This is a genomic window from Nonomuraea sp. SYSU D8015 (assembly GCF_008065375.1).
Classification (GTDB): Bacteria; Actinomycetota; Actinomycetes; order Streptosporangiales; family Streptosporangiaceae; genus Nonomuraea.
This window is the reverse complement of the sequence record NZ_VJYI01000007.1, coordinates 53,710-169,052: the sequence shown is the minus strand read 5'-3', so window position 1 is coordinate 169,052 and position 115,343 is coordinate 53,710. Positions and strand designations below refer to the sequence as shown.

Here is a 115,343-nt window from a genome sequence, read left to right as displayed (position 1 = left end):
CTGTTCACGGCCGCCCCCACCGCGCCGGGGCCGAGCGAGAACTCCTGGACGTCCTTCTACAACAAGCAGCTCGGCAAGGGCGCCACCACCTGGGCAGAGTGGTGCGCCGCCAACGGCCGCGCATAACGTCCCCGACCCGGTCACCGGCCGGACCGAGCACCCGCTCGGTCCGGCCGGCTCGTCGATGCGGGCACCTGGTTCCGGAGCCCGCCGGCCGTACTGCGTCATTTTCTGAAAAATTGTGAAGGGCCCTTGTCAGATTTGTTGTGATCATCAACAATCTGGGCACCGCCGGTGGGCCGGGTAGGCGTACTTCCCCGGGAAGTCGCGCTTACCACCGACGTGAGTAGCTCACGCCTGCCCGCATGGGCCCCACCGAGAGGAACCGCATGTCCGTCCGCATCCCCCAGCTCACGGCTGCCCTGATCCTGGTCTTAGCGATGGTCGCCCCCTCCGGGGCGACCACGGCGCACGCGGCGACCTGCCCCGAAGGCACGTACGAGATCAGGACCGCCCGCCAGCTGATCTGCACGCACGGCCCCGACGCTCCCCCGCCCGGCCTGGACGTCAAACGCCCGGTCCCGCCCGTCTCCCGGACCGCGGCGGCCGCGGGCCTGCCCGTGTGCGAGGGCGACGGCGTCACCGGCAAGCGCGTGGAGGTGCTCTACATCCACGGCTCCACAAGCCGCTACCAGCAGTACTTGGAGACCTTCCGCACCCTCGCCGAGGGCGTCGACACCATTTACAACGCCAGCGCGGCCGAGACCGGCGGCGAGCGCCACATCCGCTTCGTCACCGAAACCGTCAATGGCGTCTGCCGTCCCGTCGTCCGTGACGTGCAGATCTCCGACTCGGCACTGAACGCCAACGACTGGGCGCCGCTGCTCAACGCCGTGCAGGCCGCCGGCTACACCAGGACCGACCGCAAGTACCTGCAGTTCGTCGACGCCCAGGTGTACTGCGGCATCGGCGGCTTCGCCGGCGACACGTCCAAGAGCGACGCCAACCGCTCCAACGTCGGCCCGGAATACGCCCGCGTCGACAGCGGCTGCTGGGACTCGGCCGTGGCCGCCCACGAGGTGGGCCACACGCTGGGCGCGGTCAACAACAACGCGCCGCACGCCTCCGGCCACGCCCATTGCGTCGACGAATACGACGTCATGTGCTACAAGGACGCCTCCGACGTCACCTTGATCTACAACTGCCCCGACCGGAGCCACGACCGCCTCCTGGACTGCGGCCACGAGGACTACTACCACACCAACCCGCCGGCCGGGAGCTACCTGGCGACGTACTACAACGTCGCGGACAACCACTTCCTCATCAAGGGCGGCGGAACCTCGCAGCCGCCGGCCACGTTCCGCCTGACCAACGCCGCCTCCGGCACCTGCCTGGACGACCCCGACGGCAGCACGGCCAACGGCGTCCAGCTCACTTTGCGAGGCTGCAACGGCGGCGCCGGCCAGACCGTGACCCAGTCCGGCTCGACCCTGCAGATCGTCGGCAAGTGCATCGACGCCTACGGCAGGGGCACCGCGAACGGAACCGCGATCATCCTGTGGACGTGCAACGGCGGAACCAACCAGCAGTGGACGATACGGCCTGACGGCACGATCGTCGGCACGCAGAGCGGCCGTTGCCTCACGCCCGCCAACGGCGGCACCGCGGACAACACCCCCATCGTCTTGTACGACTGCGGCAGCCAGCCCTACCAGCGCTGGACCCGCACGCCGACATCCTGAGACGACGCCCGTCGTCGCGCCCGCGGGAGATCCGTCACCCCGCCCAAGCCTCCTTTCCGGTGGTGACCGGGCCGCCGGTCTTCGCCGACTCCCCGATGGCGAGACTGATCAGGTGGTCCTGGCAGGCCTCGGCGAGCGGGTACGGTGGCGGGCCCTCCTGGCGTGCCCAGGCGCCCGTGCGTTCGAGGATGTCCGCGACCGCGATGTCGTCGTCGGACCGGGACGCGCCCTCGAACGGGTTGCGGTAGACCACCCGTCCGTCGAAGCTGATGTGCTTGAGGTCGCGCAACTCCAGGTTGAGGTCGATGCCGGTGTCCCGGCGGATCAGCCGCGACTCCACCGGCGTCGTGGGGTCGACCAGCCGGACCACCCGGTCGTCGACCAGCTCGCCCATCGAGCCGCGCACCACGACGCGCCGCATCCGCAGAGGATTCCACCACTGGTCGTCGGTGAAGTCGTACAGGCCCGTCCTGCCGCCGAAGTCGAGGGTGGCGATGGTGGTGGTCAGCTGTCGCGGCGTGTCGTCGCCGGTCCACCCGCCGGGCCCCAGCGGGTTGGCGAGCGGCGCCTCGAACGCGCCCGCGCGCACCTCGGCGGCGTCGAAGCCGATGCCGAGAAGGCCGCGGATCATCGACACCGCGTGGTACAGGTGGGTCGAGGAGACCTGGACCGAGGTGGGCTCCCCGATCACGCCCTCCCGTACGAGGGCCAGCCGGGCCGCGTGGCCGGGCATCAGCAGATACTGCTCGGCCACCTGGACCAGGCCGGTGCCGCCGACGTCCCGCCACAACGATCGCAGCCCGGCCAGATCGGGTGCGGGTGGCGTCTCGGCGAGCACCGGCATCCGGCGCCCGGCCACCTCGCGGATCGCGTCCGGCATCGCGGCCCATGGCACCGCCGCGGCGATGTAGTCGGGCCGCTCGCGCCGGAGCAGCTCGTCGATCGAGCGGAAGGCCGGCACGCCCCACTCTGAAGTGATCTCGTCGCCCCGGTCCGCGCTGCGGGTCACGACGCCGCTGACCCGGAACCGGTCCGGCATCGCCGCAGCCAACCGCAGGAAGAACCGTGTCCGCCGTCCGCTGCCGATCGCGCCGAACGTCGTGGTCATGAAAGCCGGACCTCCTCGGCGACTGGATCGATCTCCTGCGGAGCGACTCCGGGACAGCGTACTGGGCGGCCGGTCTCGCAGTCAGCGCCGCCCTTCGTACACGGCCTCGATCAGCCTGCGGACGCGGAAGTCGCCGCCTTCGAGCAGCTCGGAGCCGCGGTTGGGGACGTAGGCGAAGGCTAGGCCGCGCTCGGGGTCGGCGAAGGCGAACGAGCCGGTGGCGCCGCCGTGCCCGAACAGGCCGGTGATCTCCTCCGGCGCGGGCCACATCGGGCCGCCGGGCAGTGCGAATCCCAGCCCCCACGACGTACGGACCCGCAGGATCTCGTCGATGCCATCGGCATGGGGTCGCCGTGCCTGGTCCACGAGCCGCGGGCTGAGCAGCCGGACGCCGTCCACCTCGCCGATCAGCGCGGCGAAGTAGCGCGCCAGCGACGGCGCCGAGGCCACGCCGTCCATGGACGGGCTCTCCACCCGATAGGTGCTCGGGTCGTTGGCGGCGTCCCAGCCGATGGCGATGCTGCCGAACATCGCGCGGTAGGTCAGCGAGGTGGGGTCGGACAGGGCTTGGGCCATGTCCGCCAGCTCGGGCACGTCCATGCCGAGCGAGACCTGCTCGGCGTCCGGAACCACCATGGTGGCCATCCGGGGCAACTCGGCGTCGGGCACGCGGATGTAGCAGTCGAGGCCGCCGAGCGGCGTGGAGATCTCACGGTCGAAGAACGCGCTCAGGCTCGTCCCGGACACCCGCCGGACGATCTCACCGATCAGGTGGCCGATCGTGATGCCGTGGTAGCCGTGTGCGGTGCCGGGCGGCCATTCGGGCGCGGCGGCGGCCAAGGTGTCGGTGATGGGCGTCCAGTCCCGGAGATCCTCCCAGGTGACGGGCCTGGCCTCCATCGAGGGCAGCCCCGCGCGGTGGCTGAGCAGCACCCTGACGGTGATCTCCCCCTTGCCGTTCTGGGCGAACTCCGGCCAGTAGCGCGCCACCGGGGCGTCCAGGTCCACCTGGCCACGCTCGACCAGCAGCAGCAACGCGCCCGCCGCGAAGGTCTTGGTGGTCGAGGCCAGGGCCGCGATCGTGTCGCGCTCCCACGGCCGCCGGGATCCCGGGTCGGCGCAGCCTCCCCAAAGATCCACGACTAGCTCTCCGTGCTGGTAGACGGCCAGCCCCGCGCCGACCTCGGCGCCTTGGGCGAAATTGCGGTGAAACGCGTCCCTCACCGGCTCGAAGCCGGTGGCAACTGTCCCGTGGACGACCTCGGTGTTCTTCACGGCGCTCCTTCGCTAGCACTCTACCGACCGGTCGGTCGGGCGTTTCACTGCAGCCTATCTACCGGTCGGTCGGGAGCGCAACCGTCCAGCCGGTGTCGCACGATGGGCGACACGACGCACCGGATCACGGCGGCGCCGGCCCTGTGGCCGGTCGTCCATACGCGGATATGCTCACGTGCATGCGACCGGACACCGTGCCGACGCCCCGGCGTCACGGCGCCTGGGAGGTGGCGGCCCCCACCGAGGGCCGCGCGATCCCCGGCGTCACGATGGTCGGCTTCCGCGATCGCTCCGGCGGGACGTTCGAGGAGCGCATTCCCCCCGGTCCGGCGATCGCGATCGTGATCGACTGCACCCCGGGCAGCCTCGAACCCCTCGGAAGCGCCGCCCTCGAGGGCGGCATCGTCGCCGGCATCTCCCCGACGGCCGCCCGGATGGCCGGACGCGCCGTCGACTGCGTCGAACTGCAGGTGGACCTGCTGGCGGCACCGGACCTTCTCGGCGTGCCGCCGGCGGAGCTCAACGGCGCGCCACTCGACCTGGCCGAGGTCTGGGGGCGTGACGCCGGCCGGCTGCGCGCGCGGCTGATCGAGGCGCGGTCCTGGGACGACCGGTTCGCGCTGGTCCGCGAGGCGCTCGCCCGGCACCGGCGCTCCGCGTTCCGCATCGACCCCGAGGTGGCCGACGCGTGGCGGCGCATCAGGGCCGGCCACGGGCAGGTGCCGATCGGCGACCTGCCCGGCCGGTACGGCTGGAGCCGCACGCGGTTCTGGAGCCGGTTCAAGTCGCAGATCGGCGTCTCACCGAAACGGGCGGCGATGATCGTCAGGTTCGACCGGGCGCTTCGCCGGCTCGGCACGACCGCGAGTGTCGCCGAGGTCGCCGCGGAGATCGGCTATGCCGACCAATCCCACCTCCACCGCGAGGTGCTCACGTTCACCGGCCGCACCCCGGGTGCGATCGCCGCCGACCCGCTGTGGACGGTCGACAGCACGGCCTGGACTTTGGCGCACGCCGCCTGAAGGGGGCCAGACCAAGTACGTCGGAAAGAGGCAGTCACCCGCTGTGGATGGCGGAATCGCGCTCGTGGGCGCTGCTTCCGGCGCGTAGTTCGCGCAGATCGGGGATGTGGTTGCAGAGCGTGCCCACCGATACGCCCAGCAGCTTGGCGATCGAGCTGATCGAGTGCTCGCGGTTGGAAGCAGATCGCGCGGCCCATTGGACGTGGCCTCGGAGGAGTCGGCGGCCGGGGCTGTGCGGCTAGTCCGGGAGCACACCGACCGGATGGACGTGCTGATCAACAACGCCGGCACGCCGGGCGGCGGTGTCAACCCGGCGGACGCGACGGCCAAGGACATCCACGCCGTCTACGACACCAATGTGTACGGGCCGGTCCGGGTCACGCACGCGTTCCTGCCGCTGTTGCAGGCGGCCGACAACCCGCGGGTGGTGATGGTCACCGGCGCCGGGGTCTATCGCGGTCGTGACTGACCCCGGGCAAGCCGTCTCGACGATGTACGAACTTGCCTACACCTCGTCGAGGCGGCACTGAACATGATCACCGTCCGATACGCCCAGGCGCTGCTGTTGAATAGGCGACCTCACCAGTGCCGGGGCCGAGATCAGCACGCAACCGGCGATCATGTCGAGCGCACGCCAAGCCGTCTCGGCCGCCATCGGCAGCGGCGGCCTGCTCGGCGGTGACGCCTTCGGGAATGCGTGCCCAGGCCGCCATCAGCGCATATTCGGCGGCCCCGGCCGTCGGGCCGTCGAAGGGCGCCGGGCCGAACACACGATCGCCGACCTCGACGCCGTCGACGCCCTCACCGAGCGCATCGACGGTGCCCGCGACCTCGAGGCCGAGCCCGCGCGGTAGCGGCGGCAGCTGGTCGGCCTAGAGGGCCATCGACCAGCGCCCGGTCGGCCGGGTTCAGGCCGCACGCCCGCACGGCGATCCGGATCTGGCCGGGTCCCGGCTCCGGCTTCGGGTCGTCGCGGAGCTCGATCACGTCCGGGGATCCGAACCGGTCGAACTGAAGAGCCTTCATGACGATCTCCTACATGAACGCTCGTGCCACGGAGACCGTTTCTCTGGGCGCGACCCTGTACCAGGCCGTCGAGGGCATCTCACCCTTCCGGCGCGTCTCCGCCCCGTCACCATGGCGGCCATCCTCCGCTCCCGCGCCGGGCCGCACGGCTCACCCCGCTGCTGCTCGCCTTACTCGCCAAAGGCCCCGCAGACCGCCCGCCATCCACGAAGCCCTCACCCTGCTGCGTGCTCCGGAGCAGGAACGGAAGACGACGACGAAGTACAACCCGCCGACCCTTCCACTCACCGACCACCAAGACGCGCCGCCGACGTTCGAGGAGTCCTGGGCCGGTGAGGAGCCCCACTGGAAGTTTTGCCGGCACGACGGGCTGGATCTGGCGCGGTGGCTCCTGTGGGGCCTCGCCATCATGTGCGTCCTCTTCAACTTTGTCTACGCGAACCAGGTGGGAGCGCCGCTCTCACGCGGGTGGCCGATGTGGGCGCTGGCCACCGCGTTCATGGTGGCCGGCCCGATCCCAGGGTGGGCCTCACGCCGGTCGACGAGAAAGGCCATGCGCGCGAGAAGCCTCCGCGTCGACGCGGAGGGCATCACCACCAGCGACGCTTCCGACGTCCAGCGCATTCCCTGGGCCGCCGGTGTGTAGGTGAGGTGCGGCTGACTGCTGGAGGGCAGTGAGCCTCGTTGGAGCCGATATGGGCGGTTGGGGCTCGCTCACGCGCTGGGCGTCCATGTCGTCCCTCCACGATCAGAGCACGGCGCGCATGGCGTCGGCTATCCAGGCATAGGGCATGGAGTCATGGTCCTCCTCGGTCGCAGTCCCGTTGATCAGCGCCACCAGGGACAGGTACCGGCCGTGCGTGTCGTCGTAGACGGGGCTCTCGGAGGTGGCTTCCTCTTCGGCGATCTGGCGCATGATGTCGGGTATCTGCCGGTATAGGTCGGCCATCCGGTTTCGGACTGCGGGGGTGAGCGGTGTGTCGGACAGTGCGGTGGCCGCTTCCATGAAGCGTGTGACGGCCTGCTGGGCCCAGGGGGAACGGGGAGACTCTCCGGCGCGGTACGCGGCAAGGAGCTCCTCTACGAGCGGGGCCCCACTCACGTGCATGAAGTCCTGGAACGGCTCGGTTGCCAGGACTCGGGTCTCCGGCGTGGAGTAGGCGTCGTGTAGGTAGGTGCGGACCGCGTCGCGGAACGCCGGGCTTGACACCAGGTCGGCCAGCTCGATCCACGCCTCGAGCTGGGCGGCCGTGGGGTCCGCGGGCAGGACCGGGCGCATCGTCCGCAACCGGTCGACGAAGCCCTCGGGGACGTCCAGGTCCTCGCCGATGTCGTTCCAGAAGTCGTCGATGGTCTGTTCGCGTTCCTCGTCGGTCATCGAGACGAGCTTGTGCATCAGGTCGGCCTGCGCAGTCGTGGCGCCCTGTTTGATCAGGGTCCGGAGTACCGCCCGCCTGGCCCGCAGGGTGCGCTCCTGACGCTCGACGATCTCCAGGTGCGTGGTGAGCAGGTCGTGCAGGGTCGTGCCGCCTTCGAGCAGGCGGCGGATCTCGTCCAGGTCGGTGTCCAGCTCGCGCAGGGTGCGGACGAGTTCCAGCTGGGCGATGGCGTGGATGTCGTACATCCGGTGGCCGGCCTCGTTCAGGCCCGTGGGCTCGATGAGCCCGGAGTCAGCGTAGAAGCGGACGGCGCTCACGCTCAGGCCGCTGCGGCGCGCGGCGTCTCCGATGGGGTACAGCGGGTGGTCGTTCATGGGGGCCACTGTGGTACCTCAAGCCGCTTGAGGCGCAAGTCGATTTCCACTGAGATCTCCTCTGTGACTGAGCACTTGAGTTGGCCAGTTTTGCAGCCGAATTGGCCGGCGCCACGAGAGATCATGGGCAAGTGAAGTCAGCGGCGTGGACTTGCTGATCACCACCGTGTACCGCATCAACGCCCGCGCCGACACCAAGGTCACCGAGGAGTTCATCGCCGAGGGTGGCCAGCCTGGGCACGTTCGTCACCGGCTACCTGGCCAGGCCGGTTGGAGGCGTGGTGTTCGGCCACTTCGGCGACCGGCTCGGCCGCAAGCGCATGCTGGTGCTGACCATGGTTGTGACCGGTGAGGTGCGGCCGGCGGTGGCACGCGCGGTCCTGGGAATGTCCCCGCTACTGGCGACGGTGTTCACCATAGAGGTGTCGTCCACGTCCGCGGCGCTCGCGGTGATCGCACTGGCCGGCTGGGGTGCCGTCCGCGCACGCCAAGGCCGAGGCCCAGGGGCGCACGGCCGGGGAACCGGTACCCCGTGAGGACATTTGAGAGTTGACGCCCAGGACGGCGATGAAGCCGTCATGGCATATGCGCGACCGTTCGGCCCAAGGGCAGCGGGTCACCGTCCATGGCCGGGTATCGTCATGCGCGTATTGGCCGCACGGCATTAAGCAGGTTCATGCTCACCACGCTCGCAGTCGAGAACTACCGGTCGTTGCGTCATCTCGTCCTCCCGTTGCACCGGCTCAACGTGGTGATCGGCGCCAACGGCAGCGGAAAGTCCAACCTCTACCGCGCGCTGCGGTTGCTGGCCGACTCCGCGCGGAACGGCGCGGTGGCCGCGCTGGCCAGGGAAGGCGGTCTGCCGTCCACGCTGTGGGCCGGGCCGGAGCACCTGGGCCGGGCCGTACGGGAAGGACGTCACCCGGTCCAGGGGACGCGGCGGAAAGGGCCGGTCAGCCTGCGGCTCGGCTTCTCCGGCGACGAGTACGGCTACGCCATGGACCTCGGCCTGCCCACACCCTCCAGCTCGGCCTTCGCGCTCGATCCCGAGATCAAGCACGAGGCGGTTTGGGGCGGCCCGTTGCTGCGCTCCTCGACGCTGCTGGCGGACCGCAGCAACGCGGTCGCCCGCGTACGGGACGCCGACGGCGCCTGGCAGCCGATGCCGTATGCGTTGGGACCGTTCGACAGCATGCTCAGCGAGCTGGCCGACCCCTACCGCGCGCCGGACCTGCTCACCTTGCGCGAGCTGATCCGCTCGTGGCGCTTCTACGACCATGTGCGTGCCGACGCCCACGCGCCCGCGCGGACGGTGCAGGTCGGCACGCGCACGCCCGTCCTGGGGCATGACGGCGCAGACCTCGCGGCGGCGTTGCAGACCATTCGGGAGATCGGGGATCGCGACGCCCTGGACAAGGCGATCGACCACGCGTTCCCGGGCAGCCGGATCGAGGTCCGCGCGCAGAACGGGTGGTTCGAGCTCGCCTTTCACCAGCATGGGCTGCTCCGGCCACTGACCGGCGCGGAGCTGTCCGACGGCACCCTGCGCTACCTGCTGTGGACCGCGGCGCTGCTGACCCCGCGTCCTCCGGCGCTGTTGGTGCTCAACGAGCCGGAGACCAGTCTCCACCCGGATCTTCTCGCTCCGCTCGCCGACCTGGTCGTCACCGCGTCGGCGCACGCCCAGGTGCTGGTCGTCACGCACGCCGCCGCGTTGATGGCGGCGCTTCGCGACGCGGGCGCGAACGCCATCGAGCTGACCAAGGAGTTCGGCCAGACGCGCATCGTCGGGCAGGAACCCTTGGACGAGCCCGCCTGGCACTGGCCCAAGCGATGACCCTCACGAGCCGGACCAGCCGGTCCGCGGGTGCGGCGTCGTTCATTTTCCCGCCTTCCCGCACCGGTGAATAAACCGAATACGCTTTACGTCATACCGCCAAGACGCTGCCAAGACATTATTCTCGAAGCCTCCACACCATTGCCACAAATTCTCCATAAACACATCATGTGGCCTCCGACCTGCGCGAACACATGAATTAATCGCGCCCCCTCCTTACCTGGAGGCGCCACGTGCGCCGATTAGTACTCCAGCCGCACTTGGGGATATGAGGCTGAGAGTCAGGCAGGTCATGCTGGTGCATAGACGTGCACGCATGTCTATGCCTGAGCATGCTTGTAGCCGGGTGAAGGTGGAACGGCCACCGCTGTGATCATTCAGGTGTGATGGATCTGAAGATCATGCGGTGGCCGCGTTGGCCAGAGTAGAACATCTCAGCGCGGCTCGTCTGCGGGTAGGGCTGGATGCCGCGTTTGCGCTGGTGGCCGGACGATTCAGACGCCCCGAAGTTCGCCAGCGGGCCCGCGCTTGCATCGAGGGGATGCTGTCCGGGCTGGAGCGTAAGAACGGCTGGTCACTGGCCGAGTACGCCGGCGAGACCACACCCGATGGGATGCAACGGCTGTTCAACGCCGCCAAATGGGATGTCGACGGCGTGCGCGATGACATCCGTGCCTATCTCATCGAGCACCTGGGCGAGGCCGACGGGGTCCTGGTCGGTGATGACACCGGCTTCGCCAAGCAGGGCGGCTGCTCGGCCGGAGTGCAACGGCAATACACCGGCACCCTCGGCAAGATCGCCAACTGCCAGATCGGGGTGTTCCTCGGCTACGCCTCCAACCATGGCCGGGCCCTGCTGGACCGGGAACTCTACCTGCCCCGAGATTCGTGGATCGCCTCACCGGAGCGCTGCGCGGCCGCCCAGATTCCCGAGCACGTCGGCTTCGCCACCAAGCCTCAGCTCCTGCAGGCCATGATCGAACGAGCGATCGCCGCCGGCGTCCCGTTCGGCTGGGTGACCGCCGATGAGGCATACGGCGACAACGGACCGTTACGCCGCTCCCTGGAAGACCACCAGATCAGCTACGTGCTCGCAGTCTCCCGCTCCCACCAGATCACCACGGGCGCCGGCAAGGTCCGCGCCGACGTCATGGCCGGCAAGGTACCCAAGACCGGATGGCAGCGCCTGTCCTGCGGCCAAGGCGCCAAGGGCGAACGGCGCTACGACTTGGCCCTGATCGCCACCGACAGCCCCACGCATCACCTGATGATCCGCCGCTCGCTCAGCAACCCCTCCGACCTGGCCTTCTACCTGTGTCACACCTCGCGCCCCGTTCCGTTACAACGCTTGGTCCGAGTGGCAGGAGCCCGCTGGACGATCGAGGAATGCTTCCAAACCGGCAAGAATGAGGCCGCCTTCGACCACTACCAGGTCCGGCTCTATCCCGCTTGGTACCGCTACATCACCCTGGCCATGCTCGCTTTGGCCTTTCTGACCGTCACCCGCACCACCGCGCTCGACCCTGAACCGGCCTCCCCGACCGGCATGGGCGTCGGCCAACTCATCACGATCTCTGCCAACGAGATCCGCCGTCTCTTCGCCCTGCTGACCCGGCCGCCCATCAACGAAGACCACATCCTGCGTTGGTCACACTGGCGACGACGATCCAAAGATCGATAAGTGCGGCTGGAGTATTAGCACTCCTCCCTTCCTCGCCCCGGAGGTTCCGCCACGGCGCTCGCCGACCCCGCCGGCCGACGTTCAGGAGATCGACCCCGGCCAGTACTCCTCCGACACCAAGACCTTCAAGCTCTCCGAGCTGGACGTGTCCGCAGGGATGATCAGCCGCGAGCATGGCGTGGCTCTGACCGGAAGCGATCTGGCCCGGCCGCAGTCGGCCGGGAGATCAACCGGAAACTGGAGAACCAGAACGGCGACATCGTCACGGAGCTCGAGGAAGGACGTCGACCCGCTACGTCCTGAAGAGGATGTCCGACGCACCAGAAGTCAAGCTCCCGCCCGACGGTGCCGGCTACCTGCTCAAGAGACGCACTCTCGCCGACGGGCGCGAAGAAGCGCTGCTGTCCTGGACAGAGATCACCCCCGGGTCGCGGGGAGGGCTGGTTCCCCGTGAGGACTGGCTCCCGTTGGAGCGCGTCCACTTCCTGCCCAACGTCGACTACGGGGCTGTTGAGCAGTTCACCGAGGACGTCCCCCCGTGCTGCCAGCTGGCCAGGCCGACGCCTCGCGCCGCCCCATCGAGCAGTAGGCCGAGCGTGAATACGGTGGTGATATGTATCTCCCGCCGGAGTGGCCGACCGAGGTTCGCTTACGTCAATGCGGCTGTCGAGGGAGCCAGCGCTTATCGACATGCCGCCGTCGACCTGAGCCGCCTTACACCAGATGCCGTCGAGGCGGTGCTGGCTGTCTACCGTGAGGAAGGGCCACGCCTGGTTCGCCTGGCTCAATCTATCGAGGTTGTCAGCCAGGCACTACACGGCGAGATGTTCACCGCAACACTGCGGGGAAACGGCAGGTCAACTTCCCCTTCCACGTGAGCCCGGCGCACGGCGCCAGAAACGACTCCAGGACCTGCCGCCCGGACGAGGCCCTTGGCGATCCTTGGTCGCTAGGGCCGCTTGGCTTGACCTCTGGCCCCCCTGTGGTCAGGCGGAAGCGCCTGCTGAGCGCGGGATTGGGCCAGTCGGTAGGAATCGGTGCCGGTCTCGGCAGCCGGTGGCGGGATCGTAGGGGAAGCTGGCCCGACACCTGGACGAAAGGGCCCCTGCGCACTCCCTGAGAGAGGGGAGCGTCGAGGCGGGGTGCGTGTTCCGTGCTGACGATGGCTCTGCTGCTCATGATGAAAACCTCGGGTGGCAGAGGGGAGAAACGGTCAGGGCCACGCGTGGAGCTCCTCGCCGTGCGGGTCGTCCGCCACGCTCCACTCGCCGTCGATGCGCATGGTGGCACGGCGACCGGTGTCGTAGTGGTCCCAGCCGGGGTTGCCGGTCGCGGCGAAGGCCACCCAGGCCGCGTGCATCCGGGCGGCCAGGTCCAACGGCGGCTCGTCCGGCCCGAGCAGGGCTTGGGAGCCGCGCAGCCGGGGCAGGCCGGTGACGTCGAAGACGAACGGCAGCTCCACGGCGTGGGCGGCGCCCAGCTCGCCGCCCAGCGCGTTGGAGCGCCACGCGAACGAGTAGCGGTAGGTGGCGGCGGCCCTCCCCGCATGCGCGTCGGCCAGGCGCCGGCTTCCCACGCCGAACAGCGCGTCGCCCAGGATGGCCGAGCGCAGTTCGCCCGACGACGCCTGCGGCCTCGCCTTGCGGTAGGTCTCGACGAGGCGGGAGGGCTGCGGGTGCGAGCGGGCCGCGGCGGCGTCCACGTCCGCCGCCGTCGAGGTGGACAGATTCCCGAACGGCGCCAGGTAAAGGTTGCCCTCCTCCGTGTTGGTGCCCACCAGCAGGTCCACGCCCACGCCGCGGCCCGCGGCGACGGCATCGGCCGGCTGCCGGTCGAGCACAACGCTGAGCGGGCTGAGCCCGATGAGCGGGTCCGTGTGGGTCTCGGTTCTCAGGTCGATGCCCGACAGCTCGGACATGACCTCGACCAGCTGCTCGTCGGGGATGCAGGAGAAGGCGTCGGCGTGCGGCTCGACCCCCAGAGCGCGGGTCGCGGCGCGGGTCACGCGGGCGGCCTGTTCGGGTGTGAAGGCGCCTAGGCCGCTGCCGCTCTGCACGATCGCGCGCCGGAACAGTCCCTCAGCCTCGGGCGCGGCCAGCACGGCGCCGACGATTGTGGCGCCCGCGGACTGGCCGAACAGCGTGACGCGGGCGGGGTCGCCGCCGAACGCGGCGATGTTCTTCCGTACCCACCGTAGGGCGGCGATCACGTCGAGCATGCCCCGGTTGGCAGGCGCACCGGGCAGGTCGAGGAAGCCCGTGATGCCCAGCCGGTAGTTGAGCGTCACGAGCACGACCCCGTCGCGGGCGAAGGCGGCCCCGTCGTAGACCTCCGACCGCGTGGATCCCGCCACGAACCCGCCGCCGTGCACGAACACCATCACGGGCAGCCGCTCCCAGGGGGCACCCGATGTCCATACGTTGACGGTCAGGAAGTCCTCGCCGGGGATCCAGCCTGGCCCGAAGTACGGGGTCATGTCGACGCTGCCGAGCCGGCGTTCGGCCTGCGGCGCGGTCGGCCCTGGCTCGGTGGCGTCCCGCACGCCGTGCCATGGGGCGTGCGGGCGTGGGGCGGCGAATCGGGCGGCGCCCGTCGGCGGAGCGGCGTACGGGATGTTCAGGAACACGGTCGTCCCGTCGCGCCGCAGGCCGCGCACGGTGCCTTGCGCGGTGACGACGGTGTCTGCGGCGTGGTGGTTCATCGGGCGTCCTTCGAGGTCTCGGAGTACGAGGCGAACGGAGCCCAGCCTTTGATGGCGAACCTGCCCCCTTCGCGGACCACTTCGGCGGCTCCCTGCCCGCCCAGGTGCGCGGGGACGACCAGGGCGCCCCGGTCGGCGGCCCAGCCGAGTACCTTGCGGCGGGTGGCGCGCGCTCCGGCCGGGTCCTCGCAGAAGCAACTGTTGGTGTCCGGCTCCACGAATTGCACGGGGCTGTGCAGCATGTCGCCGACGAACACCGCGCGGTCCGTACCCGATTCGAGGGTGACCACCGAGGATCCCGGCGTGTGCCCCGGCGCGAGGGTCAGGCGCAGGTTGGAGTCGATCGTGTACGAGTCCTCCCACAGCGTCGTCAGCCCCGCCTCGTGGATGGGGGCCACGCTGTCCTCGAACACGTTCTGATTGCCCCGCCCGAGCAGTGGCTTGTGCTCGTTCGCCGGGTTCCAGAAGTCGAAGTCGGGCTTGGAGATGAGGTACGTGGCGTTGGGGAAGGTCGGCACCCAGGTACGGCCGTCCAGGTAGGTGTTCCAGCCGACGTGGTCCACGTGGAGGTGGGTGTTCACCACGATGTCCACGTCCTCGGGCCGTACGCCGGCGCCGGCCAGGTTGTCCAGGAAATCGGTGTCGAGGCGGGTCCAGACCGGTGAGTAGGGCCGCTCCTTGTGGTTGCCGACCCCGGTGTCGATGAGGATGTTCCTTCCCTCGCTGCGGAGTAGCCAGGTCTGGATCGCGGAGTTGACGATCCGTGTCTCGGGGTCCACGAAGTGCGGCTCCAGCCAGAACGAGTGCTCCTGCCACGTACGCGGCGAGCTTTCCGGGAAGAACGTCTCGGGCGTCATCTCGACGGGCCCGTAGTATTCCCAGACCCGGGTGATCGTGACATCACCAAGGGTGATCTGATTGGCAGGCATGAGTATTCCTTGAACAGACGAGTGGTGATGAATGCAGTGAGATCCGCCGCCCGTCTATCGTGCGCCGCCGCCCGTGGCCGGCGGTATGCGTCAGGTGACTGCATCCGCTGCGGGCCACGCGCTTGCTACCGTGGCAGAAAGTGGGCACGGACCTGCGACGACGCTGCGGTCCTGCTCGATGAGATTTCTGGAGGGCCTGTGGACGGGCGGGTGCCGGGCTCACGCGCCACCGCGGAACGTGACGCGATCGTCGGGCGGGACGCCGAGGTCGAGCGGCTCTCCGCTCTGGTGGCGGACGCGTCCGATGGCGGCCGGGTCCTGCTCCTGTCGGGAGCCGCGGGACTGGGCAAGAGCACGCTGCTGGAGTACGCGGCCCGCCGCGCCGAGGAGGCAGGCCGCCGGGTGCTGCGGGCGAGCGGTCGCGAGTCCGAGAGGGACCTGGCCTTCGCGGGCCTGCACCAGCTTCTTCGTCCGGTGCTGGACGAGGCGGCCCACCTACCGGACCGACAGCGCCGGGCGCTGCTCGGCGCCTTCGGGTTTGAGCCCGACACCCATGATCCCCTGCTGACGGGGGTCGCCGTGCTGACCGTGCTGTCCCAGGTGGCCGAACGGGCGCCGCTCGTGGTCGTGCTCGACGACGCCCAGTGGATCGACTCCGCCTCCGCCGACGTCCTCGCCTTCGCCGCCCGTCGGCTGGACGACGACCCCATCACTCTGCTGGCCGCCGTACGCGACGACGACCCGGGCGCACCGCCGGTCGGCGTACGCGACGGCAGGCCGAGCATCGGTCGGGGGCCGGGCTTCGGCCAGGCGTTCCCGATGCTCGTGCTGCCCCCGCTCGACCACACGGCGTCCCGGCGGCTGCTCAGCCTGCGCGCGCCGGGTCTGACGGGCAGGATCAGGGAACGCGTGCTCGACCAGGCCGCGGGAAACCCCCTGGTCCTGCTCGAACTGGCCGAACACGCATCGCTCAGCCCCGACGACCACGGCCCGCTGCCGGTCGGTGAGCGACTGGCAGCCATCTACGCCGCCCGGCTGGCGAAGCTGCCGGAAGCCGGCCGGCGGGCCCTGCTGCTCCTCGCCGCCGCCGACGTGGAGGATCCCCCCGACACCGTGCTGGCGCTGCTGCCCGACGCCGACGACAAAGCCTGGCCCGCCGTCCAAGAGTCCGGGCTGATCCGCCGGGCAGGCCGTCATGTACGGTTCCGCCACCCGCTGGTCCGCTCCGCGATCTACCACTCCGCGCCGTTCGACGCCCGCATGGAGGCCCACCGCACGCTGGCCGACGCCCTGCGTGACGAGCCGGACCGCCGTGCCTGGCATCTCGCCGCCGCCACCCTCCACCCCGAGGCGAAGGTGTCGGCCGCCCTGGAGCAGACGGCCGACAGGGCTCGCAGGCGAGGCGGCCACGCGGCGGCGGCCAAGGCGCTGGTCCGCGCGGCGGAGCTGTGTCCCAGGCGCGACGACAGCGCTCGGCTGCTGGTGGAAGCCGCCGGCCTGGCCGTCTTCACCGGAGACCTGTCCTGGGTGGAGGAGCTGGCCGGCCGGGTCCGCGCCCGTACCGACGACCCCGCCGTGCTCGCCGCCGCCTCACTGCACGTCGGGCGGCTGTCCGCGCTGACCAGGCAGCACACCGCCATCTTCGGCGGCCTGGCCGCGATCGCCGGCGACCTGGCGGCCACCCACCCGGCCATCGCGCTCGACGCGCTCGCCGCCGCCGCAGTGCTGCGCTTCTACTCGGGCGAGGAGTCCCAGCGGCGGGAGATCGACGGGCTCCTGCCGCTCTTGCCCACCGGCCCGCTGCGGGACTGGGCACGGATCGTGTCGGACCCGTTGGGCGGACGTGAGCTGGCGCCCCGCCTGCCCGACATGATCGACGCGGCCGGGGGGCGCTTTGGAGCGGGTGATCGCGGAGGGGTTGGCGGCGGTGCCGGTGCGGGTGGTCGTCCCGAACGGTTGACCGCGCTGGCCATCGCGGCCTGGGTGCTGGACGAGACCCCGCTGGCGGTCCGGACGTTCGACGAGGCCGCCGAGTCGTGGCGCACCGCGGGGCCGCTCCCCGACGGGCTCGGTGGCGTTGTCGCGCTGGCCTACTTCGAGTATGGCCGCTGGGATCGGGCCCGTGCGGTCTGCGCCGACCTCCGCGCACTTCCGGCCGCGGCCGGACTCGACCATGCCGTCGCGTGCGCGCACGCCATCGAGGCCATGGTCGTGGCGTCCCAGGGCGACGCGGCGGGCGCCCGCGCGCTCGCCGACGAGGCGCTGCACTTGGTGGACCCACTGGAGAGCCGATCGGTCGCCATGTACGCGCACCGCGCCCTGACCGCCGCCGCCACGGCCGAAGGCGACTACGAGGCCGCCTACGAGCACGCGCGGATGGTCTTCGACACCAACGGCGACCCCGTCCACTACCACGCCTCCTACCCGGCCCTGCCGGAGCTGGCGGAGTCGGCCGCGCGCAGCGGCCATCACACCGAGGCGATCGAGATCGTCGAGCGCTCGGCCTGTACCCTCGCCCGCGGCGGCTCGCCCCGCCTACAGAGCCTGGTGCACCGCAGCCGCGCGCTGCTCGCCGAACCCGAGCACGCCGAGCCCGGATTCCTGGCGGCCCTGGCCGATCCCGCGCTGGAACGCTGGCCCTTCGAGCGTGCGCAGACGCGGCTGAAGTACGGGGAATGGCTGCGCCGCCGTCGCCGGATCGCCGAGGCCCGGCCGTTCCTCACCGCGGCGTACGACACCTTCCGCCGGCTCGGGGCGCGGCCGTGGAGCGAACGCGCGCAGGCGGAACTGCGGGCCGCCGGTCTGGACGTCGACCCGGCCGACCCCGGAGCCTTCGCCGGTCTTTCTCCGCAACAGCAGCAGATCGTCCGGCTCGCCGCCCGCGGGCTGACCAACCGCGAGATCGGCGAACGGCTCTTTCTGTCACCGCGCACCGTCGGCTCCCACCTCTACCGCACCTTCCCCAAGCTGGGCGTCACCGCCCGCTCCCAGCTTCGCGACGTGGTGGAGGCGGCGGCCGTGGACGGCGGCCCGCCCGACTAGGACACGACGCAGGGGACGCGGCCGCCGTCGAAGGCTTGTGCCAGCTCGGCCGTCGCCTCGTCCAGGCGGTCCACGTGATAGAGCTCGCGGGACGTACGATCGCCGCCCCACCGGCAGTCGGCGGCCAGCCGCGCCAGCGTGCGGCGGCCGTCGTGGCAGGGGATCGCGGGCCACGCACCAGCCTCCATGAGGCGGATCGCCCGGTCCAGGCTGGCCCGGATGCGCTCGACGGCGCGGACCTCGCACCCTGCCTCGTCCACCTGAGCTGCGGCGGTTACGGCGGCGAGGCTGCGCACGTGGTAGGCGCACGACTCCAGCAGGGCGAGCAGGTGGCGGGCGTGGGCCCGGCGGGCGCGACGCGGGTTCAGCGGGTGGGTCAGCGGGCGAAGGGCGCCGCGCAGCTCCTCCAGAGCCCGATCCAGCTCACGGGCGTCGAACAACGTGCCCCCTTCCAGAACACGTGTACGCCGAAGGGCACGCAGCACCTCAAGCAGCCGCTCGCCACCGGCCCGGCGCACGGTCGTGGGCAGCACGAGCGCCCCCGCCAGCACCCCACACAGCGCTCCGAGCGCGGTCTCCCAGATGCGCAGCGCGAGCAGCTCGGCCGAGAACGTGCCGAGCAGGACGAACGCCATGGCGATCATGCAGGTGATGAAGAAGGTCACCGCCCAGTACGCGTTCGGCGGGGTGTGGAAGACGCCGAAGACGCAGAACAGCGACACGCCGAGGGCCAGAGGCACGTCAGCACCGGCCACAGCGGCGATCGACAGCCCGCACGCCACGCCCAGCACGGTGCCGAGCACGCGATGGAAGCCCTGGACCAGGACCTGCCCGGAGCTCTCGGTGTTGACGAAGACGACCCACGCGGTGAGCACGGCCCAGTACCAGCGTTCGGAGGACGACAACTCGCCGCTCACGACGGCGATGGCCGCCGCCGCGGTGGCCTGGGCGGCCTGCCGCGTCGCGACGCGTCTCAGCCGGCGGGCCGCGCCATTCGTACGAGGGCCGCGGTACGAAGGGGCGTCGGCGATCGATCGGAGCCCGTCCACGGCACGCATCAGTTCGCCGATCGCGTGGTGGACGTCCAGGAGCGCAGTAGGGGCTCGGTCGCGCGTCGGCCCTGTGCAAGCCGGAACGGAGCGGACGGCCAGCACCGCCAGCCGCTGCGCGGCCACTTCGGCCCTCACGATCCCCTGCCGCACCGGATCGGCGGTTCCTCCCCGATCGAGGAGATCGGCGATCTCCAGCGCGCTCCGGTGCAGGCTGGCGACCCGGCGTTCCAGTGACCGTGTCAGGCGGGTGTCGTCCCGTCCCGCATTTACCACCTCGATCGCCCCGCACACGACGTCCTCCAGGTGAAAGTCAAAGGCACGCCGCAGCCGCCGCAGTGTCCTTGCGGGGGTCGTCCGCAGCAGGCTGAAGCCCACCAGCGCGTCGGCGGCGAAGCCGACGCCCACGGCGGCGTACAAGCCGGGCAAGTGGCTCAGCCGCGCGTCGAGGAACTGGGTCAGGAAGTACGCCATGAAGGCGAAGATCCCGAGCGCCTGCCCCCGTGGCCCGTACCGGCGGACGTACACCGCCCAGAAGATCAACAGGATGAAGACGGCCTCGGCCGCCACGGGGAACGGCGCGAGCGCGCCACCCGCGAGCAGGACGGCGGACACCAGCGGAACGGCCGCGACGACCATGAACACCTGATCCCGCGCGGGGCTGTCACCGGCGGCCAGCGCGACGGTGAAGGGGGCGAAGCAGCCCGCGACGAGCAACGCGGCAGGCAGGTCGGTGAAGGACAACACGGCCAGGGTGAGCGCGATGCCCGCGACGGCTCTGAGCGCGGTGGTCGTGCGTACGAGCCCGGGATCGCCTGCCGTGAGGCGATCCCACGCGCGTGCCACCAGCCGGAATTGAGTGCCCATCGGTTTCCTCGTGATCGTCCGGTTCCCCCGGCCATCATGCGGACGCGGGCTCGGCCGGGGTATGGGACGAATGACTGCACTTCAGGAGGAGCAGGGTCGCCCGCCGCGCAGGGCCGGCACAGCACCTCCTCCCGTGACTGCCCGGAGCCCTATGACCAGCGTTCGGTACCCCACCCCACTACACGAGCGCGTACTCAATGAAGTGCGCACCGAGCTGCGTGCTGATCCAAACGCGAAAGGAGTGATAATGCAGTGATGCTGGGGGATCTCTCGCTCGTGGAACCGCGCGCCCCGTTTCCGACCTGGATGTCTTCGTGGTCACCGCCAAGGACGACGGTGACGCGGGCCAGGGCTTTCTCCTTCATGGGCAGTTCGGCGTGCAGGTAGACGCCGGTCGTCTTGGTGCTGACGTGGCCGAGCCAGAGCGCGATGGTGGAGGCGTCGACGCCGGCGTGCAGCAGCGCCATCGCCGCGGTGTGGCGCAAGGTGTGCGGGGTGACGTTCTTGGAAGCGAGGGTTGGGCAGGTGCGGGCCGCGACGGGGACGTACTTGGCGAGCAGGTCGGCGACGGCGTCGCGGCTGAGGCGTCTGCCGGTGTGGTTGGGGAACAGCGGATCCGCCGTCGCCTTCGTCATCCGGAGAGGGCAGGGCGATCCGAGTACTTCGGATGGCCCCGGCGAGCCGGAAGGTAGCGCCGTCAGGGCCGCCGCGGGGGTCCAGGCGCGGAACTCGGCCCCCTGGCCATAGATCTTCTGTGGGTCGGGGCCGAACCGGCCACCACTTGCGTCGGCGACGTCCAGAGCTCCGGTGTCGGTGATCACCAAGCGGCGAGCCAGCTCACTCGCGGTCCACAGCCGGTCGAAGGTCTCCAGCAGGACGGGATTGCCGCAACCCTCCAGCAGGGTGCGGTGGAAGACCCGGTGGGCTTCGGCTCATGCGCTGCTGTAGTACTCGCTCTCCTCCGGCACGTAGGCCGGGGCACGGGCCAGACGGTGGTGGGCGGCTCGTACGCGGGCCTCCCAGTCGACGTCGCCGCGCTCGATGGACATGCGTAGCACGACCGGTTCGATGGTCCGGCGGGCCTCCGCGATCTCCTGCCAGCGGCGGTCGGAGAAGGCCGGGACGGCGAAGGATTCGTTCGAGGAGATGGTGGCGGCCAACCGCGCGGCGAGCCAGCCCTCCGCGGACGTGCCCGGCCATGCCGCCAACGACGTAGGCAACGACGCCGCCGGCCGCGGCCCGGCCACGAGCACCGCGCTGAGCGCCGCCCGGCCGCAGCCGTGCAGCATCGGCTGGGGCGTGTGCCCGCAGCACGGGGCGACGCTCGCGGTCCAGGCGGACCTGACGCGCTGCCAGGAATCCGCTGCCCGCTGGTCCGGCGACCGGCTGAACCAGCCGTGCCCGGAGCCGATCACCTGGACGGAAGAAGCCCGGCACCTGGGCCGCACCGGCATGTGCGCCGGTCACGCGGTGACGCTCGCAGTCGGTGCCGCGGCCACAGCCGTGACCGTGGATGCCGGGCGCGCCGGCCGACCGGGCCTCGTCACGCGCGCTGCTGATGTGGTTAGCGGTAGTGTCGAGATCAGGTTCTCTGAGCGGCGACGTCGCTTTTGGTCCCGGTTTGTCGTGTGCGAAGTCGGAGGTGATCACGGTGTACCAGCTCTTATGACGGCCCCAGCCCGGGGCGTCACGGAGCCGGAAGGTGACCGTATGAGCAAGACCGACAAGACCCGGCCCAGGTGGGTGCGGATGGCCGACGCGCCGCTGGTGACCTGCGTGCCCGTGCATGATCATCGGTTCGGGCCGTGCACGCTGCCGGACGAGGTCACTCCCGACAGCACGAACTGGCGCAGGGGTGGCTGTTACTGGGGCGCCCCCGGCTACCACGTGCTCGTTTGCGAAACCAGGGGCGGGAACCGGGAGGGGTACTACCTCCGTCGTGAGGACCGCCGCCGCAGCCGCCACCAAGCGCGCCGCGAACTGCGCGCCTATCGCGGTGAAGACTGATAGAAGGCGGAGGGCAGGCTATCGGCGGGCACTGTCGTTCCCCGGCCGGTGCGGAACGGGAGCGCAAGGCCCCACTCGGGTCCGCGCAACCCGCCCAAAGCAACTCTGCGTAATGGTTCAGGATCGTCAGGTAGTGGTCACGGATGAGCGGTACCGGATGGTAGCGACCCCCGGTGCGGAGCAGGGTGCTTGCGAATCTTCCGTGTGATCGGGGGGACTTGGTCTGCCCCCCTGAACATTCGTCCAAGACGGCGGCTCCGGTGTCGGACACGCTGCCCTCATGACATCACTGACCGAAAAACCGGCGTACCGCCCGGGGCGCACCTCGCCGGGCACGCGCCTGCTGCTGCTCGGCACTGGCGCGCGGAGCGACCGGCTGTGCTCTCACCTCGCCGCGCGCGTGCCCGCCGTCGTCTCGGTGGAGGACCGCCTGGCGCCCGAGCACTCACTTCCCGCCTCGGCCGAGGACGCGCCCCCCGGTCAGGATGAAGGCCGTCGGCAGGCGGCTGAGGTCGTCATACACGAGGGGCGAGAAGTCCGCCACGTCGCGCACGTCCTGGCCTTCGTCGGAGACCGGCTGCGCCGGGAAGGCGCCGCGGTATGAGCCACGAGACATGGGCGATCGAAACCCGCGGCCTGGTCAAGGTCTTCGGCGCCAACCGGGCGGTGGACGGCGTCGACCTCGCGGTGCCCGCGGGGTGCGTCTACTCCGTGCTCGGGCCCAACGGGGCGGGGAAGACGACCATGATCCGGATGATCGCCACGCTGATCCGTCCCGACGGCGGCACCGCCCGCGTGCTGGGCCACGACGTCGCCGACGAGGCGGCCCAGGTCAGGGCGCGTCTCGCGCTCACCGGCCAGTTCGCGTCCCTGGACGAGGACCTGACCGGGCTGGAGAACCTCACCCTGCTCGCCCGCCTGCGCGGACACCGGGGCAAGGCGGCCAGGAAGCGCGCCATCGACCTGCTGGAGGCCTTCGACCTGAGTGCGGCCGCCAGGCGGGAGGTGAAGACCTACTCCGGCGGCATGCGGCGCCGGCTCGACATCGCCGGCTCCCTCGTCGTCCGTCCCGACCTGCTGATGCTGGACGAGCCGACGACGGGCCTGGATCCGCGCAGCCGCGGCCAGGTGTGGGAGAGCGTGCGCGCGCTCGTCGGCGTCGGCACCACCGTCCTGCTGACCACGCAGTACCTCGAAGAGGCCGATCAGCTCGCCGACCGCATCGCCGTCGTCGACCACGGCCGCGTCATCGCCGAGGGCACGAGCGGCCGGCTCAAGGCTCTGGTCGGCGCGGGCGCGCTGCGCGTGCGGGTCGCCGACAGCGCCGACCGACCGGAGGTCGCCCGGCTCCTCGCGGCCATGCTCGGCGCCGCCCCCGTACTGGAGCCGGATCCCGTCGCGCTCTCCCTGCGGGCGGACGAGCCGGCCGCGGTCGCGCGCTCGCTCGCGGCCATCACCGAACGCGGACTCGGCATCGCCGAGTATGCGCTGGCCCAGCCGAGTCTCGACGAGGTGTTCCTGGCCCTCACCGGAAAACCGGCCGACGGCCCCGCGCCCGGCCATGAGGAGGCATCGACGTGACCATCCACCAGACGGCCGAACGCCCGACGTTCGAGCTCGACACGCGGCTGATCTCCGCCGTCGCCGGCGCGCCTCCGCCGGGCACGGGCGCCGGCGCCCTCCGCGCGACGCTGACCTTCGCGTGGCGCGTTCTGCTGAAGATCAGGCACGTTCCCGAGCAGCTCCTCGACGCCACGCTGTTCCCCATCTTGTTCACGTTGATGTTCACGTACGTGTTCGGCGGGGCGATGATCGGATCGCCGGAGGCGTACCTGCGTTACGCGCTGCCGGGGATCCTCGCACAGACGGTCGTCTTCATGACGATGTACACGGCCGTGACCCTCAACACCGACATCGAGCGGGGCGCCTTCGACCGCTTCCGCTCGCAGCCGATCTGGCGTCCGGCACCGCTCGTCGGCGCGCTGCTGGGCGACATGCTGCGCTACAGCGTCGCCTCCGCGTTCGTGTTCGGCATCTCGACGTTGATCGGATATCGGGCGTCCGGCGGCCTCGGGGGCGTCGCCGGGGCCATCGCGCTGCTCCTGGTCTTCTGCTTCGCGCTGAGCTGGCTCTGGTTGATCGTCGGCCTCACCGTGCGGACCCCGGCCGCCGTCATGGGGGCGTCCACCGTCATCCTCTTCCCGCTGACCTTCGTGAGCTCGGCGTTCGCTCCGCCGGAGACCATGCCGGCCTGGGTGCGGGAGTTCGTGACCCTCAACCCGGTGACGCGCCTCGTCGACGCGGGACGCGGCCTCCTCGACGGCGTGCCCGACGCCGGGGACATCGCGCTCGTCCTGACGCTCTCAGGGATCATGACGGTGCTGTTCGCCCCGATCGCGCTCCGGCTCTACAACCGCAGGACCTGAGCGGCCCCGGGCGTCGCCGCACGCGCCCGCGATCCGCAAGCAGAGCTCAATCCCCGCGCAAGGCGCCGCACTTAGCGTCGGAGCGTGTCCAAACGACTGGTTCTCGGCGGCACCGCCCTCGCAGCGGCCGCAACACTGACGCTGACCTCCGCAGGGCCCGCCTCCGCGGTCGCGCCCTCCGCGCCCGGCCAGGTGGCGAACAAGCTGTTCCGCGCCTGGCTGGCCGCCGACCGCCCGGCCGCCGCCAAGGTGGCCACCCCCACCGCCGTGAACACGATCTTCACGTACGTCTACCGCGCGCCCGACCGCTTCGACGGCTGCACCGGCAACGTGTGCCGGTTCGTCCACACCAGCGTGCGTGTGCCGGGCGGGCTCAACGGCATCGCGATGGTCGTGACCGGTTCGAAGGTCACCAAGGTCTACCTGTCACGGCACCTCGTCAAGCCGTCCGCCGTGGCCGAACACCTCTTCGCCGCCTGGAAGCGGAGCGACAGGTACAGCGGTCTCGAGGTCGGCAGCGCAGGCGCGGTGAAGACGCTGTTCAAGGTGAAATACGACCCGCGCGGCGTCACTCACCACTTCCAGGGCTGCGGCAAGGAGCGGAAGGGCTACTCCTGCGCGTACTCCTACGACGGCGGCGCGATGTTCATGCACGTACGCGGCTCCAAGACCACCGGCTTCCACGTGCACTCGATCACCTACGTCGCCGACTGAGGGTCTGTACGGTCAGGCCGCCTAGGCGGACGCGGCGTCGCCGGCGGGCGGCGGTGCCAGGAGCGTGCGGATCAGCGGCACGGCCAGGCGCAGGACGTCGTCGAGGTCGGCCTCGGCCAGGTCGGGGGTGCGCAGCAGGTGGCGGTGAACGGTGATGCCGAACATCACCGCTCCGGCCAGGGCCGCCCGCAGCCGGGGATCGGGACCCGACAGCTTGGGCGCGATGCGGTCGATGGTTTCGGCGGTGACGTGGGTGCGCAGCAGCTCGCCGGCTTCTTCGCTGGTCAGGCTGGTGCGCAGCAGCGCGGCCATGGGGCTGTCGGGGTCGGCGGCCCAGCGCTGGAGCATGGCGCGCAGGTAGTTTTCCGCCGAAGCCGCCGGGTCGCCGCCCACCGTCAGCGCGTCGATCTCCATGTCGTAGGTGACGGCCTCGCGGAAGAGCTGCTGCTTGGTGCCGAAGTACTGGATCACCGAGGACTTGTCCACCTGCGCCTCGGCGGCGATGGCCCGGATGGTGGCGCGGTCGTAGCCCGCCCGGCCGAACACCCGCCGTGCGGCCTCCAGGATGCGACGGCGGGTGCGCTCACCCTTGCGCTCCTTGCTCTCGGCCTGCCCGGCGGCACTGATCACTGCTGGTCACCTCATTCCTGCGCTGATCGATGCTATCGACTCCCCCTTCGAATAGAAGTAGACAACTGTTGACATATTGCGGGGCTCACGCGTCGACCCCGCGTACGCGGAAGCGGCGCCACCGCGCGTTCAGGCCCTGCCCCTCGAGCGAGCGACTGCGCCCGTCCCGGATCGGCAGCATCGTCCAGATCCCGAACCCGATGCGAACACGTTCGGGGACGAGCGTGCCGTGGGCCTCGTACACCGTGTGGCCGTCGACACGCCAGGCCGCGGTCGATCGGCTCCGGTCGAGCGTGATCTCGCACGCGCGGGGCCGGGTGGCGAAGTCGTCGTGGAAGTCCTCGTACGGCGACTCGACGACGTGGTAGAACGGCTCGTCCGCTCCCCACGCGCCGAGCTGCTCGTGCAACGCCAGCACGCGCGTGGAGGTGCCGCAGACGGCGAACACCCGCTTGCTCACCTCGAAGTCGAAGACGTGGAAGGCGGCCATCCCCCGGCGGTAGTCCGCCGGTTCCCCCCCGACGTTCTCCACCGCGAGGTCGACGGCGAACGTCGCGGGCCGATCCGGCGGCAGCTCGTACTGGCGCGTCGAGAAGGCGAGGTACTTGGGGCTGTCGGCGGGCTGGAACGTGTCGTGCGCCAGCGAGAAGCGCGGGATCGACACACGCACCTCGCCCTCGCCGACGGCCAGCTCCGCGTTGGGGTCGAGGGGGATGTGGTCGCCGCCCGCCGGGAGCGGCAGGCGCGCCGGGCTCCAGCGCGCGGCGTCGAGGTCCGGGCCCTTGAGCTCGTCGTACGTCACGAAGCCGCCGGAGCCTGCGGCCTGCGTCTCAGGCATCGTGGCCTCCACCCTCCGAGTAGCGGGATCCGTCGCCATGGTCCGTCTCCTTTCGTTGCGTCCTCAAGAGCTTGACCCTTGGCGGCACGCGAACGTGACGGCACGACCGACGGACCAGCGCGACCGGCCGTCAGAGGGCGAGCGCGCGGACCGCCTGCTCGTCGACTCCGATCCCCAAGCCGGGGCCCGTGGGCACGTGGGCGATGCCGTCGGCGACGGTGATGACCGGATCCGTGGCGTAGGAGCTGGTGATGAACTGCCGGCCGTTGAGGTCGACCGGCGTGTCCACGCCGAACGCGGCGAACAGGTGGAGCGAGGCGGCCAGCCCGACGTCGGACTCGGTGAGGCCGGAGCCCATGATCGCCAGGCCGCAGTCCTCGGCGAGCTGACACTGGCGCAGAGCCAGGGTCAGCCCGCCGCAGCGCTGCACCTTGGCGACGGCGACGTCGATGGCGTCGAGCCGGACGAACGTCGCCAGGTCGCTCGGGTGGCGCAGGCTCTCGTCCACGGCCACCGGCACGGGGCTGGCGTCACGCAGGCGGCGCAGCCCGGCGATGTCGTTCGACGGCAGCGGCTGCTCGAAGACGGCGACGTCCAGGTCGGCCAGGCGCCGGGCCACCCGGAGCGCGGCGGCGGCCGTGTAGCCCTGGTTGGCGTCCACCCAGAGCACGGCGTCGGGGGCGGCGGCGCGCACGGCGGCCACCACGGCGACGTCCTCGTCCTCGGTGTGCAGGCCGACCTTGACCTTCACGTGGCGGTAGCCGTGGGCGCGGCCCTCGGCCACCGAGTCCGCGGCCTCGGCCGCCGACCGGCCGGCCACGATCCAGGCCAGCTCGATGGTGTCGCGCCTGCGCCGGCCCCACAGCTCGCCGAGGGACAGGCCCCGGCTGCGGGCGAAGGCGTCGTGGCACGCCACGTCGACCGCCGCGCGCGCCAGCGGCATGCCGATCGAGAATCCCTTGCTGATGGTGCGGTCGAAGGCGCGGCAGAGTCCGTCCAGGTCCCACAGCGGACGGCCGACGGCCGCCGGGGCCAGGTAGCCCTCGATGGTGGAGACGATGGACTCGGTGGTCTCGTACGTCCATGAGGGGATCGGGGTGGCCTCGCCCCACCCGGTGGCGCCGTCGTCGGCCGTGACCTTCACCAGGACCCTGACGGCCGGGCGGCCGCCCCGGACGACGGACCCGCCCGCGACGGCGAAGTCGCGCAGCGAGGGCAGGGCCACGGTGAAGGTCTCGACCTGTGCTATCCGGTTCACGTGACGGGCATCCCCAGGACGAACATGCCGCCTGCGGGGACCGCGGGGCTGGAGGCCGAGCCGGTCAGGACGACGCGCGCGGGGTCGCGGAAGCCGGCGATGAGGCTGGCACGCTGGATCCTGGCCGGGGTGGGAACCCTGGCCTCGGAGCGCCAGTGACGCCCGTGCTTGAGGATGTAGGTGTGGACGGCCGAGGTCCCGTCCGCGGGGTTGGCGTAGACGCGCAACGCGGTCGGGGAGATCTGCTCCTTGTCGAACAGGGTCGCCTCCCTGGTCATCTCGGCGATGCGCCATTTCCGGCCCTGCCAGGCCGCCGCGTGCACGACGGTGGTGTCGCCGTCCTGGAGCATGAACAGCAGCACCGGACGGTTGCCCGCCGTCGACCCGACCAGGTGGGTGTAGCCGACGTCCCGGGACAGCGGCTTCGCCCGCTTCAGCTCGGTCTCCAGGACGAGCGGGAGCCGGGACGCCTCGCCGCAGTCCACCCTGGTGCCCAGGTCGTCGCCGGCGGCGCTGTAGAAATGCCGGTCGCCGGGCTGGAAGGCCGCGTAGTAGAGGTTGCGGTGGTAGTAGTCGTGCTCGTGGCGGCCGGGGCCGCCGCCGGCGAGCGTCCAGACGAAGTGGAAACGCTCCGGCACGTTCCCCCGCGCCGGCGTGACCTCGATCTCGCCGATGTACACCTCGTTGCAGTTGTCGGGCCGGTCGGTGGAGCCGATGGCGAACGGGATGCCCTCCAGGTCCTTGGAGTGGGTCCAGGTACGGCCGTCGTCGGTGGACAGGAGGTAGTGGATGGGCCGGTAGTCGGTGGGGAGCGAGGGGTCGTCGTTGTGCGGGGTCGCGCGGAAGAAGAGGTAGATGTCGCCGTTGGCCGCCTTGACGGGCATCGGGTACGTCGAGCGCGGCGCGGCGTCGACGGTCCCGTCGGTCCAGCCGCCCTCGACGGTGTGCGGCTGGGAGGCGGCCAGCCGCTGGACGGAGTTGTGCGAGCCGTAGAAGACCAGGAGCCGGCCGTCACGGGCCTGGATCATCACCGGGTAGTGGTGCGAGTCGGCCTTCGGAGACTGCCCGACCTTGATCGGCTGCGTCCACGTGCCGGCGGCGTGGTCGTAGGCGGCGACGTAGGGGTTGGTGTTCTCTCCGGTCCAGGAGATGAACGTCTTGCCCGCGACCGGGTCGTACAGGCCGCCGGCCATGGCGCGCCGGTCGCTCTTGACCGCCACGCCGGTGGCGACGGTCTGGACGGCGAAGCCGGCGCCGGCGCTGGCGAGCGCGGGCGAGTCGGGCAGGAGCGGGGCCACGGCGGCTAACGTGCCGCCGAGCAGGAAGTTCCGTCGCTTGATCATTTCAGTACCATTCGGACTTGTCGACCAGATTGATCAGTTCCCGCCCGGCCACGAAACGGCGGGCGTTCTCCAGCAGGACGGCGAAGCGCCGCTCATCGGCATGCGGCCCCACGCCCGCCACGTGCGGGGTGATGAGCACGTCGGGACGCCGCCAGAGCGGGTGATCGGCGGGAAGCGGTTCGGTCTCGAAGACGTCCAGGGCCGCGCCGGCCAGGCGCCCCGCGTCCAGGGCGGCGGCCAGGTCGTCGAGCCGGACGATGGGCCCGCGGCCGACGTTGACGACGTACGCACCGGGCTTGGTCAGGGCCAGCCGCCGCGCGTCCAGCAGGCCCTCCGTGGCGGGCGTGTGCGGAACGGTCAGGACGACCAGGTCCGCCTCGGGCAGCAGCCGGTCGGGGGCGTCGGCCGCAAGCACCTCGGCGAAGCCCGGCACGGGGCCGCCGCGCCGGGCGTCCACGCCCACGACCCTGGTGCCGAATGCCGCCAGCAGCCTGCCGACCTCGGCCCCGACGGCGCCCACCCCCACCACCAGGGCGGTGGCCTCGCCCAGGGGGAGCACGGAGCCGGGGTCCCAGTCGGGCGCCCAATGCGCGCGGGCCTGTTCGCGGGCGTACCTGGGCAGGCCCCTGACCAGTGCGAGCACCAGCGCCAGCGTGTGCGCGGCCACGTGGTCGGTGTAGGTGTCACGCATGTTGGTGACCTGTAGGGGGTGCGCGACCAGGGCCGGATGGTAGAACCCCGGAGGCGGCCCGGCCTGCGGGGCCTGCAGCCAGCGCAGTCGCCGGGCGTGCGCCAGCAGGTCCGCGGGAAGCGTGCCGTAGGCGGCGTCGGCCTCCGCCAGCGCCTGCTCCGCCTCCTCGCGGGTCAGCGGCCGGAGCACGACGAGCTCCGGCACGGCCCGCTCCAGCCGGGCCCGCCAGTCCTCGGTGGCCGGATCGTGCGGCGGCAGCAGCACCAGAGTGGTGGTCATGCCCTCCTCGCCAGGGCGGACTCGGTGATCTCGTACAGCAGCGGCTCGCCCGCGACGTAGCGGGCGAGCTCCTCGGCCATCGTCTGCCCGTGGCGTCGCCGCTCGTGGCCCAGGCTGCCCGCCACGTGTGGGGTGACGACGATGTTGGGCATCGTGAACAGCGGCGACCCCGCGACGGGCGGTTCGGGGTCGGTGACGTCGAGGACGGCGAACAGGTCGGTCCGCCGGCCCAGCACGTCCACGAGCGCCGTCTCGTCGACGAGGCCGCCGCGCGCCGTGTTGATCAGGGTGGCGTCGGGCTTCATCGACTCCAGCAGCGCGGCGCCGACCAGGCCGTGCGTCTCAGGGGTGAGCGGCGCGTGCAGGCTGACCACGTCGGAGGTGGCGAACAGCTCCGCCAGGCCGACCAGGCGCACCCCGAGCCGCTCGGCCTCGGCCGGGTCGGCGTACGGGTCGTGGGCCTGCACGACGAGGTCGTGGTGGGCGAGCAGCCGCGCCGTGGCCCGGCCCGTGGCGCCGAGCGAGACCAGCCCGACCACCGCGCCGTAGGCTCCGATCTCGTTCCCGCGCGCGGCGGGGGCGGCGGCTGCGCGGGCGGTCAGCACGTAACGCCAGCCGTGTTTGAGTGCGTACAGGATCTGCGAGAGTGCGAACTCGGCGACCGGGGTGGCGTTGGCGGTGGCCGCCGAGGTGACCCGCACTCCCCTGTCCCACATCTCCGGGGTGACCATCGGGCGGATGGAGCCCGCGCCGTACAGCACCAGCGAGAGCTTGGGCGCGGCGGCGAGCAGCGCGGCGTCCAGTCTGGGCGCCCCCCATCCTGTGACCAGCACCTGGAGGTCGGATAGCACGTCGGGGGTGAGCCGGTCGGCGGTGAGCGGGGGCGAGGCGATGGCGAGGTGCCGCTCGATCGCGGCGCGGGCCTCCGGGCCGTAGACGTCGTCGAAGCGGTGGGGATCCATCACATACAGGCCGTTCAGCATTGCCTCTCCTTCAAGCGGGCCGCCGCCCGCATGCTGTCCAGGCGGGCGGGTGAGCCGAGCCCGGCGTGGTAGTAACGCAGCTGCCGCGCGCCCGCGGCGACGAGGTCGGCCGCCAATGCCGGTATCCGGGCGTGGCCGTCCTCCAGCACGGTGAGGTTGGCGACGAGGGGAACGTCGGTACGGCTCGCCGCGGCCTTCACCTGGGCCAGGGCCGTCTCCTCCTGGCCCCAGCACTTGAGCACGTACGCGTCGACCGGCGCGTCGAAGGAGGCCAGGTCGATCCCCACGTCGGGGCCGGTGACCTGCGGGTCGTCGGTGGCCATGAGCAGCAGCTCGCGGCCGCCGGCCGGCGCCGCCACGGCGCGGACCAGACCGGCGATGACCTCGGTGCGGTGATCGTAGAGGGCGTGGGCGCGCTCGCGGCCGAGCGCGTCGTCCAGGCTCGTCCCGGCCGGGATGCCCTGCTGGAGCTCCGCGTCCACGGCGGCGCGCACGTCGCGCGCCAGCTCATCGACGTCCACGCCGCGCCCGGCCAGCCCGGCCCGGCAGGCCGGGCAGAGGCAGACGGACAGCAGCGCCCTGCCGCAGGCGGACAGGTGGGCGCCGGAGGTCTTCTCGTGGTGGCTTGCGTGCTCCGCGCCCAGCCAGCCGCACGCCTCCAGCATCAGCGCGGGCACGTCGTACTGCTCGCAGACCTCCCGCACGAGGGTGAGCGCGTAGTCCTGGACGGCGGGCTGGGCGGGGCAGAGCGCGTACGGGTAGGACTCGCCGTAGGCGTTCGTCACCGTCAGGTCGGGTGCTTCGCGGCCCAGCACCGAGGAGTGCGTGAGCACGAGCCATGCCTCGGCCCGCAGCCCGGCCCCCGCCAGCGCGGCCAGCGCCGCGCCGAACCTGTCCTCGTCGGGCACTCCCCAGCTCGGCGGGTACGGCCGGAGCCGCCCGCGCCAGCGCTCGGGGCGCAGCCGGAAGTAGGCCGCCGCGTGGTCGGCCTGCACGATGCGGTGGCGCGGATGCCACGGGGTGGTGGCCCGGACCGAGTGGTAGGCGGCCTGCAGGGTCACCGTGCTCACGCCGAGGCCGGCGATGCGCTCGGCCGCCGCGGGGTCGCCCACGATGTCCCAGGTGTAGGCGAACGCGCCATGCCTTACCAAGCGGATTGTCACCCCTTCGTGGCGCCGGCCAGGCCGCGCGTGAAGTAGTTCTGGAAGAAAAGGAAGATCATCAGCATGGGCAGGAACGAGATCGTCATTCCCGCGGCGAACCCGGTCCAGTCGGTGACGTACTCGCCCTGGAAGGACATCATCCCGACGGCCAGGTTCTGCAGGTCCGGTTGGCCGAGCGTGAACACCAGCGGGATGTTGAACTCGTTCCAGCTGCTGATGAACTGGAAGATCACCACCACCGCGATGACCGGCTTGGCCAGCGGAAGGATGAGGCGGAACGTCTTGAGGAAGCCGGCCCCGTCGAGCTTGGCCGCCTCGAACAGGTCGGCCGGGACGCTGGAGAAGAACCCGACGAACAGCAGGACGTAGAGCGCGCCCGCGCCGCCGGACATGGCCAGGATGACCCCGGCCCGCGTGTTCAGCAGGCCGAGGTTCTCGATCAGCACGAACTGCGGGACGATGATGGACGCGACCGGGATGAACAGGGTCCCGACGATCATCCGGTAGAGCAGGGTGCGGCCGGGGAAGTCGTACCTGGCCAGCACATAGCCGCACAGGGCCGCCTTGACCAGCTCGATGAGGGTCGAGACGACCGAGTAGAGCACCGTGTTGAAGAAGTATCCGGAGAACCCGGCGTTGACCCAGGCCCGGGCGAAGTTGTCGAAGTTGAGCTGGTCGGGCACGAGGCTCGCGCCGCTGGTGAACATCCCCGCCTGGGTCTTGAACGCGGCCGAGATCGTCCACAGGAAGGGATAGATCCACACGAGCCCGATGACCAGCAGGATCGGCAGGGCGATGAGGTTGGCCCGCACGGCGTGGCTGCGCCGGCCGGGCTGAGTGCCGGGCTGAGTGCCGGACTGAGTGATCGTCGCCATCAGACGCCGTACTCCTTCCTGAGCCGCTGGGCCCGGCGGACCGCGAGGCCCTGGGCGGAGACCAGCACGAAGGCGATGACGGAGAACAGCAGCGCCGCTGCCGAGGCGTAGCCGTAGGCGAACGGCACCGCGCCGAAGGCGTTCTGGTAGATGAAGTAGGACACCACGTAGGTGCTGGTGCCGGGGCCGCCCGCGGTGAGCGTGACGACCAGCCCGAAGACGTGCATGGCGTTCACGAGGCCGAGCAGGGTGATGATCACGGCGACCGGCTTGATCATCGGCAGCGTGATGCGGGTGAGCTTCTTCCACTCGCTCGCGCCGTCGATTGCGGCCGCCTCGTAGAGCTCCTCCGGCACGTTCTGCAGCGCCGCCATCCAGTAGATCATGTACTGGCCGAAGATCTGCCAGACGGCGACGAGCACGAGCACGAGCAGCGCGCTCCACCGGTTGGCGAACACGTCGAACCCCTGGTCGACCAGGCCGAGATCGCGCAGGATGGCGTTCAGCGCGCCGTTGGACGGGTTGAGCAGGTAGGTGAAGACCATGCCTGCCATGGCGACGGGGATGATGAGCGGCGCGAAGAACATGGTCCGGAAGAACCGCTTGCCGCGCAGCCACTTGCGGGTGAGCAGGATGGCGGCCACCAGCGAGATCGGCAGCTTGATGACGGTCGTCAGCACGGCGAAGACCAGCGTGTTGACCACCGAGAGCCAGAACAGCGGGTCGACCAGGATCGAGCTGTAGTTGCCGATCCCGACGAAGTCGTCGATCGGGCCGATGCCCGTCCAGTCGAAGAAGGAGTAGTAGATCGTCGCGATCAGCGGCCAGATGGTGAAGCCGAGGTAGAGCAGGAGGAAGGGGGCCAGGAAGACGAGCAGCCAGACCCTGTCGAGGCCGCGGACGCGCTCGCGGGAGTGATCGACGCGTTCGGGCACACGCTCGGCGGGCGGCCGGTCCCTGTCCGTCACCTTCTCCCTGCCGGGGGCCGCGGCGGGGGCGGTGGTTGTCATGGATGTCCTCACGAGGGAGAAGGGGACGCCGCCGGCGCCTGGCCGGCGGCGCCGTCCGGTCACTGGCGGTACATGTCCGCGGTGTAGTCCTTGGTGTACTCCCAGTCGGGGAAGGTGTAGCAGTCCATCGACACCTTCAGGCCTCTGGCCGCCTCCTGTTTGAGCCCTTCCTCCAGCGCGGTCTGCCGCTGCTCGACGATGGCGGCGCCCACGGACGCCAGGGGCTGGCCGCTGACCAGTGCCTGGCTCATGGCCTCCCACTCACCGTCCGGGCTCTTCGCCAGCGCGTTGACGTACGCCTTGGACTTGGCGATGTCGGGGCACTTGAGCAGCGGCTCGGGGAGCTGGACCCGGTAGCCCGGCTTCGCGCCGATCTCCATGATCTGCTTGAGCACCGGATGGGTGACCATCTTCTGGTTGTCGACGTAGGACAGCGTGCCGAAGGCGTTCTTGTAGTACTGCTTGACGAAGTAGCCGTTGGGGTCGGTCATCCACTGGATGAACGTCCAGACGGCGTCGGGATGCTTGGTCTGCGAGCTGACCCAGTACTTGTTGCCGTCGTACGTGCGGCCGGCCGCGCCGGTCTGCCCCTCGTCCGGGTTGACACGCGGCGCCACCACGTAGTTGTCGCTGCTGAAGCCCTGGCTGTCCCACACGCTCAGCATCCAGGTGCCGTCGAAGTAGATGCCGGCCTGCCCGGCGGCGAACTGCTGGCGGGAGAAGTTCTTGTCGTTCGTGCCCGGCGCCAGGTACCCGAGCTTCTTGAGCTCCTGGATGAAGGCGAAGGTCTTCAGCTGGGCCGGCTCGGTCAGGTCGAACTTGCCCGTCTTGTAGTCGAAGAACTCGTCCGTCGAGACGCTGCTGACCAGGGCATACCAGATCCGCTGCATGTCCTCGCCCTTCGTGGGGGCGGCGATGCACTCCGCCTTGGTCTTGGCCTTGATCTGCGCGCAGGCGTTCTTGAGGTCGGTCCAGGTCTTGGGCGGGTTGCCGACGTCCAGCCCGGCCTGCTGGAAGACCTGCTTGTTGAGGAACATGTAGCCGGAGCCCCAGTAGAGGTTCTCCGTGAACGGGAAGCCGTACGTCTTCCCGTCCTGCATGTTGATGCCTTCCAGGAAGGACCCGTCCGGCCAGCGCTTGGTGAAGTCGGCGGGGACGGTGCCGTCCGGGCTGAGCGGGCGGATCCACTTCTGGTCCAGCAGCTCCGACAGCCCGGTGGCGTTCCAGTAGAACATGTCCGGCGCCTGGTTGCTCTGGAAGGCCAGGGGCAGCGTCTTCATGTAGTCGGCCTGGTTGATCGAGCGCCACTCGATCTTGATGTTGGGATGTTCCTTGGTGAACTGCGCGCCGACGTCCTTGTGGAATTTCACCTGTTCGGCGGAGAAGTCCCAGATCTTCAGGGTGGTCTGCCCGCCACCGCCGCCGCTGCTGCTGTTGGTCGATGTGCCGCACGCCGCCACGAGCAGTGAAGCGGCGGCTGCGATGATCATTGCGGCGATGCCTGGCCGATGGGGATTCATGGAGCCCTCCCGGGGGGTGGCCGAGTAGCCGGGTAAGCGCTTGCCCGAGGGTGGGTCCGAGAGTAACCCGGCTCATAGCCCGATTCAAGGGTTGTGAGAAAGCGCTTTCAGGAAGATGCTCGGACATGAACACTGTCCAGCGGCGCTTTGGGCCAAGCTCTACAAGCGATTTCTGACCATGGGAGTACGTGTGCGCCTGCTCGCCTTCACCAAGCCCTTCGGCCCCGTCGACGCGCCCCGGCTGGCCGAGGCCCTGGCCTCCGTGGGCGCCGACGGGGCGGACCTCGTCGTGCGCGAGGGGCAGACGGTCAGCCCCGCCGACCCCGGCGGCATCGCCGTCGTCGCTGCCGAGTTCGAGCGCCGCGGGCTCACCCTCGACGTCGTCACCACCGACCTGCTCGACGCCGACGCGGACGCCGAACGGATCATCGCGGCCTGCGGCGAGACCGGCGTCCCCCTCGTGCGGGCGGGCTTCTACCGCTACGACCCCGCCACGGGATACCGCCGCCAGGTGGAGGAGTCCAGGGCCGCGCTGACCCGGCTGGCCGGGCTCGCCGCCCGGCACGGCGTACAGCTGGCGCTCCAGCTGCATCACGGTACGATCCATCCATCCGCCTCGCTCGCCCTCGCACTCGCAGGCGACCTGAACGACGTGTGCTTCTACGCCGACCCCGGCAACCAGGCCAAGGAGGGCAGCGAGGCATGGGAGCTCAACGTCGATCTGCTGGGCGATCGGATGGCCTGCATGGGAGTGAAGAACGCCGTCTGGCGATCCGCCGCGGACGGCTGGGTGTGCGAGTGGCAACCGTTCGCGGACGGGGGCGTGGTCCGCTGGCCGGAGATCATCCCTGGGCTGCGCGCACGCGGCTACGCCGGACCGCTGTCGCTGCACGTCCACTACCCGGCGGCCGACCCGGTGGCGGCCGTACGGAGGGATCTCGGCCATCTGCGCGAGCTGCTCGGCTGACGGGCGCTGCACGGGGGTAGGAGGAGCAGGTGCGGAATCTGCGGCAGGGCCGCTCGACCCGGGTGACGATCAGCGACGTCGGGGCGGCGGCGGGGGTGTCGGCCTCGACGGTCTCCCGAGTGCTCAACGGCACGGCCAAGGTGGACCCCTCGCTGGCGGCGCGCGTCCATGACGCGGTCAGGCAGCTGGGCTATCGGCCCAACGCCGCGGCGCAGGGGCTCGCCCGCGGGGAGTGGGGCACCATCGGCGTGCTGGTCCCCAACCTGGCCAACCCCTACTTTCCCGACGTGCTCAAGGCCGTCTCGGCCGTCGCCCGCTCCCACGGGCGCCGCGTCATGGTCATGGAGACGGACGAGGACCCCTCGATCGAGCACGACCTGGTCGAAGACCTGATGCGCAGCTGCGACGGGGTGCTGCTCTGCTCGCCCCGCATGGAGCGCTCCGACCTGGTCGTCCTGACCGCCCGCGACCACCCGCTCGTCCTGCTCGACCGGATCGTCCCCGGCCTCGCCGCGCCCGCCGTCTCCGCCGACTTCTTCGGCGGGATGATGCTGATCTGCGGCCACCTGGCGCAGCTGGGCCACCGCCGGGTCGCCTACCTGAGCGGGCCCGAGGTGTCCTGGGCCAACTCCGAGCGGATCAGGGCGCTGGAGGCGGCCAAGGCGTTCGGCCTGTCCGTCACGATCCTGCCGTGCGGTTCCACCAGCCGCTGCGGCTACGAGGCCGCCGCCGAGGTGCCCGGCACCGGCGCCACCGCGCTCACCACGTACAACGACCTCGTGGCTCTTGGTGCGGTGGCCCGGATGCGCGAGCTCGGGGTGCGGGTTCCCGAGGAGCTGTCGGTGGTCGGGTTCGACGACATCGAGCTGGACCACGTGGCGCACACGAGCCTGACCACGGTGTCGGCGCCCCGGGGGCAGCTCGGCAAGCAGGCGGCCGAGATGCTGGAGACCCTCATGACCGAGGGGCACGACGGGGAGCCTGTGTACCTGCCCATGGAGCTGCACGTCCGCGACAGCACCGCACCGCCCCGGATGGCCGGCGAACTGGCCGGGTGACCGTACGGTCGCCGGGTGTTGTTGACAAGCGAGGCCGGCGGCGGGAACCCTTTGCCTGAAAACGCTTTCCTAGCGAAGGGGAGATGGCCTGTGGACACCGACGACCGCGCAGGACGGGCCGGCAGCGGCAGGGACGAGCTGAGGGATCAGGTCCTCGACCTGGTGGCGCCGCTGATCTCCCGGTTCTGTCCAGGCGGGGGGCGGCTGCGGCTGGGGTTCAACACGGCTCACTACGACCAGGCGGCCTCCGAGCTGGAAGCGTTTGCGCGTCCGCTGTGGGGGCTGGCGCCGCTGGCGGCCGGCGGCGGGGCGTTCGATCACTGGGACCTCTGGCGCGCCGGGCTCGCCGCCGGCACCGACCCCGAGCACCCCGACTACTGGGGCGCGGTCTTCGACCGGAACCAGCGGCTGGTCGAGACCGCCGCCATCGGCCTGACGCTCGCCCTCGCCCCCGAGCAGGTCTGGGACCCGCTGACCGGCCGGCAGCGCGACACAGTGGCCGCCTGGCTGCGGCACGCGGTCACCGTCCGGCCGAACGACAACAACTGGCTGTTCTTCCCGGTCATGGTGGGGTTGGGCCTCCGCCGCGTCGGCGTCTCCCACGACGAGGACGCCAACACGGCCAGGCTCGACCGGCTGGAGGAGTTCGACCTCGGACGCGGGTGGTACTCCGACGGGCCCACGTGGCAGCGCGACTACTACATCCCCTTCGCCATGCACTTCTACAGCCTCATCTACGCCGCGCTCGGCGACGACCCGGCCAGGGCCGGGCGCTTCCGCGAGCGGGCCGCAGCGTTCGCCCACGACTTCCAGCACTGGTTCACCAGCGAGGGGGTCGCCGTCCCGTTCGGCAGGAGCCTGACCTACCGCTTCGCGCAGTCGGCGTTCTGGGGGGCGCTGGCCTTCGCCGGGGTCGAGGCGCTGCCCTGGGAGGTGACCAAGGGGCACCTGCTGCGAAACCTGCGCTGGTGGGCCCGCCGGCCCATCCGCGACACCGCCGGGCTGCTCACCATCGGCTACGGCTACCCCCAGCCGCACATGGCCGAGCAGTACAACGCGCCTGGCTCGCCGTACTGGGCCATGAAGGCGTTCCTGCCGCTCGCCCTGCCCGCGGAGCACCCGTTCTGGGCTGCGAAGGACGCCGACGCGCCTCCGCTGCCCGAGGTCAGCACCCAGCCGGAGGCGGGCGTGGCGCTGATGCGCTGCGAGGAGGGTCGGCACGTGGTGATGCTGAGCGCGGGGCAGCGCAATCCGTGGGCGCGGCACGGCGCGGCCAAATACGCCAAGTTCGCCTACTCCACGCGCTTCGGCTTCAGCGTGCCCGCCGGGACGCTGAAGCTCGAGCAGGGGGCCTTCGACAGCACGCTCGCGCTCAGCGAGGACGGCGAGCACTGGCGGCCGTGCGAACTGCCGTACGACGCCTCCGCCTCCGACGGCGTGCTGCGCGCGCGCTGGACGCCCTGGGACGACGTGGAGATCGAGACCTGGCTGGTGGCGCGGCCCCCGTGGCACGTGCGGGTGCACCGGATCAGAACCGCGCGGGCGCTGCACACGGCCGAGGGCGCCTTCGCGGTCGACCGGGACCGGCCGCCCACCCGGGCCGACACCGGTCCCGGCCGGGCCAGGCTCGACTCGCCGCACGGCCTGTGCGTGATCGAGGACCTGTCAGGCCGGCGGGAGGGCGCCCTCGTCACGGCCCTGCCCGGCACCAACGTGCTCGTCCCGCGCACCACGATCCCCACGCTGAAGGGCGACCTGCCGCCCGGCGAGCACCTGCTGGCCTGCGCGGTCCTCGGCCTGGAGGCCGCGGGCCCGGATTCGGCGGGGTGGCCGGAGCCTCCCGCGTGGGATTCCATCGAGCCTCTGCTCGACCGGGCGCCCACACCGTGACGTCGCGGTCGCCGAGAACGCCCCCCTGCCACCGAAGTGGAGAAGAAGCACTCCGGCAACCCCTTGACCCAGACTTATACAAGAACACATGATAAGTGGCCATGCGACGTCGAGCCCTCTCCTTACTTTGCGCCCCCCTGCTCCTCGCACCATTCGCAGCGTTCGCGCCGGCGGCCATGGCCGGTCCGAACGCTGCGCAACTCTGGGTCGAGAGTGCACAGAAGACCGTCTACCGCACGACGACACTCCCGCAGACCCCGAGCACCTCCATCAACCTCGTAGCGGCCCGCGGTGAACACGAGAGCGCGCAGATCGCCGTGCGCGCGAAAGAACGGCTCCGCATCAAGCGCGTCCGCTTCGGCAACCTGACCGCGGGCGGCAAGCGGCCGATCGCGGCGGCCAACCTGCGCTACCACTTCGTCGCCTACAAGGACGACAGCACGGTCGCGGCGAACCCGTTCTTCCCCGACCGTGAGGGCAACCTCCTCTACCCCGAGTCGGCCATGCCGGACCCGCTGTCCAACGACCGGGCGACCTGGGTCGAGGCCGGCCAGACCCAGCCCGTCTTCGTGACCGGCTTCGTGCCGCGCGGCACGGCGCCCGGCACCTATCGCGGCACGGCGACAGTGGAGACGTCTCGTGGCGACTACTCCGTCCCGATCCGGCTCAGCGTGCACAACGCCGAGATCCCCACGATCGACAAGTCACCGTTCACCAACTACCACTGGACGATGACGAACGGTTTCACCTGGGACGGCTTCAGCTGGAATGGTGAGGCCGGCCAGGCCTACGACGTCGGCAAGTACTACTACGGCGTCGAGACCTACAGCGACGCGTGGTTCGGACTCATGGACGAGTTCGCACGCAAGCTCGCCGAATATCGCACCAACATGGTCTGGCTCCGCACCGACCTGTTCCTGCAGTCCACCGGCACGGAGCTGTCGGAATTCGTTCGGGGGATCCCGAAGGACATCGACTGGACGAACTTCGACCGCTACGTCGAGACGTTCAAGCGGCACGGGATCACCAACTTCGCGAACCAGCATCTCATTCACGCGCTGAACAAGATGCCGGACAACGAGAAGCCCGACGACAGCTGGAACACCAAACTGCCGGACAGCCTGCCGGTCACCGACGCCTTCCTGACCAACTACCTGACCGCGCTGCACCAGCACCTGAAGAGCAAGGGCTGGACGAACGGCCTGACCTGGTACCAGCACATTCGCGACGAGCCCATCACCGCTGACCAGCGCAACCTCTGGACCTATGTCGCGCGCGAGATCCAGCAGATCAACGCCGGCATCGGCGCCGATTTCCGCACCATGGACGCCGACCCCGACGGCATCCTGCTCGACGACAAGACCAAGCCCTACGTCGACACGTGGGTTCCGCTGACGCCGGCGTTCGAGCGCAAGAAGGCCGGCTACAAGGCACAGCAGGCCGCGGGTCAGGACCTGTGGGTCTACACGTGCGAGGTCAACACTCCCCCGTGGCTCAACCGGTTCTGGACGCAGCCGACGATGACCGGCCGCATGTTGTTCTGGGACCTCGAGCGCGAGGGCGTGCAGGGTCATCTGCACTGGGCGTGGAACGCGTGGTACGTGGGCCCGTGGAAGGGCGACTCCTACATCGTCTATCCCGACAAGGCCAACTTGACGGTGAAGAGCAGCCTGCGTCTCGAGGCACATCGCGATGGTCTCGAGGACTACGAGCTGCTCAACATCCTGAGGAAGCGCGACCCGGCCCTGGCGGAGCAGATCGTCGACAGCGCGATCAGCCCTGAGGACCCGCGGCGCTACACACTCGACCCGGCATATCTCGACACCCTGCACAGCTACCTCGTGCGGGCGGCCGCGGGCGAGAGTGTCGGCACGATTCCCCAGCCGACCAGCCCCTATGAGGGGCAGGATGTCCCGCGTACATTCCTGGTCGACAGCGCCGATGACGGCATCGGCTACTCCGCCGGCTGGGCGCAGCGGCAGCGGCAGTCCGCCTACCTCGGCAGCGTCCACCTGAGCAGGACCGCCGGCACCAAGGCGGCCTACGAGTTCGAGGGCACCGGTATCGACGCGTTCTTCGAGAAGAACACGACGACAGGAAAGGTCTCCGTGTCGGTCGACGGCGGGCCGGCGACGGTGATCGACCTCTACGAGGCGGTCCAGTACGACCGCTTCACCGCATATCGAAAGACCGGGCTGACGCCGGGCAAGCACCGGATCGAGATCACCAACCTGGAGAGCAAAGAGGTGCGGTTCGACGGATTCCGCGTGCATCTCGCACCCGGGCAGCAGCACTTCGACGCGACATTGAAGGACCTGAAGCTCACCGACGTCTCGGAATTCACGTTCGAGGGGCATCGCGGTGACTATGCGCTGCTCGTCAACCAGGGTGCGACCACCGTCGGCCTGACCCCGACGCTGACCGACGCCGGCGGCACGATCACCGTCGACGGCAGCGCCGTCGCCAATGGCGCGACCGTCGAGGTCGACGTGGCGAACGGCAAGAACAGGGTCGAGATCCGCACGCTGGCGAGCGACGGCCGGACCACGAAGACCTATGAGCTCACCCTCGTGAAGGGCGCGGTGAACACCCCGGACGCCAACATCGCCCGCAGCCACTCGGCGGTGTCGGCCTCGGCGGCCCGTGACGGCGACGGCGGCGTGCAGTACGGCCCGCAGAAGATGGTCGACGGCGAATACGGCACGATGTTCGCCGCCAAGCAGGGCTACACCGACGCGAACCCGTTCCCGCACGAGATCGTGCTGGACTGGAACGAGCCGAAGGCGTTCAACACGCTCGTGGTCGCCACCCGTGGCGGCATTCCGCAGGGCCTGACCGACGTCGACGTCGAGGTCTCGGCCGACGGCACCGGCTGGACGACCGCCGCGCAGGGCATCGCCTTCCGGTGGACGCACGACGATGACGACGGGATCATGGAGTATTCGGTCGCCGACCTCCCCGACCTGCAGGGCGTCAGGAAGCTGCGCCTGAAGATCAACGATGCGAACTACACCCGCTGGAGCATGTACGCCGTCTATGAGCTGGAGCTCTACAACCTGCCGGCTCCGCGTCCGGCGACGAGCGGGCAGAGCAGGTAGCCGCCACCGAGCACTCCGGCGGATTCGCGCCCGTCGCCTTGGTCAGGCGACGGGCACTGCCTGCGGTTCGCCCTCATGACTGACGATCGTCAAGAGGACGGCTTCGGCAGGGGGGCGTCGAAGTCGTAGAGGCGGGCGTCGACGTGATCGAGCGCGCGCCGTACCGCACCCAGGACCACGGCCTGCTCCCCCAGATCGGAGATCGCCACCACGGGAGGTTCGAGGCAGAACGGGTCCAGGTGCTTTCGCATCGGCCCGAGCAGCACGTCGCCCGAGCGCGAGACTCCGCCGCCGAGCACCACCAGCTCGGGATCCACGGTCAGCACCAACGCGGCGATGCCTTCCGCCAGGTCGCGCGCGTACTGCTCGACCGCCCACTGCGCGGCCGGGTCACCGGACCTGGCCGCGACGAAGACCCGGGCGGCGGCGTCCCGCGGCGCCGTGCCGGGCGGCAGGCCCTGGAAACCGGTCAGATGGACGGGCGCGCGGTGCCAGCCGACCAGCGGCAGCGCGCCGATCTCGCCCGCGCCGCCCCTGGCGCCTCTGAGCAGCTTGCCGCCCACCAGGATGCCCGCGCCCGTGCGCACGCCGGACAGCACGAACACCAGGTCGTCGACGTTGCGGGCCTGGCCGCGCCAGCGCTCGGCGAGAGCGGCCAGGTTGCAGTCGTTCTCCACCAGCACGGGGCAGTCGAAGCTCGCGCGCAGCTCGCCCGCCAGGTCGAGGCCGGTCCACTCGGGAAGGCCGACCGACAGCTTCACCACGCCCTCGGAGGTCACCACGCCGGTGGTGCCCGCGCAGACGGCGGCGATGCGGTCGGCGGTCAGCCCGGCGGCCTCCAGCGCGGCCGCGATCGCCGTCCTGAGGCCCGCGAGCCGCTCGGCGCGGCCCGCCGTGGCGGCGATCTGCTCGTCGTGCGCGGCCACGACCGTGCCCTCCAGATCGGCGACGCCAGCCCTGAGCGTGTAGGAGCCGATGTCGATCCCGAGCACGTGGCCGCCCGCCGCGTGGAAGGCGAACAACCTGGCAGGCCGCCCCATCTGGCCGCTCTCCGGCGGCAGCTCCTTGAGCCAGCCCGCCGCCAGCAGCTCTTCGACCAGGCCCTCCACGGTCGGCCTGGAGAGCGCGGCCCCCTTGGCGAGGTCGGTCAGTCCGAGCGGCCCCTGCGACCGGACCGTGCGGAGCGTCGTCACGAGATTGATCCGGCGAAGCCGCGAGGTGTCGCCGCCGCGAATGGTCACGCTTGCCCCCTTGACAGATCCTGTGCCGCAGAAATAAAAACATCCTTCATTAGTATGTGCAACTCATAGGGGATGCGGATGGTCACACTTGCCGTCATTGGAGCGGGCCTGCGCGGCACCGGCTACGCCAGGCTGGCACGCGAAGGCGGGTTGGCCGAGGTCGTGGCCGTCGCCGAGCCTGACCAGGGCAGGCGGGCGGACTTCGCGGCCGAGCACGGCATCCCGGCCGAACGCGCCTTCGCCGACTGGCGGGACCTGCTGGCCGGCGAGCGCCTGGCCGACGCGGTGATCGTGGCCACGCAGGACCGCCTGCACCTCCAGCCCGCCGTACGCGCGGCCGACCTGGGTTACCACATCCTGCTGGAGAAGCCGATGGCGCCGACGGAGGAGGACGCCGCGGCCATCGCCGCGGCCGCCGACCGCAGCGGCGTGATCCTGGCGGTCTGCCATGTGCTGCGCTACGCGCCCTACACCACCAGGCTCAAGGAACTCCTGGACGAGGGCAGGATCGGCCAGATCATGAACATCCAGCACCTGGAGCAGGTCGGCTGGTGGCACCAGGCACACTCCTTCGTGCGGGGGAACTGGCGGAACGAGGCCGAGTCGGCCCCGATGCTACTCGCCAAGGCGTGCCATGATCTCGACTGGATCGTGCACATCAAGGGCGAGGTGCCCGAGCGGGTCTCCTCCTTCGGCAAGCTCGTCCACTTCACCAAGGAGAGCAGGCCCGCGGGGGCTGCCGACCGATGCCTGGACTGCTCGATAGAGCCCACCTGCCCCTATTCGGCCAGGCGGTTGTACATGGAGTGCCTCGCCGATCCTAACCGGCACGTCTGGCCGCTCGGCGCGATCACCCGCGACTTCACCGAGGAGGGCGTGCTCACGGCCCTGCGCGAGGGCCCGTACGGCCGATGCGTCTACGCCTGCGACAACGACGTGGTCGACAGCCAGGTGGTGATCATGGAGTTCGCCGACGGCACGAGCGCCACCTGCACCATGACCGCGTTCGGCGCGCTCGAGCACAGGAAGACCAGGATCTTCGGCACGCGCGGCTCGATCGAGTGCGACGGCGAGACGCTGCGCGTCCACGACTTCCTCACCAATGAGGTGTCGGTGGTCGACGCCCTCGCCGGAGCGGACGCCTCGGCCGCCTCCGGGCACGGAGGGGGCGATGGGGCGCTGATGAAGGCGTTCGTCGCCGCCGTCCGCGACAACGATCCCGCCCTGGTCCCGACCGACGCACAAGCCAGCCTCGCCACGCACCGGGTGGTATGGGCCGCTGAACAGGCCCGGCACACCCGAACCGTCGTCTCGTTAGGAAAGGCCCCCCACCATGCGTAAATTGACGGTTGTCCTCCTGATCGGCGCCCTCGGCCTGGCCGCCTGCGGCAAGAAGAACAGCGGCGAATCCGCCCAGCAGTCGCTGTCCTACCGCTCGTCCTGGGGTGCGGCGGAACCCCAAGCGAAGATCATCAAGACGATCTTCGACGACTTCGCCAAGGAGACGGGCACCAAGGTCGACGTGAAGTTCGTCGGCCGCACCGGCAACGAGAACCTCAACGCCGAGATGGCCTCCGGCCAGGGCCCCGACCTGTTCGACACCACCACCGGCGACATCGACACCCTGACCGCGCAGCAACTGATCGGCCCGATGGACGACCTGGAGAACACCCAGATCCCCGGCGAGGGGAAGACGGTCAAGGAGGTGCTCCCCGAGCCGGTACGGCGGGCCTCCTCCGGCAAGAACGGCCTGGCGTATGTTCCGCACACGATCATCTCCACCGCCGTCTGGTACAACGCGGCCGAGCATCCCGGGCTGAACCCGCAGACCTGGGAGGAGTTCATCGCCTTCCTCGACGAGTCCAAGAAGGCCGGCCGCACCCCGATCGGCCAGGACGGCACGATCGCCTTCTACAACGTCTTCTGGTTCTACAGTCTGCTGGTGGGCGCCAACGGCGCGGGGAGCCTCGCCGAGCTGGCCAAGGACCCGGCCAACTGGGACAAGCCCCAGGTGCTCGACACGGCCGAGAAGGTCGAGCAGCTCGCCAAGGGCGGCTACTTCCAGCGCGACTTCATGGCGACCAAGTTCCCCGCCGCGCAGAACGCCTGGGCGCAGGGCAAGTACGACCTCAACATCAACGGCACCTGGCTGGCCAGCGAGGTCCAGCCCCAGCTGGCTCCCGGCTTCAAGGTCGCCTCGTTCCAGATGCCCGCGGGCGGCAAGAGGTCCATCGAGGTGGGCACCCTCGGCTGGGCCGTCAACGCCAAGGGCAAGAACGTCGCCACGGCCAAGAAGTTCCTGGCTTTCGCGCTGCAGAAGAAGTACATGGAGCAGTTCTCCACCGTGGCGCTGAACATCTCCTCGCGCGGTGACGTGCCCGCGCCCGCACACATGGCGGACGTGCAGAAGGCGGTGCTGGAGGCCAAGGAGACGCACCTGAGCTACGACTACGCGGGCGCAGACAAGACCTGGTGGGGCGACATGTTCCTGCCCCTGAACGACAGGCTCCTCTCCGGCAAGATCGACGCGACCGCGTTCGTCCGGGAGGGCAAGAAGCGGACGGCCCAGCACCTGGCGACCGGATGAAAACCTATGAACGGGCCTTCTGGCCCTTCCTGCTACCCGCCCTCCTGGTCTACACGCTGCTGTTCGTCGCGCCCTCGCTGTTCGGGATCTGGGTGAGCTTCACCAGATGGTCGGGACCCGGCTCGGAAATGGCCTGGCGCGGGCTGGACAACTACGTGGCGCTGCTGCACAACGAGGTCTTCGCCACGGCCTTCACCAACACCTTCGTGATGGCGATCGTCGGCGGCGCGCTGATCTTCGGCTTCACCTTCCTCTCGATGGTCGTGCTCAGGCAGCTCAAGGGGCGGGCCTTCATCCGGGCCGTCGTCTTCCTGCCGATGGTCATCTCGATCATCGCGATCGGCGCGGCGGTGGGCTTCCTGCTCAACCCCGAGGGCGCGGTCAACACCGTGCTCGAGTGGTCCGGCCTGGACCCGCAGCCCTGGCTCGGCCCCGAGATGGTGTTCCGCTGCATCGTGGGCGGCCTGGTCTGGTCGAGCACCGGCTTCTACGTCGCGCTGATGATGTCGGCGGCCGACGCCATCCCGGCGCACGTGTACGAGGACGCCCAGCTCATCGGGGCCACCAAATGGGAGCAGTTCCGGCACATCACGCTGCCGTTGACCTGGGACGTCTTCGCCGTCTCCGCCGTCCTCTGGGTGGTCGGCAGCCTGAAGATCTTCGACATCGTGCTGGCCTTCACCACCGCGGGAACCGCTGCCGCACCGCCGATCCCCGCCCGCACGATCGCGGTGCAGCAGTTCATCGTGGTGAAGGGCGCCGGCCTGCCGGATCTCGGAAGCGCGGCGGCCATGGGCGTGATGACGCTCCTCGTGACGGCCGTACTGATCGTGCTGACCCGGCGCATCACCCGGCGTGATCGAGTGGAGCTTTCATGAGACGTCTGATCGGGGACATCCTGCTGCCCAGGGCCACGGCCGTCGCGTTGTGGGCCTGGGTCGCCTTCAACCTCGCCCTGATCGCGTGGGTGGGCATCCAGTCGCTGAAGGAATCGGGCGAGGTGTGGCTGAATCCGTTCGCCCTGCCGGAGACCCCGCGCTGGGACAACTTCAGCTCGGCGTGGCAGGCGGCGGAGTTCTCCGCCGCGGCCATGAACAGCGTGGTGCTGACCCTGTTCGGATCCGTGTTGATCGTGGCGGTGTCGGCCCCCGCCGCGTATGTGCTGGCACGCTCGAGCCGGCGCGTCGCCGGCCCCGCCGTCAACTACTTCGCGATAGGGCTGAGCATCCCGATTCAGACGATCCTGGTGCCGATCGTGGTGATCAAACTGTCGGTCTACACCTTCATGGAGGACTGGGTCACCGGCTGGTGGGACAACCGCATCACCTTGCTGGTCTTCCAGGTGGCGCTGTCGGTCCCCTTCGCGGTGTTCGTGCTCACCGGGTACATGCGCTCGCTGCCGCACGAGATCGAGGAGGCGGCCGAGATCGACGGCGCCGGCCCGCTCCGCGCGTTCGTCCAGGTCATCATGCCCGTGGCCAGGCCGGGCCTGACCACGGTGTTCGTGCTCAACGTCATGGGCCTGTGGAACGAGACCCTGCTCGCCCTGCTGATCGCCCCGCTTCCCGAGGAACGCAACCTGCCCGCCGCGCTCCTCGGGCTGTACAGCAGCATGCAGTACAGCTCCGACTGGGGCGGCATGTTCGCGGGCATCGTGATCCTGGTCTACCCCATGATCGTGCTCTACATCTGGCTGGGCCGCCGCATCGTCGACGGCATGACCGCCGGAATCAGCAGGTGAACCTGTACATGCCGCACGGTGGGACCACCTTCCGCGCCACACTGGAGGTCGCCGAGCCCGCGGACGCCGGCGTCCTGGTGGGTCGCTGCTGGAAGCGAGGACCTCAGCAGGCCGCGGTTCGGATCAGAGTCCGGTGCCCGCACGCCGCGCCGATGCCGGCTGTCGCGTGGTCGCGGGGCTGGGGACGGCCATCACGAACCCGCTCGCCGGGCGGGCGGGGATCCGCCGGAGGGAGATGGTCAGGTCCTGTTGCGGCACGTCGTAGTCCAACCGGGCGAGCCGTACCGCCAGCGTCTGCAGCAGTGCGATCGTGATGTCTTCTCCCGGGCACCGGTGGCCGGTGGCCGGATCCCCGCCACCCTGCGGGATCAAGTCGTACTCGCCCATCTGGCGGCCGACGAACCGCTGCGGGTCGAAGGTGTAGGGCTCGTCCCACAGGCCGGGGTCGTGGTTCTGCCCGTAGACGTCGAGCAGTACCAGAGAGCCCGCGGGGATGCTCTCCCCCGCCCAGGACAGCTCGCGGACCGCCCTGCCCGCGACGAAGGGCGCGAACGGGTAGAAGCGGCGGACCTCGTGCGCGAACGCCTCGGCGAAGGACGGATCCCCGCTGAGCAACGCGGCGCGGTGCTCGGGCCAGCGGTGCAGCGCATGAGCCGCGAACGTCACGAACCAGCTCACGGCCACGGTCGGGCGGATGACGTTGAGCAGTTCCACCGCCGCCAGACGCGGGTCGAGCAGCTTGCCGTCGGCGTCACGGTGGCCTGCGACCACATCGAGGGCCGAGCCCGTCGCCGCCGTGGCGGTGCCGTCACGTACCTGCTGGACGAGGTCGCCCAGCCACGCCTCGCGGCGGATGCGGGCCAGCCGCGCCCGCCAGTGCCGGGGCCCGCCGCTGCCGAACCCGTCGACCGTGGCCGTGAGGCCGGCTGCCAGAGCCGGCACCTCGGACTCGTCCAGGGGTATGCCCGCCCATCGGCACACTCCCCGGGTCAGGACCTTGGCGGCCTCGTCGAAAAGCACGACCTGCCGCTCGAGGGTCCACGCGTCGACCGCCTCGTCCCAGCATGCGCTGGTGTGCGTCACCAGAGAGGCGACACCCGGACCGGTCAACAGCGACATGAACATCGCCTTGCGTACGCGGTGGTGGTCGCCGTCCAGGGTGTGCACGGCTCCGTGCCCCAGTAACGTGCTCAGGACGGGCTCGGGAATCGCCGTATGGCGGCGGATGTGGTCCTCGTCGTAGAAGAACCGCGCCGCCTCCGGTCCGCACATTCCCACGGCACGCCGGCCCATCAGCCTCGTCTGCGCGACCTGGCCCGAGCTGCGCCGCCGTAGAGCGGGCAGCCAGCCGTAGCCTTCGAGCAGCAGGAAAAGCGTCTCATCCCGTAGAAGCATGGGCTCCGATCTGCCCGGGGGTTCACCGGTGAAACCGCCGTGCTCCGCCCGCGCATCGCGTCGGGTGGCCTCACCGGTGAGTTCGCTCTCCGACGTTTTGTGGCGTCGGCCGGTCAGCGCTGGAGTTGCAGGCTTCCCACCGGGTGAGGACCCTCGGTCTCCAGCCGGTATTCGCGGCCCGACTTGTCGCGGTTTTCGTCGATGACGCGCTCGGACGGCGGCTTCTCCCCGCCCATGAGCGCTTCCTGCATCTTCTCGAACCGCTCGTGGGCCTCCTGCACGTAGCCCGTCCCGAGAGTGGTGTAGTCGATCTGGGTGGCGATCAGGTCGCGGATGAACCCCTTGTTCGGCTCGAACGTCACCGGAGCCGGCAGCTCCGGCGCGCACACCTGCTCCGGGTCACGCCCGTCGTGCTTCTTGAACAGCTCGGCTGCCAGCCGCAGGTGCTCCAGCTCCATGTTGAGGTGCAGCTCCCAGATGCTCTTCACCTTCGGATCGGACTCGGTCTGCATGAACGAGTGGTACAGGTAGCACTCGTTGTACTCGTGGTTGAGCAGCATCTCCCACCAGCTCTCGCCCGGGTCGACCAGCGACTCGTAGTGGGTGACGTGCTCCTCCTCGATCAGCCCGATCTCCTGGTAGAGCTGGCGCGCGATCGGCTCCATGTATGTCGGGCCGACGTTCATGTAGAAGTTCATGGTCTGCTGCTCGGCCGACATGATCGTCAGCGCGTGCAGCTTGGAGATCGGGACGGTGCTGTTCCGGTCGTACGGCTCACGCACGTTGTCGCGGGGGTCGCGGTGGTGGCGGATCGTGGGCCGACCGGGCATGACCTCGGTCAGGTTGTCCACGATCTTCTCGGCCTTGCGGTGCTCGATCATCTCGTACAGGTTCGCGTACCGGTAGAGGTGGTCGAAGTCCTCCAGCACGCCGAACTCATAAGCCTGCCGCAGGTAGGGGTCGGGCTCCATGCGGGCCACCCAGGAGGTCAGGTCCACGGCGACCTGCTCGTAGGCGATGGTGGTCTCCAGCACCGAGGCGAGGCCTGGTAGCAGCCAGTTGACCACCCTCTGTTGCTGGGCCTCGATGTAGCGCACCCGGGCCAGCTGCTGCTTGAGCTCGATGTCGGGGCAGTGGCGGGAGAGGTGGTGGCTGAAGAAGATCGCCTCGCTCTCGATGCCGTTCATCGTGATGATCCGGCACCGGGTGTACGGGTCGGCGTGGTCGGGGTCGATGGGCGTGACGTTCAGCTCGCGCCAGTTGCGCAGCTGCTTGTCCAGCGGGATGCCCCGTTCCTGCAACGGATTGAAAGTCATGTGTCTTGCGCTCCTTCGCGCTGCTCGACTACGCGGGCTCGTGCCCTTGCGCTCTTGGGCTCAGCCGCCCGATACACCCCCAGCGCACCCTCCTGAAGGGCCGGCGGAGCGAGGCGACGACAGCCGACAGCGGGCCTACCCGGGGACCTCGAGGACAATCCCCTCGTCTCGCCGCCGGAGTCCCCGGACTTGGTAAGCCCAGGCGTGACCAGCGAGTCCGAGGGTAGGCAGGGGCCGTATTCGAGAGGAGAGCGATCATGGTCGGTCAGAAGACGATGCCCGAGACGATGGGCGAGAGCGATGTCATCGATCTGCTGCTCGCGCAGCACGCGATGATCAGGGACATGTTCGACGAGGTCGAGCAGGCGCCCCCCGATCAGCGCGGCGAGGCGTTCACCCGGCTGGTACGGCTCCTGGCCGTGCACGAGACCGCCGAGGAAGAGATCGTCCACCCCTATGCCCGCGGCAAGATCGAGGGCGGCGACGGCGTCGTCGAGGACCGCCTGACGGAGGAGAACGAGGCCAAGCAGCTCCTGCAGCGTATGGATCAGGCCGGCCCGGATGCCCCCGACTTCGCCCAGAACCTCGCCATGCTGCGCGCCGCCGTCGAAGCCCACGCCCGCAGCGAGGAACGCTACGAATTCACCCGGCTACGCGCGCAGACCACCGAGATCGAGCGCCGCGGCATGGCCGTCGGCGTCAAGGCCGCCGAGGCGATGGCCCCCACCCACCCGCACCCGGGCACCGAATCGGCGATCAAGAACGTGCTCATGGGCACCCCCCTCGCCATGATGGACCGGGCCCGCGACGTGATCCGTCAGGCCATGGGCAAGCGAGGCTGACCCGACGGCATGTCTAGCCGCGGACAGCGCGGGTGACAGAGTTGCGGCGGCGGTCCGCCGCCAGAGCCCGGCCCGTGGCCGCGTACCACTGCACGGCGAGCGTGACGGCCAGGGCCAGCTCGACCAGATCGCCGCCGTAATACATCAGCTGGGCGCCGGCCCGCAGATCTGCCGTGGCGAACGTCGTGCCGGGCGGAGGCGCCGCGTACAGCGTCTTGGCCAGCACCGCGTGGGCGGCGCCGGCGGCCAGCAGGGCGCCGGCCCGCCAGCGCAGGCTCCAGCGCCTGCGCGGCGGGTCCAGGGCGCACACCGCGAAGGCCAGCAGCGTCCCGGCCGCCAGGACGTGCAGGTGCACGACGACATGGAGCCACGCCAGGTGGTGGGTGGCCGCGAACAGCGGCGTGCGGTACAGCAGCCACAACCCGCCGACGTCGAACAGCGCCGCCGCCGGCGGGAACGTCACCCACACCGCATAACGCGAGTGGGCCACCACGAGCAGGGCGCGCCGCACCCGCCCGGGCCGCAGCACGCGCAGCGCCAGCGTGAGCGGCCGGGCCAGGACCAGGAGCAGCGGGGCGACCATGCCGGCCACCAGGTGCTGGGCCATGTGCCCCGTGAACGGCGCCGCCGGCGGCGGCACGGCGATCGCGGCCGCCAGCGCGATGCCCCCGGCGGCGAACGAGGCGTCCCGCGCCTGCGGCCAGGCATCGCCCCGATGGCGCAGGCGGCGCGCGGCCGTCAGATAGACGGCGACCATCAGCAGCGCGGCGACGGCCGCAGGTGCGGCTCCATGGGCGGCCGTCATCGCGCGTCTTTCCGCTCCGCACGCCGGGCGTCTTTCCGCTCCGCACGCCGGGCGCCTTTCCGCTCCGCACGCCGGGCGCCGCGGCGGGCCCGGAGGGCCAGCGCCGCACCGACCGCCACGAGCAGCAGCGCGGCCCCGTTCCAGACCAGGTCGTACGGCAGCAGATCGACCCCGTAGCGGATCTGGTGCACACGCAGCACCTTGTGGTCGACCAGGCCGTCGAAGAGCTGGAAGCCGCCCATGCCCAGGAACAGCCCGGCCCAGGCGTGCCCGGCGGCCAGTGCCCGGCGACGGCGCAGATCTGCCCACATCACGAACCCGGCCACCAAGGCCAGCAACTCGGCCGTGTGCAGGAGCCCGTCCGACAGCAGCCCCACCGCCGGGGTCGAGCGATCGTAGAAGTGGTGCCAGCCCAGCAGCTGGTGGAAGACGATCTCATCGATCGCCGCCATCACCGCCGCCCCGATCAGCGCCGCCGCCGCCATCGACCGATGGGCCCGCGGCTCGGCGGCCGGGTCCGTTGGTGCCATGATCCGACTCCTCCGGCGTAGATGCATCAAGGTCGAGCGGCGGTCACGCCTGTGCTCCATCCACTCGTACCCCCATGCCTCGTGAGAGCACGGCCGGGGTCGGCGCCGCGCGGAGGGCTCAGGGTCTGGGGCCGGGCACCGGGGCCCATGCGCGGCAGTCGGCGCCCGCGCAGGTCCGCAGGCGTGCCAGGCGATCGGCGAGGGCCTGCCGCGTGGCGTCGTAGCGCGGGTCGGCGTGCACGCTGGTCAGCTCGTGGGGGTCGCTTTGGAGGTCGTAGAGCTCCAGCTCGCCCGTCGAGCGCTCGACGTATTTCCAGCGCGGCGTCCGCAGGCCGACGTACCAGGGGTTGCCGGTCGTCTTGGGGCCGGTCTCGATCACGATGGCGCGCGGGATGGTGGCGGCGCCGCGGGCGATCGGCAGCAGCGAACGGCCGTCGAGGGTGACGCTGGCGGTCGCGCTGGCGGCGTCGAGGATCGTCGGCGCCAGGTCGATGTTGGCCGCCATCGTCTTGACGTGCTTGCCCGCCGGCAGTCCCGGACCTCTCATGATCAGCGGAACCCGGATGGTCCCGCGGTGAGCCGGCTCGGTGACACCCTGCTCGACCCGGCGGCGCTGTACTTCGTCTCCTACGACGGGCTGGTCAACGTCGAGTCGTTCCAGCTCAACGGCATCGTGACGCATGCCGGGCACCAATACGCCGCCTGGTACACCGCGACGCGGGACGTGCGGATCGCGCGCCGGGCCCTGCCGGGCGGCGCCTGGCAGGCGATCACGCTGCCGCACCGGCTGAGCGTCAACGACTCCCACAACGTCATCTGCCTGGGCGTCTCGCCCGCCGACGGCCGCCTGCACGTGGCCATGGACACCCACAACAGCACCGTCTACTACACCAAGTCGGAGCCGGGGCTGGTGACGGGGACGGGCGCGTGGTCGGCGAGCCGGTTCGGGGCGGTGCAGCGGAGCCTCGACGGGACGTCCCTGGGCGCCATCACGTATCCGCAGTTCGTCGTGGCGCCGTCGGGGCGGCTGCAGCTCTTCTACCGCACCGGCGGCTCGGGCAACGGCACGAACGAGCTGGCGGACTACACCCCGAACGGCTGGACAAGACTCGGCAAGTGGTCGGCGGCCACCGGCTCGTACACCCACAACGGCGTCACCAACCACGACCCGCAACATGTACGTCCACGGCCTGACGTACCGCGGCAACCGCCTGCACGTGGCCTTCACCTGGCGCGAGGGCAACACCGCCGTGCTGTGCAACCCGGGAGGGCTCGCCAACCACGACACCTGCTACATCGACAGCGACGACCAGGGACGCACCTGGCGCAACGGCGCGGGCGCCCAGGTGGGCACGACGGGCGGGGCCCTGGTGTCGGTCGCCTCGCCGGGCCTGGTCGTCGATCCGCTCACGGTGGACCACGGGTTGATGAACCAGGAGAGCCAGGCCGTCGACTCCGCCGGGCGTCCGCACGTCGTCATCAGCTACGTCCCCGGGCGCTTCACGCAGTGCGTCTCCTCCTACGCCGCCCAGCGCCGCTCGTACGGCCGGGCCTTCCACGTCCGCCGGGACGCCGCCGGCGGCTGGCACAAGCGGGAGATCCCGGTCGCGCTGAATTCCACGGGCCGTTCCCGCCTGGTCTTCGACACCTCCGACAACGCGTACGTGGTGCTGCCGTTCGGGCGCGTGGCGGCGGCGAGCGCCGCTTCGGGCTGGGCCGACTGGAGCGTGCTCTTCGACGGGGCGGGGCTGAACGCCTTCGGCGAGGTCGTCGTCGACTACGCGCGCCTGGCCGCAGAGCGTGTCCTGTCGGTCATGTACCAGCAAACCTCCAGCGGCACGACCCCTCGGCCCTGCGGGTGCTCGATCTCCGCCTCGGCGGGTAGCCCATCTTCCTGACGTGCCGTTTCGTCGCCGGGACCAGGTCATCAATTCCGGAGGGTGGGCTCGCGGACCCGGACGCCGGGCCGCCAGCCGAGCCGCCGCGAGATCCCCAAGCCGCTCGCCAGGACCGACGGCAGTGCGGCCTGATGCTTGACCGAGCCCGCCCGGAGCACCACCGACAGGGCCGCGACGACACGGCCGTCGCCGTCGACGATGCGCGTGGCCACCGAGTCGGCTCCCTCGGTCAGCTCCCCACGAACGCCGGCGACTCCGCTCCGGCGGCACGCCGCGATCTCGTGGCGCAACCGCGCCGGATCGACCACCGTCCGCGGGGTGTAGCGACGAAGCCCGCCGTTCAGGACGCTCTCGATCAGCTCCGGACCGCCATGGCTGAGCAGCACCTTCCCCACGCCGGAACAATGCAGCGGCAGCCGCCCGCCGACCTGCGACACCAGGCACACGGCGTGCGGGGCGGAGAGCCGCTCGATGATCACTGCCTCGTTTCCCTCGAGGACGGCGAGTTGCACATGCTGGCGAAGCGCGCTGTGCAGATCCTCCATGAACGGCTGGGCCAGGCTCCGCAAGGACTCGGTCAGCGGTGCCAGCGTCCCGAGCTGCCACAACCGGAGGCCGACCGTGAACCGCCCGTCCTTGCGGCGCTCCAGGGCGCCCGCCGCGACCAGCTCCATGGCCAGACGACGCACGGTGGGGTGCGGAATGCCGGTCATGCGCACCAGATCGGCCAGGCTCAGGTCGGGATGGCCGGGCTGGAAGGCGAAGAGGATCTCCAGGAGGCGGGAGCTCACCGTTCTGCCCGGCTCACGCGTTCGCGGCATGCCCTGCGGGACCTCCTCGCTCCTCGGGTAGTGGCACCCTAACAGGCATGTTCATTGAATGAACACACCCACCCGCTCCGGCATCGCAGTCGGGCACCATGACGCCATCGGGCGCGCCAACGGGCGCGGTGACCACCACGTCAGAAGCGGAGCGGGATGGCCGGCGCAGGGGCGGAGAACCCACGCATCGCGATCCTGGGAGGCGGGATCGGCGGACTCGCGACCTGCGCCTTCCTCCGGCGCGCCGGCATCTCCGCCACCGTCTACGAACAAGCCCCGGTGCTGCGGGAGGTGGGTGCGGGATTGGTGGTGGCGCCGAACGTGGCCCGGCTGCTGCGCCGGCTCGGCGTCCTCGACGACTTCCTGCACCGTGCCGTACGGCTCGAGATCGGCTGGGAGTTCCGCCGCTGGCAGGACGGCACGGTGCTGTCCGCCGAGGATCTCGCCTCGGCCTGCGAACAGCTGTACGGCGAGCACACCTACACCGCGCACCGCGCCGACCTCCTGGACGTACTGCGATCAGCCGTCCCCGACAGCAACGTCCGCCTGGGCAAACGATGCGTCGGCCTCACCATCCGCGACGACGGCCCGCCCGTGCTGCGCTTCGCCGACGGCGAGATCGCCGAGCCCGACGTCGTGATCGGAGCAGACGGCATCCACTCCGTCGTGCGCAGCACGATCGCCGGGTCCTCGCCGGCCACCTACTCCGGCATCTGCGCCTTCCGCGCCCTCGTGCCGGCCGAGCGTGCCCCGGCCTTCGCCCGGCGCAAGGCCCAGACCCTGTGGATCGGGCCCGACCACCATCTGGTGCACTACCCCGTCTCGGCCGGGCGGTTCGTGAACCTCGTCGCGTTCGCCCCGGCCAGGGACGATGCCGTCGAGTCCTGGACCGCGACCGCGACGGTGGAGGAGTTCCTGGCCGAGTTCGAAGGCTGGGATCCGCGGCTGACCGAGCTCATCCGGGCGGGTGGGACACCCGGACGGTGGGCCCTGCTGGATCGCGCGCCGCTGCGGCGATGGAGCAGGGGCCCGGTGACCCTCCTCGGCGACGCGGCGCACCCGATGTTCCCCTTCTTCGGGCAGGGGGCGGCTCAGGCCATCGAGGACGCCGCCGTGCTCGCCCGCTGTCTCGCCGACGACCTGGGCGATCCCGCCGCGGCCCTCCAGCGTTACGAGAGGGTGCGCATCCCCCGCACCAGCCGGTTGCAGGAGGTCAGTCACGCCCGGGCGTTCGTCAACCACCTGCCCGACGGGCCGGAGCAACAGGCCCGCGACAAGTCCTTCGCCGACGCGGACCCCTTGGTGGCGAACGGCTGGATCTACGCCTACGACTTCGACGACGCATTGGAAGAGACCGCCGACACGCCATGACCGCGCTCCGACCGCCCCGATCGCCTGCCCTGACCGCCGACGAAGGAGGTCTCATGACGCCGCTGCTGCGCCAGGTGCTCAGCCAGGTCGACGGGCCGGACCCCCGGCTCAACGAGCTCGTCTCCGCCCTGGTCACCCACCTGCACGCCTTCGTCGAAGAGGTGCGCCCGACCGAGCGCGAGTGGCTCGCCGGGCTGGACTTCCTGATCGAGACCGGCAAGATGTGCACACCTGACCGGAACGAGTTCATCCTGCTGTCCGACATGCTCGGCCTCACCAGTGCCGTGGACGACGTCAACCACGCCGGCCCCGACAACATGACGCCGTCCTCGGTGGAAGGCCCCTTCCACTCCCCCACGCCCGCACGCGAGCTCGGCGCCTGGATCAGCTCCGGCCCCGAACGGGAGCGCGGCGTGCCGACGGTCGTGCACGGCCGCGTCCTCGACTGCGACGGCACCCCGCTGGCCGGCGCCGTGGTGGACCTGTGGCAGGCCGACGACACCGGCCTGTACGACACACAGGACGACAGCCAGGACCGCGGTAACCTGCGCGGCCTGTTCACCACCGACGCCGACGGCCGCTACTGGTTCCGCACCATCCGGCCCAGCAGCTACCCCGTCCCGACCGACGGAACCGGCGGCAGGCTGCTGCACGCGATCGGCCGCCATCCGATGCGCCCGGCGCACCTGCACTACCGGGTCACCGCGGACGGCTACCGGCCCCTGACGACCCACGTGTTCCTGGCCGGCGATCCCTACCTCGGCTCTGACGCCGCCTTCGCGGTCAAGGACGAACTGATCTGCCACCCCGTCGCCCACGACACCGGCAGCGAGCAATGGGAGATCGACGGCCCCTTCGAGGAGATCGCCTTCGACCTGAGGCTGGTCTCGGTGAACTGGACGGAGGAAAAGGCGTGAAGCTCGCCGGAGTGCGGCCGGCCGGAGACGACACGGTCCACGTCGCGCGCCTGGACGGCGACACCGTCCAGATCGTGACCGACGTGGCCCGCTTCTGGGCCGACGCCCGCGGCTGGACGGCCAAGGCCGCCGAGCTGACAGGCGCCGGCGTCTCCGTGGAGGAGGTGCGCTTCGCGCCGCCGGTGCCCCCGTCGGCGCGGGTGATCTGCGTCGGCCTCAACTATCGCGCCCACGCCGCCGAAGGCTCGTTCGAGGTGCCGGACCACCCGACCCTGTTCGGCCGCTGGACGGCCTCCCTCAGCGTCGGGGACGTGCCCGTGCCCGTGCCGTCCGGCGAGGCGGGGCTCGACTGGGAGGGCGAGGTCGCCGCGTACGTCGCCGAGCCCCTGGCCGATGTAGACCCCGGCACGGCGCTGTCGGCCGTGCTCGGCTACTCCACCTTCAACGACCTGACCGCCCGCCGCGCCCAGAAGCTCACCACGCAGTGGACGCTCGGCAAGAACGGCGACCGCAGCGGGCCCCTGGGCCCGATCGTCACCGCCGACGAGGTCGGCGACCTGCGCGACGGGCTGCGCGTCCAGACCCGCGTCAACGGCACGATCGTGCAGGACGGCAACACCCGCGACATGATCTTCGGCGTCGGCGACGTGCTCTGCCTGATCAGCCGCACCCTCACGCTCAATCCCGGTGACGTCATCGCCACCGGCACCCCTGACGGGGTCGGCTACGTCCGAACCCCGCCGTGGCTGCTGCAGCCGGGCGACGTGGTGGAGGTCGAGATCGACCGGCTCGGCACACTGCGCACGCCCGTCGTCAGCCGCGGTCGGCAGTCAGCGACGCGCCCATCGTGACCGGTTCGCGGGATCGTGGCATCCCTCCCGAAGGGGCGGATGCCTGATCCGGTTATCCGGGCAGGAGCGAGCCACTCCACGACGCTTTGGCGGCACCGTAAACCGCTGCCAGTTCGCCATCGAAGTATGGAGACAGGCTCGTGTCGTACCGCAGATTGCCATCGGTGTCGGCGACGCTGATGGTGATGCCGTTGAGGTATCCCATGCGGCTGCTGTTGTCATAGCGCGACAACCAGGAGGAGCCGAGGGAACCTTCACCGGTGAACGGGGAATCGACGGCGATGAATTCCTCGGCCTTCAAGATGGGGACCATCGCGCCCGCCGTGCGACCGCTGGATGATTCGATGGTCTCACCTGTGTAATGCCCCTTGCCGTCGGGATGAGTGCCGGCCGGGTAGCCGAAGACGTCGACTGCGGAGTCCAGCGGCTGGCTCCAGGCCAGGCCCTGTCCGCCGACGTTGTCGACCAGCCTTCCGAAGTCGGTCAATCCACCCGAGGCGGAGGGGACGACGCCACTGTAAACGGTGACGAAGGCGTAGTCGCGGTCGTAGTCGTTGTACGCGCGGAAGTCGTAATGACCGAAAACCAGTTTTCCGACGTAAAGACCCCACGGAGCCGTGCCGCCGGTGTAGCCGGGAACGAACACCCACTTGTCCAGGGTGGCGTCAGCGCGCTGGGTGTCGTACACGCAGTGCCCTGCGGTCGCCACGAGGTTGCGGTATTGCGACTGCACAGCGCTGCCCGTGCACCAGTGCGGCTGTCCGTCGGCGCCGACGAAGAATACCTTGCCCGAGGTGACGGGCTTATTGTCGTCCGCTGCGTCAGAGGTGGACGGGGGCGACGGCGGGACAACACCGGGCTTGGTGTCCATGGGGATGCCGCTGCGGGGAAAGACCTTGTCGACGGCGGTCTGGACGTTGTACGGAGTGGCGTTTCTCAGGTTGGCGCCGCCATCGCCGAGCCAGAACTCCGCCACCTCGACAGCGGTCGCCTGAGTATCGGCCAGAGGGGCCGTCGTCACGCTGGAAGCTTCGGCCGGCGCGGCTACGAGGCCGGACACCAGCAGGCCGACGGCCAATACGGCTGATATTCGCTTCATTTCATCCATCTCCAGTTCTGCTGTGCAACCATGCGTGATTGCCACATCGACGCTGCGTGATCGACCCAAGGCGTCTGGAGGCAAGGCGGCATGGACTCACTCCACATACAGCGATAAGGCGGATCTAAAAGATCCCAGAACAAACACCCACATCAGGCCACAGATCGTCACATACCGTCAAGAACCACACAGCGTGACGGGCGCAGGCTTTCGAACACACCGCCGAATGGCCACGACAAGGCAGCCAAGCTGTGAAGACCCACCACAGGAAACCCGTCTCGCCGACAAACGGTTGATGTGACTGTCTGTAAACAGGCCAGATCACTTCGCCGGGCCTGAGAACGGGCATGATCCGATTCCCAGCGAACTCACAGCAACGGATCGCTCCGCCGTGCCGCCACGAGGGCAGGCCACAGCAGGGCAACGCCAGGCCGCGTACGTCCGCGTCCTTGCACGGACGACGGGAGCGCGGGCGTCCGTGATCCTGCTCCTGTCCCAGACGCCCACGCCGACCTGCTCGCATGGCCGCACGCACCCGGGTGGCGCCGATCGCGGCGAACTCACCGATACCCGTCCGCGTGGTGCGCTTCCGTCCGCGGCCGCCGATGATGGTGAGGGGTTTCCTCAACGGAGATCATTTCCACTGGCCGTCGAGGACGAGGGCGGCGCGGGCGATGTCGCCTGCTCGGAGCGGCCGCGGGGGGCTGCGGACGGGGACGTGGACGCCGGCGCCGATGTAGCACTTGTCCACGAGGGTGGAAAGGCCCTTGGCGGCCGCCTTGCCCGTCGAGGACCACGTGCGTCATCCCGGACGCCTGGCAGTGCGTCAGGATCTCGTGCGGGCAGGGGCCTGGTCGGCGAGGACGTCGATGCCCTCGTGCAGGTAGCGGTAGCCGGTGGCCTGCGAGATGCCGGTATCGCGGGCCGGACAGTGGACGCAGCCGTGCTCCCTGAGCCAGGGCAGCACCAGGACGGCCTGCCGGAACGGGGCCGGCGCCCGAGACCCGCGCGGGGTCCGCAAGCGGCGGCGATGCCTGGCCGGGAGACGGGAGAGGAACTCGACGATGTGGCGCGGGACGTCGAGCGTGGCAGCATCGGTGAGATCATTTCGCTGAGACCTCGGTGATGCCGATGCGTTTTCGCGCGTGCCAAGCGGTGTGAGTTAGCGTGACCCGTGTGAGCCCGCATGAGGTGGCCGGCGGCCGATTATCGCGCCTGGTCGCGCGTGTCCGGTCAGCCGCACTTGCCGGGAGGGCGGGTGGGCGCCCCGCGCCGCTCGTCGAAGTGGCCGGTCTGCTCCTCGTGATCGTGCTCTTCTCACGGCTTCATGCCGCCGCCGGGAAGGACGTCGCGGCCGCCACCGCCAACGCGCTGACCCTGCAATCCATGGAGCACGCCCTCCACCTGGACATCGCGCTGAAGGCGAACCAGTGGCTGACCGAGCACCCTGCCCTGATCCAGCCGGCGGTGTACTACTACCGCCTGTACTACGTCGTCATCATCGGTGTGCTGGTGTGGGTCTTCGTCCGGCACGCCGACGTCTACGTCAAGGTCCGCCGGACGCTCGTCGCGATGGCCCTCCTCGTGCTGCCCGTTTACTGGGCGCTGCCCATGTCGCCCCCTCGGTTCGCCCTGCCGGGCGTCGTCGACATCATCGCCGAGCACGACACCCTGGGCGGCCACGCCTCACGAGAGATCGGCAGCGGCCAGAACCTGTATTCGGCGATGCCCAGCATGCACGTGGGATGGTCGTCGTGGTGCGCGTATGCCGTGTGGTCCGCGCTGCGGACCTCCCATCCGCGCTCGGCGTCGCTGTCGTGGATCTTCCCGCTGGGCATGGCGGCGGTCGTGCTCATCACGGGGAACCATTACGTGCTCGACATCGCCGGAAGCGCCGTGTTGCTCGTCGTCGCCATCGCTGCCGTATCAGCGTGGGGCCACCTCGCCGAGCGCCGGCACGCCCGGGATTGAGCGCCTGCGGACGGCCGCCCCGCCCGCATCCTGGCACCCGGAGACGGGGTGGTCGTCAGTCGCCTCCGCCTCCACCCCCGTCACCGCCCGAAAAGCCGCCGCCGCAGCCACTGTCACCAGATCCCCCCGAACCGCTTCCCCCCGAACCGCTGCCGAACGGGATGCCGGGGTTGCCGGATCCCCTCCGCATGGAAGCCTGACCGTTGATCAGTGACCACACCATCCACACGAGGATCCACGTGAACGCGATCACGAAGCCGACCGCCACAACTGTTGAGACCGTCACAAGACCATCCCCCCGCGAGTCCTTAGATCGGTACTTTCACGGTAGATCCGGTGCCTGCCGCCGAGAGGGTTTTGATCCTTTTGCTCGTGTGCGCGGCGACAGCCGGCGCTCCGGTTCTGTCGGAGCCGATCTCTACGGTGTGCGGCATGACCACTCACCCCCCAAGAGCCGGGTCTGGCCGGGCGTGCGCAGGGCCATCACCTCCGAAGGCGATCGCGGAACGCGTCCGGAGCCGGGGCGTCTGGAGCGACGGCCAAGCCCGAGCGCAGCCGGGCTGCTCCTGGGCGCGGCCGCCGCCGGCTGCATGCCCGCGGTGGAGTACGGGTGGCAACTCGGGCACACCCAGGCGCTCGCCTTCGCGATCGACGCCGCCCGCTGGGCGGGGGGCGCGCGACACCGTCCCGGCGGTCGCCGAGGTGGCGGCCCGGAAGGGGCCGAGCGGCTTCGTACGCACTGCCCGCGCCCTGCACGAGCACCTCGTGCGCGGACGGCAACAGGCCGCGTCGCCGGCGCGTGCCTAGACGAGCGGACGGCCGGGGTGCTCAGATGCTGCGCAGGACCGAGACCACGATGCCCAGCACCACGGCGCCGTCGCCATCGATGACGTCATACGCGGGATTACGCGGTTCGAGATAGACATGCCCGTTACGTCGGCGGTACACCTTGACGGTGGCCTCGCCGTCGATCATCGCGGCGACGATCTGACCCGAGTACGCCTCCGGCTGCTGCCGCACCACGACGATGTCGCCGTCGCAGATCGCGGCGTCGATCATCGAATCCCCGCGTACCCGGAGGCCGAACACGGTGCCACGTCCGGTGAGGTCTCGGGGCAGGGTCAGCGCGCCGTCCACGTGCTCGTCGGCCGGAATGGGGGTGCCCGCGGCGATGTCTCCGACCACGGGCACGGTCACCAGGTCGTCGGCCGGTTCCGGAGCCGAGGCCCGCAGGAACAGGCGCACGTCGATCGGCCGGCTCATCGTCGCGCCCCGGCGGAGGAACCCCTTCTCCTCCAGGCTCCTCAGGTGCTTCGACACCGACGAGGACGACCGCAGCCCGACCGCTCGGCCGAGCTCGCGTGTGCTGGGAGGGTAGCCGTATTTGACCACCCAGTCGCGGATCGCGGCCAGGATCCGCTGCTGGCGCTGCGGCAGGGCCGAGAAGTCCAGATACTCGAACGCGTCGGGATCGTCGTAGGCGGTCACCTGCGAAATGCTAGAGGGATCTCGTGCACCGCCGCGAACGCCGCACGGGCCGACGTCCCCTGCCCCTCATCGCTTCTCCTGGCCGATCGGGCGCAAGTGCCGCAGCAGCGTCATGGAGATTGCGGCCAGGCCGAGCACGAGCACCGCGCTCACGGCCGTGACGACGAGCAGGCTCTGTCCGAAGGCGGCCTGCGCCTCCCCCACGAGCGCCGCGGCAGGGCCCGGCGGCAGGCCGGCGGCGGCGTCGAGCGCCTCGCTGAGCGAGTCGCCCGCTCGCGGCGAGGTGACCAGGCCGCCGTAGACGGCGTTGCCGACGCTGCCGAGCAGCGCGATGCCGAGCGCGACACCGAGCTCGCCGCCGCACTCCGCCAGCGCGGACGCCGACCCGGACCGCTCCGGCGGCGCCGACCCGACGATGAGGTCGAGTCCCAGCGCCCCCACCGGCGCCATGCCGAGGAAGGCGATGGTGACGCCCGTGACCAGCATGCCGAGGCCGTCGCCCGCCAGGACCAGGGCGAACCCGGCCGCCGACACGATCAGCCCCACCCCGACGACCAGGCCGGGCCGGAACGCGCCGGCGATGACCGGGGCGGCGAGGGAACCCCCCACCAGAGCCAGAGCGGGAACCGCCATCCACAGGCCGGCGACCAGCGGCGAGAGCCGTTCGACGAGCTGGAGGTGCTGGCTCACGAACAGATAGACCCCGCCCTGCACCACCATGGCGAGCGCCAGGATCAGCAGGGCCGCGCTGAACGAGCGGTTGGCGAACAGGCGCAGGTCCACCAACGGCTCCGCCAGCCGGCGCTGCCGTCGCACGAACGCCACGCAGAACACCAGGCCGACGACGAGCGCCGCGTACGCCGCCACCTGCCGCGGGTCGTCGGCCAGCTCCTTCAGGCCGTAGACGACCGGCAGGATCGCGGCCATCGACATCGCGACGCTGGCCGGATCGAGCCGGCCGGCGCCCTCCGCCGCGGTCTCCGGCAGCAGGGCCAGGCCGCCCACCACGACGAGGGCCATGATCGGCACCCCCATCAGGAAGACCGACCCCCACCAGAAGTTCTCCAGCAGGAACCCGCCGATCACCGGCCCGGCCGCCGCCCCGCCCATGAAGCAGGCGGTGAACACGCCGATGGCCATGGCACGCTGCCTGGCGTCGGCGAACAGCCCCGCCACCAGCGCGAGCGCAGACGGGCCCATCGCGGCGCCGGCCACGCCCAGCAGCACGCGGGCGGCGATCAGCATCGTGGTCGTGGTGGAGTAGGCGGCCACGACAGAGGCGGCGGCGAACGCGGTCGCGCCGATCAACAGCAGCCTTCGCCGGCCGATCCGGTCGCCGAGCGAGCCCATGGTGATCATGAATCCGGCGATCATGAACCCGTACACGTCGGTGATCCACAGCAGCTCGGTCGCGCTGGGGCTCAGGTCCGCGGCCAAATGAGGCAGCGCGAGCACCAGCACCGTGTTGTCCACGGCGAGCAGCAGCGTGGCCAGGGCGAGCACGGACAGTCCGAGCCACGCGCGCCCCCCGGCTCGGGTAGTGGTCGTCGTAGTCGTCATGTGATCAGCTTGGAGGGCGGACGTTCCGGTCCGATTCGGATCTGCTTAGGGTGAGTTCATGCGCTTCGCCGTACTCGGGCCGCTCGAGGTGACCGCCGACGACGGCCGCGCCGTACGCGTGCCCGAGCTCAAAGTGCGGGCGCTCCTGGCCTGCCTCCTCGCCCACAACGGGCACATCGTGCCGGCCGAGCGGCTGATCGAGAGCCTGTGGGGGCCGGAGCTGCCGGTCAATCCGCTGGGGGCGCTCCGCGCCAAGGTGTCGCAGCTGCGCCGGACGCTCGATGAGGCAGAGCCGGGAGCCAGGGAGCTGGTCGTCACCCGGACGCCCGGCTACCTGGTGGATGGCGACACCGACGCGCGCCGCTTCCAGGAGGCCGCCGACCGTGCCCGGGCCGCCGACGACCCTCGGGAGAGAGCCGCGCTGCTGGCCGAAGCCCTGTCGTGGTGGCGCGGTCCGGCCTTCTCCGACTTCGCCGAGCTCGCCGGGATCCCCGGCGAGTCGCTCGTGCGCCGGGCCGCGGCCCGGCTGGAGGAGCAGCGACTGGCCGCCCTCGAGGACTACGCCGACGTACGGCTGGCGCTGGGCCAGGACGCCTCGCAGGTCGGGGAGCTGGCCGAGCTGGCCGCGCAGCACCCGACGAGGGAACGCTTCCACGGCCTGCTCATGCGCGCCCTCTACCGATCCGGACGGCAGGCCGAGGCGCTCGAGGTCTACCGGGCCCTCCGCGACCGCATGCGTGACGAGCTGGGCCTCGACCCCGGCCCTGAACTGGTCGCGCTGCACCAGGCGATCCTGGAGCAGCGTCCCGACCTGCGCCGCCCGCCGAGCCCTCCGGCGCCCACGCCCGCCCGCCTCCCCGAGCCGCTCACCGACCTCGTGGGCAGGGACGAGGACCTGCCTGAGCTGGTCGCCCTGCCGCGGACAGCGCGGCTCGTGACGCTCACCGGCACGGCCGGCGTGGGCAAGAGCCGCCTCGCGCTGGAGGCCGCCCGCCGGCTGGCCGGCGACTTTCCCGACGGCGTGCACCTGGTGGAGCTGTCGTCCGTGCCCGCCGGGCCGGTGTCGGACGTGGCCGAGGCCGTCGCGGCGGCGCTCGGCCTGCGCGACGACGGCGGGGCAGGCGACCCGGAGGAGCGGATCGCCTCGGCCTTCGGCACGCGCAGGGCGCTGCTGGTCCTCGACAACTGCGAGCACGTCGTCGAGCCGGTGGCCAAGCTCGCCGAGCTGCTGCTGCGCGTCGGCCCCGAGCCCCGCGTCATCGCCACCAGCCGGGAGCCGCTCGGCGTCACCGGCGAGGTCGTGCGGGAGGTGCCGCCGCTGGACGCCGGCGCCGCGACCCGGCTGTTCGCCGTCCGCGCCGCTGACGCGCAGCCGGGCTTCGCGATGACGGCCGCGGACGCCGACGCCGTCGAGGTGATCTGCCGCCGCCTCGACGGCATCCCGCTGGCGCTGGAGCTGGCCGCGGCCCGGGTACGTTCGCTGGGCGTGCGCGCCCTGGCCGAGCGGCTCGACGACCGCTTCCGCCTGCTGTCGGCCGGGCGGCGGGCCGGCCCCGCGCACCAGCGGACCCTCAGGGCGGCGATCGACTGGAGCTGGGAGCTGCTGACCGAGCCGGAACGTGTCGTGCTCCGCCGCCTGGCCGTCCAGGTGGGCGGCTGCACGCTGGAAGCCGCCGAACGGGTCTGCGTCGTGCCCCTGCCCATCCCGGGTGGTCCGCCGGACGACGCCGACGGGCAGGCTGCCGCCACCGCAGCGGACATCGAGCCGGCCGCCGAGACGCAGGCTGCCGCCACCGGGGCGGACATCGAGCCGGCCGACGTGGCCGACCTGCTGGCGCGCCTGGTGGATCGGTCCCTGGTCGTGCGGTCGGGCGACAGGTACCGGCTCCTGGAGTCCGTGGCGGCCTACGGGCTGGAACGGCTGCGCGAGGCCGGCGAGCACGACCGCGTCCTGCGCTGGTACGCCACCTACTACACCCAGCTCGCCGAGTGCGCCGAGACTTACAAGAGCGGACCAGCCCGGCATCGCTGGTTCCGGCGGCTGGACGCCGAGACCGCCAACCTGCGTGGCGCGCTGCAGGCCGCCATGAGCCTGGGCGACGCGCGCCTGGCCGCGCGGCTCACCGGCTCACTCGGCTGGTACTGGGTGCAGGCCGGCCGGCTGGGCGAGGCGCGGCGCGCGGAGGACGCGGCACCGCTCGGTGGACGGCGCGCCGCGGCCTCGGTGACGGTCTAGGACCGCCGCCGCTCTTCTCACCCTCCGGTCGAGCGAGGCCGCGGCGGCGGGGCGGCACGGTCACGGTCTGCGGCGGCGGCCCGGCTCGGCATGCCCCCTCGGTGCCTGCAGATCCCACATCGCGTTGCGGGCTATGCGGGCGAGGAGGCGTTTGAGCGTTCTCACGTCCTCATCGCTCCAGTCGGCGAGGAGCGACTCGAGCCCTTGCTGGTTGTACTCCATGATGCGCTGTCCGATCTCCCGTCCGCGGGGAGTCAGGGCGAGCAGCACGCTGCGTTCGTCCGATGGTTCGCGAACCCGCACGATGAGGCCCGCGTCGTCGAGGCGATGAGCGATCTTGGTGAGATTCGCCCGTCCCGTCCCCAAAGCCAGCGCAAGGTCGCTGGGGCGCATCGCTCCCCGGTAGCTGAGCTGATTGACGACGAGGAACATCGGCACATCGTTCACGGGGAAGTCGACGGCGTCCATGAGAGCCAGCCGCACCGAATGACTGTCCGCCCAGTGGACGATCGAGGCGATCGAGACGCGCAGATCGAGAAGGTCCGGCGCGATGACGGGCGTCAGGTCGATGTCCTGATCGTCGAGCCCGTAGCGTGGCGCCCGCGCCATGATGTGCCTCCCTCGCGCCCCTTGAATGCGATCTCCGTCTCCCCGAACCCTACTGCCCGCTCGCTGGGGCGCGGGTGACGGGACCACGCCCCCGCCTGCGGTCTCCCGTGCCGCCGGCGTCATCCTCCTGTCGCTTCGCGCAGCAGCCGTACCGGGCCCAGCAGCCCGTGGTCGTGGACCTCCGTCTTCTGCGCCTGAGCGCCGCCGGCCAACTGCGCGACGACGTCAGGGACCGAGTCGTAGTAACCGCGGGCGAGCAGCCGGTTGTTCAGGGAACTCGACACCCGGACCGTCACCGTGTTCTCCCCCCGCCGCAGGTCGGAGGTGACGTCCACGCGCGGGCAGGAGGTGTCGAAGCCCTTGACCGCGCCCTCGTTGAGACGGACGGAGCCGAGACCGCCCGCCGTCGATCCGAGGTCGAGCACGTACCTCGCTCCGGCGGCGGGCGTCTCCTCCAGGGTGAACGTCGCCTCGTACTGGCCGACGCCGCTGACCTCGGGACCGACCTCGGGGAGGTCCTTCCACGGGCGGAGCGGACCGCGGCCGGCGTCGAGGCGGGCGATCGCGGTGATGGGCCGCACCTCCCGGGTCTCGTAGCCGAGCCCGCGATCCTCGCTGATCACCTCGAATCCGCCGGCGTCCCAGCTCTCGACCGCGATCGTCCACTCCGAGATCTCCTGGAGAACGTCCGGCGTGACGGGACCGGAGACCGCCGGCTCCCGTGCCGAACGGTCGATCGTGAGCAGGGCGGTCTCCCCCGGCGCCAGCGTCACGGTCACGATCGTGCGCCCCGCGTCGTACCGGACGCCGTGATGGGGGCGGATGTCGCCGGTCCAGGCCTCGATCCGGTGCGCGGTTCCGCTGCCGGGAAGGGCGACCTCGACCGTGGTCGGCTCGCCGGTCTCGTAGAGGAAGTGGTAGAGGTACAGGTGGAACAGCTCGCCATCCTCGCGCAGGTGGCTGAGCACGCTGGGGTCGCCTGTGGTGAACTCGGCGCGTCCGGCGACGCCGAGGGTGCGCAGCGCCCCGACGGTGCCGGACGGGTCGTCCACCTCGGCGACGGTCGGCAGGGCGCGAAGCCGCGCCATCGTCTGGGCGAGTTCCTCGTCGCGGCCGTCGAGTCCCGGGGTGCGGGCGGCGGCATGGGAGTGGATGGTGTACTGCCCGGTCATGAGCCACTTGAGCTCGGTGGCCCCGTTGACGATGAGCAGCTTCAGTCCTTGCCGCGCCCACTCCAGGAGCTTGGCCGCCACGTCCGGATCCAGCGTCTCCTGGTAGACGATGAGCGCCTGGTAGCCCGGGCCGTGCGGCTGCACGAGCCCGTCCGTGAACGACACCTCCTCCCGCAGGAGCAGTGACCCGTCGAAGAACTCATACGTCCAGCCGGTGTCCTGCATGCCCAGGTCCTGCCACCAGTGGTTCTGACGATCGCGCATCCACATGCGCCCGTAGGCGTCCTCGTCCCGAACCCGCCGCCCGTCCCGGTCGAGGAAGAACAGCCCCGAGGTGTTGTCGGTGAAGTGGTCGGTACGGAGGATCCCCACGTCGATCCGCGGCCTGCCCTGCCGCAGGACGCACTGATAACGGCCGATCGCCCTGTTCCACAGCGGGTAGAACTCCGCCGCGGGCTGACGTGTGTCGAACCGCTCGGAGAACATCGGCCGCATGCCCTCGTGCCCGGGCCACCGGGTGACGCCCTCCGCGCCCGCGGTGCTCGCCCAGCCGTGCAGCACGGTCCTGGTGCTCCCCGCCGCCAGCTGGGTGGCGATGATCTGGTCGTAGAAGCGGTGGTCGAGGATGTGGTTGCGGGTGGTCGCGCCGGTCTCGGACGAGTACTGCTTGCCGAACAGGTGAGCCGGTCCGGCCATCAGGCGGTAGGCGTCGATCTGCGCGCCGAACTCCAGCGACTCGGTCTCGATGCCGTCGACCTCCGGCCCCGGTCGCGTGAGCTCGAACGGCAGCCCGTAGCTGATCTCGGCGCGGAGCGTGATCCCGTTGTCGTGCAGGAACGCGGCGAACGGGCGCAGCATGTTCTCGATGTAGAGGTCGGTGAGGGTGCGTACGTAGTCGAAGCGCACCTTCTCGACGGTGACGCGGTGTTCCTCGCGCGCGTCGTTGTGGTACGCCGTACTGACCGCCATGAAGGGGGCGGACCGGGTCAGGAAGGGCAGCCAGCGGGTGATGTCGTAGCCGCGGCGGGCGCGGAACTCCTGGGCGAGGGTGCGTCCCCAGAACATGCCGCCTGCGCCGTAGGTCGACAGCTCAAGGGAGTCCATGTACATCTGCACCCGCGGGTTGCGCGCGATCTGCTTGCGCAGCTCCGGCGTGAGCACGACGGAGTCCCAGTAGTCGATGACCGCGTCGACTCCGTCCCGGTCCAGGTAGTTGACGGTGTAGTTGACCGAGGCCGACGGCGAGGCGGTCTGTCCGGTGCCGTGCGTCCAGAAGACGAACAGCCGCCACTCGCCCTCGGCGGGCGCGGTCCACTCAAGAGTCTCGCCGCGCACCCGATCGGAGAGGTCGACGACGGAGTCGACGTCGAGGATCGTGCCCGTCGCGGTGGTCTCGAGCACGCGAGCGGCCACGACGGCCACCAGGTGCTGCTCGGCGACCTTGCCGCGGTGGCCGGGAAGCATGGTCGACTGCGGCTCTGCGTCGAGGTCGACGCGTGGCAGCGCCCCGCTGCGGGAGCCCGACGGGGCGAGGTCCTCGAACACCACGTCGAGCTCCTGAGACGCGGCCGGGTGATCGGGGGTGATCGTCGGGAGGTTCGCGTTCGACCAGTTCGTGCCGGAGGTGAAGCTCACCGACATGTTCCGCTTGGTCGTCTCCTCGACGACCACCTGGGAGTCGTGCACCCACTCCTCCGCCCCCCAGCCGTAGCGGGAGTGGTCGATGCCGTCCTCGTCCATCGCGAGGAACTCCATCCCGCCGAAGCCCAGCCGGTGCGCGGCGTGGATCTCGCGGATCAGCGTCTCGTCGGTGTGGAGACCTTCCGCCAACCACCACCGGAGCTCGGGCCGGAACTCGATTGACGGGTCGGCGATCAAACGGGCGAGGTCGTCGAGTGACACGCGTCCTCCTTGAACGGTGCGAGATGGACCGACACTAGGCCGCGCCGGGAGGCCAAGGCAATGTCCTGAGGAAACTAAAAATTTTCTGCAGGACACTTGTTTGCGACCACACCGCCCAGTACGGTGTGCGCAACTTCCCAGGTCGCAGCCGTACACCATCCGCCGATCGACCGCGCAACGTACGCGAATTCCTGGGCGAGCGCGTCGCCACAGCCCATCCCCCACGCACGAAGACCAGCCGACGTCGGCTTCTCGATTAAAACGATTTATCTTGCTGCCGGTTCCCCTGCCCTCTTCCGAAGGAGAACATCGATGCCTCGTGTACCGTCCGCGGTCAAAGCGCCGAACCCATGGTGGGTGGGCGTCGTCTCAGGAATGGCGTCCTACATCGACGCCGCCGCGATCGTCAGCTCGGGAACGGCCCTCGTTCTGTACCAGCAGACGATCGGGATCACGCCGACCGAGATCGGCATCCTGTCGGCGGCTCTGACCTTCTGCATCGCGATCGGCGCTCTGGCCGGCGGGCGGCTCGGTGACACGTTCGGACGGCGCGCGGTGTTCATCGTCACCATGGCGATGATCGTTGCGGGCGCCGGCCTGCTCGTCTTCTCCAGCGGCCTCATCGGGCTCCTCGCCGGAACGATGCTCGTCGGGCTCGGCAGTGGAGCGGATCTGCCCGTGTCCCTGGCGACGATCTCCGAGGCCGCGACGGACGAGAACCGGGGCAAGCTCATCAGCTTCTCGCAGATCCTCTGGTTCGTCGGCATCCTCGCGACGGTCGTGCTCGCGACGTTCACGGGAAGCATGGGGCACCTCGGCGGTCAGATCCTGTTCGGGCACGTCGGCGCCGTGGCGCTCATCGTGCTGCTCCTGAGGTTCACGATTCCCGAGTCGAGCTCGTGGACCGCCGCCCATCGGGAACGCGAGTCCGGAACGCACACGGTGCGCGCCGAGCGTCACGGCATCAGGGACGTGCTGACCGAGAAGCTCTATCTCGTACCGTTCCTCGCCCTGCTCGGCTTCTACTCCTTGACCAATCTCGGCGCGAACACGGTAGGCCAGTTCAGCGCCTACGTGGCCGTCAACGTGGTCGGGCTGACGGTTCAGACCGCGTCGCTCATCGGCCTCGTCGGCGTCCCCCTCGGCATGCTCTTCGCCTTCTGGTTCATGCGCATCTCGGACGGACGCCGCCGCATGACCTACTACGCCGTCGGCGCCTTCTTCCTGGTGGCGTCCTACGCCGTCCCCGCGATCCTCGGCTTCTCGCTGACCACGATCATCATCGGGATGGTCTGCGGCGCGATCGGAGGAGCGTGGGCGTTCGAAGCGATCATGAAGATCTGGGCCCAGGAGTCGTTCCCGACCCTGCTCCGCTCGTCCGCACAGGGTGCCGTCATCGCCTTTGCGCGCGTCGTCGCCGCCAGCGTGGCCCTCGTCACGCCCGCACTGCTCAACACGCCTCAACTCATGTACGGCGTCCTCACCGTCCTGGTCGCGATCGGCCTCCTCGTCGGCTGGCTCGCGTTCCGGAAGTCGCACTTCAACGCCTTCCACCTCGAGGACAAAGACCTCGCCGAGGCCCAGCAGGAGCTGCGCGCCGCGGGCGTCCGCACGGAAGCCCCCGCCGCCGACGCCTGACGCGCCGCCCGCGCACGACCCTCACGGGCCCGTGAACCCGATCACACTCTTCTAGCCAAATTACCCAAACTATGGTTAGCCTTTCCTAACTGTTGACCTGCGAGGCTTCACCCCCAAAAGAGAACGGAAGCTCCACCATGCGCGCATGGCGTCCGGTCCTGGCACTCGCCACCCTGAGCGTTGTGCTCGCCGGCTGCGGCTCCACCACCACCGGCACCCCCGGCACCACCACCGCCGCCGCCTCCGCCGCGCCGTCCGGCCCGTGGTCGTTCACCGACGGCTCAGGCAAGGTCGTCAAAGCGGACAAAACCCCGACGCGGATCATCGCACACGCCGGCGAGGCCGCCGCGCTGATGTCCTTCGGCATCAAACCGGTCGGCATCTACGCCGACGAGTCGGTCAAAACCGACGCCAATCTCAAAGACCTCGACCTGACCGGCATCGAGATCCTCGGCCAGGAATGGGGCAAGATCGACGTGGAGAAGGCCGCGGCACTGCGCCCCGACCTCATCGTCGGCGACTGGTGGCCGGCCGAAAAGGCCCACAGCGGCTTCGAAGAAGGCGTCGACGAAAAGAGCAAGAAACTCGCCGAGCTGGCCCCGGTGGTGGGCGTCTCCCAGGGCAAGTCGATCGTCGACCTGGCCAAGGGGTACGAGGACCTCGCCAAGAGCCTGGGCGCCGACGTCGACGCCCCGGAGATCGCAGCGAACAAGAAGCGCTTCGAGGCGGCGGTCGCCACGTTCAAGGAGGCGGTCGCGGGCAAGCCGGGCCTCACAGTGGGCGCAATGTCCCCCGCGGACGACAAGCTCTACTTCGCCAACCCCGAGTACGCGCCCGAACTGCTCGACTTCCAGCGCTGGGGCATGAAGGTGATCAATCCGGAGAAGCCGGACCCCGGCTTCCCGTACTGGGAGAACCTGAGCTGGGAGAACGCCGACAAGTACCAGCCCGACCTGATCCTCTTTGACGGCCGCAGCTACAAGCCCACCTCCAATGAAGAGTGGGGCAAGAAGCAGCCGACGTGGTTCAAGATCAAAGCGGCCAAGGCGGGGGCGGTCGTGGCGTGGCCGGCGTACTGGCTGCACACGTACGGAGACTTCGCCACCGAGCTGGAGAAGCTGACGGCGGCGGTGAAGTCCGCGGACCCGAACATCGGCGACTGACCCCGGCCAATGAGCAACTCGACACACGTCGCACGCAGAGTCTCGGTCCTCGGGCCGGGGCTCGCCGTGCTGTGCGTGTTACTGGCCCTGATCGCCTTTCTCAGCGTCACGCTGGGCTCGCGCTCGATCGGCCTGCCGGAGGTGCTGCGCGCCTTAGGCAGCATGGACACCGACGGGTCGATCAACAGCACGGTGACACTGGAGCTGCGCGTGCCCCGCACGCTGCTCGGCATCCTGGTGGGCGCCGCCCTCGGCGTCGCCGGCGCCATCCTGCAGGGCGTCACCCGCAACCCACTGGCCGACGCGGGGATCATGGGCATCAACTCCGGCGCGGCCGTCTTCGTCGTCTTCGCCATCACGGTGCTCGGCGTGCGCGGCGCGGCTGTCTACGTCTGGTTCGCCTTCGCCGGGGCGATCGCGGCGCTGGTGCTGGTGTACGCGATCGCCTCACTCGGCCGGGAGGGCGCCACCCCGATCAAGCTGGCCTTGGCCGGCGCGGCCGTCACCGCAGGCTTGGTCTCGGTGACCACCGGGATCGTGATGACCAATGTGGACGCGCTCAACGAGCTGCGGTTCTGGCAGGTGGGGTCGCTGGCCGGGCGGTACGCCCCGATCCTGACCGGAGTCGCGCCGTTCCTCATCCTCGGGCTGATCGCCTCGCTGGGGTTCGGGCGTGCGCTCAACGGGCTCGCACTCGGCGAGGACGTGGCCCGCGGTCTCGGCCAGCAGGTCACCCGTACCCGAGCGGCGGCGTTCGCCGTGGTCGCGGTGCTGGCGGGCGCCGCCACGGCCGCCTGCGGACCGATCGTCTTCGTCGGCCTGGTCGTGCCACACCTCGCGCGGATCATCTGCGGCCCGGACTACCGGTGGATCCTGCCGTACTCCATGCTGCTGGCTCCCATCGTGCTGCTGCTCGCCGACGTGCTCGGCCGGGTGGTGGCCGCCCCCGACGAGCTGCAGGTGGGTGTGGTCCTCGGGGTGCTCGGGGCACCGGCATTCGTCGGAATCGTCCGCTACGGCCGGCTGTCGGAGGTGTGACCGTGGCAGCGACCGCATCCACCGCGCCGCAGGCCGCGACAGCCGGAGCGTTCCGCACCACCCGGCGTCGCCGGGCAGCCCGTCTGCTCGCGGTGACGTGCTCGCTGGCTGTGGCCGTCAGCGCGCTGTTCGTGCTCACCATGATGGTGGGCAGTTTTCAGCTCAGCGCGGAGGAGGTCATCGCCTCTGTGCTGTACCTGCGCGACGACCCCAGCGTCGACTTCGTCGTCCGGGGGTTGCGGCTGCCCACCGCGGCCTCCGCGCTGGCCGTCGGTCTCGCCCTCGGCGCGGCCGGGACAATCTTCCAGCAGCTGCTGCGCAACCCCCTCGCGTCCCCCGATTTCGTCGGCATCAACACCGGCGCCGGGCTCGCCGCCGTCACCGGGATCGTGCTGCTGCAGGCCGGCGGGCTGGCCGTGAGTGCGCTCGCCCTCGGCGGGGCGGTCGTCGCCGCCCTGCTGATGTACGTGCTCGCCTGGCGCGACGGCGTCGCCGGCTACCGGTTCATCCTCATCGGCATCGGCGTCGCGCTTTTCTTCGACGGCCTCATCGGCTACATGCTGACCAAAGCCCAGCTGTCCGACGCCCGGCAGGCGATGCACTGGCTGACCGGCTCCGTCGGGCAGGCCGAAGCCGGCGAGCTACGGCTCCTCCTCGGAGCCCTGATACTCCTCCTGCCCACCGCGGTCCTCCTACAGCGGCAGCTGCGGGCACTCGAGCTCGGCGACGACACCGCTCGGGCGCTGGGCACCCGTACCGAGCTCAGCCGCGGCGGCCTCCTGGCCACGGCAGTGGTGCTGACGGCACTGGCCGTCGCCGTGGCCGGCCCCATCATCTTCGTCGCGCTCATCGCCGGACCGATCGCCAACCGGCTGCTCGGCCCCGCCACAGGTGGGATCATCCCGGCCGCGCTGGTCGGCGCGACACTGCTGCTCACCGCCGACCTCGTCGCCGTCCACCTGCTGCCGACGCCGCTGCCCACCGGCGTGGTCACCGGCGCGGTCGGCGCGCCCTACCTACTGTGGCTGCTGGCCACCACCAACCGGCAAGGAGCGGGCGGATGACCCGGCTACGCGCCGAGGGCCTGACCCTCGGATACGACGACGAGGCGATCGTGACCAACCTCGACGTCGACGTCCTCGACGGCAAGATCACCGCGATCGTGGGCGCCAACGCCTGCGGCAAGTCCACACTGCTGCGCGGCCTGGCCCGGCTGCTCAAGCCCCGCCACGGCGTCGTCTCCCTCGACGGCAAGGCACTGACCGAGATGAGCACCCACGAAGTGGCCAAGACACTCGGCCTGCTCCCGCAGACCCCGCTCGCACCCGACGGCATCACCGTCGCCGACCTGGTCGCCCGCGGCCGGTATCCGCATCAGGGATGGTTCCGCCGGTGGACCGAACGCGACGACGACGCCGTCGCCCGGGCCCTCGACGCCACCGGCACCGCCGACCTGGTCAACCGCCCGCTGCGGCAGCTGTCCGGCGGCCAGCGGCAACGCGTCTGGGTGGCGATGGCGATCGCCCAGGACACCGACCTGCTGCTCCTCGACGAGCCCACGACCTACCTGGACATCAACCACCAGGTGGAACTGCTGCGGCTGCTGCGGAAGCTGAACACGGAGTCCGGCAAGACCATCGTGGCCGTGCTGCACGACCTCAACCTCGCCTGCCGCTTCAGCGACCACGTCATCGCGATGGCCGAAGGCGCCATCGTCGCCGAGGGCGCCCCCACCGACGTGATCACCGCCGAGCTGGTCGAGAAGGTCTTCGGCCTGGCCTGCGTGGTGGTGCCCGACCCGGTCGCCGGCACACCCATGGTGGTGCCTACCTGATGGCGCTCTCTTAGATGTTCATGGGTCCACCGAACCGCTCGGTGTCGGCACGGGCATGAGCATCTCCGACACCCGCGTCGCCCCGGCCACCCTGCGCACAGCGACCGGACGCGAGGCCACCCGTTGGGTCGCGGCGCACTGCCGCGAAATGCCATGGCTGACGATCGCCACCGTCCTCACCACGGTGGCCGGGGCGGCCCTCCAGGTGCTGCCGGTGCTCCTGCTCGGCCGGGTGGTCGACGGGGTGATCGAGGGCGAACCGCGATCGATCCTGGTCACGGTCGGCGCGCTGATGGTCGCCGCCGCGGTTCTCGGCGCGGCCGCCACCGCGGCGTCGACGTACCTGATCGGACGGCTGGGCGCGAACATGCTGGCGCGGCTGCGGGAGGGCGCCGTCCGGGCGGTGCTGGGAATGCCGAGCGCGCGGATCGAGCAGGTCGGCCGGGGAGACGTGCTGTCGAGGGTCGGCGACGATGTCGCCGTGCTGTCCAAGGGCATCCGCATGGCGGTCCCCACGGTGTTCTCGGCGGGAGTGCTTGTCGTCATCGCCGTGGTCGGCATGTTCGGGCTGGACTGGCGGCTCGGCCTGGCCGGTGCCGGCGCGCTGCCCGCGTACGCGCTGGCCCTGCGCTGGTATCTCCCCCGGTCCGCTCCGCTCTACCGGAAGCAGCGGGCGGCCCAGGCCGACCGTGCGCAGGCGTTGATCAGTGGTCTGAACGGGATCGACACGGTCCGGGCGTACCGCCTCGAGGACGCCTTCCGCGAGAAGGTCACCAGTGAGTCGTGGCGGGTGCGCGATCTCGGCATCGAGGTGTTCCGGCTCTTCGGCCGGTTCGTCGGCAGAGAGAACCGCGCCGAGTTCATCGGGCTGGTCCTGATCATCGTGGTGGGGTACGTCCTGCTGGAGGCCGATGCCGCCACCCTGGGCGAGGTGTCGGCGGCCCCGCTGCTGTTCCACCGGCTGTTCAACCCACTGGGCATGATCATGTTCACCTTCGACGAGGCGCAGAAGTCGGGCGCGAGCCTGACCCGGCTGGTCGGGGTGATGGGCGAGGCCGCGGAGGACCGGCTGGTGGGCAGTGCCGCCGCCGTGTCCGCGGACGTCACGCCGTACCCGGTGACGGTGGAGGGACTCACGTTCAGCTACCCCGACTCCGAGGAGCCGGTCCTCCGGGACGTCGACCTGACGATCCCGGCCGGCGGTTCGCTCGCGCTGGTGGGCGCGACGGGCGCGGGCAAGACCACCCTGGCCGCGCTCATCGCGGGCATCGGCACCCCGCAGGCCGGATCGGTGCGCATCGGACCGGCCGACCTCGCGGACGTGGACGAGGCCGGGGCGCGGACCTTGGTGAGCATCCTGACGCAGGAGACGCACGTGTTCTCCGGCTCGCTCGCCGACGACCTGCGGCTGGCCGCGCCGGAGGCGACCGACGCCGAGCTGATGGACGCGTTGCGCACGGTCGGCGCCGACCGGTGGGTCGACGCCCTGCCCGACGGGCTGAACACCATGGTCGGCGAGGGCGGCGAGCGCCTGGACGTCACCAAGGACGCCCAGATCGCCTTGGCCCGGCTGGTGCTGAGCCGGTCGCCGGTGGTGGTGCTCGACGAGTCGACCGCGGAGGCGGGCAGCGAGGGCGCCGCCGAGCTGGAGCGGGCCGTGCTGGCCGCGTGCTCGGGCCGGACCACGTTGTTCGTGGCGCACCGGCTGACCCAGGCGATGGCGGCGGACCGGATCGCCGTGCTGGAGGCGGGACGCGTGGTGGAGCAGGGAACCCACGAGGAGTTGGTGGCTCTGGGCGGCCGGTATGCGCGGCTGTGGCAGGCCTGGCGGCAAGGCAGTCCTCGATGACGAAACCTGACCCGCGGCGACCCCGTCCGGGGTCCGGCATCCTGCGGACCGCGCTGCGCCGCAACATCGGCGCCATGACCTGGGGCACCGTCCTCATGGGCATGTACCAGGCGGGTGAGACCGCCTTCCCCATCGCGCTCGGCCTGATCGTCGAGCACACCATGCAGGACCGGAGCCTCGGCTCGCTCGCCCTGTCGATCGCCGCTCTGGCCGTGATCATCACGACCGTGTCGCTGTCGTGGCGGTTCGGGATGCGCATCCTGCAGAAGGCCAACACGACCGAGGCGCACCGCTGGCGGGTGCGGGTCGCGGCCTGCGGCCTCCAGCCGGTGGCCAGGGACGTCGACCTCAAATCAGGCGAGGTGCTGACCATCGCCACCGAGGACGCCGATCAGACCGCCGACATCATCGAGGTGGTGCCGCTGCTGATCAGTTCGCTGGTCGCGGTGCTGATCACGGCGGTGACGCTGGGCATGGCCAGCATCTGGCTCGGCCTGCTGGTGATCGTGGGAACCGTCGCGATCCTGTCGATCCTGAGCGTGATGTCCAAGCGGATCGGCGTCAGCACCCGCGAACAGCAGGCGCGGGTGGCGCGGGCGGGCGCGAAGGTCGCCGACCTGATCACGGGCCTGCGCCCGCTGCACGGCTTCGGCGGCAACCACGCGGCGTTCCTGTCCTACCGGAAGGTCAGCACGGAGGCGAAGAGCCAGGCGATCACCGTCGCCAGGGTGAACGGTGCGTACGCGGGCGCCGCGCTGGCCCTCAACGCGATCCTCGCCGCCGCCGTGACCCTGGCGGCGGGCTGGCTCGCGTTCCAGGGCCAGATCACCATCGGGCAGCTCGTCATGGCCGTGGGGCTGGCGCAGTTCATCATCGAACCGCTCAAGCTGTTCTCAGAGATGCCGAAGTACGTGATGATGGCGCGCGCGTCGGCCGAGCGGATGGCCCTGGTGCTGGCCGCGCCGCCGGTGATGACCCCGGGGCGGAAGCGCCCGTCCGCGTGCGGAGACCTCGAGGTCGACCGCGTCAGGTACGGGTCCCTGCGCAAGCTGACGTTCCAGGTGACCGCCGGCGAGTTCGTGGCGATCGCCGCCTACCAGCCGCGCGCGGCGGCCGACCTGGCGGCGGTCCTGGCCGTGAACGTCCCGCCCGGCGCGTATGAGGGTGTGGTGCGGGTCGGCGGGCAGGAGATCGCGGACCTGTCGATCGAGGCGGTCCGCGAGCACATGCTGGTGAACCCGTACGACGGGGAGATCTTCGCGGGCACCCTCCGCACGAACATCGACCCGTCCGGCACCAGCCGGATGGTCCCCGAGGCCGTCGCGGCGTCCATGCTGACCGACGTCGTCGCCCTCCACCGCGAAGGGCTCGACTACGGCGTCCGCGACCGCGGCGCGAACCTTTCCGGCGGGCAGCGCCAGCGGCTGTCCCTGGCCCGCGCCCTCGCCGCCGACAGCGACATCCTCGTCCTGCACGACCCGACGACGGCCGTGGACGCGGTCACCGAACAGCTCATCGCACGCAACGTCGCCGAGCTGCGCCGGGGCCGCACCACCATCGTGATCACCAGCAGCCCGGCCCTCCTGGACGCCGCCGACCGCGTCCTCGTCCTGGACGACGGCGTCATCACCGCGGAGGACACGCACCGGAACCTCCTCACCGCCGACGGGGACTATCGTCTGGCCGTGGCCCGCTGACCGGGGTGTAGAGGTCGTTGCGGGCATCGCTGCTCCGGCGATTCCGCAGGTCTCCCGGCGGCACCGGTCGGTGTGACTTCGGCGTCTTGCTGATGGGCCGCTCAGTGGGTGCGTCGCGTTGGTGCGAGCGAGACGGGCAGTTGTCATGGCTGACCGTCCGCTTGCGCTGCTGTTCGGTAGCGGAGCGCCGGACCGAGCGCTTGCTGGCCGACGAAGAGTGCGATCCCGGTGATCGCACACGCCGCTGCCAGGGCGGCTCGTCCGGCATGGTCGAGCAGTACGGTGCCGACCAGCGGACCGAACACGGCACCGACACTCCAGGTGGCGGAGGCGACGCCCATGTACCTGCCGCGCAGGTCTGCCGGTGCGAGGTCGGCGAAGGTGGCGCCGAACATGACGGCGATGCCGATCTGGCCAAGGGTCCAGACCAGGACCGATCCCGCATAGCCGGCACTACTCTCTACGAGGGCGGTCAAACTGACGCCGGCGCCGACCATGAGCATGGATACAGCCAGCACAGTACTGGGATCGCGACCAGCGAGCAGCCGTACCGCCAGTGGTTGGCCTACCACGATGAGGATCCCGTTCAGGGCCAGCACCGCGCCGTACGTTGCAGGGCCGTGACCATCTGCCGCCATGACCAGCGGTAGCGTCGCGAACGTCTGCAGGAACATGGTGAAGTAGGCGACGTAGAGCAACACCATGGCGATCATCGGTCGGTCGCGCAGGAGCACCGGCAACAGCGCTCGGCGGGGCTGTATCGGCGTCGGCGGCCGGGTCTCCGGAACCCGGCGCCAGACGATCAGCGCCGCGATGATCGAGGCCGTGGCATTGATCCAGAACAAGAGTCCATACCCATGCTGGGCCAGGACCCCAGCGGTGACCGTGGCGACGGAGAAGCCGAAGTTGGCCGCCCAGAACAGCAACCCGAAGGCCCGGACCCGCTGACTCGGATGGAGGTCGGCCACCACAGCCGACCCGACCGGACGGAACAGGTCCGCCATCAGCCCGACACCGAGTGCCGCCGCCCAGATCGCGGGGAGCGTATCGGCCGAGCCGAGCGCGACAAGCGTCACAGCGGTTCCCAAGAACCCCAGGAGCATGGTGTGGCGTCGGCCGATCCGGTCGCCCAGCCAGCCGCCGAGCATCTGGGATCCGATGCCTCCGGCTCCAACCGCCGCTACCACCGCACCCGCGGTCGTCGGTGCCAGTTGCTGCTCCTGGGTCAGATAGAGGACGAGGAACGACTGCGCGACTCCGCCGGCTCGACTCACGAAATGAGTCGCCGCCAGGGCCCAGACGAGGTTGGGCAGGTCGAGTCGCAGGCGGGATGGTCGGTTGCCGAGCGCTGCCGTGTCCGGAAGGGATGTGCTGGAGGTCGTCATGTCAACGACCCTAGAATCGCCGTGTACATCAAGAAAAGCGATTACATCCGATCGAGTCGATCGCTATTGGCTATGATATGGCGTTATGGCTGACGTTGAGCTGCGCCACCTGAGGACCATGGCCGCGATCGCCGAGGAAGGAACGTTCGGGCGAGCGGCGGGCCGGCTCGGCTACACCCAGTCGTCGGTGAGCCAGCAGATCGCCGCGCTGGAGAAGGCCGTCGGTGGCGCCGTCTTCGACCGGCCCGGAGGTCCTAGGCCGGTACGGATCACTCCCCTCGGCGAGGTGGTCTTGGCCCACGGGCGCGATCTGCTCACCAAGGCGGAGGCGCTGGCCGACGCCGTCGATCGCTTCAGGGCGGGTAACGGCCGGATCGACATCGGCACCTTCCAGGGCGCGACCAGGCTGATCCTGCCGGCCGTCGTGCACCGGCTGCTGGATGAGCATCCCGGCTGCGACATCAGGCTGTCCGAGGTGGAACCGGAGGATCCGCAGATCGGAGAGCTTGACCTGTTGTTCCACTACGGCCGGATCGAAGGCGACGTCGAACACGTCGAACTGCTCGACGAGCCATACCTCCTGGTGGCCGGCGCCGGAGCATTCCCCGATGGCCCAGTGCAGGTGAAGCTGCTCGACGATGTTCCCATGGTCGCCTGGCCTCCGACCTATCACCAGAAATGGCTGGAGCGGGCGCTCGCCCACGCCGGCGCGCGGCCACGGATCGTGTTTCGAACCACCGGCCACGAAACCATCGTGTCGATGGTGCGGGCGGGCATAGGCTCGGCGGTGCTGCCATGGCTCACCCTCCACGGATCCGATGCCTGGTCCGACGACCGGCTCAGCATCCACCGCCTGCGGCCATCGCCCGCCTCCACGTGGTACCTGTACTGGCCGGCCGGACGCACCCAATCGCCACTCGCGACCCGAGCCATCGACATCGCCGTCGAAGCCGCCAACGAGCTGGCCGACCAGATGTGACATGGTCGTGCAGGCTGGGGGAGCCGGCACCGGATGACATCACCATGACCTCGCGTTGCCGGGACCATCCGGCACAGCAACGCCGTCCTCCGCAGCTTACGACTCCGGGATCGAACGCGGTGAGGGCCCGCTGGTCAACCCCGTGCCCCAGGACGCTGCGGCGGACAGCGGGCGGCGTCGAAGACGAGCGAGCAGGATGTCCGGATCACCCGGTTGCCGTTGACGGGCCTCGATCAGCCGGATGACCAGGTCGCGGACCTGGACGCGGAGGCCCCGGCGTGCTCGGGACGGCGAGCCAGATCAGGTCACGCCAGGTGGCTGGATCGGTGTGCCCGCCTTTGGCGGGCCTCGTGGCCCGCCGCCGCGCGGCATGGCGCGATATGTGGGGTATGTGGCGTTGACGCCATCGCCGGGCGTCAACGACGCTCAAGAAGTGAAGACCCCCAGACCACGTGTCGCCTTCGTCATCTTCGAGGGCTTCCAGTCGCTGGACCTCGTCGGCCCGTACGAGGTGTTCAGCCATCCGGGTGAATACCTGTGCCAGATCGTGGCGTCCGGAGCCGGGCCGGTGCGGTCTGAGAGTGGCCTGTGCGTCCACGCTGGGCACGATGTCGACGACCTTGATCCGCGCGGCATCGACACGCTGATCGTTGTGGGTGGCAACGGTGTGAACAGGGCCCGGCAGGACAGCGCTCTGATCCGGTGGATCGCCGCCGCCGGGGCATCCGCGCGGCGCGTGGCCTCTGTCTGCAGTGGCGTGTTCCTGCTCGCCGCGGCCGGCCTGCTGGACGGCCGCCGGGTCACCACGCACTGGCGCAGGGAAGATCAGCTCGTCCGGGAGCATCCCGAGGTGACCGTGGACTGCGATCCGATCTTCATCCGGGACGGTCACGTGTGGACCTCAGCGGGGGTAACCGCGGGGATGGATCTCGCGCTCGCGCTGGTCGAGGACGATCTCGGGCGGCACATCGCACATGACGTGGCCCGCGAGATGGTGCTGTTCCTGCGCCGCCCGGGCAGCCAGTCGCAGTTCAGCGTGCCGTTGTGGTCCACGCAGCCGTCCAGCGACCGGATGCGTGTGGTGGTGGAGGCGATCCATGCGGATCCGGGCGCTCGGCACGGCCTGCTGGAGCTGGCGGAGCGTGCCGGGTTGAGCCCGCGTCACCTGCAGCGGCGGTTCACCGCTGAACTCGGTGTGCCGCCCGCTACGTCGATTCCGGCGGAGACGCCCTGACTGGTGACGAGGTTGCCGTCGACGACTTCCACGTCACGCTCGACGAGTCGGTGGCCCCGGTCGAGTACAACTACCGCGACAAGGCCGAGCTGTCGGCCACGGGCGACGACGCCACCGGCGAAGGCCCCGGCGTCAGTGTCTTCCTCCGCGACGGCACAGACGTCTTCCACACCTATTCCACCTACGCCCGGGGTACCGACCTGCTCAACGGCACGTTCAACTACCTCGACCTGACGCCGCTAGGCCGCCAAGAGCCCTGGGAGGAGCCGCCCGGACGCAGTTGGCTGCCGGCCAGCGGATGGTGGTGGCGACGGCACGACGAGTACGGACAAGAGCCGGCCAGTACGTCGAGCAGTGCGACATGAGCACCTTCGTGTTGATCCACGGCGGGGGAGACGTCGGCTGGTCCTGGCACCTGGTGGAGGCCGAGCTACGAGCGCGTGGGCACGACGTGGTGGCTCCCGACCTTCCGGGTGATGACGAGTCGAAGACCCTGGCGGACTACGCCGACGCCGTGGTCGAGGCCGTCGGTGACAAGCAGGACCTGGTCGTCGTGGGTCACTCGTTCGGTGCGTTCACCGCCCCGTTGGTCGCCGATCGGCTGCCCGTCGATGTGCTGGTCCTGGTGGCCGGCATGATCCCGCTGCCGGGTGAGTCGCCGGATGAGTGGTGGGCCAACACCGGCTACCAGAGCGCGGTGGAGGAGCAGGCCAAGCGGGATGGCGGTTTGACCGGCAGCGCGGATCCATTCGTGAGCTTCTACCACGATGTACCCCGGGAGCTGGCCGAGGAGGCGCTGAGCAAGGAGCGTGACCATCCGTCCACGGCCGCATCGGCCGCTCCGTGGCCGTTGGATGCGTGGCCGAATGTGCCGACGAGGTTCGTGCTCTGCAGCGAGGACCGCTTCTTCCCACCCGACTTCTTTCGCCGGCTGGTGCTCGACCGCCTGGGTATCGTCCCCGACGAGATCGCGGGCGGCCACTGCGTCGCGCTCAGCCGCCCCAAAGAGGTGGCGGACCTGTTGGCGGGCTACGCGGCTACCGCGTTCGCCACGGGGATCGGGCAGGCAAAAGACGGGCTTGTATGACATCGCCGTCGCCCTCTCGCCCAGCGCCGATCCGACGCCCTACGCCAAGGCGGGCGCCATCTGGTGACCGGCGGACCTCCCGCCGGAAACAGCGTCGCTGGTCCAGATGCGACCCGGACACCGCGGGCGCCTTCGACAACGTGCTCCACCTCCTCGGATACGAGGACCTGCCTGCCAACCTCGACAACGCGACGGCCGTGCCGGCACGCACACGGCTCAGACCCTGAGGAACGGGCTCAGCGTACGTTTTCGCTCCGCCGCACTCTGACCCCATCTCCAAACCGGTGGCGCTGCGAGCACGCCGACGAGTCAGTCCACCGACCTTCCGCCAAACCGAACGAAGAGAGTGGGCATGTCCACCGAACTTCCCGAGTCATACGACCCTCCCCCTGAAGGGCCCGCGCCGGCGCCAACGCGCCACACGTTCATCGCCACGACGATCGACGTCGGGGGCACCGCCGTAGCGCCGCCAGCGGTCGCGTCTCGCTGACCGTGAACGGCGAGCGGTGCACCGCCTCGATCGACAACCGGACCTCGCTGCTGGACCTGCTGCGCGAACAGTTCGGCCTGACCGGCACCAAGAAGGGCTGCAACGCCGGTGCCTGCGGGGCCTGCACCGTCCTGGTCGACGGGCGGCGGGTCAACTCCTGCCTGACGCTGGCAGGGCGCCTGGAGGGCGCCGAGGTCACCACCATCGAGGGGCTCGCCCCAGGTGGCGAGGACGGTGAACTGCATCCGCTGCAGCGGGCGTTCGTCGAGCAGGACGCCTTCCAGTGCGGGTTCTGCACGCCTGGGCAGATCATGTCCGGCATCGGCTGCATCGAGGAAGGGCACACCGGCTCCGCCGAGGAGATCCGCGAGTGGATGAGCGGCAACATCTGCCGCTGCGGCTGCTACGTGAAGATCGTGCGCGCGGTCGAGCAGACCGTCCACGGGAAATGAGGCCGGGCCCCCATGTATCCCTTCGACTTCGTCAAAGTCTCCGACACCCAAGGTGCACTCGCGGCCGGCCGGGGCGTTGGAGGTGGGGCGTTCGTTGCGGGTCAGGAGTTGCTGGCAGGTCTCGCCGCGTGCCGGGTCGCCGTTGACGTGCAGTCGGCCGGCGCTGACGACGACGTCGGCCGGGTCGGCGCCGTGCAGCGGTGATTTCTCGTCGGCGACGGCGAGTTCGATGGCTTGCTGCCGCAGCTTGTCGCAGCCGTCCCGGACGGCCGATCCGACGCTGGCCATGGTCCAGGAGCCGCCGTGCGGCGGGGCAGGTGGCATGAGGGAGTCGCCGAGGCGGAACGTCACGTTGCGCATCGTCAGGCCGAGGGCGTCGGCGGCGAGCTGGGTCTGGGAGGTGTAGGTGCCCGGGCCCATGTCGCCGGCCGCGGACTGGACCAGCGCGGTGCCGTCGGCGTCGAGCCTGACCGACGCCTGGGCGTCGTTGCGGGCGGTGTCGTAGACGCCGGCGGCCATGCCGGTGCCGATCAGCCAGTCGCCGTCTCGGGTGGAGCGCGGTTGGGGGTTGCGCCGGTGCCAGCCGAACTCCCGGGCGCCGACGGCGTAGCATTCGCGCAGCTTGCGGGTGGAGAACGGCAGCCCGCTGGACTCGTCGGCGTCGGGCTCGTTGCGCAGCCGCAGCTCGATGGGGTCGATGCCCAGGTGGTGGGCGAGCTCGTCCATCGCCGACTCGATGACGTAGGAGGCGGTGGTGTATCCGGGGCCGCGCATGTACAGCGGGGTGTTCACGTCCAGTGGCACCGTCCGGTATGCCTGGCGGACGTTGGGCATGCTGTACAGCATCTGCCCCGGGACGAGGACGGACTCCATGAACGTCTCGTAGCGCGACGTCTCGGCGCGCACGTCGTGAACCATCGCGGTCAGCCGCCCGCGCCGGTCGCTGCCCAGGCGTACCGCGTACTGGTAGGCGGGCCGAAAGCCCGTCCCGAAGTACAGCTGCCTGCGGGTCAGGGCGAGTTTGACCGGGCGCTTCGTCTCGCGGGCGGCGAGCGCCGCGATGACGACGTGCGGCCAGGTCCGCAGGGCGCTGCCGAAGCCGCCGCCGACGAACGGCGAGATGACGCGCACCGACTCCGGTGCCATACCGAACACCGTGGCGAGTTCCATCTGCGTGCCGAACACCCACTGGGTCTTGTCCCAGACGGTGAGCTTGTCGCCGTCCCAGCGGGCGATGGTGGCGTGCGGCTCCAGCGCGTTGTGCTGGTTGCGGGCGAGCCGGTAGGTCATCTCCATGCGTACGGCGGCCGAGTCCAGCGCCTGGTCCGCGTCGCCCCGTGCGTAGGTCTGGGGCTCGCCGGCCGGCGCGTCGGCCATGTCGGCCATGTCGGTCGTCGGCTGCTCGGCGTCGTAGGCCGCCGTCACCAGACTGGCGGCGTGCTGGGCGGCCTCCAGCGTGGTGGCGACCACGACGGCGACCGGCTGCCCGTGGAAGCGCACCTTGTCGTCCTGGAAGACGTGTAGTCGCTCGCCCGGCGGTTGAGTGGCAGTGGGTTGCGCTGGTAGGGCAGCGTGGGAGCGTTGAGGTGGCTGATCACCTTCAGGACGCCGGGCTGGGCGAGGGCGGCGCGGCTGTCGATGCCGGTGATGCGGCCTCGGCCGATGCTGCTGTCGACGACGACGGCGTGCACGGTTCCCTCGATGTCGTGGTCGACGGTGTGGTCGAGGGCGTACAGCGCCTTGCCGGTGACCTTCAGACGGCCGTCCACCCGGGAGAGCGGCGCCCCGACGGCTGCCTGCGGCTGCGGACTCACGGGGTACCTCCTACGATGCGCAGCTGGCGTTCGACGGTGCGTTTGAGGAGCTCGATCTTGAAGCGGTTGTGCGCCAGGGGGCGGGCTCCGTGCGCCGCTCGTTCCGCGGCCTGTGTCCACAGCGCTTGAGAGGAGCGTTCGCCGATGAGGTGCCGCTCTACCGCGGGCAGCTTCCACGGCACCGTGCCGACCCCTCCGGCGGCGACCTTCGCCTCGTGGATCACACCGCCGCGAACATGCAGGGCGACGGCTGCGGAGGTGAGAGGGAACTCATACGACTGCCGGTCGCGTACCTTGAGGTAGCCCGACTTCAGCGGACGCGGATGGGCGGGGATCTCCACCGACGTGATCAACTCGCCCTGCCGCAGGGACTGGTCACGGTTCGGGGTGCTGCCCGGCTTGAGGAGGAAGTCCGCGAAGGCGACGCCGCGCTCCCCGTCCGGGCCCAGCAGGTGCACCCTCGCCTCCAGCGCCGCGAAGGCCACGGCGACGTCGGAGGGGTGCGTGGCCACGCACTGGCGGGAGGTGCCCACGATCGCGTGGGTGCGGTTGAAGCCCTCCAACGCGGCGCACCCGGAGCCAGGCTCTCGCTTGTTGCAGGCGGCCGTCACGTCGCGGAAGTACGCGCACCGGGTGCGCTGCATGATGTTGCCGCCGATGGTGGCCATGTTGCGCAACTGGGCCGACGCGCTCAGTTCCAGCGCCTGGGAGACGACCGGGTAGAGGGTGCGCACCTTGGGGTGGGCGGCGGCCTCGGCCATCCGCACCAGCGCACCGATGCGCAGGCCCCCGCGCTCGGTGACGGTGACCTCGCGCAGCGGCAGCGCGCTGATGTCGACCAGCGTCTCAGGGCGTTCGACGGTCTCGCGCATCAGGTCGACCAGGGTGGTGCCGCCGGCGATGTACCGGCCGCGCACTCGGATCCTTCACCCGGCCCACAGGGCCGGAACGGTTCTCCCTGTACGCCTACGGCGCGACGTTCGCCGAGGTCGCCGTCGACGCCCGCCTCGGGCTCGTCCGAGTGCGGCGGATGCTCGGCGTCTACGACGCGGGCCGCATCATCAGCCCCAAACTCGCCGACAGCCAAGCCCTGGGCGGCATGGTCGGCGGTATCAGCCAGGCCCTGCTGGAGCACACGGTCACTGACCACCGCGACGGCCGCATCGTCAACGCCAACCTCGCCGACTACCTCGTCCCCGTCAACGCCGACGTCCCCGACCTGCGCGCGATCTACCTCGACGGCGACGACCGCGAGGCCGACCCCATCGGCGTCAAGGGCCTGGGAGAGCTCGTGCAGATCGGCGTGGCGCCCGCCATCGCCAACGCCGTCTTCCACGCCACCGGCCGCCGCGTCCGCGAACTGCCCATCACCGCCGAGGCCCTGCTCTGAGCACCCGCTCACACCCTCATCCCACCCCGTCGTCCCACGCCGTCTCACGGGGAGAGCCGGCCATGCTGAACATCGCAGACACGCTGCACACCTGGTGCCGCCAGGGCCGCCCCTTCGCCCTCGCCACCGTCGTCCACATCAGCGCAGCGCATCCCTGCCGCCCGGCACCGCACTCGCCATCAACACCGACGGCACAGCGGTCGGCAGCGTCTCCGGAGGCTGCGTGGAAGGAGCCTCGAAATCGAGACCGACACGTCCTGCTGCACCCCCAGCACTCAGCCGACCTGCGGCCCAGCGCATGTGCGGCACCGCCGCGATCGACAGCGGCGCGAGTAGACGCCCCGGTACCTTACCGGGCAACCAGTCAGTTGACCGGGCACCGATGACTTCCGGGCGCCATTGGTGTCTAAAGCACTGGAGACAGGCCACAGACGCCGCGGCCACGCGAGCGCTGCGGCCCGGGACAACGCACGTTCCTCTAGCAAGCACGGTCCCCAGACGACCCGAGACCACGGAGTTTGATCATGCGGAAGCTGATAGCGACAGTGTTCAACTACTCCCTCGACGGCCTTCTCGCCGACGAGGGCACCGAGTTCTGGAAGTTCTGCTTCGACCTGCCCGAAAACCGTCAGCCCGACGACCCGGCACACCTCGACTTTCTCCAGAGCGCCTACGCGCACATCATGGGCCGCACCGCCTACGAAGGCATCGCCGGGGCCATGACCACCTCCACCGACCACCCGTTCGCCGACATCCTGAACGCCGGGCGCAAGGTCGTCTTCTCCCGGACCCTGAAGACGGCCGACTGGGCCAACACCACTATCGCCGCTGGTGACACGGCAGAAGAGATCGACAAGCTCAGGCTGGGCGGCGACGGCCACATCGTGGTCTGGGGCGGCGTCAGCCTCTGGCGGTCGCTCATGCGGCTCGACCTGATCGACGAGCTCCGGCTGAGCATGTTCCCCTACGTTGCGGGCGAGGGCACCCGGCTGTTCGACGTCGTCCCCAAGTCCTACCAGCTCGACCTGGTCTCCAGCACCGCCTCCAGCAACGGGATCCTAGAACTGCAGTACCGGCGACACCGCTAACGCAGCGGCTTGACCGACAAACGCTGTTGCCACCCACCAGTCCGGAGGGGTCTTTTCACGCGGCTGATAGACCTCTCGACCATCCATCTGCGCGCCGAACGCGAGCAGCCTCCTCGCCTTACATGCCTGAACGACCCCCAGGCGGCTGACCAGCCAGTTCGCTTGACTACCTCAGATAACGGGCGCTGTACTGCGGCATGCTGGAGTCATGACTGAAGATCAGGTGGCCGCTGCTGTCCGTGCATTGATCAACCGGTACGACCCCGAAGGTCTTTTGGGCATGGGGTCTCCTGAAGACGAGTACGACCCCGAGGTGGGTGATCTCACCACCCTCGTGTGCGGTGAGGAAGAGATCACCGCCAACACTGTCGGTTCCGTCTGGAACCGATGGTTCAACGATGTCTCAGATTGGTGCACCCGGCAGCCTGAGCAGGTCAGCGAGATCGCGGACGCGCTGGAGAGACTTCGTGACCGACGACAGCGCTCGGATCTTCCCTAATAGCCGGTTGGCCTCAATGGTGCCGACGACGGCCACGGGTGGCTTGTGCGGTCGATGTTGACTCTCGTCTCGCCGATATCTGGTCACGGAGTGGAAGTAGCCGGCTCGGGTCGTCACCTGCCGGGACGGTGAGGGCGCCGACGACTTCACCGACGCCGAAGCAATCGCCGCCGACCGCGTCCTCGTCCTCGTCCTCGTCCTGGACGACGGCGTCATCACCGCGGAGGACACGCACCGGAAGCTCCTCACCGCCGACGGGGACTATCGTCTGGCCGTGGCCCGGTGTCCGCGGGCGATTCCGCACAACGCTGGTCGGGCAGAATCGACCGCATGAAATACGTGCTGCTCATCTGTGATGACGAGACGCACTCGCCGAGCAACGAGGAACTCGCGGCCGATCCGGTGCACCAGGCCTGGCTGGCGGATCTGGACCGGCGGGGCGGCAGGCTCGTCGGCGCGCGGTTGCGTCCCGTGGTGGACGCGACCACGGTCCGGGTCCGTGACGGTGAGACCTTGGTCTCGGACGGGCCGTTCGCTGAGACCAAGGACTTCGTCGGCGGCCTGGTGATCGTCGAGTGCGCGGACCTGGACGAGGCGATCGAGATCGCCGCGGGTCACCCGTACGCGCGCTGGGGCGGCATCGAGATCCGCCCCGTCTGGGAATGACCTCGCCGGACGACGGCCCGGACGACGGCGCCGACGACCGGGTCCGGGCGGCCGTCGACGCGGCGTTCCGGGACGAGTGGGGTCAGGTGGTCGCGACCCTGATCGGGTCGACGGGCGACTGGGACCTGGCCGAGGACTGCGCGCAGGAGGCCTTCGCCGCCGCACTGGCGACCTGGCCGCGAGACGGCGTGCCGCACCGCCCGGGCGCCTGGCTGACCACCACCGCCCGCCACCGCGCCATCGACCGGCTGCGCCGCGACGCCGCCGGTGCGGCCAAGCTGCGCCAGCTCGCCGTGCTGGCCGGCGACCCCGGCGAGTCGCCGGTCGAGGAGATCCCGGACGAGCGGCTGCGGCTGATCTTCACCTGTTGTCATCCGGCGCTGCCGTTCCCGGCCCGGGTCGCGCTCACCCTGCGTACGCTGGCCGGCCTGACCACCGCCGAGATCGCCCGAGCCTTCCTGACGGCCGAGCCCACGATGGCGCAGCGCCTGGTCCGGGCCAAGCGCAAGATCGCCGAGGCCGGCATCCCGTACCGCGTACCGCCTGCCGAGCTCCTCCCGCGACGGCTGGCCGGCGTCCTCGCGGTGCTCTACCTCATCTTCAACGAGGGCTACGACGAGGAGGACGCACGCCGGGGGCTGACGGCCGAGGCCATCCGGCTGGCCCGTGTCCTGGTCCGGCTGATGCCGCACGAGCCCGAGCCGCGCGGGCTGCTCGCGCTGATGCTGCTGCACGAGGCGCGGCGCCCGACGCGTACCGCCCACGGCGTGCTGGTCACCCTGGAGCACCAGGACCGGTCCCGGTGGAACCGGGCGCTGATCGCCGAGGGGGTGGCGATGCTCGACCAGGCGCTGGCGATGCGGCGTACCGGGCCCTACCAGGTGCAGGCCGCGATCGCCGCCTGCCACGCCACCGCGCCGGACGCGGCGAGGACGGACTGGCCGCAGATCGCGAGCCTGTACGCCGAGCTGGCCCGGCTGGCGCCGTCCCCGGTCGTGGACCTCAACCGCGCCGTGGCGGTCGCGATGGCCGACGGCATCCCGGCCGGCCTGGCCATGGTCGACCGGTTGACGGCGTCCGGCCGGCTCGAGGGCTACTACCTGCTGCCCGCGACCCGGGCCGATCTGCTGCGCCGGGCCGGTCGTCCAGGCGAGGCCAAAGCGGCGTACGAGGAGGCACTGAAGCTGGCACCGACCGAGACCGAGCGCCGCTACCTGATCAGCCGGCTCGAAGAACTTTGAGATTTTTCCAGCCGATGTCGATGTGGTCCGGCCGCCTTCGTCGGTGGGGCGAAAGTCCACCGGAGACGAAGGGAAACATCGTGAACACCGATACCGCCGCGCCGGCCCCCGAGATCACCGATCGAGCGCGCTACCAGGCCGAACTGGACGCTCTGCGGATCCGGGAGAAGGCGCACACCCGCGAAGGCGACGCGATCGCGGCTGCTCGCCGTCGGCTGCCGATGGTGGAGGTCGACGCCACCGCCAAGCTGATCGGCCCGGACGGGCCGGTCACGCTGCTCGACGTGTTCGAGGGCCGCCGGCAGCTGATCGCGTACTTCCACATGTGGCACACCGGCCACCCGGCCGCCGAGCAGTGCGAGGGCTGCACGTTCTTCAACAGCCAGGTCCGCGAGCTGTCCTACCTGCACGCGCGCGACGTCACCTATGCGACGTTGTGCCAGGGCCCGTACGAGGAGAGCGTCCGCTACCGCGACTTCATGGGCTGGGACGTGCCGTGGTACTCCGCGGCCGAGTCCATCGACGTGCTGATGGCGGGGCGCGGCCCGTTCATGCTGGCGTGCTACCTGCGGCAGGGCGACCGGGTCTTCGAGACCTACTGGACGACCGGCCGGGGCGTCGAGGCGATGGACCAGACCTACGCTCTGCTGGACAGGACCGTGTACGGGCGGCAGGAGCCGTGGGAGGACTCGCCCGACGGCTGGCCGCAGATCACCGGCGACTATTCCCGTACCAACGGACGTCCCACCGCCCAGTGGTCCCGTCTGGAGGCCGGACGCTCCGACGACCTCGCAAACGGACACTGACCGAACCAGCACGAAAGGCCGGCCGCCCTAGGGTGGCCGGCCCTCTTTCGAAACCGGGACCGTCGGTTGCGGCCTTGGGGTCGCGGTGACTACGGTCCTCACCGTGGCCGACGGTTCACCATGCCCAGCCGGATTGCCCGTCCTTCGGACACCCCTGCCACTGCTCACCCTGCGACCGCTCACCGTGGCCGACGCAGACGCCTACTACGACCTCATCGCGAGGAACCGTGAGCACCTGACCCGCAACGGGGACTACGAGGAGATCAAGACCGCCACGCGCGAATCCGTCACGACCTCCTTCACGAGCCCGTCCGACCGCAACATCAGATACGGCGTGTGGGAGAGCGATCGGCTCATCGGCAGAGCGGATCTCAACCCAGTGGATCCACCCCGGTACTCAATCGGTTACTGGCTCGACGAAGCAGCCACCGGCCAGGGCTACATGACGGTCGCCTGCAGTGCGTTGATCGATTTCGCACGCGCCGTCCTTGGCGCAACCGACGTGTTCGCCGGCGTGACGCATGGCAATTCCAGGAGTGTCGCCGTCCTTGAGCGCCTGGGGTTCAGCCCTGTCGCTGACTTCGAGCACCACACAAGGTTCCACCTCCCGCTGAGCCGCAGGACTACGCGCGGCGCCGCTCACGCGCCGTAGGCGGTGCGGGGCGGGAAGAGGGTGCGGACGGCGCGGACGACGGCGGGGGGCGGGCGGCGAGGGACGTGTCGGCGGCGGCGTGCTGGGCGAGGGCGGCGAGTTCGGGCTGGCCGATCCAGGCGCTGGCGAGCTGCGTGATCAGGGTCATCACGTCGACCGGATCCCAGGTGGGGTCGACGCGGCTTCGGCGCCCGCTACGCCGACCTGCCCGTCTGGATCTGACCATCACCGTGCGCTGCCGGCGATCACCGTCTCCGGCTGCCTCACAGGTGGGCCAGCAGCATGTCCAGCGGCCGCGGCACGCGATCGAGATCGAGTGCCGCGACGAGCAGGCCTGAGTAGCGGATCTTGCGGCCACTGCCTGATCCCATGAACCTGCGCAGCTGATCGTGAGTGGTGCTCCCGCGCCATGCGGGTTGCTTCTGGAGCGTGCGAAAAGAGCTGAGCTCGCCCTCGGCATCGACGACGCGCTCGACCGCGGCGGTGCCGAGGGCGCGGATCAGCTCGTCTTCCAGGTCAGCGACGCACACGAAGAATCCGAGCGCCTCCAGATCGCTCCGGCTGAGATCGGATCCAAGGCCGGCGCGCTCGAGACCCCTCCGGAAGTCGTCTTCCTCCCCGGCGTCGCACAGACCGGCCAGCCGGAGATTGCGACCGGGAGGGCCGTACCTGCCGACATACGTCCCGATGTTCGTGGCGCCGCCCATCGCCACGAGGGAGATGCCCTCGGCCGCCAAGTTCCGGCCACGGCGCTCGGCCAATGCTTCGACGGCCGACTTGTCGCTGGCTCCCTCGACCAGGACCACGGTTTGCGTGTCGCTCACGAGCCCAGCCTCGCACCGAACCTGGAGAGGTTCATTCTCTTTTACGCGTATATGGCTGACCATCGGGTTCGACACCGTCGAACCCGATCAGCAGGTGGCGCGGCCCACGCAGGACGGGGCTCGGCCGGTAGGGCGGCGGATCGGCGACGAGCCGGGGATTGCGCAGCCTCCGGACAAGTTCGCCCAGCACGATCTGGGCCTCGAGCCTGGCCAGCGGCGCGCCGAAACAGTAGTGGACGCCGCCGCCGAAACCCAGGTGCTCGTTGCGCGCGCGGAAGGGGTCGAAGCGGTCGGGATCGGCCACGTGGGCCGGGTCGCGGCTGCCCGCCGCCAGCGCCAGGACGATGGGCGATCCGGCCGGGATGGTGGTGCCCGCGATGTCGATGTCGTCGAGGGCGACCCGCGAGGACACGAGCTGTACGGGCGGCTCGTACCGCAGCAGCTCCTCGACCGCGGGGACGATGAGGCCGGGCTCCGCGCGGAGGCGTTCCATCCGGTCCGGGTGGCGCAGCAAGGTCAGCATGCCGTTGGCGATGAGGTTGATGGTGGTCTCGTGGCCGGCGATCAGCAGCAGCACGGCGGTGGAGACGACCTCCTGCGGCGTCATGCCGCCCTCGGGACCGCGATAAGTGACGAACCCGGACAGCATGTCCTCCCCTGGCTGCCCCCGGCGGGCCTCGGCGAGTTCGGCGAGGTAGCCTTCCAGCTTCAGTCCCACGGCCCGGCGTTCCCGCTCCCTCTCGGCCCGGTCCTCCTCCCCCGGTCCGAGCGTCTCGATGATCTGGTCGGCCCAGGCGTGGAACTGCGGTTCGTCCTCTTGAGGTACGCCGAGCAGCCGGCAGATCACCGCGACCGGCAGCGGGTAGGCGACCTCGTCGACGACGTCGGCCCGGCGCTCGCCCGCGATGCCGTCGATCAGCTCGGTGGTGAGGGCGAGAATCGCCGGGCGCAGCCCGTCGACGATGCGGGGCGAATGCGGCGGCCCGAAGTGGCGCATGGCCAGGCGGCGCAGCCGGTCGTGCTCGGGCGGGTCCAGCCCGATGAACGAGGGCGCGCCGTCCGGCGCCTCGGCCGTGGAGCCGAGGTTGCGACGGTCGGAGCTGACGCGCGGGTCGTGCAGCAGTTCGACGATCTCGCGGTACGTGCTGACGACATAGGTGCCGTCCTCCTGCCGCGCCACCGGGGTCTTGCGGAGCTCGGCGAAGAGCGGGTAGGGGTCCGCACGGCCCGAGGGGTCCAGGATCCGCTCGAAGACGCTGCGCGATGTCATGGCCTGCACTCCTTCTTCGGGGCTCTCCTGCGGGGGTGGTCAACTCTGCGGCGCGTGCAGCAGCGAGGCACGGCGTTCCGCCGGATCATGACCGGTCACCACGACGGTCGCCCCCGCAGTGGCGACCAGCCGCTCAGGGACGCGGGCGGGTACGGGCCCCACGCCCGCCCGCCGGTCGACGTGGCGGAACTCGGGCGGGAACGGCGCGGCCCGCTCGATCAGCCGCTGGTAGAACTCCAGCCACAGCCCCTGGTCGAAGGTGACCGCCGCGGTGACGCGGCCCCGGTACCCGTAGACGGCGACGAAGCGGCGCTCGGCCGTCGAGCCCTGGGTGATGACGACCTCGTCGGCGAAGGTCGGCACGCCGACCGACTTGATGTTGACCCCGAACTGGCTCGACCAGAACACCGGCACCGACAGGTGCGGCCAGCGGTGCGCCTGGTCGCTGACCATGTTGTGGGCGGCGATCTCGGCCTGGGCGACCGCGTTGCCCCAGTGCTCCAGCGTCATGAACTGGTACTGGTAGAGCGGATGCGGGAAACGCGCGATGTCGCCGGCAACGAAGACGTCGTCGGTGACCAGGCCGTTGGTGTCCACGGCGCGGCAGCCCGCGTCGCAGGCCACGCCCCACACGCCGGCGGCCAGCCCGGAGTCCCGCAGCCACTCGACGTTGCGGATGGAGCCGAGTGCGACGACGGCCACCTCGGCCTCCACTGTGCTGCCGTCCGACAGGCGGGCTCCGCGCAGCCGCCCGTCCGCGTCGCCTTCCAGGGCCGTGACCGTCGTGTCGCACCGCAGGTCGACGCCGTGCTCGCGGTGCATCTGCGCCGCCACGTCGCCGATCACGCCGCCCAGCGCGCTGACGAGCGGGGCCGGGCCGCGTTCGACGACCGTCACCTCCAGGTCGAGCTCGCGGCAGACGGAGGCGATCTCGGAGCCGGTGAATCCCGCGCCGAGGATGAGCACCCGGCGCGGGCGCGCCGCCAGCGCCTGCCGCAGCCGGGCGGCGTCCTCCAGGGTGCGCAGCGTGTGGACGCCCTCCAGCGCGGCCTCGGCCTCGTTGGGCCAGGGCCGGGCGCGGGTGCCCGTGGCCAGCAGGACCCGGTCGAAGCCGATCTCGCGGCCGTCGGCCAGCCGCACCCGCTTGCCGGCCACGTCCAGCGCCGTCGCCTGGGCCCCCCACAGCCACTCGGCGTCGACCTCGCGCAGGTGGGGCAGCATGGTGTGGTCGTGCGGCACCTGCCCGGTGAGGACCTGCTTGGACAGGGGAGGCCGGTCGTACGGCTCGTGGCTCTCGCCACCGATCACCGTCAGCGACCCGGTGAAGCCCTCCCGCCTCAGCACACCGGCGGCCCGCGCCCCGGCCAGCGAGGCCCCGACGATGACGATGCGGCCGTCGGTGTTCCTCCGGGCCGGCGGTGCGGGCTGCTCAGCGGCGTGCCACGTCGCCGTCCAGTCGAGATGGACGGCCTGGACCGGGCAGGCGGCGGCCGCCCGCAGCACCTGCTCGCGCCGCTCGTCGCCGGGCTCGAGATCGTACAGGAGCGCCTCTTGCCGCATGGTGAAGACGTCCGGCGCGAGGAAGGCGCACTGCCCGTATCCCTGGCAGCGCGTCAGGTCGACGACGACTTTCACCGGCCACTCCCCCGTCGAGCGAGCACGCGCGCCCGCTCGTCGGTCGCGGGCCTGGCCCGTGTGGGCCTACCCCGGCCGCCCTGCCCTGTAGCCGGCCGACAATGATCATTCCCTTGTCTTTGCAGATCAGAGGAACAGCTCGATGACGGGTACGGCGACGTCGGGGCGTTGCACGGGCAGGTCGAGGGTCAGGGCGTCCGGAGCCGGGGCCCCCATCGTCGTGAGGCCGGCCTTCTGGCCGGGGTCGATGACCCGCGTGCGGATCTCTGACGCGTCGTGCAGGAACTGGGCGTACTTCACCCGCCCGGCCAGTCCCGGCAGGTGGAGGTGGCCGAACGGCCAGGCGAACACGTGCAGGTAGAGCCGATCGCCACGCTGGGTGTAGCGGCAGTCGGGGGGCGCGGTGAAGGCGCTGGGCCCGCAGCCGTAGACGGAGCGGGAGTTCAGCCGCATCCAGGCGCCGATGTCACCGAGCGTCCGGCGCGCGCGGGGGTCGATCTGGCCGCGCCCGTCCGGGCCCACGTTGAGCAGCAGGCTGCCGCCCTTGGCGACGCTGTCGACCAGCATCCGTACGAGCAGGTCCGGGGACTTGTAGTCGAGGTTGTCCCGGTCGTACCCCCAGCTGCCGTTGAGGGTCTGGCACGCCTCCCACGGCACCTCGCGGCCGTCGACGGTCATCGGCCCGGCGGGCTGGTACTGCTCGGGCGTGACGAAGTCGCCGGGGATGCCGAGCCGGTCGTTCACGATGATCGACGGCTGGAGCTCCCTCACCGTCGCGAGCAGTTCGTCCGCGCGCCAGTCGTCGGCGCCCTTGCCGCCCCAGTCCCCGCCCTCCTTGTAGGAGAAGTCGAAGAACAGGTAGTCGATACGGCCGTACCCGGTGAGCAGTTCGCGCACCTGAGCGTGCAGGTAGTCGGCGTACTTGGAGATGTCGCGGCCCGCGGCGGCGCTTTTGTACGCCTCGTCGTCGCGCTGAGGGTGGAGGGAGTCGACGGGGAACTCCGGGTGGTGCCAGTCGATCAGCGAGTGGTAGAAACCGACCTTCAGCCCTTCGGCCCGGACGGCCTCCACCAGCGGCGCGATCAGATCCTTACCGCATGGGGTGCGCGTCGCCTTGTAGTCGGTGTACGCCGAGTCCCACAGGCAGAAGCCTTCGTGGTGCTTGGTCGTGACGACGACGTAGCGCATGCCGGCATCCTTGGCCAGCCGCGCCCATTCCGCCGGGTCGTACAGGTCGGGATCGAAGTGGTCGAAGTACCGCTGATAGTCCTCATCGGTCAGGCGCTCGCGGTTCTTCACCCATTCGTGCCGGGCGGCCAGAGAGTACAGGCCCCAGTGCACGAACATGCCGAACCGGGATTCTGAGAACCAGGCGTGGTGCTGCAACGAAGGTTCCTTCCAGGAAAGATTCGAGGATCACCGGCCGCCGAGACCGGTGGTCGCGATCCCGCGTACGAGATGTTTCTGCAGGATGATGAGCAGCGCCGCGGTGGGCGCCATGGAGATCATGGACGCGGCCATGACGAGGTTCCACTGGGTGCCCTGCTGCCCGAAGAAGAGCTGCAGGCCCAGCGGCACCGTGGCCTTCTCGTCCACCGAGTTGATGATGATCAGCGGCCACAGGAAGCTGTTCCAGTAGTTGATGAACGTGAAGACCGCCAGCACCGCGAGCGCGGGCCTGACCAGCGGCAGCATGATGCGGGTGAAGACGCGCACCGCTCCCGCGCCGTCGATGCGGGCGCTTTCGGCGATCTCTTCGGGGATGGTCAGGAAGAACTGGCGCAGCATGAACGTCCCGAAGGCGGTGAACGCCCAGGGGAAGATCAGCGCCTGGTAGGAGTCAACCCATCCGAACCAGCGCATCAGCATGAACATCGGCACGACCAGCACTTCCTGGGGGATCATCAGGGTGGACAGGAAGACCAGGAAGACGCCGTCGCGACCGCGCCAGCGCAGCCGCGAGAAGGCGTACGCCGACATGCTCGACGCCACGAGCACCACGATGGTGCCGCAGACGGCGACGGCGAGGCCGTTGATCACGAAGCGCCCGAACGGCAGGAACTCGAACGCCTCCCGGTAGTTCTCCCACCGGACCACCGACCCGATCAGGCTCGGCGGCGACCCGAACACCTCGTCCGCGCGCTTCAGCGACGTGGCCACCATGTACACCAGCGGCGACAGGAAGACGGCGGCCACCAGGTAGAGCGCGAGATGCGAGACGACCACCCTGATCCTGCGTGCCCACGGGTAGGCCGGAAGGGGGTGCACGTGGTCAGACATCATAGGTGACCCATCTGCGCTGGCCGGCGAACTGCACCGCGGTCACGCCCAGGATCAGCACGAACAGGATCCAGGCCGCGGCGGAGGCGAGTCCGAACTGGTAGACGGAGAACCCCTGGTTGTAGACGAACATCATGAGGGTCTCGGTGTCGATGCCAGGACCTCCGCCGGTCAGCAGGAACGGCTGGGTGAAGACCTGGAACGACGTGATGAGCGTCATGGTCGTGGCGAAGAACATCGACGGGGAGATCATCGGCAGCGTGATGCGGAAGAACTGCCGCCACGGCCCCGCCCCGTCGATCTGCGCCGCCTCCACGAGCTGCCGCGGGATGGCGTCCAGCGCGGCCGAGAACACCAGCATGTTGTACCCGAACCCCTGCCACACGCTCATCGCGACGACGGCGAACATGGCCCAGCCCTGCTCGCCGAGGAAGTTCGGCGCGTGCACGCCGGTGACGGCGTGGAGCGAGCCGTCGATGAGCCCGCCGGGCTGGTAGACCATCCGCCAGACGACCGCGTTGGCCACCATCGGCGTGACCACGGGCAGGAAGAACACCACCCGCAGCACTTTGCGGCCCTTCATGCGCGGTGAGATCCACACGGCCAGTCCCACCGACACGACGAGGTTGAGCGGCAGGTAGAGCACCACGAACAGCAACGTGTTGAACAGCGTCCGCCGGAACACGGGATCGGCGAACAGCGTCGCGAAGTTCCCCAGCCCGGTGAAGGCGCGCGCGCCCACCGCGGGCCAGCGGAAGAAGGCGATCACCAAGGACATCACGATCGGGAAGAGGGTGAACAGCGTCAACCCGATCAGGCTGGGCGCGGCGAACAGGGCGGCGACTCTTCCGTCGCCGCGCAGGCGGCGGGCACGCCGTTCGCGCGCGCCTGCCCCCCGTCGGGGTATGGCGTCGTCGTACACGTCACTCCTGTCGATGGCGGAGCCGGGCTCCAGGCCTTTCCCTACGCCGGCGCCTGCTGTTGCACCTGCTTGAGGACGTCCGCCGCCGTGGCCTGCCCGTTGAAGGCCGGCACGCCGTACTGGGCCAGCAGCTTGCTGACCTGATCCCAGTTGGCGGTCGCCCGGAACGGCTTCGCCGAGGCGTTGGCGGCGTCGATGACGTCCTTGGCGCCCTCGAAGGCGTTCTCGTACCACTTGCCCTGGACGGACTTGCGCGCCGGATAGGCGCGCCCGAGCGTGCCGAGCTGCCCCAGCACGTCGGCGCTGGTCATCACGCTGATCGCCTTGAACGCCTCGTCCGGGTACGGGCACGACTGGGAGATGCCGAAGCCGGACCCGGCCGAGTACGTCTTGGGCCCGTCCGGACCGGCGGGGATGGTGGCCAGGCCCACGTCGAACTTGGCCTGCTGCTTGAGCGACAGAACGGCCCAGGGCCCGTTCACCCACATCGCCGCGTTGCCGTTGAGGAACTGGGTGTCGGGGAAGTCGTTGTCCACGCCGGGCACCTTGGGCGCGACCCCCGCCTTGGCCGCCAGGTCCGCGAACCACTGGAATCCGGTCGTCATCGGCCCGGAGGTGAGGTCGAGCTTGCCGGATGCGTCCACCGGCTCCGCGCCTGTCCGCGACAGGATCATCGAGAACATGTTCAGGTCCGTCGGGTAGGCCACGAAGCCGTACTTGCCGCCGGTGGTCAGCTTCTTGGCCGCCGACTCGAAGTCCGCCATGCTCCAGCCGACCTTCGGCGCGGGCACACCGGCCGCCTCGAACATGTCCTTGTTGTAGGTGATGACCAGCGAGCCGAGATCGTACGGCAACGCGTACTGCTTGCCGCCCGAGGCGAGCCCAGCCATGATCGAGGAGTCGAAGTCGCCGGTGTCCAGGCCGTTCTTCTTGATCAGGTCGTCAAGTGGACGCATGCCGCTGACGTAGCCGCCCGTGCGCAGGCTCTGCATGGAGACGACGCACGGCGCGCTGCCGCCGGCCAGTCGGGTGCCGAGCTTGGTGAAGTAGTCCTCGAACGGCGAGGTCTCCAGCGTGACCTTGATGTTCGGGTATTTCTTGGTGACCGCGGCCGCCACGTTCTGCCAGGCGTCGCGGTCCTCCGTGCCGGACGCCCACATCGACCAGGTGAGCGTCACCGTGCCGTCGCCTGCCTTGCTTCCTCCTGACGATTCCTGGCCGTCGCCCCCGCAACCGGCCGTGAGTCCCCCCGCGATGACCACCGCTACCGCGGCCGCTAATGATCGCCGGCCGCCACGCATCCACCTGCCCATCGCAGCTCCAATAAGCTCGGGGCCGAGTTAATTATGGTGAAACATAAGCGTCGCGCTCTGTAGTGTCAATGAGATCGAAGTAGGAAATATCCGATGACTGCCCACCGAATCCACCTTCGTAGCGATCTGACCCGTGTCGAGATCCTGGCGCTTCTCGGCACCGCGGGCGCCCTGGACCGCCGCCAGATCGCGACCCGCCTCCGACTCGGCGACGCGACCGTGCACGAACACACCCGGCGCCTGCTGGCCTCCGGTTACCTGCGGACTCTCGCCCCGCAGGCCGGCGTGGTCGGGCGGCCCCGCATCCCGCTACAGGTGGTGCCGGAAGCCGCCGCGACCGTCGGCGTACGGGTCGCCACCGACCACCTCGTCACCGTCGTCGCGGGACTCGACGGCCGCATGATCTCATCCGATGTATCGCCGTTCGACTGTCACGCCGACCCCATCCCCCAGCTACTGGCGGTGATCAACCACCGGCTGGCCGACCCGGTCGTGGGCTCCAGGCTCAAGGCCGTGGGGGTGGCCACCCCGTCCTCCGTTGACCCGGCCACCGGTTTCATCCGGTTCTGTCCCCGCTTCGGCTGGACCGACCTTCCCCTCGGCGAACGGCTGCGTGCCGAGCTGGCGATTCCGGTGCTGGTCGACAACGACCTCAGGGCCAGCACCACCGCGGAGCTCCTCTACCGGACAGGGCTTGAGCACGACGACTTCCTGGTGCTCGGGATCGGCGACGGAGTCGGGCTCGGCGCGGTCCTGCACCGGCGGGTGCACCGCGGCCCGAGCGGGCTTTCGGGCGAGTTCGGCCACACGCCGGTGGCCGCCACCGGACCGCGCTGCGCCTGCGGCGCCCGGGGGTGCCTGGAGACGTTCACGAGCGACCACGGCATCCTGCGCGCCGCCCGCCGCAGAGGCCTCGCCGAGGCGGCCACCACCATCGAGGAGCTCCGCGCGCGGTGGGCCTCCCGCGAGCCGGGGCTGGCGGACCTCCTCGCCGAGATCGGCGCCATCCTCGGGCGGGCCGTCGCCGGTGTCGTCAACCTGCTCGGCACGCCCACGATCACGGTCATCGGCGAGAATCACGTCCTCTGGCCGGGCCTGGAACCGGGGTTCTCCGCCGCGATGCGGACCAGCCAGGTCACCGCCGCCCATCGCGTTCGAGTGATCGTCCGTCCTTGGAGCGACGCCCAGCACGCCCTCGGAGCCGCGAGCCTGGCCCTGGCCGCCCCGGAGACCCTGGCCTGACCACGGTGACCGGCGGCGTGATCAATAGGCTCCGAGGTTGAGCTCCCGCAGGACGGCCTGTCCCGCCGCGCGGTGCTCGGCTGCCGCGGCCGGGTCCGTCGCGTCGAGCACGGTCGCGATCCCCTCGTGAGCCAGGGCCTCGGCGTACCGGTTGCCGAGTTTCGGGGCCAGCTCCAGCGCCTGCCGGTGCAGCCGCAGGGCCTCTTCGGGCAGGCCCGCCAGCCGGCAGGTCTCGCCGTAGCCGTTGAGGAAGTGGATCTTCCAGTGCTCCTCGAAGAGCTCGTCCAGCAGCGCGAACGCCTGCCGATGGCTGGCCAGCGCCTCCTCGTAGCGGCCCATCTGCCGCAGGGCGACGCCCAGGCAGTTGAGGCACCAGGCCTCGTTGTGCTTGTGCCCGTCCTCGCGGGCCAGCGCCAGCGCCTCCTGCAGGTGCTCCGCCGCTTCGGCGGGTTCCTCATGGGCGATGGCCACGCCGAGGGTGATCCGGGCCGTCAGCGGGAGCGCCGACGCGGGGTCGGTGTGCGGGATGTCCAGCGCCTGCCGGGCCAGGCGCGCGGCCTCCTCGCGGTGTCCCAGCTGCAGCATCGCCCAGGCCTCGTACGCGGTCGCGTGGGCTGCGCCCATCGGGCAATCGGCCTGCGTGTACAGCTTGCCCGCCAGCCGGAAGAGCTCGAGCGGCTCCTCGACCCGCCCCTCGTCCCACCTCAGGTAGCCGCGGCGCATGGTCAGCTCGGCCTCGGCCCAGGTGTCGCCCGTCTGGGACACCAGCGGCGCCGCCGCCTCGTAGGCGGCGTCGGCCTCCGCCATCCGGCCCGCGTTGTACCGGGCGAAACCCAGGTCGCTGTGCGCCTCGGCCAGCTGTAGCGGATCGCCCAGGCGCTGCGCGGCGGCCAGGGACCGCTCGAAGAGGACGTTGAGGTGCGTGGTGCCGCAACGCCGTGCGAAGTAGGCCCGCATGAAGCGCGGCAGCTCGCACACATGGGCGTCGGCCCCGGTGGCGACCGCCACCTCGAAGGCGGCCATCAGGTTCGAGTATTCAGTGACGAACCACATGAGGGCCGCTTTTTTGTCGGTGAACCGCGGCAGCTCGGCGGGGGGCGGGCCCGCGGAGGCCACCCGGCTGCGCGACAGGAGCGGCATCGCGGCGTCGGCGGCGGCCGCCGCGTGCACGTAGTAGTCGAGCACCCGGCCCAGGGCCTGCTCCCGCTCCGCCGCCGAGTCCCGTTCCTCAGCGGCCCGGCGCGCGTGCTGGTGCACCAGGTCGTGCAGCCGGTAGCGGCCGGGCGCCGGCTGCTGGACGAGGTGCGCGTCGAGCAGGTCCTCCAGCATCGCGCGGGCGCTGCGCAGTGGCACGTCCGCCAGCGCCGCCGCCACGTACTCGTCGAAGGTGGAGCCGAGCAGCAGGCCGAGCAGGCGGAACAAGCGGCGCCGACCCCGGTCCAGCTGCCGCACGGACATGGCGAACGCGGTGTCGAACTCGTTCGCGCCCTCCCGCATCCGCTCGGCGAGGATGCCCACCGTCCAGCCCGGCCGGTGTCGCAGCCGGGCCGCGGTCAGCCGCAGGGCCAGCGGCAGGTTGCCGCACAGCCGCAGCACCTCGGCCGTGGACTCCGGGTCGCGGGCCAGCCGGCCGTCGGGGCCGCTGGGGTCGCCGCTGGCGCGGGCCAGCAGCTCCGCGCTCTCCTCGGGGGTCAGCACGTCCAGCGACACCGGGGGCACTTCGTCCAGGCCCAGCAGCCGGTTGCGGCTGGTGATCAGGGCGACGGAGGGGCCGGCGCCGGGCAGCAGCGGGCGGACCTGGTCGGCGTCGGCGGCGTTGTCGAGGACCACGACGGCCCGCCGGCTCGCCAGTTCGGAGCGCCAGCAGGCGGCCAGCGGCTCGATGCCGCCCTCCTGCGGGATCTTCTCGGAGGGGACGTCGAGCGCGGCGAGCAAGGTCCGCAGGGCGGGATCGGGATCGAGGGGCTGACGCCCGTCGGTGAAGCCGTGCAGGTCCAGATAGAGCTGGGCGTCCGGGTAGTCGGCGGCGAGCCGGTGTGCGGCGTGCACCGCCAGGCAGGTCTTGCCGACGCCGGCCATGCCGTCGATGGCGACCACCCGGCTGGTGACCACCGTGGCGAGCACGGCGGCGAGCTGAGCCTGGCGTCCGGTGAAATCGGGCACGTCACGCGGCAGATCGTTGCGCGGCGGGCGCGGGGCGCCGGCGGGCGGAGACGGCGGCTGAACCTGGCGGCTGGTCTTCGGGGGCGCCGGCAGCGGGTTCGAGGCGCGTTCCCACAATGGGCGCAGTGGGCGGGGGTCGCGCTTGACGAGGCGGCAGAGCGCGATCACCGCGGACCAGGGCGGCGCCGTCCGGCCGCTGAGGTAGCGCGACAGCGACGACGAGCTGAGACCCGTGTCCCGTGCGAGGGCCCGTACGCCGCGCCCGGACAGCTCCTGGAGCATGCGCAGCCGGGCGGCCAGTTCGTCCTGCGGGTCGGCCTTCGCCGTCCTTTGCTGCTGCACAACCATCGTCTCCCCGCCTCCCTGTCCCACCCCGGTGGAAACTTCCCGGGCCGGGTCGCCGCTGGTCGAGCCTGTTTCACGTGTCCCACGGTGTCCCACCGCCGTGGTCATGGTAAGCCCGCCCGGCTGAGATGGAGTCACGCCCCGGGGGGGGGAACGGGGCACCGACCCGGAAGAGGAGAACACCGACATGCAGCCTCGTATGCAGAACCCCGCCGTCGTCCTGTCCGGCGCGATGCAGCCCATCCAGCAGATCTTCAAGGCCGTGCACTCCGGTGGGGTGGACGAGCAGACGCTGGAGCTGGTGCATCTGCGGGTCAGCCAGATCAACGGCTGCAGCGCCTGCGTCGACGCCGGCGCCAAGACGGCCCGCAAGGCCGGCGTGAGCGACGAGAAGCTGGCCACGGTCGCCGCGTGGCGGGAGACCCCGTACTTCACCGAGGAGGAGCGGGCGGCGCTCACGCTGGCCGAGGCCGCGACGCGGCTGGCCGATCGTCCCGACGCGGTGAACGACGAGATCTGGGACGCGGCCGCCACCTACTTCGACGAGAAGCAGCTGGCCGCGATCGTCCTGATGATCGGCGTCACCAACCTGTTCAACCGGCTCAACGCCACGACCCGCCAGATGGCCGGCGCTTGGGGCTGACGGGCCCGCGCCCTCGCACGACAACGCATATCGAAAGGAAACCCAGTGACGGACACGAAGAAGGCCACCAGGACGTTCGACGGATTCTCGGACGAGGAACGAGCCGCGATGAAGGAGCACGCCCAGGAGCTGAAGACGGCCGCGCGCCGCGGCTCGCGCGCGGCCAAAGCCGACGGCGAGCGTGACGTGCTCGCGAAGATCGCCGAGATGGCGGAGGCGGATCGGGTCATCGCCGAGCGGGTCCATGCCATCATCAAGGCCAGCGCGCCGACCCTGTCGCCGAAACTCTGGTACGGGCAGCCCGCCTACGCCAAGGACGGCAAGATAGTCTGCTTCTTCCAACCGGCGGCGAAGTTCAAGACGAGGTACGCGACCCTCGGCTTCAACGACCCGGCGCAGCTCGACGACGGCACCATGTGGCCGACGGCCTTCGCGCTGACGGAGTTGACCGCCGCCGGCGAGGCGAGGATCGGCGAGCTCGTGAAGCGAGCGGTGGGTTGAGGCCGGAGGGCAGTGCCTGGGCCGGCACCGCCCGAGGCGGGTACCGTGCAGGCGGCCGGTGACGTTCGTGCGCCGGCCCACCGCCGAGCTGAAATATCGACCCGACTGTCGGCATAAGATCTTTTCATCTGGTATTTGCCCAATTGTCGGAAGGGCCTCCATGACCCACCCCCTCAGCCGGCGGTCCGCCCTGCTGGGCGCCGCGGCCGTGGCCGGCCTCGCCCTGTGGGACAGACCGGCCGAGGCGGTCGGCGCCGCCGCGTTCGACGCCGCGCGCGAGCGGTGGGTGAGCTTGCTGGCAGGAGGGCCGTACAACCCCGCCTACACCGACAGGACGCAGGCGGTCGAGGGCTCGGCCAACGCGGTGCTGCGCAAGCTGAAGCCCGACCCCGACCGCCCGAGCCTGTGGCCCGACCTGCCGCTCGGCGACCCCGGGACGGGCAACTTCAACCGCGCCTACAACCGCATGCGCACGCTGGCGCTGGGCTGGGCCACGCCGGGCACCGCCATGCACGGAGACAGGCAGGTCGCCGAGACCGCGGTCATGGCGCTGGACTTCCTGTACGAGCACGCCTACCACGAGGGGCTCGACCGGCAGGGCAGCAACTGGTACTGGTGGGAGATCGGCGTCCCCCGCTCGCTGACCGACACCTGCGCCCTGCTGTACGACGGCCTGCCCAAGGACCGCCTCAAGCGCTGGCTGCGCCCACTGCGCCGCTGGTGCCCCGACCCGGAGCGCCGCGTCAGCCACCCCGGCGTCGTCGAGACCGGCGCCAACCGCGCGGGCAAGGCCATGGCGGTGGCGATGCGCGGATTGCTCACCCACGACGCACGCCTGATCAAGCGGGCCAGGGACGCGGTCTCCGACCTGCTGCGGCCGACCGCGGGTCCTGGCGACGGCTTCTACCGTGACGGGTCGTTCATCCAGCACGACGTGTACCCCTACAACGGCAGCTACGGCGTGGACTACCTGGAGGGCGTGGCCAAGCTGATCGCCGTGCTCGCGAGTTCACCGTGGGAGATCGACGACATCGGGAACGTCTACGACCTCGTGGACCGCTCTTTCGTGCCGTTCATCTTCGACGGGCTCATGATGGACTGCGTACGCGGCCGGCAGATCTCGGTGCAGGGCCACCGCGACCACCACTCGGGGCAGAAGGCGGTCGAAGCCATCCTCACCCTGCTGGAGTCGGCGCCCAAGCGCCATGCCCGGCGTTGGCGGCCACTGGTGAAAGGCTGGCTCACCCGCAACCAGGCCATCCCCTACGACACGCTCGCACCGCTGGCGAGCATCGCGAAGGCCAAGGCCCTGCTGGAGGATGCGTCGGTGCCGGTCGGCCCGCGCACGACGGGCACGTACGTCTTCGCCGACATGGACCGGGTCGTGCACCGCCGTCCCACCTGGGCCTACGCGATCGCGATGAGCTCGGAGCGCATCGGCGCGGCCGAGGCCATGAACGCGGAGAACCTGCACGGCTGGTACACCGGTGACGGCATGACCTACCTCTACACCGGCGACCTCACCCACTGGAACGACGACCTGTGGCCGACGATCGACCCGTACCGGCTGCCGGGCACGACGGTCGACACCCGCAGGCGCGCCGATCTCCCGCACGGCAAGCGCCGCCTGCCGCCCACCTCGTGGGCGGGCGGCGTGGCACTCGACGGCGAGTACGGCGTGGCGGCCATGAAGCTGATCGCCGACGGCTCCTCGCTGCGGGCCAAGAAGGCGTGGTTCCTCCTCGATGAAGCGGTGGTCGCCCTCGGCACCGGCATCACCGCCTCCGATGGCCGCCGCATCGAGACCATCGTGGAGAACCGCAACACCCACGACGGGCATCCGCCACTGACCCGGGGCGACGGCTGGGTCCACCTGTCCGGTGCGGCCGGCTACGCGCTGCTCGACGGCGCCGAGGCGAAGGTGATCCGCGAGAAGCGCACCGGCCGCTGGCGGGACATCGACAAGGGCGCCACCACCGGTGGCGACAAGACCCCCGTCACCAGGCATTACACGACGATCCTCATCGACCACGGCGTCGATCCGCGCAAGGCGCGCTACGCCTATGCCGTGCTGCCCGAGGCCTCCATCGCGCAGACCGCCACTTACGGCCGGCGGATCAAGGTCCTCGCCAACTCCGGAACTGTGCAGGCCATTTCCTGCGACAACCTGCTCGCCGCCGTCTTCTGGCGCGCGGGGACCGTCGAGACCGCGGATGGACCGCTCTCCGCCGACGGCCCGTGCACGCTGCTGATCCGCCGCGACCGCAAGCAGGCACGGCTCGCCGTCTCCGACCCCTCCCGAACCGCCGACGAGGTGAAGATCAAGCTGCCCTGGCCGGTGAAATCGGTCAAGGAAGGCGACCGCAGCGTGCGCAAGGCCAAGCGCGCGGTCAAGGTGGAAGTCGGCGGCAGCCGCGGGCACGCCCACACCGCGGTGGTACGCCTCTGAACCGCCGCCGCCGCGCTCGAAACCCGGTGGCGGGAGCGGGGATCAAGGGATGATGATGCCATCGTGCAGACGGCACATCCCACCATCGCGCCGGTCGGCGAGATCGCCTGCGACGAGTCGGGCTGGGAGGGTGCCAACCTCGTGGCCGGGAGCTCGGACGTCATCGCGTACGCCAGTGTGCGGCTGAGCGTCGACGCGGCCACGGAGTGCCTGCGCGGGCTCAGCGGTCGCGCCGGGCACGTGAGGCGGGAGTACAAAGCGTCGCATGTGCTCCGCGCGGATCGACGCTCTGGGGTGAAGAGTCTGCTCGGCCCAGCCGGGCCCCTCTACGGCAATGCCTTCGTCCATCTCACCGAGAAGGCCTACTTCGTCGTCGGCAGACTCCTCGACCTCGTCCTCGGGCAGTCCGCGGACGCGGCCAGCGCCGGCATGGACGCCGATCGGCGGCTCACCGCACTGGCGACCACGCTCATCCGGGAGGGTCCCGAAGCGCTCGGCCATGATCGGTGGCAAGCCTTCCTGGCAGCGTCCAATGCCGTCCTGCGGACGTGGAAGCCCCGCAACGTGCGTGAGCCCGTGGACGCGTTCGTCGATCTGGTCGACACGCTCGCGGCACTCGACGGAGGCAGCCGCGTGCGCGCGATTCTCGACGAGCTCCGGCGGGAGAGATCGGTCGCCTACGCGGCGCGGGCCCGGCTCCTCGAGCACCACGTCCTGCAACCGGCCCTGGAACCCTTGATCCCTGCCCTCGCCAGGACCATTCTCCATTGGAGCGGGGGCGGGGGGATCGACGTGTCGATCGTGCACGACGAGCAGTCCGCCCTGACCGAGCGGCGCGTCCGCCGCCTCGAGCGGCAACTCCTGCCACCGGGCCGCCGCCTCCGTTTCAGGCAGGTGGACTCGCGTACGGATCCGCGGGTCCAGGTGGCCGATGTGCTGGCCGGGGTCGCGCGGCGGCTCGCGGCCGACGAACTCCGCGGCCGTGGTGATCCAGAGCTCGGTGAGTTGCTGCGCGCCTACATCGACCCGGCCTCACGTTGGTCCGACGAGCGGAGCTGGTCCCGCCTCGGCCCGACGCGCTGACCGGCCGTCCGCGAATTCAAGCTGTGCGGCTGCGAGACAAATGCCGGACATTAACCGGACATTCGGCCGGGAAGTCGGAACCAGGCGCTAGGCTGCCGCCCATTGCCGGGCCGCAGGCAGAAAAACCGCCGGCCCGGCCGGGTTCACATTCACTGAGAAATCGGTAAGGAAAATGTCGTCAATTTCACGGCACGGTATGCGACGCGCCTGCACAGTCGCTCTCACCACCACAATGCTCACAGGCTCTTTCTTCGTCGCCGGGAACACGGCCATGGCCCATGCGGCAGAGGCGTCGAGGAGCGCGACCGGCCCTGTGCAGAGCGCGATGTTGAGGTCGGGCCAGAAGCTGGCGCCCGGTCAGAACCTCGATTCGGCCAACGGCCGGTACAGGTTGCGGCTGCAATTGGACGGCAACCTGGTCCTGCTGGACAACGGAAAGCACATCTGGCACACCGGCACCGGCGGCAACCCCGGCGCCGCCGCCCACATGCAGCGCGACGGCAACCTCGTCGTCAGATCCGCCGACAACGAACCCCTCTGGCACACCGGCACCCAGGGCGCCGGCGTACACGTCCAGAACGACGGCAACCTGACCGTCCGCACCTCCGACGGCAAGGTCCTCTGGGCACGGCGGTAATAATCGAATGCGGAATTCGCGCACCGGGTGCGGCAGAGCGACCTGCCTCCGCCGTACCCGGTTCACCGCGCCACAGGAAATCCGCCAGAAAGCATTTCCGCTCGAACTCGCGGAGCCCACTCTCTTGAGGGCGAAATACCACGGAGATGAAGACGTCTTCGCGAGCTTCACCCCATTAGGGCTGTGCCGTATGAGCCCGCCGAAAGATAGTGATCGGGATGCCCTCGCCGACCGCCTTGGAGTCGGCCAGCTTCCACGTCGTCTTGTCCGGAGTCTCACCGAACAGTCGCCTGCCTGTGCCGAGGATGACCGGGAACGTCATCAGGCGGATCTCGTCGACGAGGCCGTGCGCGATCAGCTCCTGCACGAGCCGGATGCTGCCGGGCACCTGGAGGTCGCCGTCCACCTCCTGCTTCAGCGCGGTCACCTCCCCCGCGATCACACGGGTGTTGTTCCACTCCGGGTCGGTGAGAGTCCTGGAGACCACGTACTTGGGCATGCTGTTGTACTTGTCGGCCAAGGGCCCCTGGTAGTGGGGCCAGGCGCCGGCGAACGAGCGAGATGAACTCTGTGACGACGATCCTCCTCATCTCCGGTCTCCTCAGCTACCGGCGCGGACCTGGGCGAACTCCCGCAGCACGGGCGCGAGCACGTCGGAGGCGACGCTGTGCTGCTCGCCCGGCACCGGCCACAGGGTCGCCGTGGGCAGGAGGTCGGCCAGCGCCTGAGCCGCGGTGATCAGGAACGGCCAGGTGCCGTCGCCGTGCATGACCAGGACGGGTACGTCGATCGCGGCCCAGCGATCGCGGGGCAGGGGCGCGCCCGACATGGTGGTGCCCACGATCCGGCCGTCGTAGGCGATGGTGTGCGCCACCGCTTCCACGGGGCCCCACATCGGGCTCTGCCGTATCCCCTCGATGACCTCGGAAGGAAGGCCGACCGCGGCGCTCATGAACAGCTCCACCGCGTCGCCCGGGCGACCGGCGGCGACGGCCGCGTCGAGCCGCTCGACGTAGTCGGCCGGCAGCGGCGGGCGGCTGTCGTCGACGACGAACGGGGGCTCGAACAGCGCCAACCGGTTGATCGGCAGACCGGCCGCCGCGACGTCGAGAGCCAGGATCGCGCCGGAGGAGTAGGCGAACACCGTGGCCGGCGCGCCGGCGTCGGCGATCAGCGCGGCCACGTCCTCGATCTCACGCTCCACCGCGTACGGCTTGGTGTCCGTGCTGTCCCCGCGCCCCCGGCGGTCGTAGGCGTAGACCCGGAAGTCGTCGGCGAGCAGCTTCGCCACCTCGGCGTTGAGCGGGTTGACGGCGCGGTGAGCAGTGGCGCCGTCGATGATGATCAGCGGTTCCCCGTCACCCCACACGTCGTAGGCGATCGTGGTGCCGTCTTCGGACCGGACAGTGCCCATGGTCGTGCCTCTCGTCTCGCGCTTGTTGGGAACTAGACGGCACAGTACTCACAGCAGTACGGAACTGTCTAGTATGATTTCGCCTGAGATCGAGGAGGAATCGTGGATCGACACGTGGACACCGCCGGGCCCCGGCCCGGCGCGTTCGACAGCGACGCGACAGAAGGCCGCACCGCACGGAAACGGCGGGCGATCCTCGAGGCGGCCACCGAGGTGTTCCTGCGACACGGCTACCTGGGCGCCAGCATGGACGAGGTGGCAGCCCGGGCCGCGGTCTCCAAACAGACCGTCTACAAGCAGTTCCAGGACAAGGAGCACCTCTTCGCCGAGATCATCCTCGGCACCAACACGCGCGGGGTGGACGGGCTGATGCGGGCCTACGCCACCATCCTCGACGAGGCCACCGACGCTCAGAAGGCCATGCGCGCTCTCGCGCAGCAGTATCTCGACAGCTTCACCGAGCCCGAGTTCCTCCAGCTACGCCGCCTGGTGCTCGCCGAGGCCGACCGATTCCCCGACATTTCCGGGGCCTGGTTCAAGGGCGCCTTCCATCGGTCGCTGGTGCTGCTGGGCGAGGCGCTGGCGCGGATGGCCGACCGCGGCCTGCTGCGCGACCTGCCCGACCCCACTCTGGCCGCCTACCACTTCGCCGGGCTGGTCATGTACAAGCCGTTGAACCAGGCGATGTTCGCCGGCACCGCGGCACGGCCGGAGGCGGAGGAGCTCTCCTACCTCGCAGACCGGGCGGCAGAGGCCTTCCTGGCGATCTACGGCCCGTCCTGACCGCGCCCGCCCCGCCCGTCCGGCCGCGGCTGCTCGGGCTCGGGATGCGGGGGGCCGATGAGCTGCTCGCCGCGTGCGACCCTGCGGACGGCGTCGATGAGCCCGTCCGCGGGGCCGTCCTTGGTCAGGAACGCCGACGCACCGGCGGCCACCGCGTCGTCGAGGTTTCCCGGTCTGGCGAGGCCGGTCAGAATCAGGGTGCGGCACGCGGGCAGTCGGCGGCGCAGCTCGGCCGCGGCGGTCAGCCCGTCCACGTGGGGCAGGTCGATGTCGATCACCGCCACGTCGGGACGGTGACGGAGCGCGGCCGGCACGATCTGGTCGCCGGATGCCAGCTCGGCGACGACATCGAGATCGTCCTCCAGCCCGAGCAGAGCGACCAGCGTGTCACGCACGTCGTCCACGTCCTCGGCGACCAGGACTCTCGTCACCGGCTCCTCGCGTGGTGCGCCGTCGCGCTCAGCCGGTCCGCCGTCCAGGTCGCCGCGCGCCCTCGTGTTGCCCATGCTTCAGTCTTGGCCCACGGGAGGATCCTCTGCCAGTGCGGCCGACACGACCCCGGCATGCAAAAAGCATCGCCGAGGCCATGCACACTGCATGGCCATCAGGTGATGTCTTCCAGGGCGCCGGCACCTGCGGCTACAGCCAGCCGGCCTCTTCGGCGATGCGTGCGGCGTCGACCCGGTTGCGCGCGCCGAGCTTGGTGACCGCCGAGGCGAGGTAATTTCGCACGGTTCCGTACGACAGATGCATCTCAGCGGCGATCTCGGCCGCCGAGGCGCCGGTCGCGTGGCGCTTGAGCACCTCGGCCTCGCGGGCCGAGAGCGGGTTGCCTGCCGTCTCCAGCGCGGCCAGCGCCAGCTTGGCGTCGATCACGCGATCTCCGGCGGCCACTCGCCGGACCGCGTCGACCAGCTCCTGTGACGGCGCGTCCTTGACGATGAACCCGGACACGTGCGCGGCCAGCGCCCGGCGCAGGGTTCCCGGCCGGCCCAGGCCGGTCAAGATCAGGGTCCGGCACTCCGGCAGTCGCCGGTGCAACTCCGCGGCGGCGGTGAGCCCGTCGGTGCCGGGCAGATCGATGTCGATCACAGCCACGTCGGGGCGGTGCTGGAGCGCCGCGGGCACGATCTGGTCGCCCGAAGCCAGCTCGGCGACGATCTCGAGGTCGTCCTCCAGCTCGAGCAGGGCGGCGAGCGTTTCGCGCAGGATGCGCATGTCCTCGGCGATCAGAATCCGGACCATCCGTTCCTCCCGGAGCGACGACAGCGACCCGGAGCCTGTCCGACCAGGAGCCGCCGGACAGCGCTCGACGTAACACCAGGACACCAGGACGGCATCGGCTCGAACCTCCGCCACGGCCGTGCAGAGTGCACGTCCCGTGCGGTGCGAATCCCACATCGACCTCGTGCTGCACGCACTGGTTGCGTCCGCGCCCATCAGATCACACTCGGCAGCAGACCCGCTCCGTCCCTGGAGGTCGTCATGAGCCACACCACAACGGACAAGCAGCCCAACTCTACGGACAACCGGCCGGCGGTCGCTTGTCGGCCTCCGGCGAGCAGGCTGAACTGGCATCGGTCGACCCGCGCGCCCACGACCCTCCCCGCTGAAAGCACCATCACATCCTTCACGTCAGGAGTTCGGCAATGACCGTTCACGAGCCGCGTACCAGCAGGGCGCGCCTGGCCGGCCGGTTCGTC

102 protein-coding genes and 5 pseudogenes (2 of these 107 only partly in view) are annotated in these 115,343 nt (G+C 70.3%); 57 read left to right on the top strand and 50 right to left on the bottom strand.

Going from position 1 to position 115,343, the window contains the following annotated elements; translation table 11 throughout:
• Positions 1–126, top strand: the end of a protein-coding gene (locus ID574_RS28725; protein WP_223167170.1) for a DUF1838 family protein. Its footprint begins 741 nt before the window's first position; 126 of the gene's 867 nt are visible here — the last part of the coding sequence; the start codon falls outside the window, past its left edge; the stop codon is at positions 124–126.
• A gap of 263 nt (positions 127–389) precedes the next feature.
• A complete protein-coding gene (locus tag ID574_RS28720; RefSeq protein ID WP_188192085.1) occupies positions 390–1,742 on the top strand; it encodes an RICIN domain-containing protein in 1,353 nt (450 codons plus the stop codon).
• 34 nt (positions 1,743–1,776) lie between these two features.
• On the opposite strand, the gene ID574_RS28715 is transcribed toward ID574_RS28720, so the two are convergent.
• Positions 1,777–2,850, bottom strand: a complete 1,074-nt coding sequence (locus tag ID574_RS28715; protein ID WP_188192084.1) for a Gfo/Idh/MocA family protein — start codon at positions 2,848–2,850, stop codon at positions 1,777–1,779.
• An 81-nt stretch (positions 2,851–2,931) separates the two neighbouring features.
• Complete coding sequence (locus ID574_RS28710) at positions 2,932–4,125, bottom strand: serine hydrolase domain-containing protein (protein WP_188192083.1); 1,194 nt, start codon at positions 4,123–4,125, stop codon at positions 2,932–2,934.
• Positions 4,126–4,304: 179 nt separating this feature from the next.
• Here ID574_RS28710 and ID574_RS28705 point away from each other — a divergent pair, with 179 nt between their 5' ends.
• Together ID574_RS28705 and ID574_RS28700 are read left to right on the top strand one after the other, a co-directional pair.
• On the top strand, positions 4,305–5,147 hold the full coding sequence (locus ID574_RS28705) for a helix-turn-helix domain-containing protein (RefSeq protein WP_188192082.1): 843 nt from the start codon (positions 4,305–4,307) through the stop codon (positions 5,145–5,147).
• 106 nt (positions 5,148–5,253) lie between these two features.
• Positions 5,254–5,616, top strand: coding sequence for an SDR family NAD(P)-dependent oxidoreductase (locus ID574_RS28700; protein ID WP_223167169.1), 363 nt, complete (start codon positions 5,254–5,256; stop codon positions 5,614–5,616).
• Positions 5,617–5,683: 67 nt separating this feature from the next.
• Here ID574_RS28700 and ID574_RS62915 read toward each other — a convergent pair whose 3' ends face one another.
• Positions 5,684–6,010: an alcohol dehydrogenase catalytic domain-containing protein gene (locus ID574_RS62915; RefSeq protein WP_223167211.1), complete on the bottom strand. Its 327-nt coding sequence runs from the start codon at positions 6,008–6,010 to the stop codon at positions 5,684–5,686.
• Positions 6,011–6,171: 161 nt separating this feature from the next.
• On the opposite strand from ID574_RS62915, the gene ID574_RS28690 reads away from it, so the two are divergent.
• Positions 6,172–6,819, top strand: coding sequence for a protein kinase family protein (locus ID574_RS28690; protein ID WP_188192081.1), 648 nt, complete (start codon positions 6,172–6,174; stop codon positions 6,817–6,819).
• A gap of 102 nt (positions 6,820–6,921) precedes the next feature.
• On the opposite strand, the gene ID574_RS28685 is transcribed toward ID574_RS28690, so the two are convergent.
• Positions 6,922–7,926 (bottom strand): helix-turn-helix domain-containing protein, encoded by a 1,005-nt coding sequence (locus tag ID574_RS28685; RefSeq protein ID WP_188192080.1) that lies wholly within the window; start codon positions 7,924–7,926, stop codon positions 6,922–6,924.
• Between the two features lie 224 nt (positions 7,927–8,150).
• Between ID574_RS28685 and ID574_RS62285 the strand changes: the two genes are divergently transcribed.
• From ID574_RS62285 to ID574_RS28670, 3 genes are all read left to right on the top strand, one after another.
• Entirely contained in the window at positions 8,151–8,462 is a 312-nt protein-coding gene (locus tag ID574_RS62285) for a hypothetical protein (protein WP_270094310.1), read from the top strand.
• 140 nt (positions 8,463–8,602) lie between these two features.
• Positions 8,603–9,763, top strand: a complete 1,161-nt coding sequence (locus ID574_RS28675) for an AAA family ATPase (RefSeq protein WP_188192079.1) — start codon at positions 8,603–8,605, stop codon at positions 9,761–9,763.
• 415 nt (positions 9,764–10,178) lie between these two features.
• Entirely contained in the window at positions 10,179–11,444 is a 1,266-nt protein-coding gene (locus ID574_RS28670; protein WP_442939336.1) for an IS701 family transposase, read from the top strand.
• Between the two features lie 1,213 nt (positions 11,445–12,657).
• Here the strand turns inward: ID574_RS28670 and ID574_RS28665 are convergent.
• Both ID574_RS28665 and ID574_RS28660 read right to left on the bottom strand, forming a co-directional pair.
• Complete coding sequence (locus ID574_RS28665; RefSeq protein WP_188192078.1) at positions 12,658–14,145, bottom strand: carboxylesterase/lipase family protein; 1,488 nt, start codon at positions 14,143–14,145, stop codon at positions 12,658–12,660.
• Complete coding sequence (locus tag ID574_RS28660) at positions 14,142–15,074, bottom strand: MBL fold metallo-hydrolase (RefSeq protein ID WP_188192077.1); 933 nt, start codon at positions 15,072–15,074, stop codon at positions 14,142–14,144. The genes ID574_RS28665 and ID574_RS28660 overlap by 4 nt, the downstream gene beginning before the upstream one ends.
• A 198-nt stretch (positions 15,075–15,272) precedes the next feature.
• Here ID574_RS28660 and ID574_RS28655 point away from each other — a divergent pair, with 198 nt between their 5' ends.
• Complete coding sequence (locus ID574_RS28655) at positions 15,273–18,116, top strand: helix-turn-helix transcriptional regulator (protein ID WP_223167168.1); 2,844 nt, start codon at positions 15,273–15,275, stop codon at positions 18,114–18,116.
• Here the strand turns inward: ID574_RS28655 and ID574_RS28650 are convergent.
• The 4 genes and pseudogenes from ID574_RS28650 to ID574_RS61765 all read right to left on the bottom strand — a co-directional run bounded on the left by ID574_RS28650 (position 18,113) and on the right by ID574_RS61765 (position 21,447).
• Complete coding sequence (locus ID574_RS28650; RefSeq protein ID WP_188192076.1) at positions 18,113–20,032, bottom strand: FUSC family protein; 1,920 nt, start codon at positions 20,030–20,032, stop codon at positions 18,113–18,115. The genes ID574_RS28655 and ID574_RS28650 overlap by 4 nt on opposite strands.
• 194 nt (positions 20,033–20,226) lie before the next feature.
• Entirely contained in the window at positions 20,227–20,853 is a 627-nt protein-coding gene (locus ID574_RS61770; protein ID WP_442939335.1) for a tyrosine-type recombinase/integrase, read from the bottom strand.
• Positions 20,839–20,949 (bottom strand): annotated as a pseudogene (locus tag ID574_RS62425) (FCD domain-containing protein); the annotation flags it as partial. The pseudogene ID574_RS62425 and the gene ID574_RS61770, both read right to left, overlap by 15 nt.
• Positions 20,950–20,964: 15 nt before the next feature.
• Positions 20,965–21,447 carry a GntR family transcriptional regulator gene (locus ID574_RS61765; protein WP_336245555.1) on the bottom strand — a complete coding sequence of 161 codons (483 nt, stop codon included), beginning with the start codon at positions 21,445–21,447 and terminating at the stop codon, positions 20,965–20,967.
• Between the two features lie 295 nt (positions 21,448–21,742).
• On the opposite strand from ID574_RS61765, the gene ID574_RS28630 reads away from it, so the two are divergent.
• The 5 genes from ID574_RS28630 to ID574_RS28610 all read left to right on the top strand — a co-directional run bounded on the left by ID574_RS28630 (position 21,743) and on the right by ID574_RS28610 (position 25,179).
• Positions 21,743–22,039, top strand: a complete 297-nt coding sequence (locus tag ID574_RS28630) for a hypothetical protein (RefSeq protein ID WP_127933263.1) — start codon at positions 21,743–21,745, stop codon at positions 22,037–22,039.
• 280 nt (positions 22,040–22,319) lie between these two features.
• Complete coding sequence (locus ID574_RS28625; protein ID WP_188192075.1) at positions 22,320–22,643, top strand: alpha/beta hydrolase fold domain-containing protein; 324 nt, start codon at positions 22,320–22,322, stop codon at positions 22,641–22,643.
• Positions 22,640–23,620 carry an ATP-binding cassette domain-containing protein gene (locus ID574_RS28620; protein ID WP_188192074.1) on the top strand — a complete coding sequence of 327 codons (981 nt, stop codon included), beginning with the start codon at positions 22,640–22,642 and terminating at the stop codon, positions 23,618–23,620. Before ID574_RS28625 ends, ID574_RS28620 begins: the two co-directional genes overlap by 4 nt.
• Positions 23,617–24,465, top strand: a complete 849-nt coding sequence (locus tag ID574_RS28615; protein WP_223167167.1) for an ABC transporter permease — start codon at positions 23,617–23,619, stop codon at positions 24,463–24,465. Before ID574_RS28620 ends, ID574_RS28615 begins: the two co-directional genes overlap by 4 nt.
• An 84-nt stretch (positions 24,466–24,549) precedes the next feature.
• A complete protein-coding gene (locus ID574_RS28610; protein WP_188192073.1) occupies positions 24,550–25,179 on the top strand; it encodes a hypothetical protein in 630 nt (209 codons plus the stop codon).
• A 21-nt stretch (positions 25,180–25,200) separates the two neighbouring features.
• Here ID574_RS28610 and ID574_RS28605 read toward each other — a convergent pair whose 3' ends face one another.
• The 10 genes from ID574_RS28605 to ID574_RS28565 all read right to left on the bottom strand — a co-directional run bounded on the left by ID574_RS28605 (position 25,201) and on the right by ID574_RS28565 (position 35,769).
• On the bottom strand, positions 25,201–25,809 hold the full coding sequence (locus tag ID574_RS28605; protein ID WP_223167166.1) for a TetR/AcrR family transcriptional regulator: 609 nt from the start codon (positions 25,807–25,809) through the stop codon (positions 25,201–25,203).
• 85 nt (positions 25,810–25,894) lie between these two features.
• Entirely contained in the window at positions 25,895–26,647 is a 753-nt protein-coding gene (locus tag ID574_RS28600) for a DUF6081 family protein (RefSeq protein ID WP_188192072.1), read from the bottom strand.
• 130 nt (positions 26,648–26,777) lie between these two features.
• Entirely contained in the window at positions 26,778–27,905 is a 1,128-nt protein-coding gene (locus ID574_RS28595; RefSeq protein WP_223167165.1) for a mandelate racemase/muconate lactonizing enzyme family protein, read from the bottom strand.
• Positions 27,902–29,248, bottom strand: a complete 1,347-nt coding sequence (locus ID574_RS60195) for a BNR-4 repeat-containing protein (RefSeq protein ID WP_223167164.1) — start codon at positions 29,246–29,248, stop codon at positions 27,902–27,904. Before ID574_RS60195 ends, ID574_RS28595 begins: the two co-directional genes overlap by 4 nt.
• 1 nt (position 29,249) lies before the next feature.
• Positions 29,250–30,218 carry a D-2-hydroxyacid dehydrogenase gene (locus ID574_RS28590; protein ID WP_188192070.1) on the bottom strand — a complete coding sequence of 323 codons (969 nt, stop codon included), beginning with the start codon at positions 30,216–30,218 and terminating at the stop codon, positions 29,250–29,252.
• Positions 30,215–31,201, bottom strand: coding sequence for a hydroxyacid dehydrogenase (locus ID574_RS28585; protein ID WP_188192069.1), 987 nt, complete (start codon positions 31,199–31,201; stop codon positions 30,215–30,217). The genes ID574_RS28590 and ID574_RS28585 overlap by 4 nt, the downstream gene beginning before the upstream one ends.
• A complete protein-coding gene (locus ID574_RS28580; protein ID WP_188192068.1) occupies positions 31,195–32,352 on the bottom strand; it encodes a hypothetical protein in 1,158 nt (385 codons plus the stop codon). The genes ID574_RS28585 and ID574_RS28580 overlap by 7 nt, the downstream gene beginning before the upstream one ends.
• A gap of 8 nt (positions 32,353–32,360) precedes the next feature.
• Complete coding sequence (locus tag ID574_RS28575) at positions 32,361–33,239, bottom strand: carbohydrate ABC transporter permease (RefSeq protein WP_188192067.1); 879 nt, start codon at positions 33,237–33,239, stop codon at positions 32,361–32,363.
• A complete protein-coding gene (locus tag ID574_RS28570) occupies positions 33,239–34,249 on the bottom strand; it encodes a carbohydrate ABC transporter permease (protein ID WP_188192066.1) in 1,011 nt (336 codons plus the stop codon). The genes ID574_RS28575 and ID574_RS28570 overlap by 1 nt, the downstream gene beginning before the upstream one ends.
• A gap of 59 nt (positions 34,250–34,308) precedes the next feature.
• Positions 34,309–35,769, bottom strand: coding sequence for an ABC transporter substrate-binding protein (locus ID574_RS28565; protein ID WP_188192065.1), 1,461 nt, complete (start codon positions 35,767–35,769; stop codon positions 34,309–34,311).
• A gap of 178 nt (positions 35,770–35,947) precedes the next feature.
• Here ID574_RS28565 and ID574_RS28560 point away from each other — a divergent pair, with 178 nt between their 5' ends.
• The 4 genes from ID574_RS28560 (at position 35,948) to ID574_RS28545 (ending at position 42,782) form a co-directional block, all read left to right on the top strand.
• Complete coding sequence (locus ID574_RS28560; protein WP_188192064.1) at positions 35,948–36,736, top strand: sugar phosphate isomerase/epimerase family protein; 789 nt, start codon at positions 35,948–35,950, stop codon at positions 36,734–36,736.
• 29 nt (positions 36,737–36,765) lie between these two features.
• Complete coding sequence (locus ID574_RS28555) at positions 36,766–37,794, top strand: LacI family DNA-binding transcriptional regulator (protein ID WP_188192063.1); 1,029 nt, start codon at positions 36,766–36,768, stop codon at positions 37,792–37,794.
• A gap of 90 nt (positions 37,795–37,884) precedes the next feature.
• On the top strand, positions 37,885–39,684 hold the full coding sequence (locus tag ID574_RS28550) for a DUF2264 domain-containing protein (protein WP_223167163.1): 1,800 nt from the start codon (positions 37,885–37,887) through the stop codon (positions 39,682–39,684).
• A gap of 176 nt (positions 39,685–39,860) precedes the next feature.
• The gene (locus ID574_RS28545) at positions 39,861–42,782 is read left to right on the top strand and encodes a glycoside hydrolase domain-containing protein (RefSeq protein WP_188192062.1); all 2,922 of its coding nucleotides are present in this window, start codon (positions 39,861–39,863) and stop codon (positions 42,780–42,782) included.
• 89 nt (positions 42,783–42,871) lie between these two features.
• Here ID574_RS28545 and ID574_RS28540 read toward each other — a convergent pair whose 3' ends face one another.
• A complete protein-coding gene (locus ID574_RS28540; RefSeq protein WP_188192061.1) occupies positions 42,872–44,023 on the bottom strand; it encodes an ROK family protein in 1,152 nt (383 codons plus the stop codon).
• Positions 44,024–44,101: 78 nt separating this feature from the next.
• Here ID574_RS28540 and ID574_RS28535 point away from each other — a divergent pair, with 78 nt between their 5' ends.
• From ID574_RS28535 to ID574_RS28520, 4 genes are read left to right on the top strand one after another with little or no spacing between them, the layout of a single operon-like run.
• A complete protein-coding gene (locus ID574_RS28535) occupies positions 44,102–45,364 on the top strand; it encodes a Gfo/Idh/MocA family protein (protein WP_336245554.1) in 1,263 nt (420 codons plus the stop codon).
• 1 nt (position 45,365) lies between these two features.
• Positions 45,366–46,610, top strand: coding sequence for an ABC transporter substrate-binding protein (locus ID574_RS28530; RefSeq protein WP_188192059.1), 1,245 nt, complete (start codon positions 45,366–45,368; stop codon positions 46,608–46,610).
• Positions 46,607–47,488, top strand: a complete 882-nt coding sequence (locus tag ID574_RS28525) for a carbohydrate ABC transporter permease (protein ID WP_188192058.1) — start codon at positions 46,607–46,609, stop codon at positions 47,486–47,488. The genes ID574_RS28530 and ID574_RS28525 overlap by 4 nt, the downstream gene beginning before the upstream one ends.
• A complete protein-coding gene (locus tag ID574_RS28520) occupies positions 47,485–48,351 on the top strand; it encodes a carbohydrate ABC transporter permease (protein ID WP_188192057.1) in 867 nt (288 codons plus the stop codon). The genes ID574_RS28525 and ID574_RS28520 overlap by 4 nt, the downstream gene beginning before the upstream one ends.
• A gap of 123 nt (positions 48,352–48,474) precedes the next feature.
• On the opposite strand, the gene ID574_RS28515 is transcribed toward ID574_RS28520, so the two are convergent.
• Positions 48,475–49,746: a cytochrome P450 gene (locus ID574_RS28515; RefSeq protein WP_188192056.1), complete on the bottom strand. Its 1,272-nt coding sequence runs from the start codon at positions 49,744–49,746 to the stop codon at positions 48,475–48,477.
• Positions 49,747–49,859: 113 nt separating this feature from the next.
• Positions 49,860–51,062 (bottom strand): hypothetical protein, encoded by a 1,203-nt coding sequence (locus ID574_RS28510; protein ID WP_188192055.1) that lies wholly within the window; start codon positions 51,060–51,062, stop codon positions 49,860–49,862.
• A 257-nt stretch (positions 51,063–51,319) separates the two neighbouring features.
• On the opposite strand from ID574_RS28510, the gene ID574_RS28505 reads away from it, so the two are divergent.
• Entirely contained in the window at positions 51,320–51,904 is a 585-nt protein-coding gene (locus tag ID574_RS28505) for a hemerythrin domain-containing protein (protein ID WP_223167162.1), read from the top strand.
• 13 nt (positions 51,905–51,917) lie between these two features.
• On the opposite strand, the gene ID574_RS28500 is transcribed toward ID574_RS28505, so the two are convergent.
• From ID574_RS28500 to ID574_RS60190, 3 genes are all read right to left on the bottom strand, one after another.
• Entirely contained in the window at positions 51,918–52,709 is a 792-nt protein-coding gene (locus tag ID574_RS28500) for a cytochrome c oxidase assembly protein (RefSeq protein WP_188192054.1), read from the bottom strand.
• Complete coding sequence (locus ID574_RS28495) at positions 52,706–53,239, bottom strand: DUF2243 domain-containing protein (protein ID WP_188192053.1); 534 nt, start codon at positions 53,237–53,239, stop codon at positions 52,706–52,708. The genes ID574_RS28500 and ID574_RS28495 overlap by 4 nt, the downstream gene beginning before the upstream one ends.
• A 118-nt stretch (positions 53,240–53,357) precedes the next feature.
• Positions 53,358–53,921: a sulfatase/phosphatase domain-containing protein gene (locus ID574_RS60190; RefSeq protein ID WP_336245553.1), complete on the bottom strand. Its 564-nt coding sequence runs from the start codon at positions 53,919–53,921 to the stop codon at positions 53,358–53,360.
• Between ID574_RS60190 and ID574_RS28485 the strand changes: the two are divergent.
• Positions 53,814–55,137: pseudogene (locus ID574_RS28485) on the top strand (BNR repeat-containing protein). The gene ID574_RS60190 and the pseudogene ID574_RS28485 sit on opposite strands and share 108 nt — an antisense overlap.
• Positions 55,138–55,166: 29 nt before the next feature.
• On the opposite strand, the gene ID574_RS28480 reads toward ID574_RS28485, so the two are convergent.
• The gene (locus tag ID574_RS28480) at positions 55,167–55,958 is read right to left on the bottom strand and encodes an IclR family transcriptional regulator (RefSeq protein ID WP_188192051.1); all 792 of its coding nucleotides are present in this window, start codon (positions 55,956–55,958) and stop codon (positions 55,167–55,169) included.
• Between the two features lie 156 nt (positions 55,959–56,114).
• Between ID574_RS28480 and ID574_RS28475 the strand changes: the two genes are divergently transcribed.
• From ID574_RS28475 to ID574_RS28465, 3 genes are read left to right on the top strand one after another with little or no spacing between them, the layout of a single operon-like run.
• Entirely contained in the window at positions 56,115–57,329 is a 1,215-nt protein-coding gene (locus ID574_RS28475; protein WP_188192050.1) for an FAD-dependent monooxygenase, read from the top strand.
• A 53-nt stretch (positions 57,330–57,382) separates the two neighbouring features.
• A complete protein-coding gene (locus tag ID574_RS28470; protein WP_188192049.1) occupies positions 57,383–58,246 on the top strand; it encodes a dioxygenase family protein in 864 nt (287 codons plus the stop codon).
• A complete protein-coding gene (locus ID574_RS28465) occupies positions 58,243–59,097 on the top strand; it encodes a fumarylacetoacetate hydrolase family protein (RefSeq protein WP_223167160.1) in 855 nt (284 codons plus the stop codon). Before ID574_RS28470 ends, ID574_RS28465 begins: the two co-directional genes overlap by 4 nt.
• Before the next feature lie 52 nt (positions 59,098–59,149).
• Here the strand turns inward: ID574_RS28465 and ID574_RS28460 are convergent, their stop codons facing one another.
• Positions 59,150–60,205 carry a trypsin-like serine peptidase gene (locus ID574_RS28460; RefSeq protein ID WP_336245552.1) on the bottom strand — a complete coding sequence of 352 codons (1,056 nt, stop codon included), beginning with the start codon at positions 60,203–60,205 and terminating at the stop codon, positions 59,150–59,152.
• A gap of 817 nt (positions 60,206–61,022) precedes the next feature.
• Positions 61,023–61,217 carry a hypothetical protein gene (locus tag ID574_RS28455; RefSeq protein WP_188192047.1) on the bottom strand — a complete coding sequence of 65 codons (195 nt, stop codon included), beginning with the start codon at positions 61,215–61,217 and terminating at the stop codon, positions 61,023–61,025.
• A gap of 263 nt (positions 61,218–61,480) precedes the next feature.
• Here ID574_RS28455 and ID574_RS28450 point away from each other — a divergent pair, with 263 nt between their 5' ends.
• Positions 61,481–62,167 (top strand): phosphatase PAP2 family protein, encoded by a 687-nt coding sequence (locus ID574_RS28450; RefSeq protein ID WP_223167159.1) that lies wholly within the window; start codon positions 61,481–61,483, stop codon positions 62,165–62,167.
• Between the two features lie 828 nt (positions 62,168–62,995).
• Here ID574_RS28450 and lexA read toward each other — a convergent pair.
• On the bottom strand, positions 62,996–63,655 hold the full coding sequence (lexA, locus tag ID574_RS28445; protein WP_188192046.1) for a transcriptional repressor LexA: 660 nt from the start codon (positions 63,653–63,655) through the stop codon (positions 62,996–62,998).
• A gap of 66 nt (positions 63,656–63,721) precedes the next feature.
• The gene (locus ID574_RS28440) at positions 63,722–65,215 is read right to left on the bottom strand and encodes an MFS transporter (RefSeq protein WP_188192045.1); all 1,494 of its coding nucleotides are present in this window, start codon (positions 65,213–65,215) and stop codon (positions 63,722–63,724) included.
• 58 nt (positions 65,216–65,273) lie between these two features.
• Between ID574_RS28440 and ID574_RS28435 the strand changes: the two genes are divergently transcribed.
• Complete coding sequence (locus ID574_RS28435) at positions 65,274–67,451, top strand: AfsR/SARP family transcriptional regulator (RefSeq protein WP_188192044.1); 2,178 nt, start codon at positions 65,274–65,276, stop codon at positions 67,449–67,451.
• A gap of 60 nt (positions 67,452–67,511) precedes the next feature.
• Here ID574_RS28435 and ID574_RS28430 read toward each other — a convergent pair whose 3' ends face one another.
• Together ID574_RS28430 and ID574_RS28425 are read right to left on the bottom strand one after the other, a co-directional pair.
• Positions 67,512–68,060, bottom strand: a complete 549-nt coding sequence (locus ID574_RS28430; protein ID WP_188192043.1) for a MarR family winged helix-turn-helix transcriptional regulator — start codon at positions 68,058–68,060, stop codon at positions 67,512–67,514.
• A gap of 119 nt (positions 68,061–68,179) precedes the next feature.
• Complete coding sequence (locus ID574_RS28425; protein WP_188192042.1) at positions 68,180–71,134, bottom strand: glycosyl hydrolase; 2,955 nt, start codon at positions 71,132–71,134, stop codon at positions 68,180–68,182.
• 312 nt (positions 71,135–71,446) lie between these two features.
• On the opposite strand from ID574_RS28425, the gene ID574_RS28420 reads away from it, so the two are divergent.
• From ID574_RS28420 to ID574_RS28390, 7 genes are all read left to right on the top strand, one after another.
• On the top strand, positions 71,447–72,772 hold the full coding sequence (locus ID574_RS28420) for an MFS transporter (protein ID WP_188192041.1): 1,326 nt from the start codon (positions 71,447–71,449) through the stop codon (positions 72,770–72,772).
• Positions 72,773–72,909: 137 nt separating this feature from the next.
• Complete coding sequence (locus ID574_RS28415) at positions 72,910–73,935, top strand: ABC transporter substrate-binding protein (protein ID WP_188192040.1); 1,026 nt, start codon at positions 72,910–72,912, stop codon at positions 73,933–73,935.
• A 9-nt stretch (positions 73,936–73,944) separates the two neighbouring features.
• Positions 73,945–74,973, top strand: coding sequence for a FecCD family ABC transporter permease (locus ID574_RS28410; protein ID WP_188192039.1), 1,029 nt, complete (start codon positions 73,945–73,947; stop codon positions 74,971–74,973).
• 2 nt (positions 74,974–74,975) lie between these two features.
• Complete coding sequence (locus tag ID574_RS28405) at positions 74,976–76,037, top strand: FecCD family ABC transporter permease (protein ID WP_188192038.1); 1,062 nt, start codon at positions 74,976–74,978, stop codon at positions 76,035–76,037.
• The gene (locus ID574_RS28400) at positions 76,034–76,807 is read left to right on the top strand and encodes an ABC transporter ATP-binding protein (protein WP_188192037.1); all 774 of its coding nucleotides are present in this window, start codon (positions 76,034–76,036) and stop codon (positions 76,805–76,807) included. Before ID574_RS28405 ends, ID574_RS28400 begins: the two co-directional genes overlap by 4 nt.
• 55 nt (positions 76,808–76,862) lie before the next feature.
• Entirely contained in the window at positions 76,863–78,656 is a 1,794-nt protein-coding gene (locus ID574_RS28395; RefSeq protein ID WP_188192036.1) for an ABC transporter ATP-binding protein, read from the top strand.
• Entirely contained in the window at positions 78,653–80,353 is a 1,701-nt protein-coding gene (locus ID574_RS28390; RefSeq protein ID WP_188192035.1) for an ABC transporter ATP-binding protein, read from the top strand. Before ID574_RS28395 ends, ID574_RS28390 begins: the two co-directional genes overlap by 4 nt.
• Positions 80,354–80,496: 143 nt before the next feature.
• Here ID574_RS28390 and ID574_RS28385 read toward each other — a convergent pair whose 3' ends face one another.
• Positions 80,497–81,738 (bottom strand): MFS transporter, encoded by a 1,242-nt coding sequence (locus ID574_RS28385; RefSeq protein ID WP_188192034.1) that lies wholly within the window; start codon positions 81,736–81,738, stop codon positions 80,497–80,499.
• An 85-nt stretch (positions 81,739–81,823) separates the two neighbouring features.
• Between ID574_RS28385 and ID574_RS28380 the strand changes: the two genes are divergently transcribed.
• From ID574_RS28380 to ID574_RS28360, 5 genes are all read left to right on the top strand, one after another.
• Positions 81,824–82,717: a LysR family transcriptional regulator gene (locus tag ID574_RS28380; RefSeq protein WP_188192033.1), complete on the top strand. Its 894-nt coding sequence runs from the start codon at positions 81,824–81,826 to the stop codon at positions 82,715–82,717.
• A 433-nt stretch (positions 82,718–83,150) separates the two neighbouring features.
• Positions 83,151–83,951 carry a GlxA family transcriptional regulator gene (locus ID574_RS28375; RefSeq protein WP_223167158.1) on the top strand — a complete coding sequence of 267 codons (801 nt, stop codon included), beginning with the start codon at positions 83,151–83,153 and terminating at the stop codon, positions 83,949–83,951.
• Between the two features lie 50 nt (positions 83,952–84,001).
• Positions 84,002–84,316 (top strand): DUF899 family protein, encoded by a 315-nt coding sequence (locus tag ID574_RS28370; RefSeq protein ID WP_223167157.1) that lies wholly within the window; start codon positions 84,002–84,004, stop codon positions 84,314–84,316.
• Positions 84,313–85,038, top strand: a complete 726-nt coding sequence (locus ID574_RS28365) for an alpha/beta fold hydrolase (RefSeq protein WP_188192031.1) — start codon at positions 84,313–84,315, stop codon at positions 85,036–85,038. The genes ID574_RS28370 and ID574_RS28365 overlap by 4 nt, the downstream gene beginning before the upstream one ends.
• Positions 85,039–85,530: 492 nt before the next feature.
• The gene (locus tag ID574_RS28360; RefSeq protein ID WP_442939334.1) at positions 85,531–85,980 is read left to right on the top strand and encodes a (2Fe-2S)-binding protein; all 450 of its coding nucleotides are present in this window, start codon (positions 85,531–85,533) and stop codon (positions 85,978–85,980) included.
• Between the two features lie 111 nt (positions 85,981–86,091).
• On the opposite strand, the pseudogene ID574_RS28355 reads toward ID574_RS28360, so the two are convergent.
• The 3 genes and pseudogenes from ID574_RS28355 to ID574_RS28350 form a co-directional block, all read right to left on the bottom strand.
• Positions 86,092–87,480: pseudogene (locus ID574_RS28355) on the bottom strand (xanthine dehydrogenase family protein molybdopterin-binding subunit); the annotation flags it as partial.
• A complete protein-coding gene (locus tag ID574_RS61755) occupies positions 87,402–87,794 on the bottom strand; it encodes a hypothetical protein (protein WP_262496054.1) in 393 nt (130 codons plus the stop codon). The gene ID574_RS61755 and the pseudogene ID574_RS28355, both read right to left, overlap by 79 nt.
• Positions 87,791–88,711: an FAD binding domain-containing protein gene (locus ID574_RS28350; protein ID WP_223167156.1), complete on the bottom strand. Its 921-nt coding sequence runs from the start codon at positions 88,709–88,711 to the stop codon at positions 87,791–87,793. The genes ID574_RS61755 and ID574_RS28350 overlap by 4 nt, the downstream gene beginning before the upstream one ends.
• 41 nt (positions 88,712–88,752) lie before the next feature.
• Between ID574_RS28350 and ID574_RS28345 the strand changes: the two genes are divergently transcribed.
• From ID574_RS28345 to ID574_RS28310, 8 genes and pseudogenes are all read left to right on the top strand, one after another.
• Positions 88,753–89,184 (top strand): molybdopterin cofactor-binding domain-containing protein, encoded by a 432-nt coding sequence (locus tag ID574_RS28345; protein ID WP_223167208.1) that lies wholly within the window; start codon positions 88,753–88,755, stop codon positions 89,182–89,184.
• A 94-nt stretch (positions 89,185–89,278) separates the two neighbouring features.
• Positions 89,279–89,407 (top strand): annotated as a pseudogene (locus ID574_RS62420) (XdhC family protein); the annotation flags it as partial.
• A gap of 301 nt (positions 89,408–89,708) precedes the next feature.
• Complete coding sequence (locus ID574_RS28335; protein ID WP_188192030.1) at positions 89,709–90,272, top strand: dihydrofolate reductase family protein; 564 nt, start codon at positions 89,709–89,711, stop codon at positions 90,270–90,272.
• 208 nt (positions 90,273–90,480) lie between these two features.
• Positions 90,481–90,771 carry a hypothetical protein gene (locus ID574_RS28330; RefSeq protein WP_188192029.1) on the top strand — a complete coding sequence of 97 codons (291 nt, stop codon included), beginning with the start codon at positions 90,481–90,483 and terminating at the stop codon, positions 90,769–90,771.
• 330 nt (positions 90,772–91,101) lie between these two features.
• The gene (locus tag ID574_RS28325) at positions 91,102–91,437 is read left to right on the top strand and encodes a YciI family protein (RefSeq protein WP_188192028.1); all 336 of its coding nucleotides are present in this window, start codon (positions 91,102–91,104) and stop codon (positions 91,435–91,437) included.
• A complete protein-coding gene (locus ID574_RS28320; RefSeq protein ID WP_188192027.1) occupies positions 91,434–92,678 on the top strand; it encodes an RNA polymerase sigma factor in 1,245 nt (414 codons plus the stop codon). Before ID574_RS28325 ends, ID574_RS28320 begins: the two co-directional genes overlap by 4 nt.
• 80 nt (positions 92,679–92,758) lie before the next feature.
• On the top strand, positions 92,759–93,484 hold the full coding sequence (locus ID574_RS28315) for a DUF899 family protein (RefSeq protein WP_223167155.1): 726 nt from the start codon (positions 92,759–92,761) through the stop codon (positions 93,482–93,484).
• 85 nt (positions 93,485–93,569) lie between these two features.
• The gene (locus ID574_RS28310; RefSeq protein WP_336245551.1) at positions 93,570–94,136 is read left to right on the top strand and encodes a GNAT family N-acetyltransferase; all 567 of its coding nucleotides are present in this window, start codon (positions 93,570–93,572) and stop codon (positions 94,134–94,136) included.
• On the opposite strand, the gene ID574_RS62910 is transcribed toward ID574_RS28310, so the two are convergent.
• The 8 genes from ID574_RS62910 to ID574_RS28270 all read right to left on the bottom strand — a co-directional run bounded on the left by ID574_RS62910 (position 94,108) and on the right by ID574_RS28270 (position 102,245).
• Positions 94,108–94,284, bottom strand: a complete 177-nt coding sequence (locus ID574_RS62910) for a hypothetical protein (protein WP_442939333.1) — start codon at positions 94,282–94,284, stop codon at positions 94,108–94,110. The genes ID574_RS28310 and ID574_RS62910 overlap by 29 nt on opposite strands.
• 115 nt (positions 94,285–94,399) lie before the next feature.
• On the bottom strand, positions 94,400–94,942 hold the full coding sequence (locus ID574_RS28300) for a TOPRIM nucleotidyl transferase/hydrolase domain-containing protein (RefSeq protein ID WP_223167153.1): 543 nt from the start codon (positions 94,940–94,942) through the stop codon (positions 94,400–94,402).
• A 49-nt stretch (positions 94,943–94,991) separates the two neighbouring features.
• On the bottom strand, positions 94,992–96,230 hold the full coding sequence (locus tag ID574_RS28295; protein WP_188192024.1) for a cytochrome P450: 1,239 nt from the start codon (positions 96,228–96,230) through the stop codon (positions 94,992–94,994).
• 39 nt (positions 96,231–96,269) lie between these two features.
• Entirely contained in the window at positions 96,270–97,865 is a 1,596-nt protein-coding gene (locus ID574_RS28290) for an FAD-dependent oxidoreductase (RefSeq protein ID WP_188192023.1), read from the bottom strand.
• 126 nt (positions 97,866–97,991) lie between these two features.
• Positions 97,992–99,251, bottom strand: a complete 1,260-nt coding sequence (locus tag ID574_RS28285) for an alpha-L-fucosidase (protein WP_188192022.1) — start codon at positions 99,249–99,251, stop codon at positions 97,992–97,994.
• Positions 99,252–99,281: 30 nt separating this feature from the next.
• Positions 99,282–100,133: a carbohydrate ABC transporter permease gene (locus tag ID574_RS28280; protein ID WP_223167152.1), complete on the bottom strand. Its 852-nt coding sequence runs from the start codon at positions 100,131–100,133 to the stop codon at positions 99,282–99,284.
• A gap of 4 nt (positions 100,134–100,137) precedes the next feature.
• Positions 100,138–101,067, bottom strand: coding sequence for a carbohydrate ABC transporter permease (locus ID574_RS28275; RefSeq protein WP_223167151.1), 930 nt, complete (start codon positions 101,065–101,067; stop codon positions 100,138–100,140).
• A 41-nt stretch (positions 101,068–101,108) separates the two neighbouring features.
• The gene (locus tag ID574_RS28270) at positions 101,109–102,245 is read right to left on the bottom strand and encodes an ABC transporter substrate-binding protein (RefSeq protein ID WP_188192021.1); all 1,137 of its coding nucleotides are present in this window, start codon (positions 102,243–102,245) and stop codon (positions 101,109–101,111) included.
• A 228-nt stretch (positions 102,246–102,473) separates the two neighbouring features.
• Here ID574_RS28270 and ID574_RS28265 point away from each other — a divergent pair, with 228 nt between their 5' ends.
• On the top strand, positions 102,474–103,622 hold the full coding sequence (locus tag ID574_RS28265) for an ROK family protein (protein WP_188192020.1): 1,149 nt from the start codon (positions 102,474–102,476) through the stop codon (positions 103,620–103,622).
• 21 nt (positions 103,623–103,643) lie between these two features.
• On the opposite strand, the gene ID574_RS28260 is transcribed toward ID574_RS28265, so the two are convergent.
• Positions 103,644–106,133, bottom strand: coding sequence for a tetratricopeptide repeat protein (locus tag ID574_RS28260; protein ID WP_223167150.1), 2,490 nt, complete (start codon positions 106,131–106,133; stop codon positions 103,644–103,646).
• A gap of 184 nt (positions 106,134–106,317) precedes the next feature.
• On the opposite strand from ID574_RS28260, the gene ID574_RS28255 reads away from it, so the two are divergent.
• The 5 genes from ID574_RS28255 to ID574_RS28235 all read left to right on the top strand — a co-directional run bounded on the left by ID574_RS28255 (position 106,318) and on the right by ID574_RS28235 (position 111,443).
• Entirely contained in the window at positions 106,318–106,773 is a 456-nt protein-coding gene (locus ID574_RS28255) for a carboxymuconolactone decarboxylase family protein (protein ID WP_188192018.1), read from the top strand.
• Positions 106,774–106,881: 108 nt separating this feature from the next.
• Positions 106,882–107,274, top strand: coding sequence for an iron chaperone (locus ID574_RS28250; protein ID WP_188192340.1), 393 nt, complete (start codon positions 106,882–106,884; stop codon positions 107,272–107,274).
• Between the two features lie 160 nt (positions 107,275–107,434).
• Positions 107,435–109,723, top strand: coding sequence for a polysaccharide lyase 8 family protein (locus ID574_RS28245; protein WP_188192017.1), 2,289 nt, complete (start codon positions 107,435–107,437; stop codon positions 109,721–109,723).
• 63 nt (positions 109,724–109,786) lie between these two features.
• Positions 109,787–110,806 (top strand): hypothetical protein, encoded by a 1,020-nt coding sequence (locus ID574_RS28240; RefSeq protein ID WP_188192016.1) that lies wholly within the window; start codon positions 109,787–109,789, stop codon positions 110,804–110,806.
• 271 nt (positions 110,807–111,077) lie between these two features.
• On the top strand, positions 111,078–111,443 hold the full coding sequence (locus tag ID574_RS28235) for a hypothetical protein (RefSeq protein ID WP_223167149.1): 366 nt from the start codon (positions 111,078–111,080) through the stop codon (positions 111,441–111,443).
• 175 nt (positions 111,444–111,618) lie between these two features.
• Here the strand turns inward: ID574_RS28235 and ID574_RS28230 are convergent.
• Positions 111,619–111,984: pseudogene (locus tag ID574_RS28230) on the bottom strand (dihydrofolate reductase family protein); the annotation flags it as partial.
• 60 nt (positions 111,985–112,044) lie between these two features.
• Positions 112,045–112,857 (bottom strand): alpha/beta fold hydrolase, encoded by an 813-nt coding sequence (locus tag ID574_RS28225; RefSeq protein WP_188192013.1) that lies wholly within the window; start codon positions 112,855–112,857, stop codon positions 112,045–112,047.
• Between the two features lie 102 nt (positions 112,858–112,959).
• Here ID574_RS28225 and ID574_RS28220 point away from each other — a divergent pair, with 102 nt between their 5' ends.
• Positions 112,960–113,640, top strand: a complete 681-nt coding sequence (locus ID574_RS28220; protein WP_223167148.1) for a TetR/AcrR family transcriptional regulator — start codon at positions 112,960–112,962, stop codon at positions 113,638–113,640.
• Here ID574_RS28220 and ID574_RS28215 read toward each other — a convergent pair.
• Positions 113,625–114,146: a response regulator gene (locus tag ID574_RS28215; RefSeq protein ID WP_223167147.1), complete on the bottom strand. Its 522-nt coding sequence runs from the start codon at positions 114,144–114,146 to the stop codon at positions 113,625–113,627. The two genes, ID574_RS28220 and ID574_RS28215, sit on opposite strands and share 16 nt — an antisense overlap.
• A gap of 133 nt (positions 114,147–114,279) precedes the next feature.
• A complete protein-coding gene (locus tag ID574_RS28210) occupies positions 114,280–114,885 on the bottom strand; it encodes a response regulator transcription factor (protein ID WP_188192012.1) in 606 nt (201 codons plus the stop codon).
• Positions 114,886–115,289: 404 nt separating this feature from the next.
• On the opposite strand from ID574_RS28210, the gene ID574_RS28205 reads away from it, so the two are divergent.
• A protein-coding gene (locus ID574_RS28205) for a hypothetical protein (RefSeq protein WP_188192011.1) crosses the window boundary here: on the top strand, positions 115,290–115,343 show its 5' portion. 405 nt of this gene lie beyond the right edge of the window; only the first 54 of its 459 coding nucleotides appear in the window; it begins with the start codon at positions 115,290–115,292; the stop codon falls past the right edge of the window.

Bases quoted from the DNA above. Each gene is read 5' to 3' on its own strand.
- ID574_RS28720 (WP_188192085.1), top strand. From the start codon at position 390: ATGTCCGTCCGCATCCCCCAGCTCACGGCTGCCCTGATCCTGGTCTTA.
- ID574_RS28715 (WP_188192084.1), bottom strand. From the start codon at position 2,850: ATGACCACGACGTTCGGCGCGATCGGCAGCGGACGGCGGACACGGTTC.
- ID574_RS28705 (WP_188192082.1), top strand. From the start codon at position 4,305: ATGCGACCGGACACCGTGCCGACGCCCCGGCGTCACGGCGCCTGGGAG.
- ID574_RS28690 (WP_188192081.1), top strand. From the start codon at position 6,172: ATGACGATCTCCTACATGAACGCTCGTGCCACGGAGACCGTTTCTCTG.
- ID574_RS28685 (WP_188192080.1), bottom strand. From the start codon at position 7,926: ATGAACGACCACCCGCTGTACCCCATCGGAGACGCCGCGCGCCGCAGC.
- ID574_RS28675 (WP_188192079.1), top strand. From the start codon at position 8,603: ATGCTCACCACGCTCGCAGTCGAGAACTACCGGTCGTTGCGTCATCTC.
- ID574_RS28665 (WP_188192078.1), bottom strand. From the start codon at position 14,145: ATGAACCACCACGCCGCAGACACCGTCGTCACCGCGCAAGGCACCGTG.
- ID574_RS28660 (WP_188192077.1), bottom strand. From the start codon at position 15,074: ATGCCTGCCAATCAGATCACCCTTGGTGATGTCACGATCACCCGGGTC.
- ID574_RS28650 (WP_188192076.1), bottom strand. From the start codon at position 20,032: ATGGGCACTCAATTCCGGCTGGTGGCACGCGCGTGGGATCGCCTCACG.
- ID574_RS28630 (WP_127933263.1), top strand. From the start codon at position 21,743: ATGAGCAAGACCGACAAGACCCGGCCCAGGTGGGTGCGGATGGCCGAC.
- ID574_RS28625 (WP_188192075.1), top strand. From the start codon at position 22,320: ATGACATCACTGACCGAAAAACCGGCGTACCGCCCGGGGCGCACCTCG.
- ID574_RS28620 (WP_188192074.1), top strand. From the start codon at position 22,640: ATGAGCCACGAGACATGGGCGATCGAAACCCGCGGCCTGGTCAAGGTC.
- ID574_RS28600 (WP_188192072.1), bottom strand. From the start codon at position 26,647: ATGCCTGAGACGCAGGCCGCAGGCTCCGGCGGCTTCGTGACGTACGAC.
- ID574_RS60195 (WP_223167164.1), bottom strand. From the start codon at position 29,248: ATGATCAAGCGACGGAACTTCCTGCTCGGCGGCACGTTAGCCGCCGTG.
- ID574_RS28590 (WP_188192070.1), bottom strand. From the start codon at position 30,218: ATGACCACCACTCTGGTGCTGCTGCCGCCGCACGATCCGGCCACCGAG.
- ID574_RS28585 (WP_188192069.1), bottom strand. From the start codon at position 31,201: ATGCTGAACGGCCTGTATGTGATGGATCCCCACCGCTTCGACGACGTC.
- ID574_RS28575 (WP_188192067.1), bottom strand. From the start codon at position 33,239: ATGGCGACGATCACTCAGTCCGGCACTCAGCCCGGCACTCAGCCCGGC.
- ID574_RS28570 (WP_188192066.1), bottom strand. From the start codon at position 34,249: ATGACAACCACCGCCCCCGCCGCGGCCCCCGGCAGGGAGAAGGTGACG.
- ID574_RS28565 (WP_188192065.1), bottom strand. From the start codon at position 35,769: ATGAATCCCCATCGGCCAGGCATCGCCGCAATGATCATCGCAGCCGCC.
- ID574_RS28560 (WP_188192064.1), top strand. From the start codon at position 35,948: ATGGGAGTACGTGTGCGCCTGCTCGCCTTCACCAAGCCCTTCGGCCCC.
- ID574_RS28545 (WP_188192062.1), top strand. From the start codon at position 39,861: ATGGCCGGTCCGAACGCTGCGCAACTCTGGGTCGAGAGTGCACAGAAG.
- ID574_RS28535 (WP_336245554.1), top strand. From the start codon at position 44,102: ATGGTCACACTTGCCGTCATTGGAGCGGGCCTGCGCGGCACCGGCTAC.
- ID574_RS28525 (WP_188192058.1), top strand. From the start codon at position 46,607: ATGAAAACCTATGAACGGGCCTTCTGGCCCTTCCTGCTACCCGCCCTC.
- ID574_RS28520 (WP_188192057.1), top strand. From the start codon at position 47,485: ATGAGACGTCTGATCGGGGACATCCTGCTGCCCAGGGCCACGGCCGTC.
- ID574_RS28515 (WP_188192056.1), bottom strand. From the start codon at position 49,746: ATGCTTCTACGGGATGAGACGCTTTTCCTGCTGCTCGAAGGCTACGGC.
- ID574_RS28510 (WP_188192055.1), bottom strand. From the start codon at position 51,062: ATGACTTTCAATCCGTTGCAGGAACGGGGCATCCCGCTGGACAAGCAG.
- ID574_RS28505 (WP_223167162.1), top strand. From the start codon at position 51,320: ATGGTCGGTCAGAAGACGATGCCCGAGACGATGGGCGAGAGCGATGTC.
- ID574_RS28500 (WP_188192054.1), bottom strand. From the start codon at position 52,709: ATGACGGCCGCCCATGGAGCCGCACCTGCGGCCGTCGCCGCGCTGCTG.
- ID574_RS28495 (WP_188192053.1), bottom strand. From the start codon at position 53,239: ATGGCACCAACGGACCCGGCCGCCGAGCCGCGGGCCCATCGGTCGATG.
- ID574_RS60190 (WP_336245553.1), bottom strand. From the start codon at position 53,921: ATGCGTCACGATGCCGTTGAGCTGGAACGACTCGACGTTGACCAGCCC.
- ID574_RS28480 (WP_188192051.1), bottom strand. From the start codon at position 55,958: ATGCCGCGAACGCGTGAGCCGGGCAGAACGGTGAGCTCCCGCCTCCTG.
- ID574_RS28475 (WP_188192050.1), top strand. From the start codon at position 56,115: ATGGCCGGCGCAGGGGCGGAGAACCCACGCATCGCGATCCTGGGAGGC.
- ID574_RS28470 (WP_188192049.1), top strand. From the start codon at position 57,383: ATGACGCCGCTGCTGCGCCAGGTGCTCAGCCAGGTCGACGGGCCGGAC.
- ID574_RS28460 (WP_336245552.1), bottom strand. From the start codon at position 60,205: ATGGATGAAATGAAGCGAATATCAGCCGTATTGGCCGTCGGCCTGCTG.
- ID574_RS28440 (WP_188192045.1), bottom strand. From the start codon at position 65,215: ATGACGACTACGACGACCACTACCCGAGCCGGGGGGCGCGCGTGGCTC.
- ID574_RS28435 (WP_188192044.1), top strand. From the start codon at position 65,274: ATGCGCTTCGCCGTACTCGGGCCGCTCGAGGTGACCGCCGACGACGGC.
- ID574_RS28430 (WP_188192043.1), bottom strand. From the start codon at position 68,060: ATGGCGCGGGCGCCACGCTACGGGCTCGACGATCAGGACATCGACCTG.
- ID574_RS28420 (WP_188192041.1), top strand. From the start codon at position 71,447: ATGCCTCGTGTACCGTCCGCGGTCAAAGCGCCGAACCCATGGTGGGTG.
- ID574_RS28415 (WP_188192040.1), top strand. From the start codon at position 72,910: ATGCGCGCATGGCGTCCGGTCCTGGCACTCGCCACCCTGAGCGTTGTG.
- ID574_RS28410 (WP_188192039.1), top strand. From the start codon at position 73,945: ATGAGCAACTCGACACACGTCGCACGCAGAGTCTCGGTCCTCGGGCCG.
- ID574_RS28400 (WP_188192037.1), top strand. From the start codon at position 76,034: ATGACCCGGCTACGCGCCGAGGGCCTGACCCTCGGATACGACGACGAG.
- ID574_RS28395 (WP_188192036.1), top strand. From the start codon at position 76,863: ATGAGCATCTCCGACACCCGCGTCGCCCCGGCCACCCTGCGCACAGCG.
- ID574_RS28390 (WP_188192035.1), top strand. From the start codon at position 78,653: ATGACGAAACCTGACCCGCGGCGACCCCGTCCGGGGTCCGGCATCCTG.
- ID574_RS28385 (WP_188192034.1), bottom strand. From the start codon at position 81,738: ATGACGACCTCCAGCACATCCCTTCCGGACACGGCAGCGCTCGGCAAC.
- ID574_RS28380 (WP_188192033.1), top strand. From the start codon at position 81,824: ATGGCTGACGTTGAGCTGCGCCACCTGAGGACCATGGCCGCGATCGCC.
- ID574_RS28365 (WP_188192031.1), top strand. From the start codon at position 84,313: ATGAGCACCTTCGTGTTGATCCACGGCGGGGGAGACGTCGGCTGGTCC.
- ID574_RS28335 (WP_188192030.1), top strand. From the start codon at position 89,709: ATGCGGAAGCTGATAGCGACAGTGTTCAACTACTCCCTCGACGGCCTT.
- ID574_RS28330 (WP_188192029.1), top strand. From the start codon at position 90,481: ATGACTGAAGATCAGGTGGCCGCTGCTGTCCGTGCATTGATCAACCGG.
- ID574_RS28325 (WP_188192028.1), top strand. From the start codon at position 91,102: ATGAAATACGTGCTGCTCATCTGTGATGACGAGACGCACTCGCCGAGC.
- ID574_RS28320 (WP_188192027.1), top strand. From the start codon at position 91,434: ATGACCTCGCCGGACGACGGCCCGGACGACGGCGCCGACGACCGGGTC.
- ID574_RS62910 (WP_442939333.1), bottom strand. From the start codon at position 94,284: ATGACCCTGATCACGCAGCTCGCCAGCGCCTGGATCGGCCAGCCCGAA.
- ID574_RS28295 (WP_188192024.1), bottom strand. From the start codon at position 96,230: ATGACATCGCGCAGCGTCTTCGAGCGGATCCTGGACCCCTCGGGCCGT.
- ID574_RS28265 (WP_188192020.1), top strand. From the start codon at position 102,474: ATGACTGCCCACCGAATCCACCTTCGTAGCGATCTGACCCGTGTCGAG.
- ID574_RS28260 (WP_223167150.1), bottom strand. From the start codon at position 106,133: ATGGTTGTGCAGCAGCAAAGGACGGCGAAGGCCGACCCGCAGGACGAA.
- ID574_RS28255 (WP_188192018.1), top strand. From the start codon at position 106,318: ATGCAGCCTCGTATGCAGAACCCCGCCGTCGTCCTGTCCGGCGCGATG.
- ID574_RS28250 (WP_188192340.1), top strand. From the start codon at position 106,882: ATGAAGGAGCACGCCCAGGAGCTGAAGACGGCCGCGCGCCGCGGCTCG.
- ID574_RS28245 (WP_188192017.1), top strand. From the start codon at position 107,435: ATGACCCACCCCCTCAGCCGGCGGTCCGCCCTGCTGGGCGCCGCGGCC.
- ID574_RS28235 (WP_223167149.1), top strand. From the start codon at position 111,078: ATGGCCCATGCGGCAGAGGCGTCGAGGAGCGCGACCGGCCCTGTGCAG.
- ID574_RS28225 (WP_188192013.1), bottom strand. From the start codon at position 112,857: ATGGGCACTGTCCGGTCCGAAGACGGCACCACGATCGCCTACGACGTG.
- ID574_RS28215 (WP_223167147.1), bottom strand. From the start codon at position 114,146: ATGGGCAACACGAGGGCGCGCGGCGACCTGGACGGCGGACCGGCTGAG.
- ID574_RS28210 (WP_188192012.1), bottom strand. From the start codon at position 114,885: ATGGTCCGGATTCTGATCGCCGAGGACATGCGCATCCTGCGCGAAACG.